Origin of the sequence: Rhodococcus sp. NPDC059969, from assembly GCF_042738325.1 — a bacterium.
In the GTDB taxonomy this organism is placed as follows: domain Bacteria; phylum Actinomycetota; class Actinomycetes; order Mycobacteriales; family Mycobacteriaceae; genus Rhodococcus_F.
Genome location: NZ_JBHWUF010000015.1, coordinates 1 through 104962 on the forward strand (window position 1 = coordinate 1; position 104962 = coordinate 104962).

General features: G+C 62.9%; 105 protein-coding genes and 1 tRNA gene. 68 read left to right on the top strand and 38 right to left on the bottom strand.

Going from position 1 to position 104962, the window contains the following annotated elements:
• Positions 1 to 162 precede the first annotated feature (162 nt).
• Together greA and ACFWAD_RS27665 are read right to left on the bottom strand one after the other, a co-directional pair.
• On the bottom strand, positions 163 to 657 hold the full coding sequence (gene greA, locus ACFWAD_RS27660) for a transcription elongation factor GreA (protein WP_007726385.1): 495 nt from the start codon (positions 655 to 657) through the stop codon (positions 163 to 165).
• A 226-nt stretch (positions 658 to 883) separates the two neighbouring features.
• Complete coding sequence (locus ACFWAD_RS27665; RefSeq protein ID WP_230814194.1) at positions 884 to 1309, bottom strand: DUF4307 domain-containing protein; 426 nt, start codon at positions 1307 to 1309, stop codon at positions 884 to 886.
• A 255-nt stretch (positions 1310 to 1564) separates the two neighbouring features.
• Here ACFWAD_RS27665 and mca point away from each other — a divergent pair, with 255 nt between their 5' ends.
• From mca to ACFWAD_RS27680, 3 genes are read left to right on the top strand one after another with little or no spacing between them, the layout of a single operon-like run.
• The gene (gene mca / locus ACFWAD_RS27670; RefSeq protein WP_378450041.1) at positions 1565 to 2443 is read left to right on the top strand and encodes a mycothiol conjugate amidase Mca; all 879 of its coding nucleotides are present in this window, start codon (positions 1565 to 1567) and stop codon (positions 2441 to 2443) included.
• Positions 2440 to 2754, top strand: coding sequence for a hypothetical protein (locus ACFWAD_RS27675; protein WP_007726381.1), 315 nt, complete (start codon positions 2440 to 2442; stop codon positions 2752 to 2754). The genes mca and ACFWAD_RS27675 overlap by 4 nt, the downstream gene beginning before the upstream one ends.
• A 19-nt stretch (positions 2755 to 2773) precedes the next feature.
• Positions 2774 to 4801, top strand: a complete 2028-nt coding sequence (locus ACFWAD_RS27680; protein ID WP_378549643.1) for a thioredoxin domain-containing protein — start codon at positions 2774 to 2776, stop codon at positions 4799 to 4801.
• Here the strand turns inward: ACFWAD_RS27680 and ACFWAD_RS27685 are convergent.
• Positions 4768 to 5436, bottom strand: coding sequence for a hemolysin III family protein (locus ACFWAD_RS27685; protein WP_378549646.1), 669 nt, complete (start codon positions 5434 to 5436; stop codon positions 4768 to 4770). The two genes, ACFWAD_RS27680 and ACFWAD_RS27685, sit on opposite strands and share 34 nt — an antisense overlap.
• A 172-nt stretch (positions 5437 to 5608) precedes the next feature.
• Here ACFWAD_RS27685 and ACFWAD_RS27690 point away from each other — a divergent pair, with 172 nt between their 5' ends.
• Entirely contained in the window at positions 5609 to 6376 is a 768-nt protein-coding gene (locus ACFWAD_RS27690; protein ID WP_214885238.1) for an isoprenyl transferase, read from the top strand.
• Between the two features lie 6 nt (positions 6377 to 6382).
• Here ACFWAD_RS27690 and coaA read toward each other — a convergent pair whose 3' ends face one another.
• The gene (gene coaA, locus ACFWAD_RS27695) at positions 6383 to 7315 is read right to left on the bottom strand and encodes a type I pantothenate kinase (RefSeq protein ID WP_378539526.1); all 933 of its coding nucleotides are present in this window, start codon (positions 7313 to 7315) and stop codon (positions 6383 to 6385) included.
• 172 nt (positions 7316 to 7487) lie between these two features.
• On the opposite strand from coaA, the gene ACFWAD_RS27700 reads away from it, so the two are divergent.
• From ACFWAD_RS27700 to ACFWAD_RS27720, 5 genes are all read left to right on the top strand, one after another.
• The gene (locus ACFWAD_RS27700; protein ID WP_378549649.1) at positions 7488 to 8684 is read left to right on the top strand and encodes a DUF885 domain-containing protein; all 1197 of its coding nucleotides are present in this window, start codon (positions 7488 to 7490) and stop codon (positions 8682 to 8684) included.
• 76 nt (positions 8685 to 8760) lie between these two features.
• Entirely contained in the window at positions 8761 to 10068 is a 1308-nt protein-coding gene (glyA, locus tag ACFWAD_RS27705) for a serine hydroxymethyltransferase (protein WP_378549652.1), read from the top strand.
• Between the two features lie 160 nt (positions 10069 to 10228).
• Positions 10229 to 11662: an amidase gene (locus ACFWAD_RS27710; protein ID WP_378549655.1), complete on the top strand. Its 1434-nt coding sequence runs from the start codon at positions 10229 to 10231 to the stop codon at positions 11660 to 11662.
• Between the two features lie 26 nt (positions 11663 to 11688).
• Complete coding sequence (locus ACFWAD_RS27715) at positions 11689 to 12405, top strand: LuxR C-terminal-related transcriptional regulator (protein ID WP_378549658.1); 717 nt, start codon at positions 11689 to 11691, stop codon at positions 12403 to 12405.
• A 275-nt stretch (positions 12406 to 12680) separates the two neighbouring features.
• Positions 12681 to 14048 carry a PhoH family protein gene (locus tag ACFWAD_RS27720; RefSeq protein WP_003945274.1) on the top strand — a complete coding sequence of 456 codons (1368 nt, stop codon included), beginning with the start codon at positions 12681 to 12683 and terminating at the stop codon, positions 14046 to 14048.
• Between the two features lie 56 nt (positions 14049 to 14104).
• Here ACFWAD_RS27720 and ACFWAD_RS27725 read toward each other — a convergent pair whose 3' ends face one another.
• The 5 genes from ACFWAD_RS27725 to ACFWAD_RS27745 all read right to left on the bottom strand — a co-directional run bounded on the left by ACFWAD_RS27725 (position 14105) and on the right by ACFWAD_RS27745 (position 18929).
• Entirely contained in the window at positions 14105 to 14509 is a 405-nt protein-coding gene (locus ACFWAD_RS27725) for a carboxymuconolactone decarboxylase family protein (protein ID WP_378549661.1), read from the bottom strand.
• Positions 14510 to 14539: 30 nt separating this feature from the next.
• Positions 14540 to 14965 carry a limonene-1,2-epoxide hydrolase family protein gene (locus ACFWAD_RS27730; RefSeq protein ID WP_378549664.1) on the bottom strand — a complete coding sequence of 142 codons (426 nt, stop codon included), beginning with the start codon at positions 14963 to 14965 and terminating at the stop codon, positions 14540 to 14542.
• A gap of 18 nt (positions 14966 to 14983) precedes the next feature.
• Positions 14984 to 16597 (bottom strand): serine hydrolase, encoded by a 1614-nt coding sequence (locus tag ACFWAD_RS27735; protein ID WP_378549667.1) that lies wholly within the window; start codon positions 16595 to 16597, stop codon positions 14984 to 14986.
• Between the two features lie 96 nt (positions 16598 to 16693).
• Entirely contained in the window at positions 16694 to 18265 is a 1572-nt protein-coding gene (locus tag ACFWAD_RS27740) for an MFS transporter (protein ID WP_378549830.1), read from the bottom strand.
• Between the two features lie 97 nt (positions 18266 to 18362).
• The gene (locus ACFWAD_RS27745; protein WP_378539532.1) at positions 18363 to 18929 is read right to left on the bottom strand and encodes a TetR/AcrR family transcriptional regulator; all 567 of its coding nucleotides are present in this window, start codon (positions 18927 to 18929) and stop codon (positions 18363 to 18365) included.
• A gap of 359 nt (positions 18930 to 19288) precedes the next feature.
• Here ACFWAD_RS27745 and ACFWAD_RS27750 point away from each other — a divergent pair, with 359 nt between their 5' ends.
• Both ACFWAD_RS27750 and ACFWAD_RS27755 read left to right on the top strand, forming a co-directional pair.
• Positions 19289 to 19744, top strand: coding sequence for a nitroreductase family deazaflavin-dependent oxidoreductase (locus tag ACFWAD_RS27750; RefSeq protein ID WP_378549670.1), 456 nt, complete (start codon positions 19289 to 19291; stop codon positions 19742 to 19744).
• A gap of 59 nt (positions 19745 to 19803) precedes the next feature.
• Positions 19804 to 20523 carry an NADPH-dependent F420 reductase gene (locus ACFWAD_RS27755; protein WP_378549673.1) on the top strand — a complete coding sequence of 240 codons (720 nt, stop codon included), beginning with the start codon at positions 19804 to 19806 and terminating at the stop codon, positions 20521 to 20523.
• Positions 20524 to 20575: 52 nt separating this feature from the next.
• On the opposite strand, the gene ACFWAD_RS27760 is transcribed toward ACFWAD_RS27755, so the two are convergent.
• On the bottom strand, positions 20576 to 21979 hold the full coding sequence (locus tag ACFWAD_RS27760; protein WP_378549676.1) for a class II fumarate hydratase: 1404 nt from the start codon (positions 21977 to 21979) through the stop codon (positions 20576 to 20578).
• Positions 21980 to 22080: 101 nt separating this feature from the next.
• On the bottom strand, positions 22081 to 23115 hold the full coding sequence (gene glpX, locus ACFWAD_RS27765) for a class II fructose-bisphosphatase (RefSeq protein WP_003945202.1): 1035 nt from the start codon (positions 23113 to 23115) through the stop codon (positions 22081 to 22083).
• Positions 23116 to 23295: 180 nt separating this feature from the next.
• Between glpX and ACFWAD_RS27770 the strand changes: the two genes are divergently transcribed.
• The gene (locus ACFWAD_RS27770) at positions 23296 to 23865 is read left to right on the top strand and encodes a DUF4245 domain-containing protein (RefSeq protein ID WP_378549679.1); all 570 of its coding nucleotides are present in this window, start codon (positions 23296 to 23298) and stop codon (positions 23863 to 23865) included.
• Between the two features lie 22 nt (positions 23866 to 23887).
• Here ACFWAD_RS27770 and ACFWAD_RS27775 read toward each other — a convergent pair whose 3' ends face one another.
• Genes ACFWAD_RS27775 through ACFWAD_RS27785 form a run of 3 tightly spaced genes read right to left on the bottom strand, consistent with a single transcriptional unit; the run spans position 23888 to position 25964 of the window.
• Positions 23888 to 24106 carry an exodeoxyribonuclease VII small subunit gene (locus ACFWAD_RS27775; protein ID WP_003945276.1) on the bottom strand — a complete coding sequence of 73 codons (219 nt, stop codon included), beginning with the start codon at positions 24104 to 24106 and terminating at the stop codon, positions 23888 to 23890.
• Complete coding sequence (xseA, locus tag ACFWAD_RS27780) at positions 24103 to 25368, bottom strand: exodeoxyribonuclease VII large subunit (RefSeq protein ID WP_378549682.1); 1266 nt, start codon at positions 25366 to 25368, stop codon at positions 24103 to 24105. The genes ACFWAD_RS27775 and xseA overlap by 4 nt, the downstream gene beginning before the upstream one ends.
• Complete coding sequence (locus tag ACFWAD_RS27785; protein WP_378549684.1) at positions 25365 to 25964, bottom strand: lipid droplet-associated protein; 600 nt, start codon at positions 25962 to 25964, stop codon at positions 25365 to 25367. Before ACFWAD_RS27785 ends, xseA begins: the two co-directional genes overlap by 4 nt.
• 152 nt (positions 25965 to 26116) lie before the next feature.
• Between ACFWAD_RS27785 and ACFWAD_RS27790 the strand changes: the two genes are divergently transcribed.
• Positions 26117 to 27130 (top strand): 4-hydroxy-3-methylbut-2-enyl diphosphate reductase, encoded by a 1014-nt coding sequence (locus ACFWAD_RS27790; RefSeq protein ID WP_003945273.1) that lies wholly within the window; start codon positions 26117 to 26119, stop codon positions 27128 to 27130.
• Between the two features lie 72 nt (positions 27131 to 27202).
• Here ACFWAD_RS27790 and ACFWAD_RS27795 read toward each other — a convergent pair whose 3' ends face one another.
• A complete protein-coding gene (locus ACFWAD_RS27795) occupies positions 27203 to 28195 on the bottom strand; it encodes a DUF6542 domain-containing protein (RefSeq protein WP_378549688.1) in 993 nt (330 codons plus the stop codon).
• Positions 28196 to 28412: 217 nt separating this feature from the next.
• Here ACFWAD_RS27795 and ACFWAD_RS27800 point away from each other — a divergent pair, with 217 nt between their 5' ends.
• Together ACFWAD_RS27800 and ACFWAD_RS27805 are read left to right on the top strand one after the other, a co-directional pair.
• Positions 28413 to 29588 (top strand): exonuclease SbcCD subunit D, encoded by a 1176-nt coding sequence (locus ACFWAD_RS27800; protein WP_378549691.1) that lies wholly within the window; start codon positions 28413 to 28415, stop codon positions 29586 to 29588.
• Positions 29585 to 32563, top strand: coding sequence for an AAA family ATPase (locus ACFWAD_RS27805; RefSeq protein WP_378549694.1), 2979 nt, complete (start codon positions 29585 to 29587; stop codon positions 32561 to 32563). The genes ACFWAD_RS27800 and ACFWAD_RS27805 overlap by 4 nt, the downstream gene beginning before the upstream one ends.
• Here the strand turns inward: ACFWAD_RS27805 and ACFWAD_RS27810 are convergent, their stop codons facing one another.
• Complete coding sequence (locus ACFWAD_RS27810) at positions 32564 to 33757, bottom strand: AI-2E family transporter (RefSeq protein ID WP_378539541.1); 1194 nt, start codon at positions 33755 to 33757, stop codon at positions 32564 to 32566. It abuts the gene before it with no gap.
• A 152-nt stretch (positions 33758 to 33909) separates the two neighbouring features.
• Here ACFWAD_RS27810 and ACFWAD_RS27815 point away from each other — a divergent pair, with 152 nt between their 5' ends.
• Complete coding sequence (locus ACFWAD_RS27815) at positions 33910 to 34314, top strand: hypothetical protein (RefSeq protein ID WP_378539542.1); 405 nt, start codon at positions 33910 to 33912, stop codon at positions 34312 to 34314.
• Between the two features lie 6 nt (positions 34315 to 34320).
• On the opposite strand, the gene ACFWAD_RS27820 is transcribed toward ACFWAD_RS27815, so the two are convergent.
• From ACFWAD_RS27820 to ACFWAD_RS27830, 3 genes are all read right to left on the bottom strand, one after another.
• Positions 34321 to 34530: a YbdD/YjiX family protein gene (locus ACFWAD_RS27820; RefSeq protein ID WP_378549697.1), complete on the bottom strand. Its 210-nt coding sequence runs from the start codon at positions 34528 to 34530 to the stop codon at positions 34321 to 34323.
• A 2-nt stretch (positions 34531 to 34532) separates the two neighbouring features.
• On the bottom strand, positions 34533 to 36815 hold the full coding sequence (locus tag ACFWAD_RS27825; protein ID WP_007726338.1) for a carbon starvation CstA family protein: 2283 nt from the start codon (positions 36813 to 36815) through the stop codon (positions 34533 to 34535).
• Positions 36816 to 36927: 112 nt separating this feature from the next.
• Positions 36928 to 38505, bottom strand: a complete 1578-nt coding sequence (locus ACFWAD_RS27830) for an FMN-binding glutamate synthase family protein (protein ID WP_378549833.1) — start codon at positions 38503 to 38505, stop codon at positions 36928 to 36930.
• A gap of 89 nt (positions 38506 to 38594) precedes the next feature.
• Between ACFWAD_RS27830 and ACFWAD_RS27835 the strand changes: the two genes are divergently transcribed.
• Both ACFWAD_RS27835 and ychF read left to right on the top strand, forming a co-directional pair.
• Entirely contained in the window at positions 38595 to 39116 is a 522-nt protein-coding gene (locus tag ACFWAD_RS27835) for a CD225/dispanin family protein (protein ID WP_378549700.1), read from the top strand.
• A gap of 70 nt (positions 39117 to 39186) precedes the next feature.
• The gene (gene ychF, locus ACFWAD_RS27840) at positions 39187 to 40266 is read left to right on the top strand and encodes a redox-regulated ATPase YchF (protein ID WP_378549703.1); all 1080 of its coding nucleotides are present in this window, start codon (positions 39187 to 39189) and stop codon (positions 40264 to 40266) included.
• 83 nt (positions 40267 to 40349) lie between these two features.
• Here ychF and ACFWAD_RS27845 read toward each other — a convergent pair whose 3' ends face one another.
• A complete protein-coding gene (locus ACFWAD_RS27845) occupies positions 40350 to 41321 on the bottom strand; it encodes a pseudouridine synthase (RefSeq protein WP_378549706.1) in 972 nt (323 codons plus the stop codon).
• 187 nt (positions 41322 to 41508) lie between these two features.
• On the opposite strand from ACFWAD_RS27845, the gene ACFWAD_RS27850 reads away from it, so the two are divergent.
• Positions 41509 to 41584: transfer RNA gene (locus ACFWAD_RS27850), tRNA-His, on the top strand.
• A gap of 296 nt (positions 41585 to 41880) precedes the next feature.
• Here ACFWAD_RS27850 and ACFWAD_RS27855 read toward each other — a convergent pair.
• Both ACFWAD_RS27855 and ACFWAD_RS27860 read right to left on the bottom strand, forming a co-directional pair.
• On the bottom strand, positions 41881 to 42978 hold the full coding sequence (locus tag ACFWAD_RS27855) for a glycerophosphodiester phosphodiesterase family protein (protein WP_378549708.1): 1098 nt from the start codon (positions 42976 to 42978) through the stop codon (positions 41881 to 41883).
• 62 nt (positions 42979 to 43040) lie between these two features.
• Positions 43041 to 43883 carry a PE-PPE domain-containing protein gene (locus tag ACFWAD_RS27860; protein ID WP_378549711.1) on the bottom strand — a complete coding sequence of 281 codons (843 nt, stop codon included), beginning with the start codon at positions 43881 to 43883 and terminating at the stop codon, positions 43041 to 43043.
• Between the two features lie 107 nt (positions 43884 to 43990).
• On the opposite strand from ACFWAD_RS27860, the gene ACFWAD_RS27865 reads away from it, so the two are divergent.
• From ACFWAD_RS27865 to ACFWAD_RS27895, 7 genes are all read left to right on the top strand, one after another.
• Positions 43991 to 44956, top strand: coding sequence for an L-lactate dehydrogenase (locus tag ACFWAD_RS27865; RefSeq protein WP_378549714.1), 966 nt, complete (start codon positions 43991 to 43993; stop codon positions 44954 to 44956).
• Positions 44957 to 44996: 40 nt separating this feature from the next.
• Positions 44997 to 45383, top strand: coding sequence for a phage holin family protein (locus ACFWAD_RS27870; RefSeq protein WP_003945275.1), 387 nt, complete (start codon positions 44997 to 44999; stop codon positions 45381 to 45383).
• Positions 45380 to 45745 (top strand): VOC family protein, encoded by a 366-nt coding sequence (locus tag ACFWAD_RS27875; RefSeq protein ID WP_378549717.1) that lies wholly within the window; start codon positions 45380 to 45382, stop codon positions 45743 to 45745. The genes ACFWAD_RS27870 and ACFWAD_RS27875 overlap by 4 nt, the downstream gene beginning before the upstream one ends.
• Positions 45746 to 45820: 75 nt before the next feature.
• Entirely contained in the window at positions 45821 to 46315 is a 495-nt protein-coding gene (locus tag ACFWAD_RS27880) for an SRPBCC family protein (protein WP_378549720.1), read from the top strand.
• Positions 46316 to 46347: 32 nt separating this feature from the next.
• Complete coding sequence (locus tag ACFWAD_RS27885) at positions 46348 to 47676, top strand: WS/DGAT domain-containing protein (protein WP_378549723.1); 1329 nt, start codon at positions 46348 to 46350, stop codon at positions 47674 to 47676.
• Positions 47677 to 47696: 20 nt separating this feature from the next.
• On the top strand, positions 47697 to 48260 hold the full coding sequence (locus ACFWAD_RS27890) for a mismatch-specific DNA-glycosylase (protein ID WP_378549726.1): 564 nt from the start codon (positions 47697 to 47699) through the stop codon (positions 48258 to 48260).
• Positions 48261 to 48313: 53 nt separating this feature from the next.
• Entirely contained in the window at positions 48314 to 48664 is a 351-nt protein-coding gene (locus ACFWAD_RS27895) for a hypothetical protein (RefSeq protein ID WP_192712331.1), read from the top strand.
• Between the two features lie 61 nt (positions 48665 to 48725).
• Here the strand turns inward: ACFWAD_RS27895 and ACFWAD_RS27900 are convergent, their stop codons facing one another.
• Positions 48726 to 50423: a fumarate hydratase gene (locus ACFWAD_RS27900; protein ID WP_378549836.1), complete on the bottom strand. Its 1698-nt coding sequence runs from the start codon at positions 50421 to 50423 to the stop codon at positions 48726 to 48728.
• Positions 50424 to 50537: 114 nt separating this feature from the next.
• The gene (locus tag ACFWAD_RS27905) at positions 50538 to 51659 is read right to left on the bottom strand and encodes a winged helix DNA-binding domain-containing protein (protein ID WP_378549730.1); all 1122 of its coding nucleotides are present in this window, start codon (positions 51657 to 51659) and stop codon (positions 50538 to 50540) included.
• Positions 51660 to 51930: 271 nt separating this feature from the next.
• Here ACFWAD_RS27905 and ACFWAD_RS27910 point away from each other — a divergent pair, with 271 nt between their 5' ends.
• From ACFWAD_RS27910 to ACFWAD_RS27945, 8 genes are all read left to right on the top strand, one after another.
• Positions 51931 to 52062, top strand: coding sequence for a hypothetical protein (locus ACFWAD_RS27910; RefSeq protein ID WP_285236466.1), 132 nt, complete (start codon positions 51931 to 51933; stop codon positions 52060 to 52062).
• 332 nt (positions 52063 to 52394) lie between these two features.
• On the top strand, positions 52395 to 53399 hold the full coding sequence (locus ACFWAD_RS27915; protein ID WP_378549733.1) for an alpha/beta hydrolase: 1005 nt from the start codon (positions 52395 to 52397) through the stop codon (positions 53397 to 53399).
• Positions 53396 to 54382, top strand: coding sequence for an alpha/beta hydrolase (locus tag ACFWAD_RS27920; RefSeq protein WP_378549735.1), 987 nt, complete (start codon positions 53396 to 53398; stop codon positions 54380 to 54382). Before ACFWAD_RS27915 ends, ACFWAD_RS27920 begins: the two co-directional genes overlap by 4 nt.
• Before the next feature lie 85 nt (positions 54383 to 54467).
• On the top strand, positions 54468 to 54947 hold the full coding sequence (locus ACFWAD_RS27925; protein WP_378549737.1) for a VOC family protein: 480 nt from the start codon (positions 54468 to 54470) through the stop codon (positions 54945 to 54947).
• A gap of 110 nt (positions 54948 to 55057) precedes the next feature.
• Complete coding sequence (locus ACFWAD_RS27930; RefSeq protein WP_378539230.1) at positions 55058 to 56020, top strand: iron-siderophore ABC transporter substrate-binding protein; 963 nt, start codon at positions 55058 to 55060, stop codon at positions 56018 to 56020.
• A 168-nt stretch (positions 56021 to 56188) separates the two neighbouring features.
• Complete coding sequence (locus tag ACFWAD_RS27935; RefSeq protein WP_283303001.1) at positions 56189 to 56887, top strand: CPBP family intramembrane glutamic endopeptidase; 699 nt, start codon at positions 56189 to 56191, stop codon at positions 56885 to 56887.
• 69 nt (positions 56888 to 56956) lie between these two features.
• A complete protein-coding gene (locus tag ACFWAD_RS27940; RefSeq protein ID WP_378549741.1) occupies positions 56957 to 58357 on the top strand; it encodes an amidohydrolase family protein in 1401 nt (466 codons plus the stop codon).
• Between the two features lies 1 nt (position 58358).
• Positions 58359 to 59300, top strand: coding sequence for an antibiotic biosynthesis monooxygenase (locus tag ACFWAD_RS27945; RefSeq protein ID WP_378549744.1), 942 nt, complete (start codon positions 58359 to 58361; stop codon positions 59298 to 59300).
• On the opposite strand, the gene ACFWAD_RS27950 is transcribed toward ACFWAD_RS27945, so the two are convergent.
• Entirely contained in the window at positions 59288 to 59527 is a 240-nt protein-coding gene (locus tag ACFWAD_RS27950; RefSeq protein WP_378539227.1) for a PLD nuclease N-terminal domain-containing protein, read from the bottom strand. The two genes, ACFWAD_RS27945 and ACFWAD_RS27950, sit on opposite strands and share 13 nt — an antisense overlap.
• 880 nt (positions 59528 to 60407) lie before the next feature.
• Here ACFWAD_RS27950 and ACFWAD_RS27955 point away from each other — a divergent pair.
• Positions 60408 to 61190 carry a DUF1906 domain-containing protein gene (locus ACFWAD_RS27955; RefSeq protein ID WP_378449024.1) on the top strand — a complete coding sequence of 261 codons (783 nt, stop codon included), beginning with the start codon at positions 60408 to 60410 and terminating at the stop codon, positions 61188 to 61190.
• Here ACFWAD_RS27955 and ACFWAD_RS27960 read toward each other — a convergent pair.
• Both ACFWAD_RS27960 and ACFWAD_RS27965 read right to left on the bottom strand, forming a co-directional pair.
• On the bottom strand, positions 61177 to 61677 hold the full coding sequence (locus ACFWAD_RS27960) for a nuclear transport factor 2 family protein (RefSeq protein ID WP_378539226.1): 501 nt from the start codon (positions 61675 to 61677) through the stop codon (positions 61177 to 61179). The two genes, ACFWAD_RS27955 and ACFWAD_RS27960, sit on opposite strands and share 14 nt — an antisense overlap.
• A gap of 235 nt (positions 61678 to 61912) precedes the next feature.
• Positions 61913 to 63358: an MFS transporter gene (locus ACFWAD_RS27965; RefSeq protein ID WP_378549747.1), complete on the bottom strand. Its 1446-nt coding sequence runs from the start codon at positions 63356 to 63358 to the stop codon at positions 61913 to 61915.
• An 86-nt stretch (positions 63359 to 63444) separates the two neighbouring features.
• Between ACFWAD_RS27965 and ACFWAD_RS27970 the strand changes: the two genes are divergently transcribed.
• Positions 63445 to 63903 (top strand): MarR family winged helix-turn-helix transcriptional regulator, encoded by a 459-nt coding sequence (locus ACFWAD_RS27970; protein WP_378549750.1) that lies wholly within the window; start codon positions 63445 to 63447, stop codon positions 63901 to 63903.
• Here ACFWAD_RS27970 and ACFWAD_RS27975 read toward each other — a convergent pair.
• From ACFWAD_RS27975 to ACFWAD_RS27985, 3 genes are all read right to left on the bottom strand, one after another.
• Positions 63894 to 64226 (bottom strand): hypothetical protein, encoded by a 333-nt coding sequence (locus ACFWAD_RS27975; RefSeq protein WP_378549753.1) that lies wholly within the window; start codon positions 64224 to 64226, stop codon positions 63894 to 63896. The two genes, ACFWAD_RS27970 and ACFWAD_RS27975, sit on opposite strands and share 10 nt — an antisense overlap.
• Positions 64227 to 64373: 147 nt before the next feature.
• Complete coding sequence (locus ACFWAD_RS27980) at positions 64374 to 65117, bottom strand: hypothetical protein (protein WP_378549839.1); 744 nt, start codon at positions 65115 to 65117, stop codon at positions 64374 to 64376.
• Between the two features lie 271 nt (positions 65118 to 65388).
• The gene (locus tag ACFWAD_RS27985; protein ID WP_378549757.1) at positions 65389 to 65694 is read right to left on the bottom strand and encodes a 4a-hydroxytetrahydrobiopterin dehydratase; all 306 of its coding nucleotides are present in this window, start codon (positions 65692 to 65694) and stop codon (positions 65389 to 65391) included.
• Between the two features lie 16 nt (positions 65695 to 65710).
• Here ACFWAD_RS27985 and ACFWAD_RS27990 point away from each other — a divergent pair, with 16 nt between their 5' ends.
• The gene (locus ACFWAD_RS27990) at positions 65711 to 66136 is read left to right on the top strand and encodes a (deoxy)nucleoside triphosphate pyrophosphohydrolase (protein ID WP_378549760.1); all 426 of its coding nucleotides are present in this window, start codon (positions 65711 to 65713) and stop codon (positions 66134 to 66136) included.
• On the opposite strand, the gene ACFWAD_RS27995 is transcribed toward ACFWAD_RS27990, so the two are convergent.
• Positions 66114 to 66290 (bottom strand): hypothetical protein, encoded by a 177-nt coding sequence (locus ACFWAD_RS27995; RefSeq protein ID WP_019744526.1) that lies wholly within the window; start codon positions 66288 to 66290, stop codon positions 66114 to 66116. The two genes, ACFWAD_RS27990 and ACFWAD_RS27995, sit on opposite strands and share 23 nt — an antisense overlap.
• 324 nt (positions 66291 to 66614) lie before the next feature.
• On the opposite strand from ACFWAD_RS27995, the gene typA reads away from it, so the two are divergent.
• The 6 genes from typA to ACFWAD_RS28025 all read left to right on the top strand — a co-directional run bounded on the left by typA (position 66615) and on the right by ACFWAD_RS28025 (position 73016).
• Complete coding sequence (typA, locus tag ACFWAD_RS28000) at positions 66615 to 68522, top strand: translational GTPase TypA (RefSeq protein ID WP_378449029.1); 1908 nt, start codon at positions 66615 to 66617, stop codon at positions 68520 to 68522.
• Positions 68523 to 68673: 151 nt separating this feature from the next.
• The gene (locus tag ACFWAD_RS28005) at positions 68674 to 70452 is read left to right on the top strand and encodes an ABC transporter family substrate-binding protein (protein WP_378539220.1); all 1779 of its coding nucleotides are present in this window, start codon (positions 68674 to 68676) and stop codon (positions 70450 to 70452) included.
• Entirely contained in the window at positions 70449 to 71333 is an 885-nt protein-coding gene (gene mshB, locus ACFWAD_RS28010; protein ID WP_378549763.1) for an N-acetyl-1-D-myo-inositol-2-amino-2-deoxy-alpha-D-glucopyranoside deacetylase, read from the top strand. The genes ACFWAD_RS28005 and mshB overlap by 4 nt, the downstream gene beginning before the upstream one ends.
• A gap of 117 nt (positions 71334 to 71450) precedes the next feature.
• On the top strand, positions 71451 to 71609 hold the full coding sequence (locus ACFWAD_RS28015) for a hypothetical protein (RefSeq protein ID WP_003945210.1): 159 nt from the start codon (positions 71451 to 71453) through the stop codon (positions 71607 to 71609).
• 93 nt (positions 71610 to 71702) lie between these two features.
• Positions 71703 to 72119: a hypothetical protein gene (locus tag ACFWAD_RS28020; protein WP_378549766.1), complete on the top strand. Its 417-nt coding sequence runs from the start codon at positions 71703 to 71705 to the stop codon at positions 72117 to 72119.
• Positions 72120 to 72170: 51 nt separating this feature from the next.
• A complete protein-coding gene (locus ACFWAD_RS28025) occupies positions 72171 to 73016 on the top strand; it encodes a uroporphyrinogen-III synthase (protein WP_378549769.1) in 846 nt (281 codons plus the stop codon).
• Here ACFWAD_RS28025 and ACFWAD_RS28030 read toward each other — a convergent pair.
• A complete protein-coding gene (locus ACFWAD_RS28030) occupies positions 72976 to 74547 on the bottom strand; it encodes a PH domain-containing protein (protein ID WP_378549772.1) in 1572 nt (523 codons plus the stop codon). The two genes, ACFWAD_RS28025 and ACFWAD_RS28030, sit on opposite strands and share 41 nt — an antisense overlap.
• Complete coding sequence (locus ACFWAD_RS28035) at positions 74544 to 75047, bottom strand: PH domain-containing protein (protein WP_378549775.1); 504 nt, start codon at positions 75045 to 75047, stop codon at positions 74544 to 74546. The genes ACFWAD_RS28030 and ACFWAD_RS28035 overlap by 4 nt, the downstream gene beginning before the upstream one ends.
• 82 nt (positions 75048 to 75129) lie before the next feature.
• Here ACFWAD_RS28035 and ACFWAD_RS28040 point away from each other — a divergent pair, with 82 nt between their 5' ends.
• The 8 genes from ACFWAD_RS28040 (at position 75130) to ACFWAD_RS28075 (ending at position 84317) form a co-directional block, all read left to right on the top strand.
• Complete coding sequence (locus ACFWAD_RS28040; protein ID WP_283301526.1) at positions 75130 to 75318, top strand: hypothetical protein; 189 nt, start codon at positions 75130 to 75132, stop codon at positions 75316 to 75318.
• Between the two features lie 118 nt (positions 75319 to 75436).
• Positions 75437 to 77995, top strand: a complete 2559-nt coding sequence (locus ACFWAD_RS28045) for a bifunctional FO biosynthesis protein CofGH (RefSeq protein ID WP_378549842.1) — start codon at positions 75437 to 75439, stop codon at positions 77993 to 77995.
• The gene (locus tag ACFWAD_RS28050; RefSeq protein ID WP_378539215.1) at positions 77995 to 78753 is read left to right on the top strand and encodes a hypothetical protein; all 759 of its coding nucleotides are present in this window, start codon (positions 77995 to 77997) and stop codon (positions 78751 to 78753) included. The genes ACFWAD_RS28045 and ACFWAD_RS28050 overlap by 1 nt, the downstream gene beginning before the upstream one ends.
• 146 nt (positions 78754 to 78899) lie before the next feature.
• Positions 78900 to 79223 carry a ferredoxin gene (fdxA, locus tag ACFWAD_RS28055; protein ID WP_003945248.1) on the top strand — a complete coding sequence of 108 codons (324 nt, stop codon included), beginning with the start codon at positions 78900 to 78902 and terminating at the stop codon, positions 79221 to 79223.
• A 5-nt stretch (positions 79224 to 79228) separates the two neighbouring features.
• A complete protein-coding gene (gene dapC, locus ACFWAD_RS28060; protein ID WP_003945226.1) occupies positions 79229 to 80332 on the top strand; it encodes a succinyldiaminopimelate transaminase in 1104 nt (367 codons plus the stop codon).
• A 64-nt stretch (positions 80333 to 80396) separates the two neighbouring features.
• Positions 80397 to 81077 (top strand): rhomboid family intramembrane serine protease, encoded by a 681-nt coding sequence (locus ACFWAD_RS28065; RefSeq protein ID WP_378549780.1) that lies wholly within the window; start codon positions 80397 to 80399, stop codon positions 81075 to 81077.
• A gap of 12 nt (positions 81078 to 81089) precedes the next feature.
• Positions 81090 to 82502, top strand: coding sequence for an acyl-CoA synthetase (locus ACFWAD_RS28070; RefSeq protein ID WP_378549783.1), 1413 nt, complete (start codon positions 81090 to 81092; stop codon positions 82500 to 82502).
• A gap of 213 nt (positions 82503 to 82715) precedes the next feature.
• The gene (locus tag ACFWAD_RS28075; RefSeq protein ID WP_378549786.1) at positions 82716 to 84317 is read left to right on the top strand and encodes a substrate-binding domain-containing protein; all 1602 of its coding nucleotides are present in this window, start codon (positions 82716 to 82718) and stop codon (positions 84315 to 84317) included.
• Here the strand turns inward: ACFWAD_RS28075 and ACFWAD_RS28080 are convergent.
• Positions 84314 to 85621, bottom strand: coding sequence for a DUF222 domain-containing protein (locus tag ACFWAD_RS28080; protein WP_378549789.1), 1308 nt, complete (start codon positions 85619 to 85621; stop codon positions 84314 to 84316). The two genes, ACFWAD_RS28075 and ACFWAD_RS28080, sit on opposite strands and share 4 nt — an antisense overlap.
• Before the next feature lie 124 nt (positions 85622 to 85745).
• Between ACFWAD_RS28080 and ACFWAD_RS28085 the strand changes: the two genes are divergently transcribed.
• Entirely contained in the window at positions 85746 to 86780 is a 1035-nt protein-coding gene (locus ACFWAD_RS28085) for an ABC transporter ATP-binding protein (protein ID WP_378549792.1), read from the top strand.
• Positions 86780 to 87538, top strand: a complete 759-nt coding sequence (locus ACFWAD_RS28090) for an ABC transporter permease (protein WP_378549795.1) — start codon at positions 86780 to 86782, stop codon at positions 87536 to 87538. Before ACFWAD_RS28085 ends, ACFWAD_RS28090 begins: the two co-directional genes overlap by 1 nt.
• A 9-nt stretch (positions 87539 to 87547) precedes the next feature.
• Here the strand turns inward: ACFWAD_RS28090 and ACFWAD_RS28095 are convergent, their stop codons facing one another.
• Entirely contained in the window at positions 87548 to 88930 is a 1383-nt protein-coding gene (locus tag ACFWAD_RS28095) for an amino acid permease (RefSeq protein ID WP_378539209.1), read from the bottom strand.
• Positions 88930 to 89883, bottom strand: coding sequence for a 2,3,4,5-tetrahydropyridine-2,6-dicarboxylate N-succinyltransferase (gene dapD / locus ACFWAD_RS28100; protein WP_378549798.1), 954 nt, complete (start codon positions 89881 to 89883; stop codon positions 88930 to 88932). The genes ACFWAD_RS28095 and dapD overlap by 1 nt, the downstream gene beginning before the upstream one ends.
• A gap of 49 nt (positions 89884 to 89932) precedes the next feature.
• Here dapD and dapE point away from each other — a divergent pair, with 49 nt between their 5' ends.
• From dapE to ACFWAD_RS28150, 10 genes are all read left to right on the top strand, one after another.
• Entirely contained in the window at positions 89933 to 91003 is a 1071-nt protein-coding gene (gene dapE, locus ACFWAD_RS28105) for a succinyl-diaminopimelate desuccinylase (RefSeq protein WP_378539208.1), read from the top strand.
• A gap of 16 nt (positions 91004 to 91019) precedes the next feature.
• Complete coding sequence (locus ACFWAD_RS28110; RefSeq protein WP_003945176.1) at positions 91020 to 91823, top strand: TIGR00730 family Rossman fold protein; 804 nt, start codon at positions 91020 to 91022, stop codon at positions 91821 to 91823.
• Positions 91817 to 92374 (top strand): TIGR00730 family Rossman fold protein, encoded by a 558-nt coding sequence (locus tag ACFWAD_RS28115; RefSeq protein WP_378549801.1) that lies wholly within the window; start codon positions 91817 to 91819, stop codon positions 92372 to 92374. The genes ACFWAD_RS28110 and ACFWAD_RS28115 overlap by 7 nt, the downstream gene beginning before the upstream one ends.
• A gap of 88 nt (positions 92375 to 92462) precedes the next feature.
• Positions 92463 to 94235 (top strand): long-chain-acyl-CoA synthetase, encoded by a 1773-nt coding sequence (locus tag ACFWAD_RS28120; protein ID WP_378549804.1) that lies wholly within the window; start codon positions 92463 to 92465, stop codon positions 94233 to 94235.
• 30 nt (positions 94236 to 94265) lie between these two features.
• The gene (gene folP, locus ACFWAD_RS28125) at positions 94266 to 95165 is read left to right on the top strand and encodes a dihydropteroate synthase (RefSeq protein WP_378549807.1); all 900 of its coding nucleotides are present in this window, start codon (positions 94266 to 94268) and stop codon (positions 95163 to 95165) included.
• Positions 95162 to 96103, top strand: coding sequence for a glucosyl-3-phosphoglycerate synthase (locus ACFWAD_RS28130; protein WP_378549810.1), 942 nt, complete (start codon positions 95162 to 95164; stop codon positions 96101 to 96103). The genes folP and ACFWAD_RS28130 overlap by 4 nt, the downstream gene beginning before the upstream one ends.
• A 32-nt stretch (positions 96104 to 96135) precedes the next feature.
• Positions 96136 to 96525 carry a DivIVA domain-containing protein gene (locus ACFWAD_RS28135; protein ID WP_378549812.1) on the top strand — a complete coding sequence of 130 codons (390 nt, stop codon included), beginning with the start codon at positions 96136 to 96138 and terminating at the stop codon, positions 96523 to 96525.
• Entirely contained in the window at positions 96525 to 97094 is a 570-nt protein-coding gene (locus ACFWAD_RS28140) for a DNA-3-methyladenine glycosylase I (RefSeq protein ID WP_378549815.1), read from the top strand. Before ACFWAD_RS28135 ends, ACFWAD_RS28140 begins: the two co-directional genes overlap by 1 nt.
• A gap of 151 nt (positions 97095 to 97245) precedes the next feature.
• Positions 97246 to 97413 carry a DUF3117 domain-containing protein gene (locus ACFWAD_RS28145; RefSeq protein WP_003945169.1) on the top strand — a complete coding sequence of 56 codons (168 nt, stop codon included), beginning with the start codon at positions 97246 to 97248 and terminating at the stop codon, positions 97411 to 97413.
• Positions 97414 to 97536: 123 nt separating this feature from the next.
• A complete protein-coding gene (locus ACFWAD_RS28150; RefSeq protein WP_378549818.1) occupies positions 97537 to 98376 on the top strand; it encodes a putative RNA methyltransferase in 840 nt (279 codons plus the stop codon).
• A 6-nt stretch (positions 98377 to 98382) separates the two neighbouring features.
• On the opposite strand, the gene glgA is transcribed toward ACFWAD_RS28150, so the two are convergent.
• The gene (gene glgA / locus ACFWAD_RS28155) at positions 98383 to 99555 is read right to left on the bottom strand and encodes a glycogen synthase (RefSeq protein ID WP_378549821.1); all 1173 of its coding nucleotides are present in this window, start codon (positions 99553 to 99555) and stop codon (positions 98383 to 98385) included.
• Between the two features lie 132 nt (positions 99556 to 99687).
• On the opposite strand from glgA, the gene glgC reads away from it, so the two are divergent.
• A complete protein-coding gene (gene glgC, locus ACFWAD_RS28160) occupies positions 99688 to 100902 on the top strand; it encodes a glucose-1-phosphate adenylyltransferase (protein WP_003945185.1) in 1215 nt (404 codons plus the stop codon).
• Here glgC and ACFWAD_RS28165 read toward each other — a convergent pair.
• Positions 100899 to 101534 carry an O-methyltransferase gene (locus ACFWAD_RS28165; RefSeq protein WP_007736091.1) on the bottom strand — a complete coding sequence of 212 codons (636 nt, stop codon included), beginning with the start codon at positions 101532 to 101534 and terminating at the stop codon, positions 100899 to 100901. The two genes, glgC and ACFWAD_RS28165, sit on opposite strands and share 4 nt — an antisense overlap.
• 330 nt (positions 101535 to 101864) lie before the next feature.
• Here ACFWAD_RS28165 and sigE point away from each other — a divergent pair, with 330 nt between their 5' ends.
• The 4 genes from sigE (at position 101865) to tatB (ending at position 104894) form a co-directional block, all read left to right on the top strand.
• A complete protein-coding gene (gene sigE / locus ACFWAD_RS28170; RefSeq protein ID WP_029255812.1) occupies positions 101865 to 102461 on the top strand; it encodes an RNA polymerase sigma factor SigE in 597 nt (198 codons plus the stop codon).
• Positions 102462 to 102513: 52 nt separating this feature from the next.
• Complete coding sequence (locus ACFWAD_RS28175; RefSeq protein ID WP_378549824.1) at positions 102514 to 102873, top strand: RNA polymerase subunit sigma-70; 360 nt, start codon at positions 102514 to 102516, stop codon at positions 102871 to 102873.
• A 75-nt stretch (positions 102874 to 102948) separates the two neighbouring features.
• Positions 102949 to 104427: a S1C family serine protease gene (locus ACFWAD_RS28180; RefSeq protein ID WP_378549827.1), complete on the top strand. Its 1479-nt coding sequence runs from the start codon at positions 102949 to 102951 to the stop codon at positions 104425 to 104427.
• A 74-nt stretch (positions 104428 to 104501) separates the two neighbouring features.
• Complete coding sequence (gene tatB / locus ACFWAD_RS28185; RefSeq protein ID WP_003945177.1) at positions 104502 to 104894, top strand: Sec-independent protein translocase protein TatB; 393 nt, start codon at positions 104502 to 104504, stop codon at positions 104892 to 104894.
• The last annotated feature ends 68 nt before the right edge of the window (positions 104895 to 104962 follow it).

A 104962-nucleotide genomic window follows, 5' to 3' on the forward strand; every position in this document is an offset into this window, starting at 1 on the left:
GCGCGGCGTTTCTGTCCGCCCCTTTCTCGGCGGTAATTAAACCGCGCCGGGTGGTTTGTGTGCCCGGTAACTGCAACCCCTATCTCCAACCACCCCCCCCCCCCCCTTGTGGGGGGCCGCTTCTTTTCAGAGCTGGTACTTCTTCAGGGCTGGTGAAGGCGATCAGCTGTGGTAAGGCTCCGCGCTCAGCAGCGTGACCTTCATGGTGCTGCCGTTGGGCAGGTTGTACTCACGCGTGTCGCCGACCTTGGCTTCGAGCAATGCGCCGCCCAGCGGTGAGTTCGGGGAGTAAACCTCGAGCTTGGCGTCACGTGCGCCTTCTTCGCGGGTAGCGATGAGGAACGTCTCGGTGTCACTCTCGTCGCCGTCGTAGTAGACCTTGACTACGGATCCGGGCAGTGCAACACCGGACTGCGTGGGGGCTTCGCCGACCTTGGCGCTGTTCAGCAGCTCCTGGAGCTGGCGAATGCGGGCTTCCTGCTGACCCTGCTCTTCGCGGGCAGCGTGGTAGCCGCCGTTCTCTTTCAGGTCGCCCTCTTCGCGACGCTCGTTGATCTCGGCGGCGATGACAGGGCGATTGGCGATGAGCTGGTCGAGTTCGTTCTTGAGCCTGTCATGTGATTCCTGGGTAAGCCAGGTCACCTGGGTCTCGGTCATCTCGATCACTCCCTAGTAGTCGGAGCCGGGGGCTCCCTCGACGATCGCTGCAACAGCAGCGAACAACGACGCAGAAGCACCACCAGGGGTGCAGCCTTGCCGTCAAACCTTGCGTCAATGCAGCAATACACGGTTCCACCCGGAACCGTGTATCGGGCAATTCTATCACGCATGACTACCCGCCCTGTCCGGCGCCAAACGTCCGGCAGGGTGGGTGCGTCCGAGGTCAGCTCTTGGTCAGGTACTCCGGAACGTCGAAGCTGCAGCCGTAGACGTCGGCCATGCCGGGCGGCTGGGACGTCTTGACCTCGGTGTTGAACTCGAGGGTCTGATGTTCCGAAGGCGGGACGTAGACCTCGCGTCGACCGGTTTCGGAGCCGTCCTTCGAGCGGGCGCGCACGATGCACATCGCTTCACGTGACGAATCGTCACGGGTGACGGTGAAGCGGATCTTCACCGTGGCGTCGTTGGCGATGTCGAACGAGATGGTCTCGGTCTCGATTTCCTTGACTGCGAATTTTCCGTACGCGTAGTACGCGATTCCGCCGCCGACGACGATGACGAGAGCGGTCAGAGCCCACACCATCCACTTGCGGGGACTGCCCGTGCGAGTAGTGCTCGGGTACCGATCTTGGGGAAGCGGTTTGCTCATCACTCTGCTCTCGAAGACTCGAGTTCACGTGTCGTGCAGCAACTGACTGCGCCCCACCGAACTACTGAAGGGGTCACGGCTGCGCCAGGAACTCTCGGGTGGAACTATAGAGGACGTGTCCCGTCGCGCCGTCGGTAGGTTTGACGGCAGTCGGTACGTTTGACGGCAAAGGCTCGGAGCAATTCGAGCGGTACAAAGCGTGTTGGTCGAAGACTGCCGGCGACGGCAATAGGTGAAGTTGAGGTGAACGAACACGTGAGCGGATTCCGGCTCATGGCCGTCCATGCCCATCCCGACGACGAGTCGAGCAAGGGTGCGGCCACCACCGCCCGTTATGCAGCCGAAGGCCACGAAGTGATGGTCCTGACGCTCACCGGGGGTGAGCGTGGCGACATTCTCAACCCGGCCATGGACGTTCCCGGCGTCCGCGATCGAATCAGCGAAGTCCGCCAGGAGGAGATGGCCGAGGCCGCTCGCATCCTGGGCGTGAAGCAGCGCTGGCTCGGTTTCGTCGATTCCGGGCTCCCCGAGGGTGACCCTCTTCCGCCGCTGCCCGAAGGGTGCTTCGCCCTCGTTCCGCTCGAAGAGTCCACGCGCGCTCTGGTCAAGGTGATTCGCGAATTCCGTCCCCACGTCGTCACGACGTACGACGAGAACGGCGGATACCCACATCCGGACCACATCCGGTGCCACGAGGTGTCGATGGCTGCGTACGAAGCCGCCGCCGATCCCGAGTACTTCCCCGAGGACGGTCAGCCGTGGGAGATCAAGAAGCTCTACTACTCGCACGGATTCATCCGTAAGCGCCTCGAACTCTTCCAGGAGGAGTACGAGCGCCGGGGTGAGCCGTTCCCGATGGCGGACTGGCTCAAGAAGTGGAAGACCGAGCGTGGCGACATGATGGTTCGGGTGACCACTCAGGTCACGTGCGGCGATTACTTTCCTCAGCGTGACGACGCTCTGCGTGCGCACGCGACGCAGATCGATCCCAACGGTTCGTTCTTCGCTGTGCCGCTCGACATTCAGCAGAAGATCTGGCCCACCGAGGAATTCGAGCTCGCCAAGACGCGGGTCACCACGTCCATTCCGGAAACCGACCTGTTCGCAGGTCTCGAAGAGGACGCTCAGAAGTGAATGCTCTGTCCGCCGAGGTAGTTCTCGGCACCACACAATTTCTTGCTCAGACCCCGAGTAATCCATCGGGCCCGGAGTTCGGAAAGTCGTCTCCGGTCGGATTGCTGGTCATTCTGGCGCTGCTCATCGGTGTGATCCTGTTGGTTCGGTCGATGAATCGCCAGCTCAAGAAGCTGCCGGAAACCTTCGAACCGGATCATCCCGAACTCGATCAGCAGGCGGACGAAGGCACCGATCGGGGAGCGATCACAGCTCCGAGCCCGGCGGAACCGAACGTCTCTACCGAGAAGAAGCCGAAGCAAGAATCCTGAGACGGACGAGGTAGCGACGATGGACCCACGGATGCGGAACAACCTGGGTGGGTCCTCGAGTCCTTACCTGCGTCAGCACGCCGACAATCCGGTCTACTGGCAACAGTGGGGCGAAGAGGCGATGGAGTGGGCGCGCGAGCGCAACGTGCCGATCCTCCTCTCGATCGGGTACTCGGCGTGCCACTGGTGCCACGTCATGGCGCACGAGTCGTTCGAGAACGACGAGATCGCGGCGATCATGAACGCGAACTTCGTCTGTGTGAAGGTGGACCGCGAAGAACGTCCGGACATCGACGCCGTCTACATGAACGCGACGGTCGCGATGACCGGTCAGGGCGGCTGGCCGATGACCTGTTTCCTGACTCCCGACGGCTCACCGTTCTACTGCGGTACGTATTACCCGCCGACGCCTCGCGGCGGAATGCCCTCGTTCACACAGCTTCTCGAAGCGATAGCGGACACCTTCACCAATCGGCGCGACGAGGTCGACAACGCGGCACAGTCGATCGTCACGGAACTTCAGCGCGCGTCCGGCGGAATCCCGTACGGCGGAGCGCCCGTCGATGCGGAGCTGCTGGATGCGGCGGGTCTGTCGATCCTCGGCGACGAGGACATTCCGCGCGGGGGATTCGGCGGGGCACCGAAGTTTCCGCCGTCGGCACTTCTGGAGGGAATGCTCCGACAGTTCGAGCGCACAGGTTCGAACGAGATTCTCGGAGGCATCGAGCGCACCGCCGAAGCAATGGCACGTGGCGGCATCTACGACCAGTTGGGTGGCGGTTTCTCGCGGTACTCGGTCGATGCCGAGTGGGTGGTTCCGCACTTCGAGAAGATGCTCTACGACAATGCGCTGCTCCTGCGGTTCTACGCGCATTGGGCGCGGCGAACCGGATCGGACCTGGCCACCCGCGTCGCCGTGGAGACCGCAGGGTTCCTGCTCGCCGATCTGGTGACCGAGAACGGTTGCTTCGCTTCGGCTCTCGATGCCGACACCGACGGCGTCGAAGGCCTCACGTACGTATGGACGCCGGCGCAACTGGTCGAGATTCTCGGCGAGGACGACGGGCAGTGGGCGTCGGAGTTGTTCCGGGTCACCGATACCGGAACCTTCGAAGAGGGTGCGTCGGTATTGCAGTTGCTCCATGACCCCGACGACTGGTCGCGCTGGCAGAAGGTCTCCGACGCTCTCCGTGCTGTCCGGGCTCAGCGTCCACAGCCTGGCCGCGACGACAAAGTGGTGACTGCCTGGAACGGGCTGACCATCACGGCTTTGACGGAAGCGGGCCTTGCCCTGGACCGGCCCGACTGGATCGACGCGGCAGCCGAGTGCGCCGGCGCTCTTCTCGACCTTCACCTGGTAGACGGTCATCTGCGCCGTGCTTCCCTCGGCGGGACCGTCGGCACCCCGACGGCAGTGCTCGAGGATTACGCAACGCTTGCGACGGGCCTCCTGGCGCTCTACCAGGCAACGGGAACTGCGCGATGGCTTGATGCGGCGCAGCAACTGCTCGACGTCACTCTCGATCATTTCGCCGATCCGGCCGAGCCGGGAAGCTGGTTCGACACAGCCGATTTCGCGGAGTCTCTCGTCACCCGGCCCCGAGACCCGTTGGACGGCGCGACGCCTTCCGGTGCGTCGAGCGTCGCCGAGGCACTGTTGACCGCAGCGGCGTTGACCGACGCCGAGCGCTCCTCTCGTTACGCGCAGGCTGCGGCGGACGCGATGGCGAGGGCCACGCTGCCGCTCGAGCGTGCGCCGCGGTCGGCGGGACACTGGCTCGCGGTGACGGAAGCGTCGTTGCGTGGTCCGATACAGGTGGCCGTCGTCGGTGAAGGATCGCTGTTGGCCGCTGCCCGCCGGCTTGCCCCGGGTGGTGCAGTGGTGGTGGGCGGAGCGCCGGATTCTTCACCGCTGCTTGCCGATCGACCCCTTGTCGACGGTGGTGAAGCCGCGTACATCTGCCGGGGATTCGTGTGCGATCGGCCGGTGACGACGGTGGTGGAGTTGGCGAGTCAGTTGAACACGACGAGCCATACCGCGATGTAGTGGCAGATCGCCGCGACGACCGTCGCGGCATGGAAGAACTCGTGGTGACCGAACGTCGTGGGCCACGGGTTGGGCCATTTCGTCGCGTACAGAATTGCGCCGACGCTGTAGAGGATTCCGCCGACGAGCAGCAGGACCATCGGGGCGACGCCGACCTGGTGTGTCAGTTCGCCGACCACTGGGACGATCGCCCAGCCGAGCAGCAGGTAGAGGGGAACTCCCACCCATTTCGGGGCGGTGGGCCAGAGCATCTTGAGCGCGACGCCGGCGAGCGCGCCGGCCCACACGATCGCAAGAATGATCTTGCCGGTGTCAGTGGGGAGGCCGAGCATGGCGAACGGTGTGTAGCTGCCGGCGATGAAGAGAAAGATCATCGAATGGTCCGCACGCTTCATCCACGTACGGCCCTTGACGGTCTGCCACTGAATGCGGTGATACGTCGCGCTGATGCCGAAGAGGCCGCAGATCGTGATGCTGTAGATCGCGGTTGCCCAGGCCGCCTTGGCGCCTACCTGAGCGCCGGCCACGGACACGAGAACGATGCCCGCCACGACGGAGACACCGAGCGCCCACAGGTGGATCCAACCGCGCATGCGTGGTTTGACCGGAAGCTCGTCGAGCCCGAATGCCGTCATGTGCAACCCCTCTCGTTCCGTGCTGTTGCGAACCGCGTAACCTACGGTACCGTAGGTTACGCACCAGTAGCATAACCTACCTGCGGGTTTTCGACGCGTACAAAAAGCGTGACGGCGCTCGCATGTGGCAGTCACTGCCGGGCGTAGTCTTTGACACCATGGTGATGTCACGGTGAATCTGCGCGGACTGCTGTACAGCATCTACGAGCGACGGCTCCTCAGTCATCTCGACGGTCTCGCGCACCCCCGGCACGTAGCCGTTATGTGTGACGGAAACCGGCGATGGGCTCGCGAGAACGGCTTCACCGATGTCAGTCACGGGCACCGCATGGGCGCACTCAAGATCGCCGAATTGTTGGAATGGTGCGACGCCGCCGGAATCGAGATGGCAACCATCTATCTGCTCTCGACCGAGAACCTGCGCCGCGAACCGGAAGAGTTGGACACCCTCCTCGAGATCATCACCGACGTCGTCGAAGAGATCTCCGGGCCCGGCAAGAACTGGAGTGTGCAGATCGTCGGTGCCCTCGATCTTCTGCCCCCCGAGCAGTCCAGGCGATTGCGGGAAGCTGCAGCCGGAACAAGTGGCCGAACCGGAACGCATGTCAACGTCGCGATCGGATACGGCGGGCGGCAGGAGATCGCCGACGCCGTCCAATCGCTCCTACGCGACAAGATCGGTGAAGGTCTGAGCGGAGACGAACTGATCCAGGCCGTCACGGTCGACGGCATCGACGGTCACCTCTACACGTCGGGGCAGCCCGATCCGGATCTGGTGATCCGCACCTCCGGCGAGCAGCGGCTCTCCGGATTCCTGTTGTGGCAGAGCGCCTATTCGGAGATCTGGTTCACCGAGGCGTACTGGCCCGAGTTCCGCCGAGTCGACTTTCTGCGGGCCCTGCGTGACTACGCGGCGCGCCACCGCCGGTTCGGCGCCTGAGTCGTCTCAGAGCTTGCGCAGTCGTAGCCGGTTGATCGTGTGATCGGCGTCCTTGCGCAGCACCAGGGTTGCGCGAGGGCGGGTGGGGAGAATGTTCTCCACCAGGTTCGGGTGATTGATCGAGTTCCAGATCTCCTTCGCCGCGATGGTCGCGTCACGGTCGGAGAGGCCGGAGTAGTGGTGAAAGTGAGCGTTCGGATCGGCGAACGACGTCTTGCGTAGTGCGAGGAACCGCTCGATATACCAGGCTTCGATGTCCTCGATGCGGGCGTCGACGTAGATCGAGAAGTCGAACAGATCGGAGACCATCAGACGTGGGCCGGTCTGCAGGACGTTGAGGCCCTCGATGATGAGGATGTCCGGCTGGCGGATCAGATGGTACTGGCCCGGGATGATGTCGTACGACGTGTGCGAATACACCGGCGCCGCTACTTCTTCCGCGCCGGACTTGACTTCCGTGACGAAGCGCAACAGCTTGCGACGATCGTAGCTTTCGGGAAAACCCTTGCGGTGCATGATGCCTCGACGCTGGAGTTCCTTGGTCGGATACAGGAATCCGTCCGTGGTGACGAGGTCGACGCGTGGGTGGTGATCCCAGCGGGCCAGGAGAGCTTGCAGCACACGAGCTGTCGTGGATTTTCCGACCGCAACCGAACCGGCGACACCGATGACGAAGGGCACCTGGCGATCGGGATGCTTCTCACCGAGGAACGTGGCGGTGGCCGCGAACAGTCGTTGGCGCGCCGCCACCTGCAGGTGGATCAGACGTGCGAGGGGGAGATAGACCTCGGCGACCTCTTCGAGATCGATCTGCTCGCCGAGACCGCGCAGGCCGTACAACTCGTCCTCGGTCAACACCAGCGGCGTCGACTTACGCAGTGTCCGCCACTGCTTGCGGTCGAACTCGACGTAGGGACTCGACTCGTTGGTACGCGCCATCAGCCCAGCTCACCGGCGCGTAGTGAACCCGGAGCCCGGCGGACGAAACAGCTATGCGAGCAAGCCAGGCGCGAGTGCGCACGATCCGAGTGCATAGTCGGATTGTGCTCGGTGCCACGTCCGGGACTTTCGCCGGGTGGCATTCCGGAGCGAGCGGCTAGGCTCGGTCGTTATGGATCCAGACACACTTGTTCGCCAATATCTGCTGCTCGGACTGGGTTTCGACCGTCTCGAAGACGGATTCGTCGATGCGTTCACCGGTGACCCGGCGTTGCGGAAGCAGGTCGAGAGCGCCCCGAAGCCCGATCCGCGCGAACTTGCCCGCACGGCACGTCAATTGCGGGGCGAACTGGCCGGAAGTGGTCTGAACGCCGAGCGCGCTCACTTCATCGACGTTCACTTGCGCGCCCTCGAATGCTCCGGGCGCAAGTTCGCGGGTGAGGACATCGGCTTCGTGGACGAGGTGGAGGCGTACTTCGACGTACGAATCGCCAAGGGAAACGAGGACGCCTACAGCGACGCTCACCGGTTGATGGGTGACGTTCTCCCCGGTCCGGGACCGTTGGCGCAGCGGGTGCAGGCGCATCGCAAGGCCGACGAGATCCCCCCAGCAAGACTGAACGAGTGCGTCGAGGCAATGTCGAGTGCGCTGCGTGATCTGGTTCGCGGCACGTTCGGGCTTCCCGCGTCGGAAACCGTCGAATACGAAGTGGTGGGGGACAAGCCGTGGTCCGGCTTCAACTACTACCTCGGTGACTACCGCTCCAAGGTTGCGATCAACTCGGACCTGCCGCAGTTCATGGCCAACTTGCCGCGGCTGATCGCGCACGAGTCCTACCCCGGCCATCACACCGAGCACTGCCGCAAGGAAGCCGGCCTGGTCGGGACCGGCCAACTCGAGCAGACGCTGTTCCTGGTCAACACGCCGCAGTGCATCGTGGCCGAAGGCCTCGCGGATCTGGCGCTCGAAGCGATAGTCGGTCCGGAGTGGGGCCTGTGGGCGCAGGAGATCTACGCCGATCTCGGATTGTCTTTCGACGGGGAGAAGGCGCAACGGCTCTCCACCGCGTCGGGGCAACTGCTGAGCGTTCGTCAGGATGCTGCACTGATGTTGCACGACGAGGGCCGCAGCCTCGACGACGTGGCGCTCTTCCTCGAACGGTGGTCGCTGTCGACGCCGGAACGCGCTCGCCAATCGCTCAAGTTCCTGTCTTCGCCGCTGTGGCGGGCGTACACCAGCACGTATGTCGAGGGATACCGGCTGCTCGGTGGCTGGCTGGACGAGGTGCCGGTGGGCGCAGAGCGCACCGAACGCTTCCGCAGGCTGCTCGACGAGCCGCTGGTCCCCAGCTCTCTGCGTGCTGCCTAGTGCCGGGTGGAGGCGGCGGGAGCGAACTTCGTAGACTGGACGCATTCGTTTCCGCATCCAGCTTGGAGATTCTTCGATGACCGCTGTGCCCGGCTCCGACGTCAACTCTGCATCACTCGCCGAACTCGACCCCGAAGTCGCCGAGGCGATGGCTGGTGAATTGGCTCGTCAGCGCGACACGCTCGAGATGATCGCGTCGGAGAACTTCGTTCCCCGCTCGGTTCTGCAGGCTCAGGGCAGCGTCCTGACCAACAAGTACGCCGAGGGCTACCCGGGACGTCGTTACTACGGCGGTTGCGAGCACGTCGACGTCATCGAGGATCTCGCGCGCAACCGTGCGAAGGAACTCTTCGGCGCGGAGTTCGCGAACGTTCAGCCGCACTCGGGCGCACAGGCCAATGCTGCTGTCCTGATGGCACTGATGAACCCGGGTGAGAAGCTGCTCGGCCTCGACCTTGCACACGGTGGCCACCTCACGCACGGCATGAAGCTCAACTTCTCCGGCAAGTTGTACGACGTCGCGTCCTACGGCGTCAGCAAAGAAGATCACCGCATCGACATGGACGAGGTGCGCTCGATCGCCCTCGCCGAGAAGCCGAAGGTCATTGTCGCCGGCTGGTCCGCGTACCCGCGTCAGCAGGACTTCGCGGCCTTCCGTGCGATCGCGGACGAGGTCGGGGCATACCTGTGGGTCGACATGGCTCACTTCGCCGGATTGGTTGCGGCGGGCCTGCACCCGTCGCCCGTCCCGTACGCGGACGTCGTCTCCTCGACCGTCCACAAGACCCTCGGTGGACCGCGTTCCGGTCTGATCCTGGCGAAGAAGGAGTGGGCCAAGAAGCTCAACTCCGCTGTCTTCCCCGGTCAGCAGGGCGGACCGCTCATGCATGCCATCGCGGCCAAGGCAGTCACCTTCAAGATCGCTGCAGGAGAAGAGTTCAAGGATCGTCAGGCACGCACGCTTTCTGGTGCGCGCATCCTGGCCGAGCGTCTGGGGAACAAGGATGTCGCAGATCAGGGCATCAGCGTCCTGACCGGTGGCACCGACGTCCACCTCGTTCTCGTGGACCTGCGTAACTCGGAGCTCGACGGCCAGCAGGGTGAGGATCTTCTGCACGAAATCGGCATCACGGTCAACCGCAACGCTGTTCCGTTCGATCCCCGCCCGCCGATGACCACCTCCGGTCTGCGTATCGGTACCGCAGCGTTGGCCACCCGCGGATTCGGCGATGCCGAGTTCACCGAGGTCGCCGACATCATCGGTACCGCTCTGGCCGGCAACGCGGATCTGCCGGCGCTGCGTGCGCGCGTCGCCAAGCTCGCCCTCGACCTTCCTCTGTACGACGGTCTCGAGAACTGGGGCCTGCTCAGCAAGAACGTCTAGGAATTTCTTCACCGACGGCCCGGTCCCTTTCGAGGGGCCGGGCCGTCGGTGTTCATGGATTTGCGGTTCATGGACTTGTGGCATCGGTCACATGACCGATGGTGGCGGAGTTCGGCGCTTCCTAGCCTGAGAGCATCACCCCTCCGGCGAAGGAAATCCCATGACCGAACAGAATCTGCATTGGCTCTCCGCCACCGAGATGGCGGCGGAGGTCGCGTCGAACAGTCTCTCGCCCAACGAGATTGCCGAAGCGATGATCCAGCGCGTCGACGCCGTCAACCCGTCGATCAACGCGATAGTGCAGTTCGATCGCGAGCAGGTCACGCGCGACGCGGCCGAACTCTCACGGCAGCAGGAATCGGGCGAGAAGCTCGGCCCGCTGCACGGTGTTCCGTTCACGATCAAGGATCTGACGGCAGTGGACGGGCTGCCGACCACGTTCGGGATGAAGCCGATGGCCGACAACATCGCGACGGGAAATGCCGTCGTGGTGGACAGGCTGCGCGGCGCGGGCGGACTGTTCCTGGGAAAGACGAACACTCCCGAAAGCGGTTACTACGGTGGCACGGACAACCACCTGTACGGGCCGACGCACAACCCGTGGAAGGTCGGCAACAGTGCGGGCGGGTCCAGTGGCGGTGCGTCGGCTGCTGTGGCTGCCGGCCTCGGGCCACTCGCCGAGGGCAGTGACGGCGCCGGATCGGTGCGAATCCCCTCGGCTCTCTGCGGGGTTGTCGGGCTCAAGCCGACCACCGGTGTCATCCCGCAGACCATCCTGGCCGGCCGGTTCTACAACTGGGCGTACCACGGTCCGATCACCAGGACGGTTGCCGACAACGCGCTCATGCTCGACATCATGGCCGGGCCGCACAATGCGGATCCGCTCTCGATCGAGCGTGCCGAGACCTCGTATGTCGAAGCGGCGAAGGGTGACGTGAAGGGACTTCGTATTGCGTGGTCGACGAATCTCGGCCTAGGCCATGTTGATCCGGAGGTGCTGGCGGTGTGTCTCGACGCATTGTCCGCGTTCGAGGAATTGGGTGCCCAGATCACCGAGGCGACACCTGATTGGGGAAATCCGTCGGAATCGATGTGGAACGGTATCTGGGTTCCCGGTTTCGCTTCGGAGTACGACTTGCTCGACTGGGAGAACCAGCGCGGCGAGGTCGACGACAACCTCATCGAGATCATGCACGAGGCCGAGCGGCTCACCGGTGTCGACGTCGGGCGGGCCGACGCCTTCCGCGGCGTCATGTGGGACACGTGGACCACGTTCATGAACGACTACGACGTACTGGTTTCGCCGACCTTGGCGTCGGCCACGTTCCCGCTCAGCCAGTTCGCGCCGTCGTGGCTCGAGGGAGCGTCGCTGCGTGAGCAGTTGCTCGATTGGCTCTTCACCTACCCGTACAACATGCTCAACAACCCGGCGATCACCGTGCCCGCCGGATTCACCGCCGACGGCCGACCTGTGGGGCTGCAGATCGCCGCACGCCACCGTCAGGACGCATTGGTCCTGCGGACGGCTGCGAACTTCGAGGCGGTGCGTCCGTGGGCCGACAAGAAGCCTGCCGATTCGCTGGTGGTGGCCTAGCTCACACAATTGACTAGATTGGTGTGATGACGTCTGTACTTCCCGATCGCGGCGCGCGACCAGACATGTTCGCGCCGCGATCGCCGGCGGCCGGGGCCTACGGCATTCTCGGCCTGTGCGCCGAAGAACTCCGAGCACGCGGGCTCGAGTACGCGGCAGCAGCGGTCACGTACCGAGATCCGTCCACCGGACGGCATCGGGCCCTGGCGAGTTCCGGATACAACACACGGGTGCTCGATTTCCTTCTCGACGACTTCGTCGCCGATCGAGACCTGTTCGGCATAATTCGCGAGGCTTCGGGCGTTCCGGTGTTCTGGCAGGACGTGCCACGCTTCGAGCAGGTCGAGTTGGTCACCGATGTTCTGCGGCCGTCCGGGTATGCCGAGGGAGCATCGGTCGCGTTGGGGTTTACCGGCCGTGAGGTGACCGGAATGCTGCACATGAGCTTCGCGGATTCGGGCGTCGTCGATCGTGTGCGAGAGGTGGTGGCGGCGTCGAGTACAGCCTGCTCCCGGGTCGTAGGGGACCAGGTGGCGCTCGATCGCGTCCACCTGAGCCCGCGGGAGATTCAGGTTCTGCAATTGGTGGCCAAGGGCGCGGGCAATGTCGAGATCGCCGAAGAGCTGTTCGTCAGCCGACGCACTGTCGCCACCCATCTCGAGAACATCTTCGTCAAGACCGGAACCAATTCGCGGGTTCAGGCAGCGGTGCGCGCCGCCAAGTGGGGTCTGATCGAGTCCTGAGTGACTCCGAATCACACGTGTGGCATTTTGTTACCTGGCGTTCACCAGATGTGCGGCTCGTTCCGTGGCGCGAGTGTCCGATCCGCAGTACCGTCGGCAGTAACGAGTAACCAGAAGTTACTTGTGCGGGAGGTTCTGATCGTGACTGAAACACTCAGTACGAGAGGGCCGGCGCCCGGCCCTTGTTTCAGCTGACACTGCGTCACCTGACACCAGAGCCGTCCGGCCCAGCGAGCTGAGTTTGCGCGGGTGCCGCGTAGACCTAGGAGCCCAACGTGACTGCATCACGCTCCGTCTCTGCCCACTCGGCCCGGGCTGATCTATCAGCCGGGAATCATTCGGGAGATGCACTTCGCACGTACGTCTTGGATACCTCGGTACTACTGTCCGATCCATGGGCTGTCACTCGATTCGCCGAACACCACGTGGTGCTCCCACTGGTCGTGATCAGCGAACTCGAAGGCAAACGACACCACCACGAACTGGGATGGTTCGCCCGAGAATCGCTCCGCATGCTCGACGATCTTCGGATCGAATACAGCCGACTGGACCGTCCGGTGCCGATCGGCACCGAGAACGGGACACTGCAGGTTGAACTCAATCACACCGACCCTGCGGTCCTGCCCGTCGGATTCCGCACGGACAGTAACGATTCGAGGATTCTGGCGTGTGCGCTGAACCTTGCGGCGGAGGGCAAGGACGTAGTCCTCGTCAGCAAGGACATTCCGCTTCGTGTGAAGGCAGGCGCGGTGGGGCTACCCGCCGACGAGTACCACGCTCACGACGTCGTGCCCTCCGGATGGACGGGCATGACCGAACTGGACGTCGCCTCGACGGACATCGACGAGCTGTTCAACGAGGGATTCCTGGACCTCGACGAAGCGCGAGATCTGCCGTGCCACACGGGTCTTCGCCTGTTGGGTGGTTCGTCGAGCGCGCTCGGACGGGTGACTCCGGACAAGCGCATCCAGTTGGTGCGCGGTGAGCGCGAGGCGTTCGGGTTACACGGCCGCTCCGCCGAGCAGCGCATTGCGCTCGATCTCCTCATGGACGAGAGTATCGGCATCATCTCTCTCGGTGGTAAGGCAGGCACCGGTAAGTCGGCCTTGGCTCTGACGGCAGGTTTGGAAGCCGTTCTCGAGCGCCGCACTCAGCGGAAGGTTGTCGTCTTCCGTCCGCTGTATGCCGTTGGCGGACAAGAACTCGGCTACCTTCCCGGTAGTGAGAGCGAGAAGATGGGCCCGTGGGCTCAGGCCGTCTTCGACACTCTCGACGGGTTGGCCTCGCCCGAGGTCCTCGAGGAGGTTCTCGCCCGCGGAATGCTGGAAGTGTTGCCGCTGACGCACATTCGCGGTCGGTCGCTACACGATTCGTTCGTGATTGTCGACGAAGCGCAGTCCCTCGAACGAAATGTTCTGCTGACAGTGCTTTCTCGTCTGGGAACCGGGTCGCGAGTGGTTCTCACGCACGACGTCGCGCAGCGAGACAACCTGCGAGTAGGCAGGCACGACGGAGTTGCGGCCGTCATCGAAAAGCTCAAGGGGCACCCGCTTTTCGCGCACATCACACTCACTCGCAGTGAGCGTTCGCCGATCGCCGAGTTGGTGACCGACATGCTCGAGGAGTTCGGTCCCACTTCCTGAGAGGCGATCTCCCCGTGCGGACTTCGGTCTGCACGGGGAGTCCAGGTTTGAGTAGTTCAGTCCTGCAGCGGTCCCAGTTCGTTGTCGAGAACTTCCTGCACCACACGCATCGCCGCCAGTCCGGCCGGAGCGCCGCAGTACGCGCTCGCGTGGATCACGGTTTCGACGATCTCGGTGCGCGTCAAGCCGTTTCGCAGTGCCCCGCGTACGTGGCCTTTGAGTTCGTTCTCGGCGCGCAGTGCGATCAGCATCCCGAGATTGATCAGACTGCGACTGCGGCGATCCAGTCCCGGGCGCGTCCACACCGAACCCCAGACGTTGGCCGTCACGAAGTTCTGCAGTTCTTCGCTGTCGGTGCCGCGGGTGCGCTCGAAGGCAGCGTCGACAAAATCGGCGCCCATGACTTCGGTTCGCACAGCCAAGCCGGCATCGAAGGAGTCAGGCGTGGTGTTCTCGGGCATCGAAGGTTCGCTCGCTTTCGGCAGGTTTTTTCAGGCCGGAGCAAGCCTACTTCGTGACCCGTTCCCGACTACTGCGCGGCCGACCGCGGTCACCACACCCCACGCGACGTCTCGCAGACTGAAATAGTCTCGCCAGACGGAGATCTTGCCGTCGCGCAGTTCGAAGGTTCCGCACACCCAGAATTCGATGCGCAGCGGACCGACAGTCAGGATGTCGGTGCGTTCGGTGAGCACCGTGGACTCGTCGCCGACGATGTGGTGCATCTCCGCCTCGAATTTCAGTGAAGGCTTGGTGACCAGACGGAGCGCTCGCACGACGGTCTTCTTGCCTCGCAGTGTGGGGAGCGAGACGTTTTGCCACACGATGTCGTCTGTCATCAATTCGGCTGCGGTGTCCACGTCGAAATCGGTGAGGGCTGCGAACATTGCGTTCACCGTGGCTGTCGAACTACTCATGGGGTGTCCTTGGCTGATTTATTCGGCCGGTGTTGCCCGGATGAAGGTACCGAGATGATCGTGATCGAAGTACTCCAAGGTTAGCGAGTTTCCGTCGAAGGTGGCCTTCGAGACAGTCCCGGCCGGTGCGTTTTCGCCGCTGAGGGGGAACGTGAAGGTGTTTCCGTCCCAGTGCGTCAGCGGGTACGTCACGGCCGCGGGTCCCATGGTCAAGGTCAGCGCACCGTTCTGCTGCGTCACGAGCGCGGGGCCCCAGTACGGATTGCCGTAGTCGCCGGTCAATTGGTCTGTCGGTGGCGCGGGAGCGGGGGAGGCCGGCGGCGTCGTCCCGGCAAGTTCGCCCTCAGGGTCGGCTTGTGAGGCAAAGGACGCTTCGTACAGCGGGCGCCACTCGCGGGTGATCTTCCCGAACTGCACCAGATCGGCGAATTCGGCGGTCAAGGTCTCTGCGACGCCGGTGGGCGTGCCGTTAGTCAGAACGACGATGCCGACGTCAGCGGAGGGAATCGTCACGAAATTGGTCCCGGCACCGAGCAGGAAGGCTCCGGAGTGGCTGGCGGTCACACGGCCTGCCGCGCTGTCGGAAACATTGAACCCGTAGCCGTAGAAGCCGGAGCGTTCCCCGATTTCCTGCGCATGGCGCGAGACGATTTCCGGGTTGACTGCGGGCACGAGCGCATCCGTCTGAACGACCTGCTGCCCCTGATACCGACCGCCCGACAGCACCATGTCCAACCACTTGGCCATGTCGTTCACCGAGGAGCTGACTCCACCGGCGGGGGATTGGGCGTCGGCGTCCCGAACCGGCCCTACCTCGTACTTTCCGTCTTCGAGGATGTGGCCGACTGTTCGATTTTCTCGGGCTTGGTAGTCGGCGAACCGCGAAGACGTCGAAGTCATACCGAGCGGACCGTAGATCGTGTTCTGCGACAGCGTTTCCCAATCGGTGCCCGCCGCGGATGCAACGGCCTCCGCACCGGCAGTGACGCCGAAGTTCGTGTACTCGTATGTGATTCGGAAGGGATTGAGCGGTAGTTGGCGAAGTTTTTCGAGCACCTGGGCCCGGTTGTAGCCCAGGTCCTCCAGCCCGTCGCCGGCGTGGTCCGGTAACCCCGACCGATGCGTGTAGAGATCGGAGATCGTGAGGTGGTCGGTCACCCACGGATCGGCAAGCGCAAACCCCGGCAGTTTCGAGATCACCGGAGTGTCCCAGTCGACGGTCCCGATTCCGACTTCGTGGGCGACCACCGTGGCCCCGACCGATTTCGACACCGATGCCAGTTGGAACACGGTGTCGGCATCGACGGTGGCGCTCTTACCCAACTCGCGAACCCCGAATCCCTTTGCGTACACAGTCTTACCTCCGTGCACCACGGCCACCGCCATGCCGGGAACACCGGAACTTGCCATGAGGTCGTTCGCGAGGCCGTCGAGCTTCCCGACCGCGTCGTCGATTTGCCCGTCCGGGATCGGCACCCCGGCGTCGAGACCCGGGCTGGCGTCGCTGACGACCGGCCCGGGCGCCGAGGTCGTGTCGGAATCGGACGAGCACCCGGCGAGCAGGGCGACTGTGAGTACGACAGGAACCGCAGCCGCTGACAGTCGAGAGCTGTTTCTGCTGGTGATGGACACGAGAATCTCCCTAGCGGGGTGTCGTCGGTACCACTCGGTTGATTCAGTATCGGGAATTGTTGGGCTGATAGTGGGACAAATCGGAAAATCGCGTGGCTACTTCGGCGCCTTGGTTGTCAGGCTGGCGAGAATCGAACCTTCGGTAACCGGTTTCCAGGGGAGCAACAACGCGACCAGCAGTGCGGTGATCAGTGCTGCTCCCACCGTGAAGTACGACGCGATGGCGAAGCCTTCCAGGCACGCGGTCTTCATCGTGAGGATCAGACTTTCCTTCTGTTGCTCGAAGAGCGGGCTGATGTCGCGGGAGCGGATCTCGATGACGCTGAGCACCGACTCGCGAGCGAAGCCCTTTTCCTGGGCGGACATCACGGCGTCGGGGATGGCGTCGACGATCGGGGCCACCTTGGATGTGTAGTACGACGCGACGATCGAGCCGATGACGGCGACGCCCAGTGTCCCGCCGAGTTCACGCGTCGTGTCGTTGACTGCCGATCCTGCGCCCGCTTCGTCGAGAGGGACCGAGGACATGATGGAGTCGGTCGCCGGGCCCTGGACAATCGCGAGGCCGAGACCCATGAGCACCATCGAGATCACGACGGGTCCGAGATAGGGGGTATTGACGGTCGTCTGGCCCGCCAGGAACATACCGCCGCTGAGGACGAGGAGGCCGAACACCATCACTGCTGTTGTGCCGAGTTTCTGCGCCGCCAAGGTGGCGACCGGGGCGCCCACGGCAACGGCGGCAGCGAAAGGCAAAGAGTGGATACCGAATTCGAGCGGCGAGTACTCCCGAACGCCCTGGAAGTACTGCGTGATCAAGAACAGGAATCCGAACATGCTGAAGTAGCTGACCGCAATGGCCAAGGCGGGGAACGAGAAACGTCGGATCCGGAAGAGATTCATGTTCAGGATCGGCGCGTCGGTGCGTAGTTCCCAGAAGACGAATGCGGCCAACAACACTGTCGCAGAAAGGTATCCCGTGATGCTGAACATCGACACCCACCCGCGGTGCGGTGCGTCGATGATGGTCCACACCAGAACTACGATGCCGAGGAGCGAGAGAATTGTTCCGACGAAGTCGAATCGGCCGACGTGGAACGCCTTCGACTCCGGAACAACCAGCAGCACGCCCACGATGACCAACAAAGCGGCCGGAACGTTCATCCAGAACACCGAGTGCCAGGAGAAGTGCTCGAGCAGCCAACCGCCTGCCGTCGGACCGATGGCAATCGCAAAGCCGGCCATTGCGGTCCAGGCTGCGATGGCGATGGCTCGTTCTCTGGCGTCGGTGAAGATGTTCGTGATCATGGCCAAGGTAGCCGGAAAGACTGCGGCGGCAAAGACACCCATGGCGGCTCGCGCCATGATCACCTGTTCGAGGTTGGAAGCCAAAGCCCCGACGAGCGACATTGCACCGACGCCGATCAGGCCGATGATCATCACTCGGCGGCGTCCGAAGCGGTCACCCAGGTGGCCGAAGGTCAGAAGGAACCCGGCGAAGGTCAACGTGTACGCGTCGACGATCCACTGCAGATCGCTGACGCTGGCGAACAGGTCGACGCTCATCGTCGGCAGCGCCACGTTGACCACCGTGTTGTCCAGCACGACAAGGAGTTCGGCGAGGCAGATGAAGATCAGCGCAGTGAAGCGACGGGATTTTGTCATCATGGGCGCCGAGGGCGCCGGTGCAAGTGTGTGAGACATGTTTGTACGCCATCTCTGCTCCTGCGCGAACGGCAGCAGCGGTTGGAAGAATGAGGGTAGGTCAACTCGGGGCTGAGACCAGAGCCTTGAGGTGAGCGCCGATGCGATCGAGAGGCGCCGTGGTGTGCTGAGCTTTTGCCATCAGGGTTGCGCCTTCGATCGACGCGATGACGACGGTTGCCCACTGTGCTGCAGTGTCGGACGGCTGTCCCTGCTGCCAGAAGAACGATGTGAGAAGCGATTCCCACGAGGTGAAGGATTCACCCGCAGCAGTTAGCGCCGCCGGCGTCGACGCGCCCTCCACCGCCGCGGCTGCGACAGGACAGGAAGAGGTGAAATCGCTCTCTACCAAGCTGTTTCGGAAGATGGTGACAACCGCGTCGATGATCTCCGGTGGGGAGGACTGAGCGATCATCGAACTGATGGCTGCGCTCACGCCCCGGCCGAAGTATGCGACGGCTTCACCGGCCAACTGCCCTTTGCCCTCGGGGAAGTAGTGGTACACCGACCCGCGGGGTGCGCCGGATCGTTCGACGATCTCGGTGAGCGAGGTTGTGGCGATCCCGTGTTCGCGGAAGGCGTTGATGGCGCCGACCAGCATCAGAGTGCGGGAATCGGAGTCGGCCATCCCGTCATCGTATGCAATCGAGGTGCTGCTCGATTGTTGCGGTGTCACTGATTGTTGCGGTGTCACTGATTCCTTCGATACGCCCCACTTGCGACGCGCTGCGGTGATCGGACAACGCGTCTGCGGGCCGGTCATGGCAACGAGGCGTCTCGAGGTGCGTTCATCTCTGCCTCCCAGTATGTCGATCGGTATAGGAACGAATCTGAGACTAGATGTAACCGACAGACACAGTCAAGTGTTGTATGCAGGTAGCGTGCCTTGATGGAGATTCTTGCTGGCAAAACTCTGCGAACAGTGGTTATATCGTACGGTATAGAGCTGCTGCATGGAGCGCCAGCTCCGGAGGAGAGGAAAACGACATGCCGGTTCCGACGTCCGTTGCACGAAAAAGAAGAATCGAAGTCGCAGTCGGGAAGTACTTCGCCAATCCGCTGGTCACCGGATTGAATCGGATCGGTCTGATGCCGTCGTTGATGACCGAGATCGAGACGGTCGGACGCCGAACCGGTCTGACCCGCCGAGTACCAGTCGCGATCACCTACAACGGCGACGAGGCGTGGGTCATCGCGCAGCACGGCATCGACACGGGCTGGGGAGCCAACATCTCTGCGACGCCGGAGGTTCGGATCCGTCGTCGCGGCGAGTGGGTGGACGGACAGGCCCAGATCATGCCGGACGACGACGTGCCGGCGCGGGTGAAGACTTTCGCGTCGGGGAAGCTCAGATCAGCACTGACCGCGTCTGCGTTCCGCGGGTTGCAGACCGATCCGGTGAGCGTTCGCATCAGGCTCGCGCCCAACCGGTCAACAGATTGAATCAACGGGAGTTGAAATGGTCGGTACGGAATGACCCGGTGCGTTGTCGTCGTTGACGAATGCAGCGGTGGTGCAATCACCTCTGCACACGACGAAGGAGCAGGATCATGCGTATCGGAATCATCGGAGCCGGTCAGATCGGTGGCACGCTCACGCGCAGGCTCGCTGCGCTCGGTCACGACGTACGTGTCTCGAACTCGCGCACACCGGACACACTTGCCGAGTTGGAAGCCGAGACGGGTGCGAAGGCAGTCCGCAGCACCGAGGCCGCCGAGGGTGCCGAACTGGTCATCGTGAGCATTCCTCAGAAGAACGTGGTCGATCTACCGGCGGGGATCCTCAGCGGTGCGGTCGCCGGTGCCCCGGTTATCGAGACCAACAACTACTACCCGCAACAGCGTGACGGCTTGATCTCCGCCATCGAGGACGGGCAGACCGAAAGCGCATGGGTGCAGGAGCACCTGGGTGTGCCGGTGTTCAAGGCATTCAACGGAATCTGGTGGAAGCATCTCCTCGAGAAGGGACTTCCCGAAGGCGCTGAGGGGCGCATTGCGCTACCTATCGCCGGCGACGACGACGTGAACAAGCAGGCTGTGTTCGATCTGATCAATCAGTTGGGCTTCGATCCCGTCGATGCCGGAACGATCGAGGACTCCTGGCGTCAGCAACCGGGAACCCCGGTGTACGGCAAGGACTTCGATCGTGAAGCGACGCTGAAGGCGTTGGCCGAGGCGAGCCCCGTGCGTACCGACGAGTGGCGGGCAACCACCACGGTGTAGGGCAAAAGAGTGGCGGTTTCCACTTCGGAAACCGCCACCCTTGGGGCCATTTTCAGTCCTTGACCTTCGCCATCGCCAGAACGTCGAGACGCTTGTCGAGTTCTTCCTCGCTCAGCTTGTCCGGGACGAGTCCGCGCTCGATGACGACCTGACGGATCGTCTTCTTCTCCTTCAGTGCCTGCTTCGCGACAGCTGCGGCTTCCTCGTAACCGATCGCCGAGTTGAGCGGCGTCACGATCGACGGCGACGATTCGGCGAGTGTCTTGAGGTGATCCTCGTGCGCGAGAAGTCCACTCACGCACTTGTCCGCGAACAGTCGAGAGACGTTGGCCAGCAAGGTGAACGACTCCAGCAGGTTGCGGGCCATGACCGGGATGTAGACGTTGAGTTCGAAAGCTCCGGCGGCGCCACCCCACGCGATGGCGGCGTCGTTTCCGATCACCTGAGCCGCAACCTGTGTGGTTGCCTCCGGCAGGACGGGGTTCACCTTGCCGGGCATGATCGAGCTACCCGGCTGTAGGTCGGGTAGTGCGATCTCGCCGAGCCCGGTCAGCGGACCCGATCCCATCCACCGAATGTCGTTGGCAATTTTCGTCAGCGAGACGGCGATGGTGCGCAGCGCGCCCGACGCCTCGACCAGTCCGTCGCGCGCGGCTTGCGCTTCGAAGCTGTTCTTCGCCGGAGTCAGCGCGTCGACACCGGTCGACTTGACCAGCTCGGCAACAACTTTGGGGCCGAATCCGTCCGGAGCATTGAGGCCGGTACCGACTGCCGTTCCGCCGATCGGCAGCTCGCCGAGGCGGGGGAGTGTTGCGTTGACGCGCTCGATGCCGGCCTCGATCTGACGTGCGTAGCCGCCGAACTCCTGACCGAGCGTGACCGGTACAGCGTCCATCAAGTGGGTGCGTCCGGACTTGACGACGGTCTTCCACTCGGTGGCCTTCGTGGCAAGCGCAGCATGCAGATGTTCCAGTGCCGGAACAAGATCGGTGACCGCTGCCTCGGTAGCTGCGACGTGTGTTGCGGTGGGGAACGTGTCGTTGGATGACTGCGACATGTTGACGTGGTCGTTGGGATGGACGTCCACGCCGGCGGCCTTCGCGATGGACGCGATGACCTCGTTGGCGTTCATGTTCGAACTGGTTCCCGAGCCGGTCTGGAAGACGTCGATGGGGAACTGATCGTCGTGCTTGCCTTCGGCGATCTCGTTCGCGGCGGCGATGATTGCGTCGGCCTTGTCCGAGTCGAGCAGCCCGAGGTCTTTGTTGACTTGCGCGCACGCTGCTTTCAGCAAGCCCATTGCGCGAATCTGGGTGCGCTCGAGGGGGCGCCCGCTGATCGGGAAGTTCTCGACCGCGCGCTGGGTCTGTGCTCGCCACAGTGCGTCGATGGGCACCCGAACTTCGCCCATGGTGTCGTGTTCGATTCGGAACTGTTGATCGTTGCTCTCCGTCATGGCTCCACATTGCCACTTTTGGAGAGCGGGCAGGGGACTACGTCCCCCGTGAGCGGTTGAGGAGTGCAGGGACTCCTTAACCACTCACGGGGCGGAGCCCATCAGAACGTCGGGGGAACCGCGCCCTCTTCGCCGTCGAAGTCGACGGAGCTGTACTCACGGAGCTTTTCGAGACGGTGGTACGCGTCGATCATGCGAACGGTGCCGGACTTGCTGCGCATCACGATGGACTGCGTGCTGGCGCCGCCGCCGTAGTAGCGGACGCCGCGCAGGAGGTCACCGTCGGTGACGCCGGTGGCGCAGAAGAAGACGTTCTCGCCCGAGACGAGATCTTCGGTGGACAGGATCCGATCGAGATCGTGACCGGCGTCGATGGCCTTCTGACGCTCTTCGTCGTCGGTGGGCGCAAGCTTGCCCTGCAGCGATCCTCCCATGCAGCGCATGGCTGCTGCGGCGATGATGCCCTCGGGCGTTCCGCCGATGCCCACGAGCATGTCGGTGCCGGACTCCGGACGCGCTGCGGCGATGGCGCCGGCAACGTCACCGTCGGAGATCAACCGGATACGAGCGCCGGTGTCGCGCACGTCCTGGATCAGCTGGTTGTGACGCGGGCGGTCCAGGATACAAATGGTGATGTCGGAAACTGACGCCTTCTTGACCTTGGCGACGCGCTTGATGTTCTCGGCGATCGGCGCGCTGATGTCGATGACATCTGCAGCGTCCGGTCCGACAGCGATCTTCTCCATGTAGAACACGGCCGAGGGATCGAACATCGCGCCGCGCTCGGCAACAGCCAGAACGGAGATGGCGTTGGGCATGCCCTTGGACATCAATGTGGTGCCGTCGACCGGATCGACGGCGAAGTCACAGTCGGGACCGTCGCCGTTTCCGACCTCTTCGCCGTTGAACAGCATCGGCGCTTCGTCCTTCTCGCCTTCACCGATGACGACGATGCCGCGCATCGAGACGGAGGAGACGAGCTGACGCATCGCGTCGACGGCTGCTCCGTCGCCGCCTTCCTTGTCGCCGCGGCCTACCCAGCGGCCGGCAGCCATAGCACCGGCTTCGGTGACTCGGACCAATTCGAGTGCGAGGTTACGGTCCGGGGTCTCACGATGAGTGCTGCTGGCCGTCATGTGCGGTGCCTCCTGGCGCGGTCGCGGTCGACGGGGTGTGTCGACGCAGTGGTTTCTTCAGGCGTCATTGTCCCAGATGGGAGCGGCTACGTGCGCTGTCGGGTCGCCGCACGGACGTTTTGTCTCGCTCGAGGGGGACCGGGAATCGTATCCAGAGCGGAGTACCTGGATACTGGGGGTGTGGCATCGAAGAAACCCCGCATTCTCGAAGACAACAAAGACATGGTCTGGTCTCTCGTACCGTTGGTGCTGTTCTGCATCATCATTGCGGGCATCGCCAGCCAGTGCACGTTCAGTCCTGGAGGCCCGACGCAGGGGCCGATCCCGAGCGTCGACGTGGACGCAGCTCTGAACTACGACGCGAAGGAACTCGGATTTCCCATCCGTAACCCCGGTGTTCCGGACGGGTGGACCCCGAACTCCGGCAGTCGCAAGATCATTTCCGGTGATGGCGGCGGTGATTCGAGCACTGTGGGATTCATCACGACCAGCGGTCGCTACATTCAGCTGACGCAGAGCAACGCCGAGGAATTCCCGTTGGTGTCACACGTTGCCGGTGGACAGCGATTCGCGACCGGAGTCGAAACCGTCGGTGCCGATACGTGGAATGTCTTCGGCGGCGAAGGCGTCGAGTCGATCTGGGTCACGGACGTCGGAGATGTTCGCCTGTTGCTGACGGGCGCGGCGACGCCGGAAGAGTTCCGGACTCTTGCCGAGAAGGTCGGCGCAGCGCAGCCGATCACCCCTTAGGGTTTTGCGGTCGGAGCGGGCCTTACTCGTCCGCTTCGGCCAGAGCCTTTTCGACGCGGGCCCTGGCGCCGGCCAAATGCTCCTCACAGCGCTTGGCCAACGCCTCGCCGCGCTCCCACAGCGAGAGAGATGCGTCGAGATCCAGGCCACCCTGTTCGAGAATCTTCACGACGCTCACCAGTTCGTCGCGGGCGGCTTCGTAGCCGAGTTCGTTGATGTCGGTGTCGGTGGCGTTGCTCATTTTTCTCTTCCCATCACTGCGGCGCGAACGGCGCCGTCTGCAAGTCGAACGCGAATCTGGGTTCCGGGTGGTGCATCCTCGACCGAGCGCAGAACCTCCGGATCACCGTCGGGGACAACACGTTGCACGACGGCGTACCCGCGGGCCAACGTCGCGGCAGGGCCCAGAGTGGTGAGCCGGGCACGCAGATGCTCGATTGTTCGGGACTCCGAGTCGATCAGCCGGGTCACATCGCGTCGTCCCGCGGCTTGGAGCCTTTCGACCTCTTCGGCGCGGCGATCCACCGCCAACAGCGGTGATGCCATGACCGGTCGAGTACGCAACTGCTCGATCAGATGAGACTCACGCTTGACCCAACTGCGCAGTGCCGCAGCGCTGCGGTCACGAAGATCCGAAACCAGGGCAGCTTCCGCCACTGCGTCGGGTACGACGCGTTTGGCCGCGTCAGTGGGCGTGGCTGCGCGCAGGTCGGCGACGTGGTCACTGAGCGGACTGTCCGGCTCGTGGCCGATGGCACTGACGATCGGCGTCGTACAGGCCACGATGGCGCGGCACAGCGCTTCGTCGGAGAACGGCAGAAGATCTTCGACGCTACCGCCGCCGCGAGCGAGGATGATGACGTCGACTACCGGGTTGGCGTCGAGCTCCTTCAGCGCTTCGATGATCTGGGGAACAGCAGTCGGGCCCTGCACCGCGGTGTTACGCACCGCGATAGCCACTGCGGGCCAACGACGATGGGCGACCGAGACGACGTCCTTCTCGGCAGCGCTGGCTCGGCCGGTGATGAGGCCGATCGTGCCGGGCAGAAACGGAAGCGGCCGTTTGAGTCTCGGATCGAACAAGCCCTCGGCGGCGAGCAAGGCGCGAAGTCTCTCAATGCGGGCCAGCAGCTCCCCGATTCCCACGGCGCGAATCTCGGTGACACGCAACGACACAGTTCCTCGTCCGGTGTAGAACGAGAGCTTGCCGAACATCACGACACGCGAGCCTTCGGTCAACGGCACCGGCGAATTGTGCAGCAACTGTGGTGAGCACGTGATCGAAAGCGACATGTCTGCCGACGGATCGCGCAGTACGAGAAATGTCGTTCGGGTGCCGGGGCGTGCATTGATCTGGGTGATCTGACCTTCGACCCAGATACTGCCGAGCCGATCGATCCAGCCGGCAACCTTCGCGGAAACCGTGCGGACCGGCCACGGCTGCTCAGCGCTACTGGCGCCGGACGAACGCTGCGATGAAGCGGGGGGCGTTGCGGAAGTCACTTTGCCTTGGCTGTGGTGATGCGGTTGGCGAGCATGGTCTGGAACGGTGCGCGGGCGAGCGTCGCATTCTCGTAGTCCAGGACTGCGGTCAGCTCGTCGATGCTGAGCGTCCGGATGCGCGCACGGAGCTGTGCGAGTGTGAGGTTGGGGTAGTCGAGTTCGGTGACGATCTCCGGCTCTTCGGCAGGCTTGTCCGACGTGTCTGCGGTGGATTCGGACTCGGCGCCGGGTGCGGGCTCCTCGATTGGGGCGGTCGGCTCGAGCGAGTAGAGCGCGAAGCGTCCGGCGTTGGTCGGGGTGTCAGCCGAGGTCGATCCGGTGGAAGACGTCGAGTCAGCAGGCGCGTCGGCGTCCTCGTCGAACACTGCCCACTCGGGCTGTTCGTCCTCGGAAGACCAGTTGATCAGGGCAAACGCCTGATCGCCCTTGATAGCCAACGAGGTGATCGACTGCTGCACACGCATGCTTGTCTGCAGCATCTGGCTCACGGCGGTCATCGGCAGGGCGACGGCGGTGGTGGGCAACTTCTTTGCCTCTTCCATCGCGGTGACGGCGAGTCCCGCGGCAACGCGCGCCACGAACGGTGGTCGGATCATTCCCACAGCTTGCCGCAAAGCACCGACAATCGGTAGCCGACTTGCCTGTGACGGCCGTACTCGTTCACTTCGCAACCCTCGAACGGCGCGCGAAACGAGGTGTTCATGTTTGCCGGAGTGTCTCACGTTCGAGGTGCCAGTAGGCTGGTCACATGTCTTCGGCTGTTCCTCTCAATCTCGGTATCGCGCACTCGGCTGATTCGCCGTCCACCCGCAAGGGCAGCGCCAAGCGCGTGCTCCTCGCCGAGCCTCGCGGCTACTGCGCCGGCGTCGACCGCGCGGTCGAGACCGTCGAGAAGGCGCTCGAGAAGCACGGCGCACCCATCTACGTGCGTAAGGAGATCGTCCACAATCGCCACGTCGTCGAGACGCTCGAAGATCAAGGCGTGATCTTCGTCGACGAAACCGACGAGGTTCCCGAGGGATCGTTGCTCGTGTTCTCGGCGCACGGTGTGTCGCCGGCCGTCCACGACTCGGCTGCCGAGCGGAACTTGCGCACGATCGACGCGACGTGCCCCCTGGTCACGAAGGTGCACCAGGAAGCCAAGCGATTTGCTCGCGACGACTACGACATCCTGCTCATCGGCCACGAAGGTCACGAGGAGGTCGAAGGCACCGCAGGTGAGGCTCCCGATCACGTCACCATCGTCGACGGCCCGGATTCGGTCGACGCGGTTACGGTTCGCGACGAGTCGAAGGTCATCTGGCTTTCCCAGACCACCCTGAGCGTCGACGAGACGATGCAGACCGTCGCACGCCTGCGTGAGCGTTTCCCGAATCTGCAGGACCCGCCGTCCGACGACATTTGCTACGCCACGCAGAACCGTCAGGTCGCGGTCAAGGCGATGGCTCCCGAGTGCGATCTCGTGATCGTGGTGGGTTCGCGGAACTCGTCCAACTCGGTTCGCCTGGTCGAGGTCGCACTCGGTGCGGGCGCTGCCGCGTCGTACCTGGTCGACTACGCCCGTGAGGTCGATCTCGCGTGGCTCGAGGGAGTCCAGACAGTCGGCATCACGTCGGGTGCTTCGGTGCCCGAGGTACTCGTGCGCGGTGTGATCGAACTTCTTGCCGAGCACGGTTACAACGACGTTCAGCCCGTCACCACAGCCAACGAGACTCTGGTGTTCGCCCTTCCCCGTGAATTGCGAGCAGCGCGCACGTCGTAGAACGACGAAAATGCGGGGCACCTTCCAGATGGAAGGTGCCCCGCATTTTTTGATTCAAGGTGCAGCTGCGTTTCAGGACTCGTCGCGATCGCGGTACCGAACTCGCGGCGGCGGATAGGCCGGAAGATCGACTCCCGGCGGGCGGCGGCGAGGGGGCAGCGGCGGCGATACGTCGTCACCCGAAGCGAAGAAGGGCTCCATCCGCTCCTCACGCCTGGGCGCCGGGGTGGGCTCGGGCGCTCGGCGCCGACCGTACGACGGGTAGTCGTCGTCTGCTGTCGGTCTGCTGTCCGGCTGAGGGCGACGCGTAGGCGGTTGATGCGTGCGATCGACCCTGGGTGGCAGTGGGCTTCTCCGGGGCGGCAGCGGGCGCTCGTCCTGGATCGGCTCGCGCCTCGGGGTGCTTCGGTAAGCGGGCTGTTCGTCCACCTCAGGGGCGCGGCGACGAGGGGGCTCGGAGACGGGTGCGTCGGTCACTCGGCGACGACGCCCGGTCTCGGGCGCGGGGCCTCGAGTGGCAGACGCCGAGGAGGTGTCTCGAGTGGCAGACGCCGAGGAGGCGTCTCGGGTGGCAGACGCAGACGTTGCCGAACGGCGGGAGCGGGTCGAGCGCGCAGGCCCGGTGGGGCGCTGATTGAGCAGGAAGTATCGGAAGCCGCCGATGATCAGCACGACCACGGTTGCAGCCAACATGATCGGAAAGCGGTTGACCAACGGATAAGCGATGTTGATCGCGATGTCGCGCAGTGCGGTGCTGTTGTCCTTACCGATGAGCGTGTGCCCGATCGGCACCGCGGCGAAGAGCAGCAGGGGCGGTTGGGCCATCGCGGTGAACAATGCCTTGTTCGAAGCGGCAACCACGGCAAAGAGACAGCCCAGGAAGTAGAACGTCGAGAACACCGCGGTGAGCTCGCCGCCACCTCCGGTGGCATCGATCAGTACGCCGACAGCGGTGACACCGGCAGCAAGCAGGATCACTCCCCACCAGGGCAGGCCGGGGACGGTCACGATGAGCGATCGCTTGTCCAGCGGTACCCCGGAGCGAGCACGTTGGGTTGCAGACACATAACGACATTAGCGGTTCTTGCGTTGTCGGCCGTGTTTGTGCGGGTCGTGGCTGGCGCATTTATCGACGCGATGGCGCGATGGTTTCGGGTTCTTCGTCAAACGAACCGGACGGATTGTGTGCAGGGTCACCGGACGCTCGTGGGTTGGGGCACACCGTCGAAGCCGTCAGCGTGGGAGATCGGTGGTGTCGGTGGGCTGCTCTACCGTCGGATTCATGAAGATTCTGCACACCTCCGATTGGCACATAGGTCGCACCTTTCACGGCGTCGATCTGTTGGCCGATCAGGCGAGTGTGCTCGGTTCCATCGCAGATTCCGTTCATGAACACGGCGTCGACATCGTGGTCGTGCCGGGGGACATCTACGACCGTTCGATTCCCAGTTCCGATGCGGTCACCGTGTGCAATCGAGGCTTCGAGACAATCCGGGCGGCCGGGGCGGTGATCGTCGCGACGTCCGGTAACCACGATTCCGCGGTGCGGCTCGGGGCCGGGGCATCCTTTGCCGCTGCCGGCGGATTGCACTTGATCACCCGCGTCGGCCAGATCGGTACTCCGGTGATGCTGAGTGATCAGTTCGGGCCTGTCGCGTTTTACGGGATTCCGTATCTCGAGCCGGAGATCACACGCGTCGAGTTGGACGTGCCCCGGGCTCGTACTCATTCCGACATCCTCGGAGCGGCCATGTCGCGTGTTCGGCGAGATCTCGCCGAACGAACGGCGGTCGACCCGTCCACTCGATCGGTATTGCTCGCGCATGCCTTTGTCGTGGGCGGTGAGGCCTCGGAATCGGAACGCTCCATTTCGGTCGGCGGAGTCGAGACCGTCGCAGTGGGCGAGTTCGACGGCGTCGACTACGTCGCCCTCGGACACCTGCATTCTCCGCAGATGCTCTCGGAGAGTGTTCGATACTCGGGTTCACCGTTGCCGTATTCGTTCGGTGAACGCAGCCACCGCAAGGCTGCGCTCCTGATCGAGCTCGACGCAACCGGTCTGTCATCGGTGCAGCGCCTCGATCTACCGGTGATTCGGGGTCTGAGCCAGGTGGCTGGAACGCTCGAGGAACTTCTCACCGAGTCGAGGTATGCCGATTCCGAGCAGTGCTATGTCTCCGCATTGCTTACCGACCCGGTCCGTCCCGTCGATGCCATGAGGCAGCTCCAGGCCCGTTTTCCCTTTGCCGTTCATCTCGAATGGCAAAGGCCGGAAGGACAATCGGATCTCAAGTACCGCGATGCGGTACGGGGTCGAACCGACATGGAGATCGCCCGCGGTTTTGTCTCGGCAGTGCGTAGTGACCCGTCCGAGCGCGAGGTCACGTTGATGGCCGAAGCGCTCAGCGCTGCCGCGCGCGCCGAGGAGTCCACGGTCGAACTGGGTGAAACCGCGTGAGACTGCACAAACTCGAAGTCAGCTCTTTCGGGCCATTTGCCGACACGGTCGAGGTCGACTTCGACCGTTTGGGTGCAGACGGGCTGTTCCTCCTTCACGGCGACACCGGGGCAGGCAAGACCACGATCCTCGACGCGGTTGCGTTTGCGCTGTACGGGCGAGTGCCGGGTGCGCGCAACGAGGGCAAGCGATTGCTGTCCGATCACGCGCCCGCCGGCTCGGTGCCGCGCGTGGAACTGGAGGCGACCATCAGTGGTCGCAGAATCAAACTTGTTCGCAGTCCTGAGTATTCGCGTCCGAAGAAGCGCGGGACCGGTTCGATCACCGAGAATGCCAAGGCCACACTGACGTGGTTGGACGGCCACGGCGAAAACCTCTCGCGCATCCCTGACATCGGTGACGAGATCAATCGCCTCATGGGCATGAGCGCTGATCAGTTCTTCCAGGTGGTGCTCTTGCCGCAGGGTGAGTTCGCCAAATTTCTACGTGCCGAAAGCGACGAGCGAGGCAAACTGCTCGAGCGGCTGTTCGACACCAAACGTTTTGTCTCCGTCGAGGCATGGTTCGACGCCAAGCGAAAGGCAAGTGCCACCGCACTCGCGGCCAGGGAGCAGTCCGTGCGACTGCTGCTCGCGAAGGTCGAGACTGCCGCTGGGCTGGAGGTAGGCGCCGAGGCACACCCACTGGAATGGTCGCGCAAACTCCTCGCCGAGGCTCAGGACACCCGCGACGCAAGTCTCTCCGAGATGGTGACTGCCAAAGATGCAGCAGCTGAGGCTAATCGGATTTTCTCAGCGGCGCAGCGGACCGCCGACCTGGTCGCTCGCCGCAATCGTGCAACCGGTGAACTCGCGGCATTCAACACCGGCGCCGCGCACCGATCTGCGATCGCCGCCGAACTCGAGACTGCCAAGCGCGCACTGCCGGTGGCGACCATCGCCGGCGACGTAGAAGCTGCCCGCGTGGCTCTTGCCGCATCGCTCGATTCGATGAACACCGCGATGTCGACCTACACCGCACTCGACGGGCCGGACATTTTCGAGCCGGAAGTGTGGCCGCCCACCGGCGATGAGCGCCAACGCGTCGTAGCTCGAATCCGGACGTGGCGTGACGAGATCGTTCGGCTGGACGCGCTGGCGGAGGACGCTCGCAGTGCCGATGCGACAGAAGCCGAGATCGAAAAACTCGGAGTTCGGCGAAACTCCCTGTCCGAGCGCCTCGATGCCATTGTGCGTGAACGGACTCAACTGCCAGAGCTGGTGCGCGCGGCCGGCCAACGACTGGACGAAGCGCAACGCGCGCATGCCACCCTTCCCGGCCTCGAAGCTGCACTTGCGAAGGCCTCGGATGCTGCGACAGCGGCCCATGAAATCGTTTCTCTGCGTGCGCAAGCCGCGAAGATTCTTGTGCAGGTGTTGGATGCACGTGACGCGCACCAGGGTGCTCGTGGGCGCTGGCTCGATCTTGTGCAGAAGCGTATCGAGGGCATGGCAGCGGAGTTGGCGAGTTCTCTCGCACCCGGTGATGCATGCCAGGTGTGTGGTTCGCGTGAACACCCTGCGTTGGCGCAGTCGGATGTCGTCACGGTCACCGAGCCCGATCTCGAGGCCGCGTCGGCAGCCGAGCGCGCAGCCGAGAAAGCTCTGAGCAAAATCGTCGACCGTCAGGGAACCGTCGAGCGTGACATCGATCGGGTGATTGCGCGCGGCGGCGACGGTGATGTCGAAGAACTCGACAGGCTTCGCGCTGCGGCGCAGAACTCCGTCGACGAGGCAACGCGGGCTTCCGGGCAGGTAGAAGCGCTGGCCGAAAAGCTCGCGCAACTCAACGAGCGTGACGGCGAGCTGCAACAGGAATCCGCTTCTCTGACGGCCGAATTGGCGGCACTGACCGAGCGCATCTCGGCTCTGTCGGCCACGGTCACGCAGATTCGGGCGGCGATCGTTGCTGCGGTGGGAGACGATTCGTCCATCGCGGCTCGGCGCTCGCGGTTCGAAGGGCTGGCGTCCGCTGCCACGTCTGCGTCCGAAGCGCGGGATCATGCCGTCCGTGCGCAGGTGCGATCGGCAGAATTGTCGACCAAGCTGGCCGATGCGGCGGCCACTGCCGGATTCGATTCGGTCGACGCTGCCATCGAGGGCGTCCGCTCGCCTGCCAGAATCGCGGCGATCGAAACGGAACTCGCCAAAGCGCGTGACCTCGAGGTGGCCGCTCGGACAGTCCTCGACGATCCTGACGTCGTCGCGGTAGGCGCGGTCGAGACCGTCGACGTGGACGGTCCTCGTGAGCGCGCTCTTCAGTGCGCAGAAGTAGTGAACTTGGCTGTTGCGGCCGCATCCCTGGCAGAGAACCGTGTGTCGGATCTCGAACGGTTCAGTGGACAACTCGAGAAGGCATACGAAGCGGTTGCGCCCGAGCGGGAACTGCACGACGAACTCGCTGCCCTCGCCGACGTGATCGCCGGCAAAGGCCAGAACAGTCGCAAGATGTCGCTGCGCGCCTACGTACTTGCCTCGCGGCTGGAAGAGATTGCCGTGTCGGCATCGGTTCGGCTGCAGCGGATGTCCGGGGGACGATACGAATTCGTCCACAGTGACGAGGCCGGAACTCGGGGTCGCCGCGGCGGTCTGGGACTCGACATCCGTGACGACTTCACGGGCGTCGTGCGCTCGGCGAAGACGCTCTCCGGCGGTGAATCGTTCTTGGCATCATTGTCTTTGGCGCTCGGACTCGCCGATGTAGTTGCCGCGGAGTCCGGTGGAATCGTTCTCGACACGATGTTCATCGACGAAGGATTCGGCACTCTCGACGCGGACACCCTGGACTCGGTGATGGCTGTGCTGGACGAGCTCCGTGATGGTGGACGCGTGGTGGGAATCGTCAGTCACGTGGACGAGATGCGGCAGCGAATCCCGAGTCGCCTGCACGTCATTCGGGGACGTGCAGGCTCCTCGGTGAAGGTGATCGCGGGCTGATCAGGCCTTTTCGTTCTCTACCTCTGACTCGGCTTCGTCATCCTGCTCTTCGAGGACGTCCGAGGCGTCGCCGGCAGGCATCGGCTCGTTGTCACTTGCGCGTTCGTCGATCTGCTCGCCGATGTACCGGATGACCACCGCAGCCACGGCGGCGACCGGTACTGCGAGGAAGGCGCCGACGATGCCGTACAGCGAGCTACCGGCAGCCACGGCAAGCAGCACGATGACGGCGTGGAGTTTCATCGACTTGCTCTGCAGCACAGGCTGAAGGACGTTTCCTTCGATCTGCTGAACCGCCAGGATGATGATGAGCACGATGATGGCGGTGGTGAGACCGTTGGCCACCAGGGCAACCAAGACGGCCAGGGCGCCGGCGACAAACGCACCGACGATCGGGATGAAGCCACCGATGAATGTGAGAATTGCCAGCACCGGTGCCAGCGGGACCCCGAGGATCAGCAATCCGGCGCCGATGAAGACCGCGTCGATCAAGCTCACCAGCGCTTGAGTCCTGATGAATCCGCCGAGCGTGTCCCACATGCGAGTGAGGACCTCTTCGAGGTGCCTTCCGGCACGGCCGCCGCCGACAGCGTGCAGCCACGGGATGAACCTCGGTCCGTCCTTGATGAAGAAGAACGCGAGAATCAGGACCAAACCGAGCGTGACCAACAACGAGCTAGCCGTGCTCACACCGCTGAAAACGCCTGAAGCGATAGCAGTTCCACTTTCCTGCACCTTGGTGATGACGGCGTGGACAGCGTTGTCGATCTGGTCGTCCTTGAGATTCAACGGCGGACCCTGGAGCCAGTCCTGAACCTGGTTGATGCCCTCGGTGGTCTTGTTCGCGAGCTCGGGGGCCTGGCTGACCACTGACGGAACGATGCCTGCGATCACTCCGGCCAGGATGCCGATCGAGAGCACCAGGGTGATGCCGGCTGCCGCGGCCGGTGGCATACCGCGCTTGATCATGCCGCGGGTCGGTGGCCACATGACCGTCGCAACAACGATCGCCAGAGCCACCGGCAGGACGATGACCCAGAGCTTTTCGATCAGCCAACCGAAAATCCAGGCACCCAGCGAAATCGACGCCAACACCAACGACCACTTCGCGAGCCACATACCCCCTTGCCCGATGATCTCGCCGCGGTCGCGCTTTCGCACCCCTGCGGACGTCCCCTTGTCTTGCTCGCTCACTGATCGTCCTTTCCGTCGGCGCAGGGATCTCCTCGCCGATGTGAGAATCCGGTGATCTAGCTGAGCTGATCGTAACGACTGCATGCGATAACTCGTGTGTTGCGCTGCAATACTGTGTTTTGAAGCATGCCGACCGGACTAACATTTCCTTCATGAGAATCGCAGCAGCAGTCGGGGCAGCAGCAATCGTCGTTCTCGGGCTCACCGCGTGTAGCACCGAGGATCAGGACAACGCACAGAACAAGATCAGCGAGGCAGTCACGAGCGGGCAACAGGCGCTCGAGACGGCTAAACAGTCAGCCGGCAACGCCATCGATCAGGGCAAGACGGCGCTGTTCGTCGCCACGTTCCGTGGGGCTTACGCACCGTTGGCGGAGAACCGCGACGACGCAGACATCGAGGAGATCTTGACGACCACGTGCACCGAGGTCGCCAACGGCACGGACGAGGCGAAGGTCAAGGCCAAGATCACCGACCTGGCCGAGAACAACGGCAACAAGCCCACCGACGAGCAGGCTGGCCACATTTACGAACTCGCGAAGGCCACCTGCCCCTGACCGGATTCAGCAGCAGCGGGCGCCTGGATTGGCGTCGGCTGCTGCGTGTCGGCGTCGCCAGAACTCTCGTTCGCTGATCACGGGTGAGTCGGTGTGGTGGCGTCGGGTGTGCTCGACGTAGCGCTGATAGTCGAGATCACCCATCACCGAGCGAACCCACCACAGCGTTCCGCGGAACGCTGTGGTGAGTTTTGCCGTCATGGTCGCCGTCGTCATGGTCAGTGCCCACCTCCGTGCGCGGCTCCGGGCGCGCGGACCTTCCCGGCTTTGATCAGCTCGTCCCATTCCTTCTGGATTTCCTTCTCGGCGGGCGTCGGAATGAAGCTGGCGGGACCGAAGATCTTCGACGGTTCTTCCGGGGACTCGGTGGTCGGCAGACCGCCGGCTCGGATTGCCTTGGCGCATACGATGATCCCGGCGATGACGACGACAATCACCAGTGAGGCAAAGATGATCGACAGCGTGCCCTGGATGAAGGTGTTGCGGATGACGGCGTCGATGGCTTCGGGAGTCTTCGCGGAACCGTGCGCCGTCTCGCCGGCAGCCTTCGCATCCTTGAAAACGTTGTGCTGAGCCCAGTATCCGATCGCGGGGTTGTCGGAGAAGATCTTCTGGTACGACGCGGTCATGGTCACGACCAGGTCCCACACCAACGGCACGCCGGGGATCCAGGCCCATTTGAACAGGCCCTTCTTCATGACGATCGTCATGACGACCGTCAGGGCGATCGCGGCGAGTAGTTGGTTCGCGATGCCGAAGAGCGGGAAGAGGGTGTTGATGCCGCCGAGCGGATCGGTAACACCCATGAGCAGGATCGCGCCCCACGCAGCGACCACGATCAGTGAGCACAACCATGCGCCGATGCGCCACGACGGGTCCTTGAACTTCTTTGCCGGACCGCCGAAGTTGCCGAGCGAGTCTGAGAGCATGAACCGAGCGACGCGCGTGCCGGCATCGATCGTGGTGAGGATGAAGAGCGCCTCGAACATGATCGCGAAGTGGTACCAGAACGATTTCAGCGAGTCACCGCCGAACACGTCGCTGAGCACTTCGGACATGCCGAATGCGAGCGTCGGGGCACCGCCGGTTCTCGAGATGATCGATTCTTCGCCGACGGCCTCGGCTGCCTGAGTCAGCACGTCCGGTGTGATGGGTGCGGTGCCGAGGGGCAGGTTGTTGACGTACTCGGCTGCGGTTTCGGGGGTACCGCCGGTCAGCGCCGCGGGAGCGTTGAGTGCGAAGTACAGGTGCTGATCGAGGATGCAGGCGGTGACCAGAGCCATGATCGCAACAAATGATTCGGTCAGCATGCCGCCGTACCCGATCATCTTGGTCTGGCTTTCTTTTTCGAGCAGCTTCGGTGTCGTGCCCGAGGCGATCAGCGCGTGGAATCCCGAGAGAGCGCCACAGGCAATGGTGATGAACAGGAACGGGAACAGTGAACCGGCAAAGGCCGGGCCTTCGCCGTTGGAGGCGAACGGCGTCACTGCCGGCATGTTCAGCGCGGGTCGTGCGACCAGAATTCCGATGGCCAGCAGTGCGATGGTGCCGACCTTCATGAACGTCGACAAATAGTCACGCGGCGCCAGGAGCAGCCACACCGGCAGCACCGAAGCGGCAAATCCGTACGCGATCATCAGCCACGCGATGGTGACCTTGGAGAGCGTGAACCAGTCTGCACCCCAACCGGTATCGGCAACCCAACCACCGGAGACGATGGCCAGCAGGAGGAGGACGACGCCGATCAGGGAGACCTCGGAGACCTTGCCCGGGCGTAGATACCGTAGGTACACGCCCATGAACAGGGCGATGGGGATGGTCATCGCGATCGAGAAGACGCCCCACGGGGACTCGGCGAGCGCATTGACGACGACGAGGCCCAGCACCGCGATAAGGATGATCATGATGACGAACACACCGATCAATGCGGCGACACCGCCGACGAGGCCGAGTTCCTCGCGGGCCATCTGACCGAGGCTGCGCCCGCGTCGCTTGGACGAGATCCACAGGACCATGAAGTCCTGCACCGCCCCGGCGAACACGACGCCGACGATGATCCAGATCGTTCCCGGCAGATATCCCATCTGCGCGGCCAAGACAGGCCCGACCAGTGGACCGGCACCGGCGATTGCCGCGAAGTGGTGACCGAACAGCACCCGACGATCGGTCGGCATGTAGTCGGCGCCGTTCTCCATGATCTCGGCGGGAGTGGCGACGTCGTCGCGGGGTTTGACGATTTTGCGTTCGATCAACCGGGCATAGAAACGGTAGGCAATCAGATAGGTACAGATTGCGGCCAACACGAACCACACGGCACTGATGTGTTCACCGCGGACAATCGCGATCATGTACCAGGCGCCCGCGCCGACCAGTCCGAGAACGAGAAAGACGACGCGCGCAGTCGTGGAAATGGGTGTTTTGTCGATGACACCGACAGGTGGCAGGTCAGGATCGGTTTTCAGGTACTCGACATTTGGTTCCGGCGCAGTCGTCAAGCTCATCGTCGAACTCCGTCCACTAGTGCACGTGTGGCCGCCGTCACAGCGGACCATCTGTCACTGTAGGACCAGAAGGGCGAATCCGCGCGATCTGAGGCGCGGGAGTCGACCGGCGTCAGAATCGGTGAGCGTCGGCGTCGATCCAATCGGTGAGCCAGCTCTGCGGCGGGGACTCGAGCAGTTCTCCCGGCATCAGCCAGTCGAACAGGTCGGCATAGGTTCGGGTGGTGAGACCGTCGACGCGGCGGTTGAGCATTCCCGGTTGCAGTTGGTCGAAGGAATCGATGCCCATCGACGCGATCATCTGTTGAGCGCTGGCGACAGTTGCCTTCTGGAAGCGGTAGACGCGCTCGCTCTTGTCGGGGATGTCGAGTGCGCGGGTGCGTGCCGGATCCTGAGTGGCAACGCCGACCGGGCAGCGGTTGGTGTGGCACATCTGGGCCTGAATGCAGCCCACTGCGAACATCATTGCGCGGGCCGCCATCGTGAAGTCTGCGCCCTGGATGATGCGTTTGACGATGTCGGAACCGCTCGCCACCTTTCCGGAGGCGCCGACTTTCACGAGGGGGCGCAGACCAGTTCCCACCAAGGCGTTGTGCACCAGCATCAGGCCTTCGGTCAACGGCATGCCCATGTGGTCCTCGAACTCCACCGGACCTGCGCCGGTGCCGCCTTCGGAACCGTCGACGATGATGAAGTCGGGCGTGATGCCGCGCTCGATCATCGCTTTGCAGATGCCGAGGAATTCACGACGCGAGCCGACACACAGTTTCATGCCGACCGGCTTGCCTCCCGACAGTTTTCGCAGGGTCGCGATGAAATCGACCAGTTCGACCGGGGTGTTGAACGCGGTGTGCGAGGGTGGTGAGATCACGGTCTGGCCGACGGGTACCCCTCGGGTTTCGGCGATTTCGGGGGAGACCTTGACTCCGGGAAGCACGCCACCCAAGCCGGGTTTGGCACCTTGTGAGAGCTTGACCGAAATTGCTTTCACTTGATCGGAGCCGGCGCGCTCGGCAAAACGGTCAGGATCGAATCGGCCGTCCTCGGTTCGGCATCCGAAGTATCCCGAGGCGATTTCCCAGATCAGATCGCCACCGTGTTTGCGGTGATACGGACTGATCGCGCCCTCTCCGGTGTCGTGGGCGAAGCCGCCTTTCGCGGCGCCGGCATTGAGGGCCTCGATTGCGTTGGCGGACAACGATCCAAAGCTCATCGCGGAGACGTTCAGGAGAGCGATGTCGTACGGCTTCGTGCAATCGCGTCCGCCGAGGCGAACTCGCGGAACCGTGTCGGGGGCGGTCCGTGCTCGAATCGAATGCGTCATGAACTCATAGCCGATCGCATTGACGTCACGCTCGGTTCCGAAGGGCTCTTCCGCCAGTGTCCCCTTGGCGCGCTCGTAAACCAGATCTCGCGTTTCCCGATCGAATGGCATTCCGTCGGTGGACGATTCGACGAAGTATTGTTGGATCTCCGGTCGAATCTTCTCGAGCAGGAATCGCGCGTGCCCGAGGACCGGATAGTTACGGAGGATGCTGTGGGACCTCTGAGTGAGGTCGTAGGTGCCCATGGCCGCCAGCGCGAGAGTGACGACAGCGATCAACCACCATCCGGGCGAGACGAAAATTGCGAGGGCGGCAGAGCCGAGACCCACCATCCATATCAAGAGCACGATCAGCATCCGAGTCACCTCGAGAGCGTAGGCGCTCACTGTGACACGGCAGCGGTAAGTCTCCACTAGGTTCTGCGTTAGAGAACCGAATCCGACACTTTGGGGGAATGATGACCGAACCGCAATATCCGACCGACCCGCAGGATCCGAAGGAGCAGCAATATCCGTCGGGCCAGCAGTATTCAGCCGGGCAGCAATATTCAGCAGGCCAGGAGTATTCAGCAGGCCAGGAGTATCCGTCGGGCCAGCAGTACCCGACTGACCCGCAGTATTCAGCCGGACAGCAGTACCCGGCCGGTCAGCAGTACAGCGCGGCCCAGCAGTACAGCGCTGCTCCCACGTATGCGGCGCCGCAGTACGGTCCGCCGAAGTCCAATGCCGGGTGGGCCGTCGCGTCGATTCTTTTCTTCTGGCCTATCGCGTTCGCCGCGTTCAACCACCTGCACGACATCTACCCGAAGTGGGCGATGGGCGATCACCAGGGCGCGCAGTACGCATCCGAGCGTGTGAAGAAGCTCGGGCAGATCTCGCTCCTGATAGCCGTCATCTGCTGGGTGCTGTTCATCGCGTTCTACGTGATCTTCCTGGTTGCGATCGTGTCGTCCGTGGACTCGTATACCTACAACTGATCACCTGCGGCGACGTGACGGTGGGGCGAGTACCCGTCGCGTCGCCGCGAGGCCGTAGAATCCACAGACCGTGAGCCTTACCCTCGGAATCGTCGGACTGCCCAACGTCGGCAAGTCCACCCTTTTCAATGCACTGACCAACAACGACGTGTTGGCAGCGAACTACCCGTTCGCGACCATCGAACCCAACGTCGGCCTGGTCGAGCTGCCCGATCCGCGGCTGCAGAAGCTCGCCGAGATCTTCGGCTCCGAGCGCATCCTTCCCGCGACCGTGTCGTTCGTCGACATTGCGGGAATCGTCAAGGGTGCATCCGAGGGCGCAGGCCTGGGTAACAAGTTCCTGGCCAACATCCGTGAAGCTGATGCCATCTGCCAGGTAGTGCGCGTCTTCGCCGACGACGACGTCATCCACGTCGACGGCAAGGTCGACCCGGCCTCGGACATCGAGGTCATCGAGACCGAGCTCGTGATCGCGGACATGCAGACTCTCGAGAAGGCTCTCCCGCGTCTGGACAAGGAAGCTCGCAAGAACAAGGAGCTCAAGCCGGCGCACGACGAGGCACTCAAGGCTCAGGCATTCCTCAACGAGGGCACGACGCTCTTCAGCGTCAAGGACAAGCTCGACTTCTCGTTGCTGCGTGAGCTGAGCCTGCTCACTACCAAGCCCTTCCTCTACGTCTTCAACGCCGACGAGTCGGTGCTCACCGACGAGGCGAAGGTCGCCGAACTGCTCGCTTCCGTCGCGCCGGCCGATGCCGTGTTCCTCGATGCGAAGGTCGAGCAGGAACTCCTCGAACTGGACGAGGAAGACCGCCAGGAAATGCTCGACTCCATTGGTCAGACCGAGCCCGGCCTGCACGCGCTTGCACGCACCGGTTTCCACACTCTCGGGCTGCAGACCTACCTGACGGCTGGTCCGAAGGAAGCTCGCGCCTGGACGATCCACAAGGGTGACACCGCGCCCCAGGCTGCCGGCGTCATTCACACTGACTTCGAGCGTGGCTTCATCAAGGCTGAAATCGTGTCCTTCGACGATCTCGTCGAGGCGGGTTCCATGGCCGCGGCCAAGGCTGCCGGCAAGGTCCGCATGGAGGGCAAGGAATACGTCATGGCCGACGGCGATGTGGTGGAGTTCCGCTTCAACGTCTAATCCGCCGTACAGCCGCAGGGCGATTGTGCAGCCGCAGCGATAACTATCCTCGCGGCTGCATAATCGCCCTGCGGCTTCTGGTCCTACCCCACTGGCATCTCGCTGAGCGTCCGACGAGTGACAAACCGCCACGCTCTCCCCGACAACGGATCGGTGAATTCGAGTTCCCTCGCGAGCAATTGGAGTGGGAGGGAATGATCGTCCGGCGCGTCGGGCAGCAGGTCGGGGTATCGCCGGTCGCCCAGGATCCCGGCGCCGAGAGCCGCCAAATGCACCCGCAACTGGTGCATCCGTCCGGAGCGCGGACGCAGAACCGTGTGCAGCACAGAACGTCCAGACGCGCTCACGCCCGTCCCTCGCGCCTCGATCATGGTCTCGGAGTTAGGTTCACGGCTGTCGTCGACGAGGACCCGCAACTCGCCGCGTCGAGCTTCGATGTGGTTGCGGTAGACGAGGGGACCGTCGGATTCGGCGAACCCCGATGCATCCTGGCCCCACTGGGGCGGTCGCGCCGACTCCGCCTCGTAGACCTTCGTGACCTGACGCTTCTCGAACAATGACTGGTACGCGCCGCGCGTCGCGGGGCGAGCCGAGAACATCACCACGCCCGCGGTGCCGCGGTCGAGCCGATGGATCGGGGTCAGATCGGGGTTGTCGAGGCGGACCCGCAGGCGGACGAGCGCCGACTCGCGCAGGTAGCGCCCGCTGGGGGTGGTCGGGAGAAAATGTGGTTTGTCGATGACGACGAGGTCGTCGTCGGTGTGCAGGATTTCCTCGTGGAACGGCACCGGGTCCTCTGCCGGCAACTCTCGGTAGTACCAGACGAACCGGTGCGCGCTGAGTTCTGTGCTCCGGCGAATCGAGGTGCCGTCGATTCCCACGAACTCGCCGTCGTCGAACCGCCGATACAGGTTTTCGGCGTCCAGATGGTCGAACTTGGCCACGACGTACTCCGCGATTGTCGCCCACGGCCCGGACAGGGGGATGCGTAGCCGCGTCGGGCCAACCCCGTTCTTGACGGGCAGCGGTGCGGACATGGACACACAGGTAATCATCCCATCGACTGCTGGTCAGCGGTGATTCGGCGTGGCCTCTACGGAGACGTCCCCGCGGGGACGCGGAACCGAACTCGCAGCGGTGGTCGGTGTAGATCGTCTACTCGAAAATCAGTAGCGCGGACGAGATGCGGGCCCGTATGGTTCGGCAGAGAAAGATCGCAGTCGAAAAGCACTGCGGGCCATACCTTCTGTAGCTCAATTGGTGAGAGCACCCGACTGTGACTCGGGCGACGGCGGATCGTAACCGCCCAGAGGGACCAGCTCAGATACGGTTGAGTTCGGGCCTCTAGGCGCAGAGGCCGGCGGCCCTTTGCCTGCACAGTTGTCGAACGAGCCTGAGCCGGTATTCCCTGAATCGCCGGACAGCATTCCAGTCGCCGGCCATTTCCGCGTCGGCAAGTAGGTATTCGCAGTTGTCCAACTGATCCTTCAAAGACATCATCAGAATTCACCTCCGATCACCCGAGCAAGTACCTGTCCAGGATGCGGCCGACGGGACCCCGGGGACATCGGCCGTAGTACCTGTTCAGGTACCTGCTTCGGTGCGCGGTGGAGGCTACTTCTTGACCGCAGGTGCAGGTAGTGGCATGCCTCGCTCGGCCAGAACGGCTCGGAGACGATCGGGGTAGTCGGTGATGATCCCGTCGACACCGAGGTCGATCAGGGCGTGCATGGTGGCGGGATCATCGACGGTCCACGGGATGACCTTCATGCCACGCGCATGTGCGCTCGCGATCATGTCGGCTGTCGGATAGAGGGTGAAACCGGGATCCCCGACCTTTCCACCCTGCGGAGTTCCTTGGACGGGGGAGTAGGCGGAGGCACCAAAGGTTGCTACCGCCGCGATGCCGTCGCCACCGAAATCATCGATGTCCAGACCGCCGAGCCACGGTGACGCTCCGTCCTTGCCTACCTGGAGAAAGTCGCCGTTAGTGAGCGCAACGACGGGGACACTCGGCGCGAGTTGACGGGTGAGCATGAGCGAGCCCCAGTCGAAGCTCTGAATGGTGACGCTGTCCAACAATCCGGCTGCCCGGATCGTATCGAGAACAACAGAGACGAACTGCTCACGCGGGGCGGTCTCGTGAGGCGCTCCCGCTTCCACCTTGGTCTCGATGTTGAGCTTGATTCCGGGTGCGTTGTACGACTTCACCAGGGCAAGCACTTCTTCGAGCGTCTGCATTTTCGCTCCCGGAACATTCTGCTGCTCAGGGTATCCGGCAAGGGGGAGAGTGCCGCAGTCCATGGTCTTGATCTGCTGCAGGCTCAGCGTGTTGACGAATTTGCCGACGTACGGGAACTCCGGGTCGCCGGTAGTGGCCGGCTCGGTGTCGAGGCATTTCTTGTTCGAGATCTTCCGATCGTGTGTGACGACAGCGATCCCGTCCTCGGTGATCTGGGTATCGAGTTCCAGTGTGCTGACGCCCATTTCGAGGGCATTGGCGAACGCAGCCAGGCTGCTCTCGGTGTACAGGCCGAGTCCGCCGCGGTGGGCTTGGACGTCGAACGTCGAAACCGGCTGGGGCGCTGAACTACCGATCGAACCGGACCAGTCGAGACTGCCGGTTGGCGATGCCGAGGCCGGGGTCGCCAGGGCGGTGAGGGGGAGTGCGACGGTCACGGCGGCGCACGACAATATTCTGCTCAGTTGCATGAAAGGAACGTAGAGGCGTCGAATGGCTCGCCGGGGTTCGTTAGGTAAACTAACGGTAAAGGTCAGGCCGCGTGAATGCGCTGCTCGACGCCGCTCGCTTGGTCCTTCATCCACGACGCCAGAAGCTCGCACCCGGTCAGTCCACTACCGTCGAGAGGTTCGATCGCGTAGCTGATGTGCCTACCGCCGCGAGGGTTCTTCAGCTGAAAGCGGTTCAGGTTCAACTTCGTCGGCAGATAGCCGAGTACTTCGAGGAACGCGGTGCGAATGCGTCGTAGATCGGTACGCCACTGCTTGGGGCTGAAACGAGTCTTCTGCGCGTTCTGGAAGGCGTTGCTACGAAGGAGTTCCCATACCTTGCGTACCCACACCCGCGCCTGCGAGAAGGACATCCAGCGCGTCAAGTCTGCGATGTCGCGAATGTAGCTGTCGTCGCTGGCATTACAGATCATGTCCTGCGGGTGCCCGATCCACTTGACCGGAATCCACGGCTGGATATCGGGTCCGTCGCCGGCAACTCCGTGTCCCTCACAACCTTCGATCATGCCTGCCGGTTGTTGAGGATCGGAGATCAGTCCGACTCCGATGATGTTGGCGCGGTTCAGCGTCGGAAGAGCCGAGCGGATCACGGTGCATCCCTGTGAGTATCCGATCAGCATCACGGGGCCGTCTGTCTGCGCGATTTCGGCGGTGAGGGCTTTCACACCCATCGCGGTGCTGTGCCGAAAGCTCAGGCCGCCGTCGGCGACCGGACCGTACGACGCAGGATAAGCGACCCAGCGAGAATCGAATCGACTGTCGAGTTCGTCGGTGACGGCGCTGAGGAGTCCGAGCACGCGGGCGCTGTCGTCGCCGACGTGGGATTCGCCGGTGCCGCCAACTGCAAGAACGGTTACCTCAGCCATGTCAGCGATCATCCACGTCGATTCTGAGAGGTCTGCATCCAAACGCTGAGAAGATACTGGCAATCCGTTGTGCTGCGAAATCGTTATAGAGCGAGCACCATTTACCCATGACGACGCCGAATCGTTCATCCAGACGAAAAGTGTCCGTGGTCGGTGCGGGAAGCGTCGGCACCGCAATTGCGTATGCGTGCCTGATACGCGGATCGGCCGACGCGCTCGCCCTCTACGACACCAACAGCGCAAAGGTCCGGGCGGAAGTTCTCGATCTCAACCACGGCACCCAGTTCACACCGCCGTGCACTGTCGACGGAGGCGATGACGTCTCGGTCACCGCGGGATCCGACTTGGTCGTCGTCACCGCGGGCGCCAAACAGCATCCCGGTCAGTCGCGGCTCGAACTTGCCGCGGTGAACGTCACGATCGCGCAGACACTGACCGAACAACTGTTGGCGGTGTCGCCGGACGCGGTTCTTCTCTTCGTCACCAACCCGGTCGATGTGGCGACCTACGCAGCGATCCAGGCCGCGGGACCGTCGTACGGCGGCCGAATCTTCGGATCGGGAACGGTGCTGGACACGGCCCGATTGCGATTCCTGATGGCAACCGAACTCGGAGTCGCAGTCGAGAACGTCCACGCCTTCATCGTCGGCGAGCACGGGGACTCCGAGATTCCGCTCTGGTCGAGCGCGACCATCGGTGGAGTGTCGGCAACCTCGTTCGTGGGACCGTCGGGTCGCATACTCGGCCCCGACCTACGGGCGAATGTCGCGAAGTCGGTGGTCGAGAGTGCTTACGAGATCATCGAAGGAAAAGGTGCCACCAACCTCGCCATCGGATTGTCGAGCGCGTTCATCGTGGAAGTCGTGTTGCGGGACGAACAACGGGTGCTGCCGGTATCGACTTTGCAGACCGGCGTCCACGGACTCGAGCACGTGTGTCTGTCGCTGCCCACGATGGTCGGTCGCGAAGGTGCCGGTCGAGTCCTCGAAGTACCGCTTTCAGAAAAGGAGGCTTCGGGGCTCCGATCTTCCGCCCGTACACTGCAAGAGGTGCAGCAATCTCTGGGATTGTGAATATCTGTTGTCCTCGATATCCGACATATAGGATCAACAAATGATCAGCTTCCTGATTCGCGCCGCGATCTTCCTGGGTTCTGCCGCTGTCGGGCTTCTTGTTGCGTCGTTGATTCTTTCGGGCTTCTCGGCGCCTACATCCGGATTCATCGTTGCCGTCGTGATCTTTGCGATTGCGCAGTCGGTCCTGGCACCGTTCATCGCGACGGTGGCAAAGCGACATGCACCGGCATTTCTCGGCGGAATCGGATTGGTGTCGACATTTGTCGCTCTGTTGGTGGCGTCGCTCTTCTCCAATCTGTCGATCTCCGGTGTCTCGACGTGGATTCTGGGAACCGTCGTCGTGTGGCTGGTAACCGCAGTTGCGACGCTGGTTCTTCCGTTGCTGTTCGTGCGTAAGAAGGTTCAGGAGAAGAAGGCACAGTGACGCGCCCGAAAATCGGTATGGACTACACAGTCCTGGACTGCCCGGATCCGGCTGCATTGGCCAACTTCTACGCCCAGGTCCTCGAGTGGAAAAGTGTTCGCGACGAGGATGATTGGCACGTGATCGAAGGACCCGGCGGAGAGCGACTCGCGTTGCAGCTCGCTCCGGATTTCGTTCCGGTGGATTGGCCGACAACCGGCGTCGGGATCCATCTGGATTTGCTCGTGGATTCTCTCGACCCCGCAGAGGCTTGGGTGATTGGCCTTGGTGCGCAGCGGGTGACCGACATTCCGGAGCATCGGACTTTCCGCGTCTACCGCGACCCGGTCGGCCACTATTTCTGCCTGTGCCTGCGGGACTGAGTGTCGACTCGCTCCGATCTCGTCGACCGTGGATAATTCCGAACACTTGTCACGCCCGAGAATTGGAGATCGACGATGGCTTCGCAGAATTCCGACGAATTCCTGGTAGAACGTACGACGATCGTCAAGGCAGAAGCTTCGGTCGTCTTTGCATTGATCAACGATTTCCATCAGTGGACTCAGTGGTCGCCGTGGGAAGGTCTCGACCCGGCGATGCAGCGCACGTACGCGGGTCCTGACGCGGGCGTCGGGGCTTCGTATGCCTGGGCCGGAAACAAGAAGGCGGGCTCCGGTTCGATGGTGATCACCGAATCCGTCCCGAACGAACGCGTAGTTTTGGACCTGGCCTTCCTCAAGCCGTTCAAGGCGCAGAACGTCACCACCTTTCTCATCTCTCCCAATGCCGGCGTCTCTCCGAACGCCGGTGAAGTTCAGGTGACGTGGAAGATGACCGGAAAGAAGAATCTGTTCTTCAAGATCTTCGGTTTCATCTTCAGCATGGACAAGCTCGTCGGTAAGGATTTCGAGAAGGGCCTGTCCCAGCTGAAAGCTGTTGCAGAAAAGAGCTGACAAGCCGGTGGTACCGTCTCTCGGTGTTACGGATGACGCCCACCGACGCCCAAACCTTCTGGATTTCGGAGAAGATCCCCAACGATCAGCTGCTGCTCTACTGCTTCGACGGGCAGAGCCAGTCCATGGACGAGCTACGACGCTCGGTGGTGGAAAGAGCGTCGCTCATCCCGGATCTCAATGTTCGGATACGCGAATCACCGTGGCACCTCGACTATCCGCTCTGGGAGCCGATGCCGGTCGATGCTTCGTTGGTGAGAGTGCGTGAGCTGCCCGAAAACTCGTGGCTCTCGTGCATTCACAGCATCGAGAAGCTACTCGAAAACCACGTCGACCCACGCGAGTCGCCCTGGACGCTGCACCTGTTTCACGGCGTCACCGGGGCGCCGCGTTGTAGCGGCCCGGCGCTGATCGCAGTTCTGCAGGTCGCTCATTCCTTGGCAGACGGCAAACGGGCGTCGGCGATTTCTCGCCAGTTGTTCTCGCCGCAACCGCCCGCAATGCAGAAGACGGACGAGCGACGCAGTGGATCAGCCGAGATTCTGGGCCGCGCCGCCCTGCGCCTGCCGGGTCAACTCGTTTCACTGTTCCGCGACGGCCGAGCGGGGCACAAAGCGCAGTTGCAACTGCAGGCGGATACCGAATCGGGAGTTGTTGCGCCGCAAGCGGCGAGCCGTCCCAAGGTGCGCTCCAACATCCCTCCCGGATCTCACCGACTGGTCCGCATGGTAGTGCGGGACAGTGCAGATTTCCGCGGCAACGGGGTGTCCGTCACAGTCGGAGCGATGACCGCGATCTCGGTGGCGATGGCGAACTTCCTCACCGAACGAGACGGCTCGGTGCCGCCCGAATTGGGAGCTGAGGTGACCATCGCCAAAGCCGGTACACCCACGGCGCGCAACCACTTCCGCAATGCGGGTGTCGGACTGTTCCCAGATGTCGACGACCTCCGTGAGCGAGCCCGACGGATCAAGGAGTCGATGGACGAGCGCCGCGCACGTGCGTCCCATCCATCCAGTGCAGCTTCGGATCTCGCGCTGAACGCAGTTCCCGGACCGCTCGTCCGCTGGGGAGTGCAGCAATACGATTTCACGGCAGTGCCGGACGAGGTCACCGGAAACACCGTCGTGTCGAGTGTCGCGCGCGGTGATGCGGATCTGGTGCTCGGAGGCGGCGTCGTTCGGTTCACAGCGGGCTTCCCGAGTTTGTCGCCGGTCATGTCGTTGACCCACGGCGTACACGGGATCGGGGACACGGTGACGATCAGCATCAGCAGCAGTCCGGCCTCGATTCCCGACATCGATGTGTACGAGCAGATGATGCACGACGCAATCGACGAGGTGCGCGAGGCGCTGTCGTGACGGCCTGATGTACTGGCAGCATGGGATTCACGCGCGCCGAACTGGAATCGTTCCGAGACGCCGAGATCGAGGATCTGATCGGGCCGGATTGTCGGCTGTTGTTCGTCGGTATCAATCCGGGACTGTGGACGGCGGCGACCGGCGCGCATTTCGCCAGGCCGGGCAATCGGTTTTATCCGGCGCTGCTGCGGGCAGGCATCATCGAGCGTGCGATCGATCCTTCCGCGGGTATGTCGGACGCTGATACGCAGCACCTGATCGATCGGGGAGTGGGCATTACCAATTTGGCGGTACGCGCGACGGCCAGAGCCGACGAGTTGACGGCGGAGGAACTTGCTGCCGGGGGACTGCGGGTGCGGGCGGTTGTGCGTGCGACAAAACCGAAAGTGGTTGCCTTTGCCGGAATCACCGCCTATCGAACTGCCTTCGGTGACAAACGAGCCAAGGCGGGGCGGCAGGATCAGGCTTTCGAGGGGGCAGCACTGTGGATTGTGCCCAATCCCAGCGGTCTGAATGCACACGAGACTGTGGAGACCCTGGCCGCCAAATACCGTTCTGCTGCAGCTGAAGCCGGAATTGTCTGACAAGAACTCTCAGTTCCGTTCGCCTGGAACGAAGTACGGGATAGAGTGGCCGTATGTCTGTTCTTTACAACATCTTTGTAGTGATTCATCTACTCGGTATGGCTGCCCTGGTCGGTAGCTACTTCACCGTCCTCAAGGCTCCTTCGATCACCGAGGTCATGGTGTGGGGTGCCAGGATGCAGTTCGTGTCCGGCCTGATCATCGTCGGGTTGGGCGAAGGCGCCCTGGACAAGAACTACATTCACGCGAAGATCGCTGTGAAACTTGTACTTTCACTGGTCATCGTGGCGCTTGCCGAGATCACCCGGGCGAAGCAGAAGAAGGATCAACCCAATCCGAATCTGGTACACGTCGTCGGCGGGTTGTCGATCGTGACCGTTTTCGTGGCTGCGCTCTGGACCTGACCAAACACGAAAAAGAGCCCCGGCGATCGAAATCCGCCGGGGCTCTTTGCTGTTGACGTGTCTACAGACCCGGACGCTTGCCGATCGTCAGGGTCACTTCACCGGTGTGCGCAAAGAAGTCGTTGCCCTTGTCGTCGACGACGATGAAGGCGGGGAAGTCCTCGACGTCGATCTTCCAGACGGCTTCCATACCCAGTTCGGCGTACTCGAGGATGTCGACCTTCTTGATGCAGTCGAGGGCCAGACGAGCCGCGGGTCCACCGATCGACCCGAGGTAGAAACCGCCGTGCGAGTTGCAGGCGTCGGTGACCTGCTTGGAACGGTTTCCCTTGGCCAGCATGATCATCGAGCCACCGGCGGCCTGGAACTGCTCGACGTACGAGTCCATACGGCCGGCCGTGGTCGGGCCGAACGAACCGGACGCCATGCCGTCGGGCGTCTTGGCGGGGCCGGCGTAGTACACCGGGTGATCCTTGAGGTACTGCGGCATCTCTTCACCTGCGTCGAGACGCTCTTTGATCTTGGCGTGCGCGATGTCGCGTGCCACGACGAGCGGACCGGTCAAGGAGAGACGAGTCTTCACCGGGTGCTTGGAGAGCTCGGCGAGGATCTCCGACATCGGCTTGGTCAGATCGATCTTGACCGCAGCACCCTTGCCGGTACCCGAAATGCCATCTGTCTCTTCGTCGAGCTGAGAGTCCGTGACCTCGGGCAAGAAACGGCCCGGGTTGAATTCGAGCTGTTCCAGGAACACGCCCTCCGGGGTGATCTTGGCCTTCGCCTGTCGATCTGCCGAGCAGGACACCGCAATGGCGACGGGCAACGAAGCGCCGTGGCGGGGGAGTCGGACGACGCGGACGTCGTGGCAGAAGTACTTGCCGCCGAACTGTGCTCCGATACCGATCTTCTGCGTGAGCTCGAAGACCTTCTTCTCGAGCTCGTGATCGCGGAAGCCGCGACCCGTGATGGCGCCTTCGGTGGGCAATTCGTCGAGGTAGTGCGCCGACGCGTACTTCGCCGTCTTCATCGCGAACTCGGCCGAGGTACCGCCGACGACGATTGCGAGGTGGTACGGAGGGCAGGCTGCGGTGCCGAGTGAGCGGATCTTCGCCTCGAGGAACTGCATCATCGAGTCGGGGTTCAGGATCGCTTTGGTTTCCTGGTACAGGTAGGACTTGTTGGCGCTTCCGCCACCCTTGGCCATGAAGAGGAACTTGTACGAGTTCTCGTGTCCGGCAGCAGTATCGGCGTACAGCTCGATCTGCGCGGGCAGGTTGTTGCCCGTGTTCTTCTCGTCCCACATCGTGATGGGCGCGTTCTGCGAGTAGCGCAGGTTCAGGCGCGTGTAGGCGTCGTAGACACCGCGGGCAATGGCCTTCTCGTCGTCGCCGGGGGTGAGCACGTGCTGCCCGCGCTTGCCCATGACGATGGCGGTTCCGGTGTCCTGGCACATCGGCAGAACACCGGCAGCGGCGATGTTGGCGTTCTTGAGAAGATCGAGCGCTACGAACTTGTCGTTGTTCGACGCTTCGGGATCGTCGAGGATGCTCGCCAGCTGCGTCAGGTGATCCGTGCGCAGGTAGTGAGAGATGTCGTGCAGCGCCGTTTCGGTCAGCAGACGCATCGCCTCCGGCTCGACCTGCAGGAAGGTACGGCCGTCCGGCCCCTCGACTGTCGACACCCCTTCGGTGGTGAGCAATCGGTACTCGGTGGTGTCATCACCGATCGGCAACAGGTCCTCATAGAGGAAGTCGGCCATCATCTCTCCTGAACAAGGGTGCGTGCGAAGGTCGCATTCAGGTTATCGTTGGGGGTTTCCTTCTCCGAATCGGGGCGGGTGTGAGCTGGAATTATCCGGATGCCTCTGGCTCGATCAAGATACTTCGACCAGTTCGGAGAGCTCGACGCCGCGAAATTCGGCAAGTAATTCGGCTTGCTCGGTGACTGCTGCGCGGGCTGATCGTGACCACGTTTCCCACGGGGTGATCGCGACCTTCAGCTTCTTTCCGGACGCTCGTGGTCGCCACAGTCCGGTGATCTTGCCGCCGACCATCACCGTGCCCGGTCGCCCGAGGGTCGGCCATACCGTCTTCTGTGCGGCCGGGTCAGGAACCAGGGTCTCCCGATCCTTGAGCTGTACATACGGATCGAATGGCCCGAGTAGGCGCGTACTCGAATCGGAGGGGGAGCCGAGCAAGTCTTCGCGGTCCTGTTCGAGAATCCACCGCTTCTCGCCGTTCACCTCGATCTCCTCGGCATCGGTGGGCCAGTGGGCTTTGACGTCCTTGACCGGAGCATCGAGAAACGACGCGACGTGAGCAGGAGTCGCGGGGCCGTAGAACCGCAGATAACCCCGGATCACGTCGAAGCGGGGATCGGCGTCAGAACCTGAGGCTGTGTACGGGCGTCGCCGCCAACCCGGAATGCGTTCGAGCACTGGGGGAGATGTGCCCGGCTGCAGCTCGAGGCCTGCCTGAAGCGCCGCGAGACGGAACGGCATCTCGTACAGATGAGTGGCGTTGCACGGTCGGCAGAATCGCAAATAGGGCTCGGTCACTCGCGTGGTCAATTGCGCGGACATCTCGCCCTTGACGGTTGGTTTCGAGACGATATCCCGCATCGCAGTAGCAACTGTTTGCAGGGCAGTCAGCGTCGCGATGCCGGCGGCCTTCAGCGGCCGGTTCGCGTCGTAAATGCGTTTGGCTGCATCGGCTTCACTGAACGGCGACGTGGCGACGGCGACGGCAGGCAGGTCGCGACGACGGTAATAGTGGGGAGCCCCGCGCAACGTCCAGGCAAGAGCGAGGTCAGTGGCGTCGACGCGTATGCCGCGGATCCTCAGTGCCCACGCGGCGCCGTCAGGTCCGGTGTTCTGAATCCCGAGGTCGAGAATGTCGCAATCGTTGTGATCGGCGTCACCGGAATGTGGCCTGTCGAGTTGATGACGGTGCCACCGGAAATTAGCTACCTGCGTGAGGGACGCTGCGCTAGACATGATTTCAGTTTACTGGTGGGTAACCGCATGATTTGGGGTGGTTGATCGATGCGGCGGCAGAATCGGTCAAATTCGACCGATTGGCCGGAATTTTTTCAGTAGCAGACCTTATTAGTCGAAATAATCACCCCATTGTCAGAATCCTTTGCCAACTGGTCGTTCGTATGATTACTGTTACCCACGTCACGGATACATTACAGATGTGACGCAGCTGTCACAGCACTGTCGGGTGCTTTTGGCAGCTGACCTCTGACTTCTCTAGGAGATTCACATGGGTTCACTGATGTCGATCGTCGAACTTGCACTCAAGGGCATTGGCTCGCTCGGTGCCGGCGACCAGTTGTTCGAAACCTTCATCGGTTCGGTTCAGACGAACACGGGCAGCCTCAAGCCGCTCCTCTGATCCCGCCCGCCGGAATCGGACTGATCGACCACAATCTTCCGCTCGGGTTACCGAGACCTAAACAACTGTAGGAGTTTTCATGGGATCCTTCGAAATCGTGGGGAACGTCATCACGGCCGTCAACAACGTCGGCACCGCATTCTTCAATTCGCTGACCACGCTCAGCGGCGGCACGGTTACGCCCAAGTAAGCGTCGTCTGACGAGAAAGGCTCACGCACTCGGTGCGTGAGCCTTTCCGCGTCGACGGGATCGAGTTTTTCCGATCACGTCGGGTTTGCCTGTTTCAGGCGGTAGCGTTCGAAAAGTTCCGCTGCCGAAGAGAGTGACCCCGATGATCGAGACTCGTGCTTTGCGAACGGTTTTCCGCGTCTTCGTGGCGTTGGCCACGGCAGTATGTGGGCTCCAGCTCCTCACGGCACCGGGTCACGCTCAGTCGGTGGACAGCAGGCTGGTCGACATCTCGGTGTACTCACCGTCGATGGGGCGCGACATTCCGTTGCAGGTCTTGCGGCCGGCTGATACCTCCACGCCCGCTCCGACGCTCTACCTACTCAATGGAGTAGACGGAGGAAAAGACGAAGCGACGTGGTCGGTGCGGACCGATGCGCCGAAGTTCTTCGCGGACAAACATGTCAACGTGGTGACACCTCTCGGTGGGGCGTTCAGCTACTACACCGATTGGGAGCGGCCGGACCCCGGCCTCGCGAAGTCCGGAAACAACAACGGGGTCAACATGTGGACCACGTTCCTGACGGAAGAACTACCGCCGGTGATCGATTCGACGTTCGGGACGACCGGCCAGAACGCACTGGCCGGGTTGTCGATGGCGGGCACGTCGGTACTGGACCTGGCGATGTCAGCACCCGCGTTGTACAACAGCGTCGGGTCCTTCAGTGGGTGTGCGATGACGAGTCCCGGGATCGGTCAGGATTTCGTGAAACTCGTGGTCGCAGTGGGTGGCGGTAACGCGGAGAACATGTGGGGTCCGTACGATGGTCCGGGTTGGCCGGCTCACGATCCGGTTGTCAACGCGGACAAGCTACCTCGCATTCCGATGTACATCACCACCGCAACGGGGATTCCCGGTCCGTACGACACACTTGCCGATCCACGGATCGACAACGACGTCACAGATTTGGCTTTGCAGCTCGTTCTCGGTGGCGGAATCGAGGCAGCAACTCACTACTGCACTACCCAGCTTGCGGACAAGACGAACGCATTGGGTATGAACAACATTCGCTACAACTTCAAGCCGGCAGGAACGCATTCATGGGGATACTGGGAAGACGACTTACACGACTCGTGGCCGATGATCGCCGCGTCACTCGGCGTGTGAGTTCCCGTCGAGCGAGCCTTCGAAGCGTTGTTCTCGTCGGCGCGCTCGCCCTGACTTCACTACTGGCGCTGCCGTCGACCGCACTCGCCGACGAGTCCCCGAAAATAACGAGCGTCACTGAACTGTCCTCGCGCTTGGTTCTTCTCGACGTTCTCAGTCCCGCCATGGGGCGTACCATGCAGGTCGAAGTACTGCTTCCGGCCGACCGCTCGGAACCGCGCGGGACGCTGTATCTCCTGGACGGCAATTCCGGGCAGATCGAAGAGAACAACTGGTTGGCCCCCGCTAACGGCGATATCGTCCCGTTCTTTGCCGACAAGAACGTGAACGTCGTACTCCCCATCGGCGGCACCGGCACCATGTACACCGATTGGCAGGAAGATCACCCGAAATTCGGTCGTCTGAAGTGGGAGACGTTCCTGACAAAAGAGCTTCCCTCACTGATCGACGAGAGGTTCGCGACCAACGGGCACAACGCAATCGGCGGGATCTCGATGGGCGCAGAAGCCGCGCTGATCCTGGCCCAACGCTCGGCCGGGTTGTACGACGCGGTCGCCGGCTACAGCGGCTGCTACACAACCGTCGGAGGATTCGGCAAGGCGTTGACCGATCTTGTGGTCGTCAACGGGAATGCCCGTTCGGAGCAGATGTGGGGTCCGGACGGTAGTGAGGCTTGGCAAGAGCACGACATCTTCGCCAATGCCGACAAGCTCCGCGGAACCAAGGTGTACCTTGCGTCGGGATCGGGACTGCCAGGCCCACACGAAACCCTCGACACTCCTGCCCTGGGGCGCGTACTGGTCGTGGGTGGGTTCATGGAACTGGGATCGAACCTGTGCACCGACCAGATCACGCAGGTGCTGCGCGATCGAGGAGTCGATGTCACCCGCAGCGCTCAACCGGTGGGAACGCACGGTTGGCCGTACTGGCGGGACGAACTCGTTCGTTCCTGGCCGATGCTCGAATCTGCGTTGTCCGCTTGAGCAGTTCCTGGCGATGAGTTTTCGTTTCGGGTCGGGTCTATAACCCTGTACACCTGATTCGTAACCTCTCCGACAAGGACAGAACATGCCTTCCATCACTCCCTGTTTGTGGTTCGACAACCAAGCAGAAGAAGCAGCGAACTTCTACATCTCGGTGTTCGGTTCCGGGCAGATCCTCGGAATTGAAAGGTACGTCGAAGGATCGCCCTCCGGAATGCCGGCGGGATCGGTGATGACTGTCAGCTTCGAGCTCGACGGTCAGCGATTCACCGGCCTGAACGGCGGACCGATGTTCACGTTCTCGGAGGCGGTGTCATTCGAGATTCCGTGCGTCGATCAGGCGGAGGTCGATCACTACTGGTCCAGGCTGACCGAAGGCGGGGAAGAAGGCCCGTGCGGCTGGGCCAAGGACAAGTTCGGATTGTCCTGGCAGGTAGTCCCGAATCGCCTCCTCGAACTGATGAAGGATCCAGACCGAGCCAGGGCACAACGCGCCACGGACGCGATGATGAAGATGAAGAAGATCGATATCGCAGAGCTCGAACGGGCCGCAGACGTGCCCTGAACACGATCTGGCCGATGGGCGACAGTCTTCGTTAGCTGATGCTAGCCTTCCCTAATTCTCGCTGGAGCGTTGGAGGAGTGCTGGTAACCATGCGGATCAAAGTCTCTCGAATGAAGATTGCAGTCACGGCGGTGACTGCCGCGCTTGCCGTCGCCGGCCTTGCCGGTTGCAGTAGCGACAGTGCTGACGCACCGGCCGAAGCGGGCGCAACCATTTCGACGATGTTCGGCGACGTCGAGGTCCCGGCCGACCCGCAGCGCGTCGTGGCGCTTGGTTGGTCGGATGCCGAGACGGCACTCGCTCTGGGCACTCAACCAGTGGGCGTCGCGGACTGGATGGCGTTCGGCGGCAAGGGCGTCGGACCGTGGATCGCGGACGAGTTCACCACCGACCCGAAGATCCTCGGAACGATGGACCTGAGCGTCGAAGACGTCATCGCGCTCGAACCGGACCTCATTCTGTGGACGCGAAGCGACAACACGCAGGCGACCTACGACAAACTCAGTGCCATCGCGCCGACGGTCGGGCCGCCTCCAGGTCTCGCCACGGCCTACGGGACGACGGTCGAGCAGCAGACCGAACTCGTCGCCAAGGCACTCGGCAAAGAATCGGAAGGCAAGGCGCTACTCGACGGCCTCGACGCCAAGTTCGACGCCGCGATTGCCGCCAATCCGAACTTCGCGGGCAAGACCGCGGCGGTCGGCGCCTACAGTTCCGACGGGTACGGCGCCTACGTACCCGGCGACGCACGCGCAGATTTCATGACCCGTCTCGGCTTCACGATTCCGGCCGCGATCACCGAGAAGGCCACGGGCAATTTCTACGTTCCGGTCGCCAACGAGAACCTCAACCTGTTCGACGCCGATCTCACCGTGCTGTTCCCGATCTTCCTCGACAGCAGTGCGTTTGCGAACGATCCGCTGTTGCGTGCAATTCCGTCGGCCCAACAGGGACACTTGTTGATCCTCGATGACGTTTCGCTTGTCAATGCGTTCTCGAGTGGCTCTGTACCGGGGCTGACCTACGCAATCGACAACGCGGTTCCGAAGTTTGCGAGCACGCTCGGAGCCTGATCAGAGCGTTTTCGGGGCCTGCCCGTCACTGTGAGCGTGTTCGCAAACAGTGGCGGGCAGTTCTCGTGCGTCAGTACACTGGAAAAAGTGAACTTTCAGCTAACGAGCGGCGCCCCCGTGGAGATCGGTCCAGTGGAGACCGCAGCGACCGCTCCTCGTTTTCCGCGGATGCATGCATACGTGGATATCGCTGTTGTGATCGTGGTGCTGGTGGGAACCAATTTGATTGCACACTTCACCACCGCGTGGGCGAGCATCGCCACGGTACCTATTTCTGCTCTTGTTCTGTTGGCGCTCACCAAGCGCCGGGGAATGGGTTGGGCGGAGCTCGGGCTGTCGCCTCGTGACCTGCGGAAGGGGTCGAAGTACGCCCTGGCCGCCGTCGGCCTGGTCCTGACGGTTGTCGCCGTCGGCGCGCTGCTTCCGCTTACGCGCCCGTTTTTCATGGCGGATCGCTACGCCACGATTTCCGGCGCCATCATCGCGTCGATGATCGTCATTCCGCTCCAGACCGTCATTCCCGAAGAGTTGGCTTTCCGCGGCGTCCTGCACGGCACATTGAACCGGGTCAGTGGATTCCGGGGCGTCGCAGCGGCCGGTTCATTGATGTTCGGACTGTGGCACATCGCGTCGTCGATGGGTTTGACCAGCGGCAACGAAGGGCTTTCCGGCTTTCTCGGTACCGGAGTCGTCGGTCAGGTCGCCGGAATCCTCGGGGCTGTTCTCGCCACCGCTGCAGCCGGTCTCGTATTCACCTGGCTCCGTCATCGCAGCGGCAGCCTCATTGCGCCGATCGCACTGCATTGGTCGTTGAACGGGGCGGGCGCGCTGGCTGCGGCTCTCGTTTGGCATGCAACTCTTGCTTGATCCCAATATCTGACAAAAAGGACAGCATTCGCCGCGCGGTTCCGGGTGGTTTTGTGCTTTGCTCAGTAAGTGACGCACCTTCATCGAGGCCATGTCTTCCACATTTCCGGTCGTCCGACGGTTGAGGATGCGGCGCAGTCGCTCGTCTCGATCCCCGACGGCGTGTTGGCGATCGACGATGCGGGAACCATCGTCTACTGCGGAGAATTCGAATCACTGCCGAGCGAACTCGAAGGCGCTGAAACCCACGATCACCGGCCAGGATTCCTGCTGCCCGGATTCGTCGACGCGCACATTCACTTCCCGCAGACGTACGCCGGCGACGCGTACGGCGGCGGTCAACTCCTCGAGTGGCTCGACCTCTGTGTCTTTCCCTCCGAATCGAGGTTTGCTGATCCCGAGTTCGCCCGGCACGCCGCCGAGGCCTTCTGCGCTCGCCGAATCGCCACGGGAACCACGGCCGCGATGGTGTTCGGATCTGCCTTCCCGCACGCGCAGGACGCCCTGTTCTCGGAAACTCTGAAACGCGGCCTTCGGGTGGTCAGCGGGCGGGGGATTCAAACCACCGGCCCGGCCTCCGCTGCTGCACTGATCACGTCTGAAGAGGACGCGATCAGACTCACTCGCGAGGAGATCGACAAGTGGCACGCGTCCGACACCGGTGACGTGAACACTGCGTTGGTTCACGTCGCAGTGGTTCCCCGATTCTCCCTCGCAGTGACAACACAGACGCTGAAAGACTTAGGCGAGTTGTACGACTCGGTCCGCGACCGCGGCGTCTACTTCCACAGTCACCTCAACGAGAACAACCGGCCGGGAACCGGCGAGGTGGCGACCACGCTGGCGGAGTACGAGGTCGAGACCTATCTCGACACGTACGACGGCAAGTTCCTCCCCGGCTCGCAGGTCGGCGGAAAGAGCTTCCTGGGTCCGCGCGCGATTCTCGCGCACTCGGTGCACTGCCAGGACTCCGAACTCGCACGAATGGCCGAGACCGGAACCTCGATCGCACATTGTCCGACGTCCCAACAGTTTCTCGGCTCCGGCACCATGCCGTGGAAACGAACCGTTGCGTCAGGGGTCAACATCGCGATCGGATCGGACTTCGGCGGCGGTGACGAGTGCCTGCTCACCCGAGTCCTCGGCGACGCCTTCAAGGTTCACATCTCCGAAGCCGGCGACGACGGAGTATCGATGCACCCCGCCGAACTGTTGTTCACCGGAACTCTCGCCGGTGCTCGCGCGCTGGACATGGAGAACCGGATCGGCAACTTCGACGAGGGCAAGGAGGCCGACTTCCTGGTGATCGATCCGTCCGGATGGCCGCCGCTCGCCGGGCTCGTCAACCACGGAACGCGTTCGGATGATCCGATTCTCGCCCGCGACCAGACGCTCTTCGGGCTCCTGATGGCGATGCGCGAACCCGCGATTGCGCACGTGTACGTGCAAGGGCGCCGGGTGTCGGGCTGACGTGTCCGCAACCGCCATCACCGGGTACCACCGAACGAGTTCGGGATTCCGGGCGTGGGTAGAGCGTGCGGCCGAGATCGCCGGTCGATTCGACGGCTACCTGAGCTGCGCTGTCAGTGATCAACCGGAACCGGTGTCGCACGGGTTGTCCGTCACTTTCGCCAGTGCCGACGATCTTCATCGCTGGCTGGAGTCGACTGATCGCCGCGATCTCGAAAGATCTGCTGCAGCAACGGGAATTCTCGCGCAGACGAGTGATCTGGTACTGGTCGACGGCGTTCTGCCGCCGCCCGGTATCGGTGTGTACGACCACGCCGTCGTCGTGGGTAAGGAGAACGAGTTTCTGCGAACGCAACGGCACCTCATCGATCTCAGTTCGCGATTCTCCGGCTACGAGTCGGTGATGTTGTTGCGGTCGGTCACCGACTCCACCCAGTGGAAGTCCGTCCTTCGGTTTCGGACCGAGCAGCAGTTGGCGGTGTGGATGGCGTCGCCTGAAAGGGCCGCGGCACTACCGAAACTGCGAGCCGAGCTAGCCGAGGACTTCACCGAGACCACGCGGTCGACACCGTTCGGCACGATTCTGCGCACGGAGAACGGGCAGACCCGTGCAACGCCGAATTGGAAGACGGCGATGATCATCCTGCTCGTTCTTTATCCGACGGTGATGACGCTGTCGAGGTTTCTCGGGCCGTTGCTCGACGGGATCGGAGCGCCGCCGTGGCTCTCGATGTGGCTGAGCCAGATAGTCAGCGTCGGCGCCATGACGTGGTTTCTGATGCCGACGGTCACCAGGTGGTTCCGCCATTGGCTGGACCCGGTCGACGGCGCCGTCCCTCGCACCAACTGGCGCGGCGTCGCGGCGGTTATTGCGGTGTACGCAGCGACTCTGACGCTGTTCGCGTCGGTGAAGTGGCTGCAGTTCTGGGACTATTTCGACTGAATCCGGCCTCGGCGGAAGTAGGCGAGCGGTCCGAAGAAGTTGACGAAGATAATTGCTGCCCACTTCTTCTTGCTACCGTGCACCGTTTCGGCAGGTCGTCGCGCGAGGTCGATCCACGCGGCAATCGCCAGCAGGGACTGAATCGCTGCGAGCAGGGCGACGACGCGGCGCTGCGAGGGTGACAGCTCACTCCAGGACTTCTTTTTCGTGAAATTCATGAACTCCACTTTGCTCTCGAACGTTCAATTTGTGTCGAGATGGGGTTGCAATCGGCACCCGAAGTTCCCCGAAACGGTGTGAATAGCGTCACCATGATGACCGCTAAGTATGGTCTGGTGGGCTGCCGGGACGGTCGTTTTCGGCGTAAAGATCTCGCTAACCCGAACTGTGGCTGAATGTTTGCGCGCGCACTAAGCTCGCGTGGCCCAATCCGCGAAAGTGATTTGGCCAATCTGCTGGTACGCGCACTATGGAGTGCAACATCCGCTCTATTAAGTAAGGCTTGCCAATCTTGTAGTCGATGTACAGATTTGATGCTGAAGGGTAGCTACTATCGGGAACGATGTTCGGAATGTGTCAATAAATCGTCCGTAGGTGACAGTTTGATCACTGCATGTGTGTGTTACCTGTGTGTATGCCTGTGACCTGAAGGGGCCGAAATGTAACGTCCCGGACACATTTGGTGTCGCGGAAGTAACGGAAGACCTCTACTCTTATCGCCAGCAGCCACTCACGTGGCAGCAAATCCTCTGGACCGTATCTTCGACAGGAGCACATCGCATGAGCAGCGCAGAATTCTCGGATGCTTTCACCTTCCTCAACGACTTCTTCAGCAACGCGTCTGATCTCTTCAGCGCTCTGAGCTTCTTCACCTCGCTCAGCTGATAGCTTCCGGCCGATAGGCCGACCCAGTGGCCCCCGAAGACGACGTCTTCGGGGGCCACTGTTGTCTGCCTGATTATCTGCCTAGCGTCCAATTTGGTGACAATGTGAGCATTGTTGGCCAAGTGCATGGCGGGGTTGATGTGACTGTGGTGGAATGCGAGCGAAAGAAGATAGCTTGCCTGCCCGCCACTTCGAGCGGGACACGCCGATGATCGGAGCTTTGTGCACGTCTCGCGAAGAAACCTCTTCAAGTACGCAGCCGCTGGATCGGCGGCTGCCGGACTCGCTGCTTTGAGCGGTACGACGTCGGTGGCCAATGCCGGTTCGCTCGGGACCCTGCTCGATTACGCCGCCGGTGTGCCGTCCGCTCAGGCAATCAAGGCCGCCGGGTACGCAGGCGCCATCCGGTACGTCTCGGATCGACGGCCGGGCGCCGATTGGATGGTCGGTAAGCCCGTACTGGCGCGGGAAACCGACGCGTTGACGGCGGCCGGACTCCAAGTCGTTTCCTGCTATCAATTCGGCAAGGGCGGAACAGCGGACTGGCGCGGAGCCCGCGAGGCAGGCAAGCGTCATGCGTCCCGTGGCCTCGAACTACATGCTGCGGCCGGTGGACCGTCCGGTCGGCCGATCTACGCGTCGATCGACGACAATCCAACCAGTACCGAGATCACGACGCTGATTGCGCCATACCTCGAGGGGTGGGCCTCGGTTGTGGGCAACGGGGCACTCGGTGTCTACGGAAACACTCGCGTGATCGACGCGATGATCAGTGCAGGCGTCGGAACCTGGTTCTGGCAGCACAACTGGGGCTCACCGGCAGGGTATGTGCACCCGCGGGCAAACCTGCACCAGTTCGAAATCGACAAGCGCAAGGTCGACGGCGTCGGCGTGGATCTGAATTCGATCCTCACGCGCGATTACGGGCAGTGGTCGTTGGCAGGCTCGGTCGGTCCGGTTCAGCCCGTCGGGTCCTCGTTGCCGACGGGATCTATCGCACCATAGCGCCGAATTTGGCGAGCCAGGCCTTGGCGTCTTCGGGGAGGTTGCCCGCTGCTTCGGCGGCGAGGCACCATGCTTTTGCCATCGACAGAAAGTTCATCGGGTTGTATGCGTCTTCTTCGCGAGACCACAATCCGTCGCCTGCGTAGTGCAGGATCGTGATGTTGGCGGCGCCGTGCTCGGATCCGTCACCCGGATCCTCCATCGGGTTGTCGATCTCGCACACGATCCATCCACGCTGCTCGTCGACGACGAACCAGTTGGCCGGGAACTCGGTCATCCGGCGCCCTGGGAACTCGGTCATCGTGCGAGTCACCCACTTGCGTACGGCCTCTCGGCCGTCGAGGGTGCCGAAGGCGTGTTCCACGTAGACGACGTCCTCGGTGAACATGTCCGCGAAGGCGTTCCAGTCGCCGGAACGAGTGCACTCGACAACCGTGTTCTGGTAACCCGCGAAGGCATCTTCGAGTTCCGTGCGTGTCCAGGTCATGAAAGGCTCCTCGGGTAGTCGTCGCCTCAAATTAGAACACGTTGCAGAATTGATTGTCGGCGATTCGACGCAGAAGAGTTCTGCGGTACCGTCGTTGGCGGGTCGGGGACCCGTTATGTGAGAGGGCACCACGTGGATATCATCATCAATTTCATCTACACGCTTCTGTCGAAGTTGCAGACGGGCAGCATCGAAGGCTCTTCGGAGAAGTGAGTCCTCCGCCGGGTTGATTCCCTTACGAGACTTTCTGTTTGGGAATCAATCCGGCGAACACCATTGTCACGACGGCGGCGGCGATGGAAATCAGGAACGTGGCGCGAAACGCCTCGAACGAGGGGATCACTGCGGTGCCGACCGTGATGGTCATCCCGGCCAGAACGACGCTCACGATCGCGGCAGACGTCGACGTGCCGATCGATCGCATCAGTGAGTTCAGTCCGTTCGCGGCCGCGGATTCCGTGATGGGTACCGCGCCCATGATCAAGGCCGGCATGGCCGAGTAGGAGAGCCCGACGCCCGCGCCGATGAACATTCCGGCCACGGCGACCTGCCAGACGCTCGACACCGTGAAATATGCGAAGGCATAACCTAATCCGATGACGAGGGCGCCAAGCATCAACGTGATTCGTGGGCCACGCCAAGCCGAAATTCGAGCGGAGACGGGTGAGAGCGCCATCATGACGAGTCCACCGGGGGCCAGTGCGAGTCCCGCTGCGACCATGGACAGTCCGAGTCCGTAGCCGGTCGACGTCGGCGCCATGAGGAGTTGGGGGAGCGTCAAGGAATTGCCGTACATGGCAAAACCGACAGCGATCGACGCGAAGTTGGTGAAGAGGACCTGCGGTCGGGCCGATACGCGAAGGTCTACCAGTGGTGCGCTGCGTCGAAGTTCCCACCATCCCCACACCAGGAAGCTGAGCGCGGAAACCGCAAGGAGTCCCAGTGTTTTCGCGTCGCCCCACCCCCAAGTCCCGCCTTTGGTGATGGGCAGCAGCAGGGTGATCAGGCCGACTGTGAGGCCGAGCGCTCCGACGAAGTCGAAACGGCCCGGGCGTCGTACGGTCGATTCGGGAATGACGAACGCAACCAGTGCGATGCAGATCAATCCGAATGCTGCCGAGGTGGCGAAGAGAAAGTGCCAGTTGGCATTCTGAGCAATCACTGCGGCGATCGGCAGTCCGATCGCACCGCCGACACCGAGGGTGGCGCTCATGACTGCCATGGCTCCGGCCACTTTCTTCGGTGGAAGAACGTCACGAATGATGGCTATGCCCAATGGAATTGCCCCGACCGATGCTCCTTGAAGTGCACGGCCGACAACGAGCACGATCAGTGAAGGCGCGATCGCGCAGATGGCCGAGCCCAGAACGACCATCCCGAGACTGACCAGCAGCATTCGTTTCTTGCCGAACATGTCGCCGAGGCGTCCGCTGATCGGCGTGATCACGGCGGCGGCGAGGAGCGTTGCCGTGATCGCCCACGACGTGTCGGCGGGAGAAGAGTTCAGCAGGTGCGGCAATTGCGGAATGATCGGGACGACCAGCGTCTGCATCAAGGCGACGACGATTCCGCACAGTCCGAGAACGGTGAGCACGGGACCCGACGGTGCGTAGTTCGTGTCCGTGGTTTTCGTCTCAGGGGTATTCCCGTCGACATTCGACGACCCTGTGTGAACGGACATTCGGCTCCCGCCCTGGCATGTTCTGTTTCGGTGCGTTCGCCCCAGTGTGCACGCTACACATCGTGTGTAGTCTGCACAATATGAGGATGGACCGGAACCCCGAACTGGTGAATATCGAGTACGAGTTGACTCTGCTCTCGCGCTACCACGCGCTTGCTCAACGGGCCGAACTTCATCTGGACCGGTCGGCGTATCTACTGCTCGGTCGACTGGAATTGCAACATCCCATGAGCCTCAAGGAGCTCTCCTGCGCTTTCTCGCTCGACATCTCGACCATAAACCGGCAGATCGGCGCGCTCAGGCGTCAGGGCTTGGTGGAGCGGGTGGAGGATCCGGACGGTGGCCTGGCGCGAAAGGTCCGGCCGACAGCGCAGGGGCTGTTGAAACTTCGTGCTGATCGCGAACATTCGACAGCGGGCGTCGAAAAGGTCCTGCGCGAGTGGACGCCCGAGCAACGTCTTGCGCTCGGTGATCTACTCCGGCAATTCAATACCTCGGTCGAAGCCCTGGAAGGCCGCGACTGGCCGCGACCGAATCAGGTCTGAGAGTGCGAAACGGACCGCAGCGAGCGATCCGGATCGCTCGAATCCGATTCCGGCGCAATGACAACAAGTTTCGGATGTTGCTCGGGCGCTGCGTGATTTCCACGCCAGGAGAGCAACGACCAGCGTGACAGCCCGGACAGCGCGGACCCGAGACTGACGAACGAGCCCGAACTCAGGACCGATGCCGTAGATCCGATGCTTCCGATGGATAGGAAAGAGCCGACACTACCGATCGACAGTATCGAGTACGCCGATCCGATCGACAGGATGGACCCCTCGGATCGGATGGACAGTATCGATCGAGTCGACTTGTGCGACCGCATCGACTGGTCGTCTGGGCTTGATTTCCGGTCTGAACGGCCATGCGTGATGTCCACTCGTAGATGTCCCATCTATCGGGTCTATCACGGTGATCGGAGATGCAAAAGGGACCCACCGAAATTCGGTGGGTCCCTTTCACAAGACTTCGATCAAGCTACCGCGAACATGCCCACGGTCGGGAGGAAGCTGCAGGTGATGCGGTCTGCGCCTTCCGGCTGGGTGGTCAGCGAACCACTGATCACCGAGAGGACGCGTCCGGGGCCCGTATCGGCGATAGCCGACAGAGTGGCGGGGCCGTCCGGGTTGATGCGCGCGGCGTTGGTCAGGTTCTGGGTTGCGCTGCGCTGGTTGTCGATGTTGACCCAGGTCACGGTCATCGGCACCGGCTGGTCGTCGACGGCGGGAGCCGTACCGAGAGCGGTGAAGACGAATCCGGCCTGACCGGCAGCGGGGCCGGGAGGAGGCAGGTGAGCCGGGCCGGGAACAGCAAGTGCGGTTCCGACCGAATCGGCGGTTGCCGAGATGCAGCCCTTGCCCAGTGTCGGGTACAGGAACTGCGCGATGACGGGGGCGTTCTCGTCCGGGATTGCCGGTCCGCCACCGCCGCTGCCGTCGAGGAAGGTGATGACCTTCTCGAGGGTGGCCTTGATCTCAGGCGGAATGCCGGGGGAGTTCAGAATCGCACGAGCCTGGTCGAGCAACGCTTGCTGCGGGCCGCCGGCGACGTCAGTCGGACCTGCAGCGGCGCCGATGATGGCAGGCGCAAACGAGGCGAGGAACTCGATCGGCACACTTTCGGGTGCGGGCGGTGCTGCCGGATCGGCCATTGCCTGTGCCGGCAATGCCAGTCCTGCTACTGCGGCAATAGCGACGGCGGTGAACGCCTTTCGCATACCTCGGGTTCGAAGCACTGTTTCCCCATCCTTAGTCATACCGCGCGGGCGCCTAGGCGAGCTCCGCGTTTGACGGCTCGAGGGGTCACTCTATGTACAGAGCCCCCGGGTTGTACAGCTGTTCAGTTGCTGAGCAGCTACGCACCGGGGGGAGTCTATGGCATGACCGGCCTCGATCGTGATTTACGGCGACCATACCTGTGACTGAAGTGATCTATGTGAAAGTTGATGCAACTGTTACGTCAGATTGCGAGGATTGTTCACTCGAAGATCAGTCGAAACGGACCGAATCGTCGACAAGTACGTCAATTCGACGGGCCAGGTCGAAGTCCAGATCGGTGAGTCCGCCGGCCGAGTGTGTCGAGAGTGTGTACGTGACCTTGCGCCATCGAACGTCGATGTCGGGATGGTGATCTGCGGCCTCGGCGACGGCCGCGATGCGCTGGAGAAGGGCGATCGCGTCCGGGAAGGTCGCGGAGTCGACGGTGCGAGTGATCGAGCCCGGGGACAGCTGCCAAGCGGGCAGTTCGTCGAGTGCGCTTTGGATTGCGGAGTCGGACAACAAAAAAGTGGCCATACTCCATCATGGTGCGATGAGTGATGTGCCTGCAAGGGATCGCGAAGTTGTTGCCGGCGCGATCTTCCGTGGGGGAAGGCTGCTCCTCGCGCAGCGGACGAGTCCGCCGGCGTTGGCCGGCCGCTGGGAACTGCCGGGCGGGAAGGTCGAGGAGTTCGAATCACCACAGAACGCGTTGGTGCGAGAGCTACTCGAGGAACTCGCGGTCGAAGTTCGGTGCGGCGCCAGAATCGGCGTCGACGTGCCACTGTCGCCGGGGTTGGTCCTGCGGGCGTACCGGGCGGAGTTGGTGTCCGGCGAACCGGTCGCGCTCGACCATGCTCAGTTGGCATGGGTCGACGCCGAAGAACTGTTGTCGATGGATCTGGTCGACAACGATCGGGCCTGGATCCCCGAACTGCTCGAGGAGTTGAGGGCGCTTACGCCGCGCGGGCCTTCTTGAGACCGGCTTTCAGTTCCTTCTTGGATGCGCCCTCGTTCTCGAGCTTCTTCATCCGCATGATGACGACGGGGCACTTGATGCACCGTGTCTTCTTCCGGCAGCACTTCTTTTTCGGCTTGAGCTTCGAGACCTTGCTTGCCTTGATTTTTCCCATGTGACGCTGCGGCTTTCCTGTTTCACTACGGCGGAGAGCCCGCTCTTGGAACGAGGTTAGCGTACCCTTAAACACCCTGTTTCTCCAGGTCGTAATCCTACCCGCTTCAGCGTGGTGCAAATCACTATTGGCTGGTGGGGGCGGTGATAGAGGCCGCACAATGCAGGAGTATCCGCTCGGAGCGAGTAGTATTTACTAGGCCGCGGTGCCTATTCAGGCGATTCGTGCCCTGATTCGGATCACACACTCGTGCAGCGGCCACCAGAAGAGCCGTGCGACTTGACTTTCGCGTGGCCGAATCAACTCAGCCAGGAGAGCCATCGCGTGACCACCACCAGCTTCCGTAACGTTGCCATCGTCGCACACGTCGACCACGGCAAGACCACCCTCGTCGACGCCATGCTTCGTCAGTCCGGCGCGTTCGAGGAGCGCGCCGAGCTGGTCGATCGCGTCATGGACTCCGGCGACCTCGAACGCGAGAAGGGCATCACGATCCTCGCGAAGAACACCTCGGTGCACAAGCGCAACGAGGATGGTTCGGTCACCGTCATCAACGTCATCGACACCCCGGGCCACGCTGACTTCGGTGGCGAGGTCGAGCGCGGTCTGTCCATGGTCGACGGCGTCGTCCTGCTCGTCGATGCGTCCGAGGGCCCGCTTCCGCAGACGCGTTTCGTGCTGCGCAAGGCGCTCGCCGCTTCGCTGCCCGTCATCCTGGTCGTCAACAAGACGGACCGCCCCGACGCGCGCATCGAAGAGGTTGTCTCCGAGGCTCAGGACTTGCTCCTGGACCTCGCGTCCGATCTCTCCGACGAGGCTGCAGAGGCCGCCGAGCTTGCGCTCGGACTGCCGGTTCTCTACGCCTCCGGTCGCGAGGGCAAGGCTTCGACGGTGCAGCCCGAGAACGGTCAGGCTCCCGACGCCGAAGACCTCGCCGCTCTGTTCCAGGTTCTGATGGAGTACGTCCCGGCCCCCAAGGGCACGGTCGACGCACCGCTCCAGGCTCACGTCACCAACCTCGACGCGTCGGCATTCCTCGGTCGCCTCGCGCTGGTTCGCATCCACAACGGCGAGCTGCGCAAGGGTCAGACCGTGTCTTGGTGCCGTGAGGTCGACGGCGAGCCCGTCATCACCAAGACCAAGATCACCGAACTGCTCACCACCATCGGTGTCGAGCGTGTTCCCGCCGAGGTTGCGCTCGCCGGCGATATCTGCGCTGTTGCAGGTTTCCCGGACATCATGATCGGCGACACGCTCGCCGACCTCGACAACCCGGTTGCGCTGCCTCGCATCACCGTCGATCAGCCGGCCATCTCGGTCACGATCGGTACCAACACCTCACCGCTGGTCGGCCGCGTCAAGGGTCACAAGCTCACTTCGCGCATGGTCAAGGCTCGCCTGGACCAGGAGCTGGTCGGTAACGTCTCGCTCAAGGTCCTCGACATCGGACGTCCCGATGCGTGGGAGGTCCAGGGTCGTGGAGAGCTCGCGCTCGCCATCCTGGTCGAGCAGATGCGTCGCGAAGGCTTCGAGCTGACCGTCGGAAAGCCGCAGGTGGTCACCCAGACTGTCGACGGTAAGATCCACGAGCCTTTCGAAGAGCTGACCATCGACAGCCCCGAGGAGTACCTCGGTGCCATCACTCAGCTTCTGGCCAACCGCAAGGGCAAGATGGTTCAGATGTCGAACCACGGCGCAGGCTGGGTTCGTATGGAGTTCATCGTTCCTTCACGTGGTCTTATCGGCTTCCGTACGGAATTCCTCACGGATACCCGCGGTACCGGCATCGCCAACGCCGTCTTCGACGGCTACGGCCCCTGGGCCGGCGAGATTCGTGCACGCCACACCGGTTCACTCGTGTCGGACCGTTCCGGCACAGTGACGCCGTTCGCCATGATCCAGCTGGCTGACCGCGGAACCTTCTTCGTCGAGCCCGGCGCAGACACCTACGAGGGTCACGTCGTCGGTATCAACCCCCGTCAGGAAGACCTCGACATCAACGTCACCCGCGAGAAGAAGCTGACCAACATGCGTCAGTCCTCCGCAGACGTGATGGAGACCCTCGCGAAGCCCATCAAGCTCGAACTCGAAGCAGCGATGGAATTCTGCTCCGGCGACGAGTGCGTCGAGGTCACCCCCGAGGACGTCCGCGTCCGCAAGGTGCATCTCAATGCAACCGAGCGCGCTCGCGAGCGTTCGCGCAGCAAGTCTCGCGATAAGGCTGCTCTGTAGTCTTTCGTCGGTTACAACCTGACAGGCGGATGTGCCTTTCGGCCGAGTTCTCGGCGGAAAGGTACATTCGCCTTCATGGTTTCCGGGCGAAAGTGCTGCCCGGAAATCGAGTGCGAAGGGGCGACGCGGCCCCGTACGGAAGGAATTGTCTGTGGCCTCAGGACGTCGCTACCTGGCGTTGGCAGTGGCAGTGACGGCGTTGTCGCTGACTGCATGTACAGCCGATCCGCCGCCTCCGGTCGAGAGCACCGAAACCGTCAAGCCCACACCGACTCCGGTCGTCCCGGCGACGAAGCAGGTCACTGTGGCAATCGACGAGGTAGGAGGCGGATTCAACCCGCACCTGCTCGCGGATCAGTCGCCGGTCAACTCCGCAGTCGGTAATCTCGTGCTGCCCAGTGCGTTTCGCCCGATCAAATCGCCGACGCAACCTGGTGCGACGGAGTGGGCGATCGACGATTCTTTTCTCGTTTCGGCTGAAGTGACGTCAGAGGCTCCGTTCACGATTCGCTACCAACTGCGCAACGAAGCCCAGTGGTCGGACGGTGCTCCCATTGCAGCAGAGGACTTTCGCTACCTGTGGCAGCAGATGATCTCGGTTCCCGGTGTGGTCAACCCCGCGGGCTATCAGATGATCGACGACGTGAACTCGTCCGGCGGTGGCAAGGCGGTCAACGTGGTGATGCGTGCACCGTACCCGGCGTGGCGAGAGTTGTTCACCGATATTCTTCCGTCCCACCTGATCAAGGACACTCCCGGCGGTTTCAGCACCGGACTGAGCGAGGGGATTCCGGTGTCGGGAGCCCACTTTCACGTGCGCTCTGTCGACCGTGGCCGGGACGAAATCGTGCTCGAACGCAACGACCGATTCTGGGGCAAGCCGTCCGACCCGGATCAGATAGTTCTGCGACGCGGCGGAACGGCGTCGCAGTTGGCGGATGCCCTGCGCACCGACGACGCTCAAGTGGCGCAAGTTCATTCGGGTAGTGCCACGGATATTCAGCTGTCTGCGATCCCGGGTGTCAGTACTGCATTCTCGTACGTTCCGCGCACTCTCGACATCAACGTGAACGGGCGCAGCAAAAACTTTGCGGACGTTCGGGTCCGTAAAGGTGTTCTGGGACTGCTCGATCCGGACCTGCTCGCCGTAGTGGCGGCCGGGAGTGAATCGGCGTCGGCCCCGGTGAAAGCTCAGATCCTCGCTCCGTCGGATCCGGGATACGCACCCACCGCGCCGCCGAAGCCGACCCGAGAGCAGGCGCTGGGCGAGCTGACTGCAGCCGGCTACCTGACGACGCCGGCCACCGGAATCGTCACGGGCACTGGGACAGTCGGATCGATCGTCCGGGACGGTGCTCAGTTGACCCTGCTGATCGGTGCCCCCGAGAACGACGACATCGCGATCGCCGTGGCAAACACCGCGGCCGACGAACTGCGCGACGTGGGGATCCTCGCGACTGTCGAATCGGTGCCGCCGGAGGAACTCTACGGCGAGGACCTGACGACAGGACGCGTCGACATGATTGTCGGTTGGAGTCGGGCAGGCGCCGACACGGCCACTTCACTCGCATCGCGGTTCAGTTGCCCGAGCGCACCTTCCACTCCGGCAACAAGTTCGGCGGTACCCGCACCGACGCCGTCTCCGGAGCCTGTCCGCACGACAAGCGTCGAGGCTCCGAGCAACCTGTCCGGGCTCTGCGATCCTGCGCTGCAAGGTCGGATCGACGAAGCGCTCAGCGGCGTCGGGGATCTCGGATCGTTGATCGCCGACGCGGAGCCCAAGCTGTGGGACCTCGCGGCGGTCTTGCCGATCGTGCAGAGCCGAGCGCTGGTCGCGGTCGGGACCGGAGTCGAGGGCGTCGTGCTCGACGGCCCGGTGCAGGTGGGGATATTCGGAAACGCGACGGACTGGGTGAGGGTGGCAAAGTGACGACCTCGGCGAAACGACTGCTGTTGGTACACGCACATCCGGACGACGAAACGATCACCACCGGAGGCACCATCGCGCGTTACGCGGCCGAAGGCGTCGAGGTCACGGTCCTTACCTGCACGTTGGGGGAGGAAGGCGAAGTCATCGGTGACGCGTGGGCGGGGCTCGTGGCTGCCGAGTCGGATCAACTAGGCGGCTATCGGATTTCCGAACTGAGCGCAGCGCTGTCGGCACTGGGCAGTGCCGCTCCTCGATTCCTCGCCGGCGCCGGTCGGTATCGCGATTCCGGAATGATCGGCACACCGTCGGCCGCGAATCCCCGTGCTTTTGTCAATGCTCGACTCGACGAGGCAGTCGGCGCGGCGGTCGCCGTCATTCGTGAGATCAGGCCGCACGTCGTGATCACGTACGACCCCAACGGCGGCTACGGGCACCCGGACCACATCCAGGCACACGCGATCACCACAGCGGCCGTCGAAGCTGCAGCAACGACGGCGTATCCCGAGGCCGGCGATCCGTGGACGACCCCGAAGTTCTACTGGACCGTTACCGAGCGCAGTGGACTCGAGCGTGGCATCGCGGCCATTTCCGAGTTCCCGGCGAACTGGCGCCTGCCCGAGCCCGCGGAATTGCCGAGCGTCGATGACGGAGACGTGACGACGGCAATCGACGTTCGCGGCGTCATCGATACGAAGGCGCGGGCATTGAGCGCCCACGCCACTCAGGTGACGGTAGCCCCGAGCGGAGCCGAGTTCGCATTGTCGAACAACGTGGTCCAGCCGATCCTGACGGTCGAGCATTTCGTGTTGGTGGCGGGGACGCTTGGTCCGGTGGGTGAGGACGGTCGCGAGAGCGATCTGTTCGGCGGGCTGCCTGGCTGACGTGATCTGACCTGCGCGTCGGCTCACAGGCATTGCGATCGACGCCGTAGTGGTGTGTGATGCGTGTCACCGGATGGGTGGTCCTTTCGGTAACAGCAAAGCCTGGGGGCTGAAGAAATGTACAACTGGGACCTGCAGAACCAGATCGTTGCCTTCGTCGATTCGTTGCGTCCGATGGCTGGTTACTACCACGACTTGTATTACGGATCGCTCTACGCATTCGCGGATCAGCAAAGTCATCTGCTGACGCTTCTCGGGTTCCCGCCGGTTCCCTGATCGTCTTCGTTCTTTTCGGGCGCGAGCCGGGGTGCTTGTCGGGAGGGGACCCCGCGCTCGCGCGATGGCGACCGATAGACCACTATCAAAACCATGATCACGGTCGAGAAGTACACGGACGCCTCGACAGGAACGTCGCTGTCGTGGCTCGACCCTGTCATCCTCGGCGTCCTGATTTTCGACGGATTCCTGTGCGCGGTGCTGTCCGTTCTGTTCCTGCCGACTCATCTCGGTACGACGGCATTTCCCATCAGCATTCTCGTAGCCGCAGTCGCGAACCTCGTGTTGGTGATCGCGGCCCGCACTGTCACGACTCCGGGCAGAGCCGCATTGCCGCTCGCCGGTTGGATCGTCGGGTTCTTGGTGTGCATGGTGGGCGGCCCCGGCGGCGACGTGCTGGTGCTGTCGTCCCCACTGACGTTCTTGCTTTTGGTCGGTGCTATCGCTCCGGCCGCAGTTTTCCTTTTCAAAGTGGCGATCAACAGGCTTGCCACCCTCAGTTCGCAATAGTTCTCGGCGCGCGCGTAGGAAACTGGCCCGTGCATAAGGGACACTCAGCCTGTGGCTGAACATGATCTGGCGGGCGCGACGATCGCCTTGACCGCAGAACGGCGTGCCGAAGAATTTGCGACGCTCCTCGAGCGGCGAGGTGCAGAGATCGTGCGGACACCGGTGATCCATGTCCTGCCGTTAGTGGACGATCGAGACCTGCGCACCCAGACCTCCGCACTGATCGCCGATCCACCGGATCTGGTCGTGATCAGTACCGGAATCGGCTTTCGCGGATGGCTCGACGCCGTCGCCTCCTGGGGTTTGACCGACGAGTTCCTCGGAGCTTTGGCCCGGCCACGCATCATCGCCCGCGGCCCGAAGGCGACGGGCGCCATTCGAGGCGCGGGATTGCGTGAGGAGTGGTCCCCCTCGGGTGAGTCGTCCGAGGAAGTTCTGGCGCACCTCGGGAGTGAGGGAGTGGCAGGCTTACGCGTCGCAGTCCAGTTGCACGGCACCATCACCGAATGGGAGCCGTTGACGGATCTGAGCGCTTCCCTTGCCGATACCGGCGCGATAGTCACTCCGGTGTCGGTCTATCGGTGGATCCGGCCGCTGGATCAGTCGCCCGTCCGCGCGCTGGTTGCTGCAGTTCGTTCCGGCGCAATCGACGCGCTGACCTTCACCAGCGCCCCCGCCGTCTCCTCGATGCTCAGCACGGCAAAAGAAATGGGCGAACTGGAGCGGTTCGTCGCAGCCATGCGCGGACCGGTACCGACCTACTGCGTCGGACCGGTGACGGCCGCCCCGCTGGAACTGCTCGGTGTTCCCACCATCCAGCCGGAGCGATCGCGTCTCGGTTCGCTGGCGAGGCTCATCATCGACGACCTGCCCAGACGTCGCCTCCGCCCGGAGTGACGGCCTCGATCAAAGCCCACGCGTTCTCGGCGGGGAGATCGATCACCTCGTAGCTTCCGGTGCCGGCGGGCGTCGCGGCGACGACGGTTGCCACGCCTGCGCGACGTTGGAAGAACGTCTCGCGCACCGTCCAGCCGATGACACCTTCGGATTCGAGGCTGTGACGCTGGCGATCGAGCGAGCCGCTTCGGGTGATCAACCACCCCGGCAGAACTGCATGGCCGAGGCCGTTGTATCGGTCGTGCGCAAGGGCAGCGCCGCCGATCACGAGCACAGCGACTCCGAACCACGCATAGATCGGCACGTGGAGGCCCGATGCCGCGCACGCCACGCAGACCAGGAACGCCACTGCCGCCAGAAACAGCGCTCGGGTGTACCGGCGACGCCGCGCGGCCGGGCCGTGATTCATCAGGGGAGCGGACGCTTGGCGTGAGTCACCGATCACGGTGGCCATCACTCGCTCGGCCTCCTTGCGCGGTCCCTGCGGGAGCAGCAGCGAAGATTCCTTCTTCTCGGCACTCACGCCCGTCATGATGGCGTCGAGGCGCGCGCCGCGGGCAAGACGCAGCAGGAGCGGCTCTTTGAGCGTCGTGCCGCGCAGGCGGGCTCGGTCGAGTGTGGTCTGCCGGGTCTTCAACAAGCCGTGACTGACGTGCAGGATGCGGCCGTTGTCGGTGAGCTTCATGTTGCCGAACGCGATCAGATACTGAACGCAGGCGAGTGCACTCGACAGCACCAGCAGCACGGCGAGTGCGATGACGACCATCACCGCGATGCCGAGGCTCTCGAGGGAGTCGAAGCTGTCGCTGACTGCCGAGGACTTCGCGACGGCAGTGCCGATGCCGTATTGGAACGAGATGCCGATGATCGCCGCGATGATGGCGATTCCCGTGAACGAAAAGGGGGCATAGCGAACCCAACTCGGCTCCCAGTGGCCGATCTCGGTGTCGACTGGTTCGGCGATGTTTTGGACCGGAGTGCCGGGGACCTCAGGGTTGCGTGCCTGTTGCGCGCCGGCCAGCAGCGCGGCACGAAGGTCCGGAACCAGGGTGGTCGAGAGGGCATTGAGTTCGAACTTGTTCGAATCGTGGCCGCTCCCGGCACGTTGGCCGGTCCCGATGCGCACGATCGACAGCCCCAGCAGTCGGTGCATGACCCCGGCCTCGACGTCGACGGATCGGATGCGGCTACGCGGGACCGAGAGCAGCTTTTTCTGGAATACCCCGGTGCGCAGTTGAACGTGAACGGGCCCGATGCGGTACGTGGTGGTGAAATACCGCAACAGGCCGAAGATGACGAGCAGAGTGACGACGCCGAGACCCCACCAGTGGTTTCCGGATTGGCTGCCGAGAACGACGGAGACGAGTAGGACCGGGAGGAGTTTGACGACTTCGTTGACGGGGTGGACCAGAAGCATGCGGCGGTCGAGGCGGAGCCAGGGCTGCTCCTCTTCGGCTGCCTCGGCAGCCGCCGTTTCCGCCTCGACCGGAATCTCGATCGCGGTCGGGTCGCCCACCTGTTTCTCGTTCATGTTGCGTCCCCCACGTTGGTGCCCGCGATCTCCGTCAGTTGAGCCACCGCGCGGTCGGCGATTTCCTGGTCGAGTGCGGAGATCTTGACAGCCCCGGCCGACGACGCCGTCGTGACCGTGACGGTTGCCAGACCCAACATGCGGTCGATCGGTCCGCGCTCGGTGTCCACGGTCTGCACGCGCGAGATCGGTGCGATGCGTCGTTCCTGGGTGAACCAGCCGGTGCGTGTGTACACCGCGGTGTCACTGATTTCCCATCGGTGGACGCGATACCGCCACGCCGGAACCATCAGAATGTAGGTGGCGGCGAAGAGCACGGTGACTGCGAATACGGTGCCGACCACCCAGGACGGGATTCCGGGTATCAAGACGGCACAGACGATTTCGGCGACGATGACAGGTACCCAGAACAGGGAGGCAGTGATTGCCCACAGCCTCGGGGCTTTGGTGCTGGGTCGCCATAACGGGTCGGCCATGGTCAGCGGTTGCGGGGCAGTCATGGGCACTACTTTGGTCGAGTGAGGGGCGATCTGTCGACATCGGCCCTATCGTGGAGTGTGGCGACCGCGAAGGGAGCACGTGATGACCGAACAAGATGCGACATTCGACCCGGAGGCTCCGGAATCAGATGCGCTCGAACAATCGACACCCGTAGATCCAAACGCCCCCGAAGAACCCGATCTGACCGATATTCCACTCGACGCACCAGTGGCTGACGTGGTGGATCAACGCGTCGAGGTCTCGGTCGACGACGACTATCGGCCGTCGTGATCGAGGCGGTATCGCGGCAGTAAGGCCTCCTAGTTCTGGCACCGGGTGGCACTAGTCGTCTCACATGGCGCATGATCGCTAGGTGAACCGAACTGGTGATGACTCCGGCAAACCCACCATGCTTCCGATGCCAGGTATTTCCGCGTCCGCCTCGTCCAGTCCGTCGCCCGGCCCGTCAGCGTCGGCGATGCGGCGAGTCCTCCGTCGTGCACGCGACGGAGCGACCCTGAATGTCGACGAGGCGGCAACGCTGCTGAAGGCACGGGGAACCGATCTGACCGATCTGTGTTCCTCGGCGGCCAAGGTTCGCGACGCCGGTCTGCTGGCAGCGGGTCGGCCGAACACCGTGACGTACTCGCGGAAAGTTTTCATTCCACTCACTCGTCTGTGCCAGGACAAGTGCCACTACTGCACCTTCGTCACCGTGCCGGGGAAACTGCGTGCCGAAGGGCACGGCATGTTCCTGGAGCCGGACGAGGTTCTGGACATTGCCCGGGCAGGCGCCGAATTGGGCTGCAAGGAAGCCCTGTTCACGCTGGGGGATCGCCCCGAGGCTCGCTGGCCGGAAGCAAAGCAATGGCTGGACGAACGTGGCTACGATTCCACCCTCGACTACGTGCGAGCGATGTCGATTCGGGTGCTCGAGGAGACCGGACTGCTCCCACACCTGAACCCCGGTGTGATGAGCTGGCAGGAACTCTCACGGCTCAAGCCCGTCGCGCCGTCGATGGGCATGATGCTCGAGACGACGGCAACTCGGCTGTTCACCGACAAGGGCGAATGCCACTACGGAAGCCCGGACAAGGACCCCGCGGTTCGGTTGCGCACCCTGACCGACGCAGGCCGACTGAACATTCCGTTCACCACCGGCATTCTCGTGGGCATCGGGGAGAACTTCCTCGAGCGCGCCGAGTCGATCATGGCGATACGCAAGTCGCAGAAGGCGTTCGGCCACATCCAGGAAGTGATCATTCAGAACTTCCTGGCCAAGCCTGATACCGCGATGCGCAACACCCCTGACGCAGGACTCGACGAATTTCTCGCGGCCATCGCCGTCGCGCGCCTACTGCTCGGGCCCACGATGCGGATTCAGAGTCCGCCGAATCTCGTCTCGAACAGCGAGTGCCTCGCGCTGCTCGGCGCAGGCGTCGACGACTGGGGCGGGGTATCACCGCTGACCCCCGATCACGTCAACCCCGAGCGCCCGTGGCCCAATCTCGAGACCTTGGCCGAGATCAGCGCCGAGGGCGGCTTCACCCTCACCGAACGCACTGCGGCCCAGCCGGCGTATGTCCTGGCCGGGGCTCCGTGGATCGATCCGCGCATTGCGGGTCACGTTCAGGCGCTCGCGGACCCCAAGACCGGGCTCGCCTTGCCGGATACCAAGCCGGTGGGTCGGCCGTGGCAGGAGCCGGACGAGTCGTGGGAATCGAGCGGACGTGTGGATCTCAATACGGAGATCGACACGGACGGGCGCAACACCGAGACCCGCAGTGACCTGGGCAGTGCGTTCGGCGACTGGGAGACCGTGCGCGAACAGGTCCTCGAGCTCAGTGCTCCGATTCGCGTCGACACCGATCTGCTGGCTGCGCTGCGCAGCGCCGAACGCGATCCCGCCGGATGCTCCGACGACGAATACCTGGCCCTTGCCACCGCAGAGGGACCGGGCCTGGAAGCCGTTGTGGCACTCGCGGATGCGCTGCGCAAGGAAGCCGTCGGCGAGGACGTCACCTACGTCGTGAACCGGAACATCAACTTCACCAACATCTGCTACACGGGCTGCCGGTTCTGTGCGTTCGCGCAGCGCAAGGGCGATGCCGACGCCTTCACACTGTCGGCAGACCAGGTCGCCGACCGTGCGTGGGAAGCGCACGTCGCCGGCGCTACCGAGGTGTGCATGCAGGGCGGTATCGATCCGGAACTTCCCGTCACCGGTTACGCCGACCTGGTCCGGGCCGTCAAGAAGCGCGTGCCGTCGATGCACGTCCACGCGTTCTCACCGATGGAGATCGTGAACGGCGCATCGCGCAGCGGTGAAAGTATCAGGGATTGGCTGACGGCTCTGCGCGAGGCGGGCCTCGACACCATTCCCGGCACGGCAGCGGAGATCCTCGACGACGAGGTGCGCTGGATCCTCACCAAGGGCAAACTGCCGACGGCGGAGTGGATCGAAGTGGTCACCACGGCCCACGAGGTAGGACTGCGGTCGAGTTCGACGATGATGTACGGACACGTCGATCAGCCGCACCACTGGGTCGGGCACCTGAATGTTCTTCGCGGAATCCAGGACCGCACAGGCGGATTCACGGAGTTCGTACTTCTACCGTTCGTGCACCAGAGCGCGCCGCTGTACCTGGCAGGCGCTTCACGACCAGGGCCGACCAATCGGGACAACCGCGCTGCGCACGCGCTGGCACGCATCATGCTGCACGGCCGCATTCCCAACATCCAGACCAGCTGGGTCAAACTCGGCATCACCGGAACACAGATGATGCTCAACGGCGGAGCCAACGACCTCGGCGGAACGCTGATGGAAGAGACGATCTCGCGGATGGCGGGCTCCGAACACGGGTCCGAGAAGACCGTCGCAGAACTGCGCGCCATCGCCGAGGGAATCGGACGTCCGGCGCGCGAACGAACCACCACACATGCACGACGCGAAGGAGCGATTGCCTGATGGCTGATGTACTGGGGGACCGCAAGGTCGTCGAGGTTCTCGATCGAGCGGTATGGGGGATCAACCCGGTTCTCGACCTCGCCTACAGCGATCCGCTCGGTATCAAGCGTCGGACCTTCGAGCCGACCGATCCTGAGCGAAACGCTGCGGCGATGGTGTTGGACGCTGCAGCTTGGGTCCTCGATGTCGTCAAGTTCCCGGGAACGGCGGCGTGGTCGGTGATGACGGACGAGCAGCGCTCGAAGTGGTGGACGACCAGGTTGGGTGCACTCAACACCGTTGCCGTCGCGTTCCCCGGCATCTTCGGCGTCCTCCTCAATCGGTTGCCGATCCAGGACCTGCTGGCTTTCGCGAATCAGGCCGTTGTGCTCGTTGCGGTTGCCCGTGAACACGGAGTGACCGAACGGGATCAGCAAGTGGACCTCTTGGCGTCGGTGCTGTGCCGGCGTGAGACCAAGTCCCGAGATCTGCTCGCCGGTGAGGATTTCGCCGAAAAGTCGGTCAGCGCCGCCGACGAGACCTGGCGCCCCTTCGCATTGATCGGGACCTTGTGGCGCACCTCGAAGACTTTCCGCGCCATCACCGACGAGCTGCACAAGCGGCCGTCGCGGACGAAACCGTACGAGATTCTCGGCAAGATTCCGGTGGTCGGCGTCGTGGCGGATTACCTCGGTGAGCGGGGCGCACTGGTACGCGCGGCCGCCCTGGGGGAGAAGTGGATCGCGATTCGGTCGAGGAACATCACCGCAGTAGGCTGAAATGTGTTACCCCCGCCTGCTCAGAGTCGGTAGGCAGGGGGATAATAGGCTGTTCCCGCGGTACGTGAGAGTCGTATCGGATTTTCGGCCCCGAGCAACTGCGTGTTGCGGCGGCGATGCACGACAGGAAGGCAGGGAGATCGGCAGTGACCTACACGATTGCTGAACCGTGTGTAGATGTGATGGACAAGGCGTGCATCGAAGAATGCCCTGTCGACTGCATCTACGAGGGTGGACGCATGCTTTACATCCACCCCGACGAGTGTGTCGACTGCGGCGCGTGTGAGCCTGTCTGTCCCGTCGAAGCCATCTTCTACGAAGACGACGTCCCGGATCAGTGGAACGCGTACATCAGCACCAACGTCGATTTCTTCGACGATCTCGGTTCGCCTGGTGGAGCCGCCAAGCTCGGCAAGGTCGACTACGACACGCCGTTCATCAAGGCGCTGCCTCCCATGGGTGAGGAATAGAGATCTTGTCTCGTACTCCGGTGGCCGCTGGGCTTCCTGACTTTCCGTGGGATTCGCTCGCCGACGTCACGGCGAAGGCGCACTCTCATCCCGACGGCATCGTGAACCTGTCCGTGGGTACGCCGGTGGATCCGGTGGACCCGGTGATTCAGGAGGCTCTCGCCTCTGTTGCCGAGGTGCCCGGATATCCGACGACTCATGGCACGCTCGCGCTTCGCGAGGCCGTGGCGGAGTCACTGGATCGCCGCTACAACATTCCCGACGTCGATCCGGCAGCGGTGCTGCCGGCCATCGGTACCAAGGAAATGATCGCGTGGCTGCCGAAATTGCTTGGTCTCGGAGCCGACGATCTAGTGGTCATTCCGGAGTTGGCGTACCCGACCTACGAGGTCGCGGCGAAGTTGGCAGGCGCACGCGTCCTGCGCGCCGACGGCTTGAACAAGCTCGGTCCCGAGTCGGCGGCGATGATCTTCGTGAACTCGCCGTCCAACCCCACCGGCAAGGTGCTCGGCCTCGAGCACTTGCAGAAGGTCGTGGCCTGGGCGCGCGAGCGCGGCGCCATCGTCGTCTCCGACGAGTGCTACCTCGGATTGACCTGGGAAGCGGATGCGCTCTCCATTCTCGATCCCCGCGTCAACGACGGTGATCTGACCGGTTTGCTTGCGGTCCACTCACTTTCGAAGACATCCAATCTCGCGAGCTATCGCGCCGGGTTCGTCACCGGTGACCCTGCTCTGGTGTCGGAACTGCTCGAGGTGCGCAAGCACGCGGGAATGATCTTGCCGCTGCCGATCCAAGCCGCGATGACCGCAGCCTTGGGCGACGACCAACACGAGAACATCCAGCGCGAGCGGTACCGCGAGCGTCGCAGCGTCTTGATCGAAGCTGTTCGCGGCGCCGGATTCACCGTCGACAATTCCGAGGCAGGTCTGTACCTCTGGGCGACGCGCGGCGAGGAATGCCGAGCGACGGTCAGTTGGTTCGCCGATCGTGGGATCCTCGTTGCCCCCGGTGAGTTCTACGGACCGAGCGGGAGCAAGCACGTTCGGATCGCTCTCACCGCGACAGACGAACGAATCGCCGCAGCAGCAAAGCGCCTCTCCGCCTGAACTGTGTGCTTTCGCAGGTGTCAGGTTCCCTGATGTCGGTATCAGTCCGATGTAAGGTCGCGCTGTGACCACCTCAGGGACCGGCGGCTTGGACGCGGTACTGATCGTCGCCGTCGTTGTCGCCTCGGTTGCGCTGATGCTCACCTGGCTGAAGGATCGTCGAATATTCGGAGACTTCCCTCTTTCGGCCGCTGTTCTTTGGCTGGCGGTGGCAGTTCCGTCGATCCTGCAGGCGCTGATGCCGGGACTGCTGGACATGTTTCGTCGTGATCCCGCTCTGATTCGCGACGGTCAATGGTGGCGCATTCTGACCTCGGTGCTCGTTCAGGACGGAGGGGTCGCAGGAACCGTCACCAATCTCGTGACGCTGGCGGTGGTGGCGCCGCCGGCGTTTCGGCTCTGGGGCGCCGCACGCGGCTGGGCTCTCTTCCTGCTCGGTCAACTGCTGTTCGGGTTGCTCACCACCGCAGTCTTCCCGTCGACCGGCGCAGGCAACTCCGGCGCCACACTTGCTCTGGCAGCGGCGGCCGCGGGGATCGGCGTACTGGTGCGCCCGCGAATGCCCGAGATTGTTCTGACAGCCGTGATTGTGGTCGGCGGCGCAACCCTGGTGACGGTCGACGACGCGCACGGATTCGCCGTTCTTTCCGGGGCTCTCTTGGGGGCGGCGCTGGTGACGCTGTTCCCGCCGCACTCGATGGATGCGCGTCGGGCAGGAGAAAGTTTGCGACCATCTGCGCTGTGAGATGCTGTCGTGGTGCTGCTGAGATCCCTGAACCCCCTTGCTGTTGCCCGCGGTGACGACCTCGACGACGCCGTGACGATCGGTGACACGGTTCTCTCGCGGAGTGCCATTCTCGGTGCCGCGACCTCGGTCGCGGAGCGAGTGGCGCAGGCCGATCGGATTGCCGTATTGGCAACTCCCACAGCAAAAACGATCCTCGCCGTCGTCGGGGCACTGATCGCCGGCGTCACTGTTGTGCCGGTCCCGCCGGACTCGGGGAAGGCCGAGCGGGAGCACATTCTGCGTGACTCCGGTGCCCAGGCGTGGCTCGGCGAAACGGACGAACACTGCGAAGGCTTGCCCGTAGTTCCCGTCCGATTGCACGCGCGCTCGTGGCACAGCTATCCCGAACCGGCACCGCAGTCCACAGCGTTCGTCCTGTACACGTCCGGAACGACCGGCCCACCGAAGGGTGTTCTGCTCAGTCGCTCGGCCATCGCAGCCGGGATCGACGCGCTCGGCGAGGCCTGGGACTGGACGTGGCGAGACACGCTGGTGCACGGGCTTCCGCTCTTCCACGTGCACGGACTGATTCTCGGAATCCTCGGCCCACTCCGGATCGGCAGCCGGGTGATCCACACCGTCAAGCCGACGCCGGAAAACTACGCACGGGCCAAAGGCTCCCTCTACTTCGGTGTCCCCACCGTCTGGTCGCGTATCGCCGAAGACGAAGAAGCGGCCAGGGCGTTGTCCGGTGCCCGACTTCTGGTTTCCGGTAGCGCGCCTCTTCCTGTGCCGGTCTTCGAAAAGCTGCGTGAGCGAACAGGATTGACGCCAATCGAGCGTTACGGCATGAGTGAGACGATGCTGACCCTGAGCACGCGTTTCGACGGCGAACGACGCCCGGGGTGGGTCGGCGTGCCGCTGCGCGGTGTCGAGACTCGTCTTCGTGACGAGAAGGGCAACGACGTGCCCCACGACGGCGAGAGCATCGGCGGCCTACAGGTACGCGGGCCGATGCTTTTCGACGGCTACTTGAACCGTCCAGACGCAACCGCCGAGTCCTGGACGGAGGACGGCTATTTCAAGACCGGTGATGTCGCCGTCATCGACGAGGGTGGGTTCCACCGAATCGTCGGCCGCGAATCTATCGACTTGATCAAGACCGGCGGATTCAGAGTCGGCGCCGGCGAGATCGAGACCGCCATCCTCGGGCATCCCTCGGTCTCCGAAGTTGCGGTGATCGGTGTCCCCGACGCCGACCTGGGGCAGCGGATCATCGCCGTCGTAGTCCGAAAGGCCGGGAGTCCTGAGGTCACCGAAGCTGAATTGGTCGAGTTGGTCGGCGCAGAGTTGTCGGCGCACAAGCGTCCCCGTGAGGTTCGCTTTGCCGAGACACTGCCGCGTAACGCGATGGGCAAGGTTCAGAAGCGGGAGCTGTTCTAGGCAGGGCAGTTTGCTGAAAAGTCGCTGCGACGCTTGAAGGTTCGTGAATTCAGTCAACCTGTCCCGGAATGTGGGCTCGCTGGTTCTTGGATGATTCAGTGCTAGTTGGAATTTCTGTGTTCTTGGCTACACTACCGCCCGGTAGGGATAGCTCCAGTCGCACGCATGCCGTCGGTATGCCCCAGTGCGAGTGGCCTCGGAAGGGCAGATTTCATGGCGGGCGGACGGCATTCGAGTCCTGACAGCGGGCGGTCGATCGGGTTCTACGCAGTGGGTGGGTTGGTTGCCGTCGCGGTAGTCGCCACCGGGGTGGTGGTCTTCAAGGCAACACAGTCCGATTCCTGCGGGAGCGTCGACGAGTACTCGCTGGCAGCAGATCCTGCGATCGCGCCTGCGGTCACGGAGATCCTCGCAGAATCGTCGCCGGAGCAGACGGGCTGCTCGCGGATCACGGTCACCTCTGCGCTGCCCGGCGACGTTGCGGGGACTTTGGGTAAGGGCGTGGACGCTCCGGACATGTGGATCCCGGATTCGACAGCGTGGGTCGGCAAAGCTGCATTGACGGCCAAGGGGCCGGTGGCTGCCGCGGGAGGTTCGATCGCCACCTCGCCTGTTGTTCTTGCCTCCGGCGGTGGCGAACAGTTTGCCAGTTGGCTCACCGCGCTACAGGTCCCCGATCTTGCGCTGGGCAATCCGTTGTTCACCGGAGTTGCATCGGCGCCCATTCTCGGAGCTCTCGCGGAGACCGGCGCCACTTCCGAATCGGTTCGAGCGGCACTCGTACCCCATGCCCAAGCCGAGAGTGTTCGTACCGAAGATCAGCCGGTAGGACAGAAGATGCTCACCGAATTGGTCAGCTCCGGGAAGGTCGGTGTTTCGACCGAGCAGCAGGTAGTCGAGTTCACGAAAGCCGAGTCGAAGATTTCCGCGACAGTGCCGGCGACGGGAACCATGGTCATGGATTACCCCTTGGTGGTGAGTGCTTCGGCACCGGATCGGCACTACGCCGCAGCCAAGAAGAGTGACGCCATCGCCGACTTGTTGCACAGTGAATCTGCACAGGAAGTTCTGACACGCAACGGTTTCCGTACTTCCGGTGGTGGAGCCGTCGAAGGTGGCGTCGGTGACGTCACGGCACTGACCGTGTCCGAACAATCGGTGGCCGATCAGACACTGGGTGCTTGGGCGTTGATGGCCAAGCCGATCCGAACGCTGGTCGCGATCGACGTGTCGGCTTCGATGGACTATCCGGCAGCCGGCGGCAAGACGCGCATGCAGTTGACCACTGCTGCTGCCCTTGCCGGCAATCAGGTCTTCCCGGACAGCGTCGCTGCCGGTCTGTGGGCGTTCTCCCAAGGTATGAACGGAACCCAGGACTTTCAGGAATTGGTGCCGATCAGGCGCTACGACACCATTGTCGACGGCGTGACTCAACGAAAGTTGATGGCGGATCAGGCGAACCGGCTCACCGAACTCAAGCGTGGCGCCACAGGTTTGTACGACACGACTTTGGCCGCCTTCCGAAAGGTTCAGGAATCGTACGATCCGAGAGCTGTCAACAGCGTCATCATCTTGACCGACGGTGCCAACGAAGACCCTGACAGCATCAGCCGTGAGCAGCTGCTCGATGTACTTGCACGCGAGCAGGATCCGGCTAGACCGGTCATCATCGTCACCATCGGCATAACCGACGACGCTGATGCTGCGGCGCTCGCCGACATCTCCCGCGTGACGGGCGGCTCGACGTACATCGCTCGCGATCCCTCGGAAATTTCCGAGGTGTTCGTGAATGCACTGGCTCACCGAGGAACTTAGGCCGCATCGGGACCGGCCCACGGTATCGGAAGTGGCGGAGCCGCAGACGAATATCGGTGCCCGGTAGGTGTCGTCGTGGTGAAGGTGTGCCGATTGCCTGGTGCAGGTTCGGCAAACCAGTCCAAGCCCTGCTTGGCGTAATTGCATGCCGCGCACAATCCTGCGCCGTTGGCTGCACTGGTAGGTCCACCCTTGTTGTGATCGCGAATGTGGTCGCGGTGGCGAACCGGCGCGTCGCACCACGGAGTGCGGCAGCTTCGATCACGGAGTTCGATCAATCGCGCCAACCCCTTCGGGAAGGTTCTCGCCGTTGATTCCATCGCGGTCATCGCGCCGGTGTCGGGGCATGCGTAGATCTTTCGGACCATTGCCATCGTTTCGGAGTCTTCGCTGGACTTGGCGATCCACTCGCGTGCAATGTCGGCTGGTACAGGTCCGTACCCGTGGACGTGTGCAGGGTCGGTGCTGTCGCCCAGCAGTGACTGATCCGAGACAACCAGGTTCACGGTAACGGGTGCCGGTGTGGCGCGGCCGATTCCGGTGACACGCTCGACCAGGAGGTCAGCCATGATCTGAGCTCGCGTGCGCTCATCCCCGCCGGCACGAACGGAATCTGCATCGCGCCCGAGCGTCGCATGTACGGCGATACCTTCGGCAACGGGAAGAAGCACATTGAGCCAGCACATCGTGTCGGGCGCAGGCCGCGCCGTCACTCGTCTGTTTCCCACGGCTTTGCGTGCTCGTCTGGCGACACTGTCGGCGTCGATTTCGGCAGTGCGTGCACGGATTCTTTCCGTCAGTTGATGGTTGCCGCATCCGTCCAAGATTGCAGCGTCGCAGCAGAACTCGCGATCCAATGTAGCGCGATCCTGGGCGGTGAGACATGAAGTCTCGCGCATGAGGATCGTCGCCTGATGCTCACTGATGGAGCCGTCGACGAGTAGTCGAAGTGTGTGCGGCATCTCGTCGTTCAGTGTGCGGGCCAGGTTCAGATGCTGAGTTCCGAACCACGCAGACTCCCTCCGTGCGAGTGCAATCTGCGCATTGATGCCGCGGCCCTGGTATGAGCGCCGAACTCCCCGTTCGCCGCGGTCCTTGCGGGTGAAAGCGTCGAGATCGGCAGCCAGTAACGCTTGGGCCCCAGCGCAACTGGCCTTCAATTCTTCCAATGCGCGCAGAAGATCCACGCGTGCTGCGTTGTCGATGGAACGATCCATGCTGACGAGTGATGCTCGGAATTGTCCGATGGTCTCTTCGGATATCGCCTGTTTGGATATCGCCTGTTCAGATGCTTGCGTCGTCACTTTTACCCCCCGGTAGTGTCGAACATACATTCGACAATAACGTCGACAGCGAACTTGCGCAACGGTTTTCTCTGTGAACTGCGGAAAGTTCCGACAGTTCGGTTTTCGTGGTTGACTGGTCCACATGATCGAGCTGAGGGGATTGACCAAGGTTTACGGACCGACGAAAGCGGTGGACGATTTGTCGTTCACGGTCAAGCCGGGCATCGTGACGGGCTTTCTGGGCCCGAACGGTGCGGGTAAGTCGACGACGATGCGGATGATCCTGGGTTTGGATCAGCCGACGTCGGGTGCGGCGTTGATCGACGGCAAGCCGTACCGGGAGCTCAAGACGCCGTTGCGGACGGTGGGTGCGTTGCTGGATGCGAAGTGGGTGCACCCCAATCGCAGTGCGCGGGCGCATCTGCAGTGGATGGCCGCTTCGAACGGGATCCCGAAGTCCCGCGTCGACGAGGTGCTCGGGTTGGTCGGGTTGTCCGAGGTGGCGGGCAAGAAGGCCGGCGGGTTCTCGCTCGGTATGTCGCAGCGTCTGGGTTTGGCGGGTGCGTTGTTGGGTGATCCGAAGGTGTTGTTGTTCGACGAGCCGGTCAACGGTCTCGATCCGGAGGGCATTGTCTGGATTCGTAAGTTCATGCAGCGGTTGGCGGCGGAGGGCCGCACGGTGCTGGTGTCGAGTCACCTCCTGTCGGAGATGGCGTTGACGGCGGAGCAGTTGGTGGTGATCGGTCGGGGTCGGTTGATTTCGGATTCGACGGTCGCGGAGTTCGTGGATCGTTCGTCGGAGTCGACTGTGCGCGTGCGCAGCCCACATCTCGATGCGTTGCGCAGTGTGTTGCTCTCGCAGGGGCTGACGGTGCGTGAAGACGGTTCCGGTGTTGCGCCGGCATTGGTGGTGGTGGATTCGACCACTGATGTGATCGGTGGTTTGGCTGGTTCGCAGGGAATCGTGTTGTACGAGTTGGCGTCTCAGCAGGGGTCGCTCGAGGATGCGTTCATGAAGTTGACCGGAGACGATGTCCAGTACCACGCGTCCGGTATCGATCCGGGCGCTGGAGCCCACCAAGCAAATGCACACCAGGCAAACACACACCAGGCAAACACACACCAGGCAAACACACACCAGGCAAACACACAGCAGGCTATGGGAGGTGCACTGTAATGGCTGTTCTCAGTGCTGAACGTATCAAGATCACCACGACCAAGTCGCCGCTGTGGTGCACGATCATCATCATCGTGCTCGGGTTGGGGCTCGCTACCGTTTTCGGACTCAGCGCCAAGTCGTCGCTCCGCAATTCGAACGGCACAATGTTGCCGACCGTCTCGGGGGCGCTCAGTGGAGTGACCGGCTTCGGTGTGTTGGTTCTGATGATCATGGCGGCGCTCGCGATCACCAGCGAGTACCGCTTCGGGACCATCCGAACCACGTTTCAGGCAGTTCCGAATCGCGCTTCGGTGCTGATCGCCAAGGCCGGCCTCATCGGCGGTTTCGGAGCGGTATTGACGCTCGTATTGTCGTTCGGTGCCTTCGCTCTGACGAAGGCCACAGCAGGTGACGCCGGAACATTCCTTACTCTGTCCGGCGACGAGAACTGGCGGGTCGTCTACGGAACACCGATCTACGCGTTCTTCTGCGTGGTTCTGGCAGTCGGAGTGGGGGCGTTGCTCCGGCAGTCTGCGGGTGCGATCGCGCTACTGCTGTTGTGGCCCCTGCTCATCGAGAACCTGTTCAACCTGTTCGGCAGTATCGGCGAGAAGATCATGCCGTTCCTGCCGTTCATGAACGCCAATAACTTTCTCGGTTCCGGCGGTAGCGTCGACTTCCACTGGGGACCTTGGGGCAGCCTGATCTACTTCGCCCTCTTCGTGCTCGTCGTCTTCGGCCTCAGCATCGTCGTCGTGAACAGACGAGATGCGTAGGCACGCAGATCAGGCGGGCTGATTCTGCTTACGCCAGCGGGCGTTCAGGAAGCCCAATGCCGCGATCACGAGGAACAGCACGGTGGTCGAGATCAACTGTGCACGGGCATCGGCGTCGAAGAGCATGAGGACGACGAACACGCCGAGCATCGCGAGTGTCGCGTAGCTCAAATACGGGAACAGCCACATTCGAACTGTCAGCTTGCCCGACGCTTCGAGTTGTTTACGCAGTCGCAGATGCGAGACGACGATGAAGATCCAGATGACCAGCAGCGCGGCGCCGACTGCGTTGAGCAGGATGCCGAGCAGGTCGTCGGGGAGCAGCCAGTTGAGCAGGACGCTGACGAAGCCGAAGAACACCGACAGCAGAACGGCATTGGTCGGAACTCCAGTGCTCGACAGTTTCGCCATGAAAGCGGGCCCGTCACCGCGACGCGACAGTGAGAACGCCATACGAGAGGTGCCGTAAATGTTGGCGTTGAACGCGGAAAGCAACGCCACCACTACGACGAGTTCCATGAACCCGGCAACACCCGGAATGTTCGCCTTGTTCAAGACGGCCACAAACGGGCCGCTCTCGAGTTCGGGGTCGTTCCAGGGCAGCACCAGAACCATGATCGAGATGGCGCCGATGTAGAAGACGCTGATGCGCCACACCACGCTGCGGACAGCGACGGCGATGGAGCGTTCCGGATTCTCGGATTCGGCTGCGGCGATGGTGACGATCTCGATCCCGCCGAAGGCGAAGGCCACGACGAGAAGGCCTGCGGCGATGCCGGACAACCCGTTGGGCATGAAGCCGCCCTGCCCGAACAGATTGCTCGTACCGACCGGATCGGTATCGGGCAGGATGCCGAACACCAGCAGGACACCGATGACGAGGAAGGCGATGATGACGGTGACTTTGATTGCCGCGAACCAGAACTCGAACTCGCCGAAGTTGCTGACCTTGGCCAGGTTCACGACGGCGAAGAACACCACGAAGACGAGTGCGACAACCCATTGCGGGATCGACGGCACCCAGTCGTTCACGATCGCAGAAGCGCCGGTGATCTCGGCGCCCAGCACCATGATGAGCATGAACCAGTAGAGCCAGCCCATCACGAAGCCGGCCCACTCGCCGATGCCCAGACGTGCGTAGTGCGAGAAGGAACCGCTGGCCGGAATCGCCGCGCCCATCTCACCGAGCATGCGCATCACGAACACCACGACGGCGCCCGCAAGGATGTAGGAGATCAGGACGGCCGGGCCGGCCTTGGCGATACCGACGCCGGTTCCGAGGAACAGGCCGGCGCCGATGGCCGAGCCCAGGCCCATCATCGTCAGATGGCGGACCTTGAGACCGTGGCCGAGAGCAGTGGTTGTTCCGTCGGAGACGTCGGTGCTGGTCATCAGTCGTTGGCGTGCAAAGCAGCGTTCAGTTCGACGCCGGTGCCCTTCCACGGCACGACCTCGACGGCACCCGAGACCGAGTTACGACGGAAGAGAAGGTTTGACTTGCCGCTGAGTTCCTTGGCTTTGACGACGGTGCCGTCCGGGCCGGTGACCTTGGTGCCCGCGGTGACGTAGAGGCCCGCTTCGAGGACGCAGTCGTCGCCGAGTGAGATGCCGAGGCCGGCGTTGGCGCCGAGGAGGCAGCGCTTGCCGAGGGAGATGGTTTCCTTGCCGCCGCCGGAGAGGGTGCCCATGATCGAGGCGCCGCCACCCACGTCGGATCCGTCGTCGACGACGACGCCCGCGGAGATGCGGCCTTCGACCATCGAGTTGCCGAGGGTGCCGGCGTTGAAGTTGACGAAGCCCTCGTGCATGACGGTCGTTCCGCTGGCGAGGTGTGCGCCGAGTCGGACACGGTCCGCGTCACCGATGCGAACTCCGGACGGCACGACGTAGTCGACCATGCGGGGGAACTTGTCGACGCTGAACACGGTGACGACTCCGCGGATGCGCAGACGCGAGCGAACCTGCTCGAAGCCCTCGACGGCGCACGGACCGAAGTTGGTCCACACGACGTTGGTGAGCAGGCCGAACTGGCCGTCGAGATTGACGCCGTGGGGCGCGACGAGACGGTGCGAGAGGAGGTGGAGGCGCAGGTAGACGTCATGGGCGTCGACCGGTGCCTTGGAGAGATCGGCGATGGTGGTGCGCACGACGACCTGCGAGACCTCGCGAGCGTCGTCAGTGCCTGCCAGCAGGGCAAGATCGGAGGGAATGTCTGTTCCCTCGACGTTCTCGGTACCGGTCTTGTCGAATGTTCCCAGCTCCGGTGCCGGGAACCAGGTGTCGAGGACGGTTCCGTCCGCGGTCACGTTGGCGATACCTACTGCTGTTGCTCCCTGTGCGCTCACGGGACTAGAGATTACTGGGTGGTGGGTGCACCGGCCTAGGCTGGTGCGTGTGAGCATCCTCGATCTTGCTTCGGACCCCATCGACTTGACGGCCGCCCTGGTCGACATCCCCAGCGTCTCGCACGACGAATCCGTCATTGCGCAGGCCGTCGAGGATGCGCTGCGTGAGCAGACTTCGGGCTTCGAGATCATCCGCAACGGCAACGCCGTGTTGGCGCGCACGTCGCGCGGTTTGCCCAGTCGCGTCATGCTCGCCGGACATCTGGATACGGTGCCGATCGCCGACAATGTTCCTTCGCGACGCGAAGGCGACATTCTGCACGGATGCGGGACTGTCGACATGAAGTCGGGGGACGCGGTGTTTCTACATCTGGCTGCGACCATCGAGAACTTGGCCCACGATCTGACCTTGGTCTTCTACGACTGCGAAGAGATCGCCGCGACGTACAACGGCCTGGGAAGAATCGAACGCGAGATCCCGGAATGGCTCACGGCCGACGTCGCGATTCTCGGTGAGCCGACGGCCGGTTTCATCGAGGCCGGGTGCCAGGGCACGATGCGGGTTCGGTTGACGGCGTCGGGAACTCGCGCACATTCGGCCAGGTCCTGGCTGGGGGACAACGCCATTCACAAGTTCGGGGGTGCATTGGAGCGGTTGTCGAGTTACCAGCCGCGCTCGGTCGACATCGACGGTTGCGGCTACCGCGAGGGTTTGTCGGCGGTGCGGATTTCCGGCGGTGTCGCCGGAAACGTCGTCCCGGACGAAGCCGAGATGGACGTCAACTTCCGATTCGCGCCCGATCGCAGCGAGGTACAAGCCGAGGCACACGTGCGCGAAGTGTTCGACGGTCTGGGCCTCGGATTCGAGGTCACCGACTCCTCGCCCGGCGCGCTGCCTGGCTTGGCGAACCCGTCCGCTGCCGCGCTGATCGAGGCGGCCGGTGGTCAGTTCCGTGCGAAGTACGGGTGGACCGACGTGTCCAGGTTCTCGGCGCTCGGCATTCCTGCCGTGAACTACGGACCGGGTGATCCGAATCTCGCGCACAAGCGCGACGAGCACGTTCCGGTGCAGCAGATCACCGACGTCGCGGCCGTGCTGAGGAAGTATCTGTCGGCCTGACCGTTAGCCTTGCCGCATGGCACCAGAGAAGAATTCGGCTTCGAAGAAGCAGAGCTCGTCGATCAAGCACCGCGGGCCGGTTCAGCTTCGACGCAAGCGCAAGGACGAGAAGACCACGACGGATCAGCGCTTGCTCGACAAGCGCGGACCCACGGATTGGGTACACACCGATCCGTGGCGTGTGTTGCGTATCCAGAGCGAATTCATCGAAGGTTTCGGCGCGCTCGCCGAGGTCCCGCGTGCGGTGACGGTGTTCGGTTCGGCCCGCACCACGGTCGATCATCCCGAGTACCAATCCGGCCGTGAACTGGGAACCGCTTTGGCCGAAGCCGGGTACGCCGTCATCACCGGTGGTGGGCCGGGAGTCATGGAAGCTGCCAACCGTGGTTGCAGCGAAGCAGGCGGATATTCGATCGGTCTCGGCATCGAGTTGCCGTTCGAGCAGGGACTCAACGAGTGGGTGGATCTCGGAATCAACTTCCGGTATTTCTTCGCACGCAAGACGATGTTCGTGAAGTACTCCCAGGCATTCATCTGCCTGCCCGGCGGCTTCGGAACACTCGACGAGCTGTTCGAAGCACTCACCCTGGTGCAGACCCACAAAGTCACGCGCTTCCCGATCGTCCTCTTCGGCACCGAGTACTGGTCCGGACTCGTCGACTGGATTCGCGGGACCCTCGAGCGTGACGGCAAGATTTCCGAGGGTGACGTGAATCTGCTGCACGTCACCGACAGCGTCGAAGAAGCAGTACGAATCGTCCTCAACGCAGACAAGGGCGTCGACGAGGCCGCAGATCTGGGGAAAGAAGAAGAATGGTGACCGATTCCGACAAGAAGTACTCGATCTGCGTGTACTGCGCGTCGGGGCCGGTGGACGAGTCGTTCCTGGCGTTGGCGGCAGAGGTGGGAACCGCGATCGGTCGACGCGGATGGCAGTTGGTCTCGGGCGGTGGCAACGTCTCGATGATGGGCGCGGTCGCCGAGTCCGCTCGCGCGGCGGGCGCTTGGACCGTCGGCGTCATTCCGAAGGCCCTGGTGCACAAGGAAGTTGCCGACGTCGATGCCGACGAGCTGATCGTCACGGACACCATGCGCGAACGCAAGAAGCTGATGGAAGATCACGCCGACGCGTTCATCACGCTGCCGGGCGGAATCGGGACGCTGGAAGAGCTGTTCGAAACGTGGACCGCCGGCTACCTCGGAATGCACGAGAAACCAGTGGTGATGCTCGATCCCGTTGGGCACTTCACCGGCCTGCTCGAGTGGTTGAACAAGCTCGACGGTACCGGCTTCGTCGGGCGTCAGGCGCTGGACACCCTGCTGGTGAGGACGGACGTCGAGACAGCACTCGACGCGTGCGTGAAACCCTGACCTGGGGCATGGCGGGCTTTATTACCGTGAAGTAAGGTGGCCGCAGACTGGGCGGCCGAATGGGCGCCGGATACGTGTTAGGGGAGCCATGAGTTCGGAAGCCCGTTCGACCGTCGGCCTGCTGGATCTGGCGGCAAAACTGCCGTCGATGATCACCGAGGTGCCGATCCTGGCGCGGGGGGCCGCCGGCCTCACCCGCAAGCCTTCGGCCAAGGAATCGATCGGGTTGATCTTCCAGAAGGCTGCGCACGCTCACCCGTCGCGCCCGTTCATCCGGTTCGAAGGCCACGCGACCAGTTATGCCGAGGCCAACGAACTGGTGAACCGCTACGCGGACGTTCTCCGCGGCCGAGGAGTCGACCGCGGAGACGTCGTCGGGGTGCTGGCAAAGAACACTCCCGAAGCCCTGTTGATCGCACTCGCTGCCGTCAAACTCGGTGCGGCAGCGGGCATGCTGAACTACAACCAGCGCGACGACGTTCTGGCACACAGCCTTACGCTGCTCGACGCTCGCGTCCTGGTGGTCGCCGACGAGTGCGAAGAGGCCCTCGAATCGTTGCCTGCCGGATTCGCCGGGCCCGATCAACTTCTTGTCAGTGAACTCTCGGATCTGGCGAAGACGGCTGATCCGGCCAACCCGGCGGTGACCGCCGAGGTGCTGGCGAAGGAGAAAGCGTTCTACATCTTCACCTCGGGCACCACCGGAATGCCCAAGGCCAGCTTGATGACTCACTTCCGCTGGTTGAAGTCGATGTCCGGACTCGGGTTGATGGGCGTGCGCTTGCGCGGCTCCGACACTCTGTACTGCTGCCTGCCGCTCTATCACAACAACGCGTTGACGGTCTCGTTGTCCTCGGTGCTCGCGTCCGGTGCAACCATCGCAATCGGACGTCAGTTCTCAGCCTCCCGGTTCTGGGACGACATCGCAGTCAACAAGGCGACCGCCTTCACCTACATCGGTGAGCTGTGCCGCTATCTGCTCAACCAGCCGGCCAAGCCGACCGACAGTGACAACGCCGTTCGGCTCATGGTCGGCAACGGTCTGCGCCCTGAGATCTGGGCCGAATTCACCCAGCGCTTCGGCATTCCCCGCGTCGCCGAGTTCTACGGTGCCAGTGAATGCAACATCGCGTTCGTCAACGCACTCAACGTCGACAAGACAGCAGGCATCTGTCCGTTGCCGCACGCCGTCGTGGAGTTCGACGAGAACACCGGAAAAGCGTTGCGTGGAGCCGACGGTCGACTCCGCAAGGTTTCCACGGGTCAGGTCGGACTCCTCCTGTCCAAGGTCACCGACCGGGCGCCTTTCGACGGTTACACCGACGAAGCGGCGAGCAACAGCAAACTGGTACGGGGCGGATTCAAGGACGACGACACCTGGTTCGACACCGGAGACCTGGTGCGCAAGCAGGGATGGGGCCACGTCGCCTTTGTCGACCGACTCGGTGACACCTTCCGCTGGAAGGGTGAGAACGTCGCCACCACGGAGGTCGAGGGCGCGCTGAGTTCGCACCCGGCCGTCGAGGAAGCAGTTGTCTACGGCGTCGAGATTCCTGGTACCGACGGGCGCGCGGGCATGGCGGCGGTGAAGTTACGTGACAGTCAGAGTTTCGAGGGCAGCGAAGTCGCGGCTCATCTCTACGGCAAGCTCCCCAACTACGCGGTCCCGCTGTTCATCCGCATCGTCGACTCACTCGAACACACCAGCACTTTCAAGTCGCGCAAGGTGGAATTGCGGAACGAGGGTTACGACGTCGGCGCCGACACTCTGCACGTTCTCGAAGGCCGCGAGGGTGGTTACGTGGACTCGTACGACGAATACGTCGGAAAGGTCGCGGCAGGCTCGGTACCCAAGGGCTAGACCGAGTTCCGTCATGCCAGTATGAGTGGCATGTCTTCACTCTCCGGTTCTACCGCGCAGCCAGGTCCGGCGCCCACCCTGTGTGGGCGTCCGGTCGCGGTCGATCGTGCATTGGTGATGGCGATCGTCAATCGCACTCCCGATTCCTTCTACGACCAGGGCGCGACGTTCTCGGACTCGGCGGCGATGGCTGCCGTCGATCGTGCCGTCGACGAGGGCGCCGATCTGGTGGACATCGGGGGAGTGAAAGCCGGGCCGGGTGACCTCGTCGACGCCGACGAGGAAGTCAGGCGGGTGGTTCCGTTCGTCGCCGCGATCAGGGCCAAGTACCCCAAGTTGATCATCAGCGTCGACACCTGGCGCAGTGGTGTCGCGCGGCTGGCGCGCGACGAAGGCGCAGACCTGATCAACGACACGTGGGCCGGTGCGGATCCCGAACTCGTGGTGGTCGCCGCCGAGACGGGCGCCGGCATCGTCTGCTCGCACACGGGCGGCGCGGTTCCGCGCACCCGCCCGCACCGTGTTCGCTACGACGACGTCGTCGCAGATGTGGTCTCCGAGGTGGTGTCGGCGGCAGAACGCGCCCTGGCTCTCGGTGTTCCGCGTGACGCGATTCTGATCGATCCCACCCACGACTTCGGCAAGAACACCTTCCACGGGCTCGAGTTGTTGCGAAAAGTGGACGTTCTTGTAAACACCGGGTGGCCAGTGCTGATGGCGCTGAGCAATAAGGACTTCATCGGGGAGACTCTTGGTGTGGAGCTTTCCGAGAGGTTGGAGGGAACATTGGCAGCGACAGCAATGGCCGCGGCGGGCGGCGCCCGGGTGTTCCGTGTTCACGAGGTGGCGTCCACCCGTCGAGTAGTCGACATGGTGGCCGCGATCCAGGGACGCCGCGCCCCGGTACGTACGGTTCGAGGTCTGGCATGAGTATCACCGGTGCGGGCCCGACCCGCGTATGGGCAGAAGCCAACAGTTGGGACCATCCGAGTTGGACGGTGGCCGAACTCGAACGGGCAAAGGGTGGCCGAACCGTCTCGGTGGTGTTGCCCGCGCTCAACGAAGAAGACACCGTTGCTGCGGTGGTCGACACCATTCACCCGTTGCTCGGCGGCTTGGTCGACGAATTGATCGTGCTCGATTCGGGTTCGAGCGACCGTACCGCCGAGCGTGCTCGCGCGGCCGGAGCGACGGTGATCAGTCGTGAGAGCGCCGTCCCGTCCATCCCGCCGACCGCGGGCAAAGGTGAGGTGCTCTGGCGTTCGGTCGCCGCGACGACCGGCGATCTGATCGCATTCGTCGACTCCGACCTCATCAATCCCGATCCGGCGTTCGTGCCGAAACTGCTGGGTCCGCTGCTTACCGTTGACGGCATCCATCTGGTGAAGGGTTACTACCGCCGTCCGCTGCGCGTGAGCGGCACGGAGGACGCCAACGGCGGCGGGCGAGTCACTGAATTGGTGGCGCGGCCCATGTTGGCTGCGCTGCGGCCCGAACTCACGTCGGTTCTGCAACCATTGGGTGGTGAATACGCGGGCACCCGACAGCTGCTCTCCGCAGTCCCGTTTGCCCCGGGCTACGGTGTCGAGATCGGCTTGCTGCTCGATACGTACGACACGTTGGGGCTGGCGGCGATCGGTCAGGTCAATCTGGGTGTGCGCAAGCATCGCAACCGGCCACTCGCCGACCTCGGCGTGATGAGTCGGCAGATCATCGGAACGATGCTCAGGCGGTGTGGGATCGAGGATTCGGGCGCCGGGTTGACCCAATTCCTGGTCGACGGTGATTCTTTCGTGCCCGAGACCACGGAGGTATCGCTGGTCGATCGACCCCCGATGAATTCGATAGTGCGCACCGCGGGGGTCTGACCGCTTACCCACGGGTATGGGAGTATCGGTCCATGATGACGATCCTCCTGTACCTGATTGTCATGGCACTGGTCGGCGCGATGATCTTCCTCGCCGCCAGCGCTGTGTTCGGGCGCTCGGAAGAGCTGCCGCCGCTGCCTCCTGGCACGACGGCAACCGTGCTCCCGGCGGAAGACGTCACCGGAGCGGATGTCGACGCTCTGCGTTTTCAGCAGGTGCTGCGTGGCTACAAGGCGAGCGAAGTCGATTGGGCTCTGCATCGCCTCGGGTTGGAAATCGATTCTCTGCGTGCACAACTGGGCCGTGACGAGCGGTCTGAGGTCCTGGTGAAGGCGGATGCTCCCGCCGTGGCCGAAGCGTCGCACGAGGAGCCTGAGACCGCGTCCGAGTCCGAGTCCGAGTCGAAGGATCCTCAGGGCTGATGGCAGACGGACTGGTTCGATGCGGCTGGGTGGTCGAGACGCCCGGCGACACGCTTTACCGCGACTATCACGACGAGGAGTGGGGGCGTCCGCTGCACGGGCGCGCCGAACTGTTCGAGCGGCTCGCTCTCGAGGCATTCCAATCAGGGCTTTCGTGGATCACGATTTTGCGCAAACGCGAGTCCTTCCGAGAAGCCTTCGACGGGTTCGATCCGGACAAGGTCGCAGCGTACGGAGTTGCGGATGTCGAGAGATTGCTCTCCGATGCCGCGATCGTCCGCAATCGCGCGAAGATCGAAGCGACGATTTCCAACGCCCGAGTGCTCGTGAATTCACCCGATCTGGACCTCGATTCGTTACTCTGGTCGTTCTCGCCGCCTCGACGCACCAGACGACTGACATCAATTGCAGAGGTTCCGGCGGTCACTCCCGAGTCGACTGCCATGGCTAAGGAACTCAAGCGACGTGGGTTCAAGTTTGTGGGCCCTACCACGGCTTATGCGCTCATGCAGGCCACCGGAATGGTCGATGATCACGTGGCCGATTGTTGGGTTCCGACGCAGGTGTGACGGTCGACTGAACACCCCTAAATGTGACTCAGATTCCCGGTTCCCGCATCCATAGGGAACAATGGAGGGTACGAGCCTCGCTGATTGTTGGCGGGGCGCACCGTTAGTCGAGGCGCAGAGCAATGCAGCGCAGATCTGGAGGGAGCAGAGGATGGCGGCCATGAAGCCCCGGACCGGGGACGGTCCCCTCGAAGCAACCAAAGAGGGACGAGGAATCGTCATGCGGGTTCCACTCGAGGGTGGCGGACGCCTCGTCGTCGAGCTGACCCCGGATGAAGCTGCAGCGCTCGGTGTGGAACTCACGAACGTCACCAGCTAGTCGGGTCCAGGTTGTAGCAGTACGAACAACAGCACGTGATTGCACGCAGGCTCCGTATCCGTATCCGTTTCGGTACGGGGCCTGAAGTGTGTGCGCACCGCCGGTAGCAGAAAGGACGGATCAATGCTTGCCGCCGTGATCGATCTTCTGTCCTGCCCGCAGTGCGCTGCCGAGTTGGAGTTGGTGGACGGCGCCGCCGAGTGCGACCGCGGACATCGATTCGACGTGGCTCGCCAGGGTTACGTGAGCCTGATCAGCGGCGGAGCCACGAAGTTCACCGGCGACAGTGCCGAGATGATCGCGGCGCGTGCACGACTGCTCGGCGCGGGCCATTTCGACCCACTGATGGATGCCGTCTCCCGGGCCTGCTCGACTACGGCCGGGTCGGATCCTGCGCGGATCGTCGAAATCGGTGCAGGCACAGGTCAATACCTCGCGGACGTGGTGGATTCTCTGCCTGATTCTCGCGCAATAGCCTTGGACGTGTCCAAGTTCGCGGCACGGCGGGCTGCGAAGGTCCACGAAAGAATCGGCTCGATCGTCGCAGACGTCTGGCAACCACTACCGATTCGCGACGGAGCGTTGTCTCACGTGCTCTGTGTGTTCGCTCCGCGCAACGGTCCGCAGTCCCATCGCGTTCTCGCAGATGACGGCGTTCTGGTGGTGTTGACGCCCACCGACAGGCATCTGCGAGAGCTGATCGACATCCTTGCGATGGTCAGGGTCGACGATCGCAAAGTGGAACGCCTCGAATCCTCGATGGCCGGCTACTTCGACCGCGTGAGCAGCGACGAGGTCGAGTTCACGATGTCACTGTCCCGCCAGGACATCCTCGACCTGGTGGGTATGGGACCGTCGGCGAGACACCTGACGCCCGCCGATCTTGCTGCCGCCGTGGCGAAGCTGCCGCAGCCGAGCACCGTGACCGCGTCGGCGACGATCTCGACCTACCGCAAAATCTGACCTGGATCAGCGTCTCGTGACGGCATCGGCGTAGACCTCGAGTGTCTGCTTGGCGATTTCGGCCCAGGAGAACTCGTCGATCGCACGGATTCTGCCCGCCCGACCCATCGCTTCGGCGCCCTCTCGGTCGGCGACAACGGCATTGACGGTGGCCGCGAGTGACTCCTCGAATGCGTTCGGCTCGTAGGCGTTGTAATGCACGAGTCGCCCGGTGACGCCGTCGCCGACCACCTCGGGGATGCCGCCGACATCGGAAGCGACCACGGCGGTCTCGCACGCCATCGCCTCGAGATTGACGATCCCGAGGGGCTCGTACACCGAAGGGCAGACGAATACCGTTGCTGCCGAAAGTATTTCCCTGATCTGTTCGGTCGGGAGCATTTCGCGTACCCAGAAGACGTTGCCTCGATGCCTGGCGAGTTCGGCCACCGCCTTCTCCGTCTCCGCGGCGATCTCCGGTGTATCGGGAGCGCCGGCGCACAGCACGAGTTGAATCTCCGGGTCGAAGTGGTGTGCCGCCGCGACGAGGTGACCAACTCCCTTCTGCCTGGTGATGCGTCCGACAAAGGCCACGACGGGTTTGGCTGGATCGACACCGATCGACGCGAGCGCGGACGGCGCTCCCGGCGCAGATCCGCCGGGATGCCATACCGCGGTGTCGATTCCGTTGCGCACCACGTGCACACGACTCGGATCGACGGCGGGATATGCGTCGAGGACGTCGAGTCGCATTCCGGAACTGACGGCGATGATCGCGTCTGCGTGCTCGACGGCGTTGCGTTCGGACCATGACGAGATCCGATAGCCACCACCTAGCTGCTCGGCCTTCCACGGGCGTCTGGGCTCGAGTGAGTGGGCAGTGAGGATGTGCGGTACGTCGTAGAGTGCCGAGGCGAGATGCCCGGCCAGTCCGGTGTACCAGGTGTGGGAGTGGACGATGTCGACGCCCGCCGCTGCGTCCGCCATCCGCAGTTCGGTCGAGAGCGTAGTCAAGGCGGGGTTGGATCCGGCAAGTGCGGGGTCGGGAGAGTGGACGATCGCGCCTTCGCGCGGGGCGCCCATGCAGTGCACGTCGACCTCGCACAACCGCTTCATCTGAGCGACAAGCTCGGTTACGTGTACTCCTGCGCCGCCGTAGATCTCCGGCGGGTATTCCTTGGTCATCATCGCGACTCGCACGCGCTAAACCTAACCGCCCGTGGTCGATCCGGCTACCGATCGCGCTTTCCCCGCCCGTTCGGAGAGGGACACGATCGGACCTCTCGGACTGCTTCGCTAGCGGGAGTTCACCGGTGCGGATAGGTTAGCGGTGTGAGAAGCCAGCCGCATGTGCTTGGAATCGTGCTCGCCGGGGGCGAGGGCAAACGCTTGTATCCGCTGACCGCGGACAGAGCGAAGCCCGCAGTGCCCTTCGGAGGTGCATATCGACTTATCGACTTCGTGTTGAGCAACCTTGTCAACGCGGGATATCTGCGTATTTGTGTGTTGACGCAATACAAGTCACATTCACTGGACCGCCACATTTCGCAGACGTGGCGGTTGTCCGGTTTCGCGGGTGAGTACATCACTCCGGTCCCGGCCCAGCAGCGGCTCGGGCCGCGCTGGTATACCGGCAGCGCCGACGCAATCCTGCAGTCGCTCAATCTCGTTTACGACGAGGACCCCGAGTACATCGTGGTTTTCGGTGCCGACCACGTGTACCGGATGGATCCGGAACAGATGGTGCAGCATCACATCGAATCCGGGGCGGGGGTGACGGTCGCGGGAATTCGTGTACCGCGAAGCGAGGCTTTTGCTTTCGGCTGCATCGACAGTGACGAGTCCGGACGCATCACCCAGTTCCTCGAGAAGCCCGCCCATCCTCCCGGGACACCGGACGACCCCAACTCGACGTTCGCGTCCATGGGTAACTATGTGTTCACCACCAAGGTGCTCGTGGACGCCATCCGCGCTGATTCGGAGAACTCCGACTCCGACCACGACATGGGCGGCGACATCATTCCTGCCTTGGTCGCGGCAGGTGAGGCGTCGGTCTACGACTTCAAGGACAACGTCGTTCCCGGCGCCACCGATCGAGACCGTGGCTACTGGCGCGACGTCGGTACCCTCGACGCCTTCTACGACGCTCACATGGACCTCGTGTCCGTGCATCCGATCTTCAATCTCTACAACCGTCGCTGGCCCATCCGCGGCGCCACCGAGAACCTCGCGCCCGCCAAGTTCGTGAAGGGCGGACTCGCGCAGGAATCGGTGGTCGGTGCGGGGTCGATCCTCTCTGCCGCGACCGTGCGCAATTCGGTACTCAGCTCCAACGTGATGATCGAGGACGGCGCGACCGTCGAGGGCAGCGTGCTGATGCCGGGTGTGCGCATCGGCAAGGGTGCCGTCGTACGGCGCGCGATCCTCGACAAGAACGTCGTGGTCGGTGACGGCGAAATCATCGGCGTCGACCTCGAACGTGACCGCGAACGATTCGCTGTCAGTCAGGGTGGCGTCGTCGCCATCGGGAAAGGCGTCTGGATCTAGAGCTTGCTCGCGCAGAGGAGGCCGTCGCCGAGGGGGAGGAGCACTCGAATGAGTCGCTCGTCCTCGGTTACGGCCTTCGCTGCTTCTCGGACCGCAACAGTCGTCGCATCGCGAGCGGAGCTGTCGGCAACACGGCCGTCGGCGAGGGCGTTGTGCAGAACGATGACTCCGCCGGAGCGCAGCAGGCGGACACCTTCGCGGACGTAGTGCGGGTGGTCGATCGCGGCGCAGTCGACGAACACCAGGTCGTAGCCGCCGTCGGCGAGACGGGGAAGGACGTCGAGTGCGCGTCCGTTGATCAGGCGAGTGCGTGCCGGAGCGATCCCGCTTTCGCGGAAGGTCAGCTTGGCCGCCCGCTGGTGTTCGGGTTCGCTGTCGATCGTGGTCAGGACGCCATCGTCGCGCATACCGTGCAGAAGCCACAGGCTGCTCACGCCGGCTCCGGTGCCCACCTCGACGGCGGTCTTCGCGTCGAGCATTCTCGCGAACATGGCGAGCGTCGCGCCGACAGCGGGCGTCACCGGATGGGCTCCGAGATCCAGCGCTCGATCTCGCGCCGCGGTCAAAATCTCGTCCTCGGAAACTACGTCCTCGACGTGGCGGAGTATCTGTTCGGCGTGGGTCACGCTCATGAGGTTATCGGGCGGTTCGGATTGTCGCTGCAAGGCGCGCAGTCACCAGGATTCTCAGGAATCCCTCAGGCTCCTCATATGGCGTGCACACCGCGATGAGAAAAGGTGTATACATCGCCGGATCGAAGATCGCACGGCGGTATCGATTTCTACCAAGTTGATCTTTCGCAGCTCGGTCATCGGGAACAAATCACAGCATCGGCTGGTTCTCCCGAATATCGCGCATCACGTGATTCGGACAACGCGGTGATCGAACTACGCGATCCCGAGCAGGAGGATCAACTTATTTACCAGGTCAACGACGAGCCTCGCCCTCGAGAGTCGGAAGTTTTGACGACGGAATCGGCTGTGGATTCCGAATTGATCGGCACAGCTGTGTTCGATGCAACTGGTGAGAAGTCCTCCATGCCGTCTTGGGACGAACTCGTGCGTCAGCACGGTGACCGGGTGTACCGCCTGGCCTACCGGTTGTCAGGCGATGCCCAGGACGCCGAGGACTTGACGCAGGACACCTTCATCCGGGTGTTCCGCTCGCTCTCCGATTATCAGCCCGGAACGTTCGAGGGCTGGTTGCACCGCATCACCACCAACCTGTTCCTCGACATGGTTCGCCGACGCAACCGCATCCGTATGGAAGCGCTGCCCGAGGACTACGACCGCGTTCCCTCACCTGGTCCCGACCCCGAGCAGATCTACCATGACGCGCGCCTCGACGCAGGTCTGCAGGCCGCACTGGACTCGCTCGCACCTGAATTTCGTGCAGCTGTTGTGCTCTGTGACATCGAAGGTCTGTCGTACGAGGAAATCGGTGCCACACTGGGAGTGAAGCTCGGAACGGTTCGTAGCCGTATCCATCGTGGGCGACAGGCGATTCGCGATCATCTGGCAGCGCAGCGCGCGGCCGAATCCGAACTCGTCGGTTTCTGACGGTCGGGTTCGAGCTACAGAGCGGGACGTGGTCAATCACCTGGAGGGACGAATGACGGAGGCGCGGGCACATCGCCAGTTCGGTTCGACCGAACATCTGGCCAGCGAGGCAATCGCTGCCTACGTCGACGGAGAGCTCCGAATGCAGGCCTACCTGAGGGCCTCCCATCACATCTCGATCTGCGCCGAGTGCGCAGCAGCCGTCGATGCTCAGCAGCAGGCGCGTGGTGCGCTGCGTCGAAGCGGCGAGATGACGATGCCGTTGTCCCTGGTGGGACTTCTCAGCCAGATTCCCTCGTGCAACAGTCCGACTACCGGACCCAATTCGGATAACGCCGACAGTTCCGTCGGTAATCAGCCCGCGGGCTTCTCCACCATCAGCAAGAGGTTGTCCCGTCGCTGGCGCAAATGACGCCGCGCGCCTGCTTCCCGGCGCGGATCAGTGATACTGGACGATGTGACTGACGGAAAAAGGGGGCACTCCGGAGTGAGCTCGGATTCTTCGGCAAACGGTTCGGTGGACAGACCGGCAGATGCGCCGGTTCTCGACCCCCGTCCGGTCTATCGACCCCAGATCGATCCGGCTTCGCGCCAGGTGTTCGGTCGGCCGAGTGGAGTCGAAGGCTCGTTCACTCCGGTGGCCGCGCGATCGACCCCGTCCTCCGACGTCGTGATCGGCGCTCCGGACCCGGTGCTGGCCGAAGCATTCGGACGACCAGCAGACGCCACCGAGTCGATCGGCCGCGATCCGGAGGCGTCGACCAACAACGCGCCCGAAGAAGAGCCGCCGAGCGATCCGTGGCGTGATCCGGAATCCGCCGTCTCCCTGGGCAATCCCGCAGACTCCGAGGCGCCGGTGCAGTTGCAGCCCGCCCGGAAGCTCGATGTGCGTGAGGTGTTGTTCGGTCGCAAGGTCGCTCCCTCGGCGCTGGCCGCACTCGCCGGGATGGCGCTCGTCATCGCGCTCATCGGCGGCTTACTCGCCACGGTCATCACCGCCGATCGCAGTTCACTCACCAGCTCACGCGTCACGCTCGTCCAATCCGGCGGCGGCGAACAACCGGAATCGCAGGTGGCGAAGGTCGCCGACGCGGTGCTGCCTTCCGTGGTGTCGATTCAGGTTGCCGTCGGTGACCAGGGAAGTACGGGATCGGGTGTGGTCATCTCGGGCGAGGGATACATCGTCACCAACAACCACGTGATTTCCTCGGCCGTACCGCCCGCTCAGGACGCGAAGATCCAGGTGATCTTTTCCGACGGAACCAAGACCGACGCCCAGATCGTCGGCCGTGACGTCAAGACAGACCTCGCGGTGCTCAAGGTGTCGGCCAACAATCTGACAGTCGCTCAGCTCGGAAAATCCGAGGATGTTCAGGTGGGCGACGACGTCGTCGCCGTCGGCTCACCGCTCGGATTGAGCAAAACCGTCACCCGCGGAATCGTCAGTGCGCTGAATCGGCCTCTGCGGTTGTCGGGTGAAGGCACCGACACCAACGCCGTTATCGACGCCGTCCAGACCGACGCGGCGATCAATCACGGCAACTCCGGTGGGGCGCTCGTCGACGACGAAGCCCGCGTCATCGGTATCAACACGGCAATGCTCAGTGAGTCCGGTGGTTCGGTCGGGCTCGGCTTCGCGATTCCGATCGACACGGTCACCGAGGTGGCGCAGACCATCATCCGCGACGGCAAGGTTCATCACCCCGACATCGGCGTGAATGCCCGCACCGCAGTCAACGACGCGACCAGCGGCGCTGCCGTGGCCAACGTCCGCGACGGCAGCCCAGCGCAACGTGCGGGGATCGTCGAGGGTGACGTCATCGTCAAGGTCGGTGACCGACCGGTGACAAGTGCCGACGAATTGGTGGTTGCGGTCAACGCGACGACCGTCGATCAGCCTGTCAATGTTCAGTTGATCCGCGACGGACGGCAGGTCGACATTTCGGTCACGCCGGCGTCGGACTGATCGGACCCTGCGATCTTCCTGTGAGGTTGATCCGGACATGCGCGTACCGAGCGAGCACACAGTAGGCTGACCCTGTGTTTGGCAACATCGGTTGGGGCGAGTTCATGATCCTCCTCGTAGCGGCTCTGGTCATCTTGGGACCTGAGCGGCTTCCTGGTGCGGTCTCCTGGGTCACGAAATCCCTGAGGCAGGTGCGCGAATATGCTTCGGGCGCTTCCAATCAGCTCAAGGAAGAACTAGGCACCGACTTCGAGGATCTGCGTAAGCCACTCGCAGATCTGAACAAGCTGCGCGGAATGACGCCGCGCGCTGTGATCACCCAGCACCTCCTCGACGGTGACGACTCCATCTTCACTGGCAACTTCGACAAGAAGCCGCAGAGCGGAGTGCAGGAGCCGAAGACGCTGTCGAAGGACAAGCCACTCACTGCCGGCGAACGTCCTCCCGTGGACTTCGACGCAACCTAGATTCGACATACGAAAGGGCGGGGGGGGCCCCGAGGGGTGAGGCCGCCCGAGGGTTTTTTGGGGTGGTG

What these genes read in the sequence shown, in the direction of transcription:
- ACFWAD_RS27900 (WP_378549836.1), bottom strand. Translation starts at nt 50,423, where the DNA reads ATGGCCGACTTCCTCTATGAGGACCTGTTGCCGATCGGTGATGACACC.
- ACFWAD_RS28115 (WP_378549801.1), top strand. Translation starts at nt 91,817, where the DNA reads ATGGTGACCGATTCCGACAAGAAGTACTCGATCTGCGTGTACTGCGCG.
- ACFWAD_RS27865 (WP_378549714.1), top strand. Translation starts at nt 43,991, where the DNA reads ATGACGACGCCGAATCGTTCATCCAGACGAAAAGTGTCCGTGGTCGGT.
- ACFWAD_RS27965 (WP_378549747.1), bottom strand. Translation starts at nt 63,358, where the DNA reads ATGTCCGTTCACACAGGGTCGTCGAATGTCGACGGGAATACCCCTGAG.
- ACFWAD_RS28095 (WP_378539209.1), bottom strand. Translation starts at nt 88,930, where the DNA reads ATGACCAGCACCGACGTCTCCGACGGAACAACCACTGCTCTCGGCCAC.
- ACFWAD_RS27960 (WP_378539226.1), bottom strand. Translation starts at nt 61,677, where the DNA reads ATGACCTGGACACGCACGGAACTCGAAGATGCCTTCGCGGGTTACCAG.
- ACFWAD_RS27895 (WP_192712331.1), top strand. Translation starts at nt 48,314, where the DNA reads ATGTCTGTTCTTTACAACATCTTTGTAGTGATTCATCTACTCGGTATG.
- ACFWAD_RS27785 (WP_378549684.1), bottom strand. Translation starts at nt 25,964, where the DNA reads ATGATCCGACCACCGTTCGTGGCGCGCGTTGCCGCGGGACTCGCCGTC.
- ACFWAD_RS27665 (WP_230814194.1), bottom strand. Translation starts at nt 1,309, where the DNA reads ATGAGCAAACCGCTTCCCCAAGATCGGTACCCGAGCACTACTCGCACG.
- ACFWAD_RS27930 (WP_378539230.1), top strand. Translation starts at nt 55,058, where the DNA reads ATGAAGATTGCAGTCACGGCGGTGACTGCCGCGCTTGCCGTCGCCGGC.
- ACFWAD_RS27710 (WP_378549655.1), top strand. Translation starts at nt 10,229, where the DNA reads ATGACCGAACAGAATCTGCATTGGCTCTCCGCCACCGAGATGGCGGCG.
- ACFWAD_RS27685 (WP_378549646.1), bottom strand. Translation starts at nt 5,436, where the DNA reads ATGACGGCATTCGGGCTCGACGAGCTTCCGGTCAAACCACGCATGCGC.
- ACFWAD_RS28045 (WP_378549842.1), top strand. Translation starts at nt 75,437, where the DNA reads ATGCTTCCGATGCCAGGTATTTCCGCGTCCGCCTCGTCCAGTCCGTCG.
- ACFWAD_RS28085 (WP_378549792.1), top strand. Translation starts at nt 85,746, where the DNA reads ATGATCGAGCTGAGGGGATTGACCAAGGTTTACGGACCGACGAAAGCG.
- ACFWAD_RS27995 (WP_019744526.1), bottom strand. Translation starts at nt 66,290, where the DNA reads ATGGGAAAAATCAAGGCAAGCAAGGTCTCGAAGCTCAAGCCGAAAAAG.
- ACFWAD_RS27855 (WP_378549708.1), bottom strand. Translation starts at nt 42,978, where the DNA reads ATGCAACTGAGCAGAATATTGTCGTGCGCCGCCGTGACCGTCGCACTC.
- ACFWAD_RS27970 (WP_378549750.1), top strand. Translation starts at nt 63,445, where the DNA reads ATGGACCGGAACCCCGAACTGGTGAATATCGAGTACGAGTTGACTCTG.
- ACFWAD_RS27825 (WP_007726338.1), bottom strand. Translation starts at nt 36,815, where the DNA reads ATGAGCTTGACGACTGCGCCGGAACCAAATGTCGAGTACCTGAAAACC.
- ACFWAD_RS27935 (WP_283303001.1), top strand. Translation starts at nt 56,189, where the DNA reads ATGCATGCATACGTGGATATCGCTGTTGTGATCGTGGTGCTGGTGGGA.
- ACFWAD_RS28145 (WP_003945169.1), top strand. Translation starts at nt 97,246, where the DNA reads ATGGCGGCCATGAAGCCCCGGACCGGGGACGGTCCCCTCGAAGCAACC.
- ACFWAD_RS27860 (WP_378549711.1), bottom strand. Translation starts at nt 43,883, where the DNA reads ATGGCTGAGGTAACCGTTCTTGCAGTTGGCGGCACCGGCGAATCCCAC.
- ACFWAD_RS27790 (WP_003945273.1), top strand. Translation starts at nt 26,117, where the DNA reads ATGTCTTCGGCTGTTCCTCTCAATCTCGGTATCGCGCACTCGGCTGAT.
- ACFWAD_RS27990 (WP_378549760.1), top strand. Translation starts at nt 65,711, where the DNA reads ATGAGTGATGTGCCTGCAAGGGATCGCGAAGTTGTTGCCGGCGCGATC.
- ACFWAD_RS27715 (WP_378549658.1), top strand. Translation starts at nt 11,689, where the DNA reads ATGACGTCTGTACTTCCCGATCGCGGCGCGCGACCAGACATGTTCGCG.
- ACFWAD_RS28075 (WP_378549786.1), top strand. Translation starts at nt 82,716, where the DNA reads ATGGCGGGCGGACGGCATTCGAGTCCTGACAGCGGGCGGTCGATCGGG.
- ACFWAD_RS28135 (WP_378549812.1), top strand. Translation starts at nt 96,136, where the DNA reads ATGATGACGATCCTCCTGTACCTGATTGTCATGGCACTGGTCGGCGCG.
- ACFWAD_RS27740 (WP_378549830.1), bottom strand. Translation starts at nt 18,265, where the DNA reads ATGATGACAAAATCCCGTCGCTTCACTGCGCTGATCTTCATCTGCCTC.
- glyA (WP_378549652.1), top strand. Translation starts at nt 8,761, where the DNA reads ATGACCGCTGTGCCCGGCTCCGACGTCAACTCTGCATCACTCGCCGAA.
- ACFWAD_RS28150 (WP_378549818.1), top strand. Translation starts at nt 97,537, where the DNA reads ATGCTTGCCGCCGTGATCGATCTTCTGTCCTGCCCGCAGTGCGCTGCC.
- ACFWAD_RS27845 (WP_378549706.1), bottom strand. Translation starts at nt 41,321, where the DNA reads ATGATTACCTGTGTGTCCATGTCCGCACCGCTGCCCGTCAAGAACGGG.
- greA (WP_007726385.1), bottom strand. Translation starts at nt 657, where the DNA reads ATGACCGAGACCCAGGTGACCTGGCTTACCCAGGAATCACATGACAGG.
- ACFWAD_RS27755 (WP_378549673.1), top strand. Translation starts at nt 19,804, where the DNA reads ATGCAGCGGTGGTGCAATCACCTCTGCACACGACGAAGGAGCAGGATC.
- ACFWAD_RS28175 (WP_378549824.1), top strand. Translation starts at nt 102,514, where the DNA reads ATGACGGAGGCGCGGGCACATCGCCAGTTCGGTTCGACCGAACATCTG.
- ACFWAD_RS27750 (WP_378549670.1), top strand. Translation starts at nt 19,289, where the DNA reads ATGCCGGTTCCGACGTCCGTTGCACGAAAAAGAAGAATCGAAGTCGCA.
- ACFWAD_RS27980 (WP_378549839.1), bottom strand. Translation starts at nt 65,117, where the DNA reads ATGCGAAAGGCGTTCACCGCCGTCGCTATTGCCGCAGTAGCAGGACTG.
- ACFWAD_RS27975 (WP_378549753.1), bottom strand. Translation starts at nt 64,226, where the DNA reads ATGCGGTCGCACAAGTCGACTCGATCGATACTGTCCATCCGATCCGAG.
- ACFWAD_RS27700 (WP_378549649.1), top strand. Translation starts at nt 7,488, where the DNA reads ATGGATCCAGACACACTTGTTCGCCAATATCTGCTGCTCGGACTGGGT.
- ACFWAD_RS28015 (WP_003945210.1), top strand. Translation starts at nt 71,451, where the DNA reads ATGTACAACTGGGACCTGCAGAACCAGATCGTTGCCTTCGTCGATTCG.
- ACFWAD_RS27925 (WP_378549737.1), top strand. Translation starts at nt 54,468, where the DNA reads ATGCCTTCCATCACTCCCTGTTTGTGGTTCGACAACCAAGCAGAAGAA.
- ACFWAD_RS28090 (WP_378549795.1), top strand. Translation starts at nt 86,780, where the DNA reads ATGGCTGTTCTCAGTGCTGAACGTATCAAGATCACCACGACCAAGTCG.
- ACFWAD_RS27890 (WP_378549726.1), top strand. Translation starts at nt 47,697, where the DNA reads ATGGGATTCACGCGCGCCGAACTGGAATCGTTCCGAGACGCCGAGATC.
- coaA (WP_378539526.1), bottom strand. Translation starts at nt 7,315, where the DNA reads ATGGCGCGTACCAACGAGTCGAGTCCCTACGTCGAGTTCGACCGCAAG.
- ACFWAD_RS28120 (WP_378549804.1), top strand. Translation starts at nt 92,463, where the DNA reads ATGAGTTCGGAAGCCCGTTCGACCGTCGGCCTGCTGGATCTGGCGGCA.
- ACFWAD_RS27820 (WP_378549697.1), bottom strand. Translation starts at nt 34,530, where the DNA reads ATGACGACGGCGACCATGACGGCAAAACTCACCACAGCGTTCCGCGGA.
- ACFWAD_RS28035 (WP_378549775.1), bottom strand. Translation starts at nt 75,047, where the DNA reads ATGACTGCCCCGCAACCGCTGACCATGGCCGACCCGTTATGGCGACCC.
- ACFWAD_RS28040 (WP_283301526.1), top strand. Translation starts at nt 75,130, where the DNA reads ATGACCGAACAAGATGCGACATTCGACCCGGAGGCTCCGGAATCAGAT.
- ACFWAD_RS28165 (WP_007736091.1), bottom strand. Translation starts at nt 101,534, where the DNA reads ATGAGCGTGACCCACGCCGAACAGATACTCCGCCACGTCGAGGACGTA.
- ACFWAD_RS28110 (WP_003945176.1), top strand. Translation starts at nt 91,020, where the DNA reads ATGGCACCAGAGAAGAATTCGGCTTCGAAGAAGCAGAGCTCGTCGATC.
- ACFWAD_RS27725 (WP_378549661.1), bottom strand. Translation starts at nt 14,509, where the DNA reads ATGCCCGAGAACACCACGCCTGACTCCTTCGATGCCGGCTTGGCTGTG.
- ACFWAD_RS27915 (WP_378549733.1), top strand. Translation starts at nt 52,395, where the DNA reads ATGATCGAGACTCGTGCTTTGCGAACGGTTTTCCGCGTCTTCGTGGCG.
- ACFWAD_RS28050 (WP_378539215.1), top strand. Translation starts at nt 77,995, where the DNA reads ATGGCTGATGTACTGGGGGACCGCAAGGTCGTCGAGGTTCTCGATCGA.
- ACFWAD_RS27905 (WP_378549730.1), bottom strand. Translation starts at nt 51,659, where the DNA reads ATGTCTAGCGCAGCGTCCCTCACGCAGGTAGCTAATTTCCGGTGGCAC.
- ACFWAD_RS27680 (WP_378549643.1), top strand. Translation starts at nt 2,774, where the DNA reads ATGGACCCACGGATGCGGAACAACCTGGGTGGGTCCTCGAGTCCTTAC.
- ACFWAD_RS27775 (WP_003945276.1), bottom strand. Translation starts at nt 24,106, where the DNA reads ATGAGCAACGCCACCGACACCGACATCAACGAACTCGGCTACGAAGCC.
- ACFWAD_RS27880 (WP_378549720.1), top strand. Translation starts at nt 45,821, where the DNA reads ATGGCTTCGCAGAATTCCGACGAATTCCTGGTAGAACGTACGACGATC.
- ACFWAD_RS27760 (WP_378549676.1), bottom strand. Translation starts at nt 21,979, where the DNA reads ATGACGGAGAGCAACGATCAACAGTTCCGAATCGAACACGACACCATG.
- ACFWAD_RS27870 (WP_003945275.1), top strand. Translation starts at nt 44,997, where the DNA reads ATGATCAGCTTCCTGATTCGCGCCGCGATCTTCCTGGGTTCTGCCGCT.
- ACFWAD_RS27910 (WP_285236466.1), top strand. Translation starts at nt 51,931, where the DNA reads ATGGGTTCACTGATGTCGATCGTCGAACTTGCACTCAAGGGCATTGGC.
- ACFWAD_RS28030 (WP_378549772.1), bottom strand. Translation starts at nt 74,547, where the DNA reads ATGAACGAGAAACAGGTGGGCGACCCGACCGCGATCGAGATTCCGGTC.
- ACFWAD_RS27815 (WP_378539542.1), top strand. Translation starts at nt 33,910, where the DNA reads ATGAGAATCGCAGCAGCAGTCGGGGCAGCAGCAATCGTCGTTCTCGGG.
- ACFWAD_RS27730 (WP_378549664.1), bottom strand. Translation starts at nt 14,965, where the DNA reads ATGAGTAGTTCGACAGCCACGGTGAACGCAATGTTCGCAGCCCTCACC.
- glpX (WP_003945202.1), bottom strand. Translation starts at nt 23,115, where the DNA reads ATGACGGCCAGCAGCACTCATCGTGAGACCCCGGACCGTAACCTCGCA.
- ACFWAD_RS27835 (WP_378549700.1), top strand. Translation starts at nt 38,595, where the DNA reads ATGATGACCGAACCGCAATATCCGACCGACCCGCAGGATCCGAAGGAG.
- ACFWAD_RS28140 (WP_378549815.1), top strand. Translation starts at nt 96,525, where the DNA reads ATGGCAGACGGACTGGTTCGATGCGGCTGGGTGGTCGAGACGCCCGGC.
- ACFWAD_RS27800 (WP_378549691.1), top strand. Translation starts at nt 28,413, where the DNA reads ATGAAGATTCTGCACACCTCCGATTGGCACATAGGTCGCACCTTTCAC.
- ACFWAD_RS28130 (WP_378549810.1), top strand. Translation starts at nt 95,162, where the DNA reads ATGAGTATCACCGGTGCGGGCCCGACCCGCGTATGGGCAGAAGCCAAC.
- ACFWAD_RS28020 (WP_378549766.1), top strand. Translation starts at nt 71,703, where the DNA reads ATGATCACGGTCGAGAAGTACACGGACGCCTCGACAGGAACGTCGCTG.
- ACFWAD_RS27985 (WP_378549757.1), bottom strand. Translation starts at nt 65,694, where the DNA reads ATGGCCACTTTTTTGTTGTCCGACTCCGCAATCCAAAGCGCACTCGAC.
- ACFWAD_RS27745 (WP_378539532.1), bottom strand. Translation starts at nt 18,929, where the DNA reads ATGGCCGACTCCGATTCCCGCACTCTGATGCTGGTCGGCGCCATCAAC.
- folP (WP_378549807.1), top strand. Translation starts at nt 94,266, where the DNA reads ATGTCTTCACTCTCCGGTTCTACCGCGCAGCCAGGTCCGGCGCCCACC.
- ACFWAD_RS27885 (WP_378549723.1), top strand. Translation starts at nt 46,348, where the DNA reads ATGACGCCCACCGACGCCCAAACCTTCTGGATTTCGGAGAAGATCCCC.